The sequence below is a fragment of the Pseudomonas viridiflava genome (assembly GCF_900602065.1).
Taxonomy (GTDB): domain Bacteria; phylum Pseudomonadota; class Gammaproteobacteria; order Pseudomonadales; family Pseudomonadaceae; genus Aquipseudomonas.
Genome location: NZ_UWFN01000043.1, coordinates 1 through 115,343, shown reverse-complemented (window position 1 = coordinate 115,343; position 115,343 = coordinate 1). Strand labels below are relative to the sequence as shown.

The following is a 115,343-nucleotide window of genomic DNA, read 5'->3' as shown; positions in this document are numbered from 1 at the left end:
GGGTGTGCAACTGCCACCCAGCCGCTTGCTGGCGACACAACTGGGCTTGTCACGCAAAACCATATCCGACACTTATTCACGCCTGACCTACGAAAACTTTTTGGTCGGCAAGATCGGCAGCGGCACCTTCGTCAACCACCTGCCGACGCCCCAGTCACGCAAGCAGGAAGCCTGTGATCTGGCCAGCGCCGAAGTGCTGGCCAGGTGGCAAAACCTTGATCTGGGCCTGCGCCACCCTACCCGCGAAGAAACCCGACGCGGCGACTTTATTGGTGGCGCGATCAGTCGCAGTCACTTCCCTAACGAAGAATGGCGACGCTGTATTCAACACGGCCTGCGACAGATGGCCAAGGCCCCCGGTTTGTACAGTCAGCCGCAAGGGCTGGAGATTTTGCGCAAGGCTATTGCCGGGCATATCGCCTTTGCCCGCGGCGTGCGCTGCGTAGCGGATGACGTTGTGGTGTGCAACGGCGCGCAGCAGGCGCTGGACCTGATTTCACGCGTGCTGACCGAGCCTGGTTGCTGTGTTGCGATGGAAGATCCGGGTTATAGACCGGCCCGTCTATTATTCTCGGCCCAAGGGGCTACGGTGGTTGGCGTGCCCGTGGACGAACACGGCATGCAAGTGGATGCGATCCCCGAAGATGCACGGCTTATCTATGTCACGCCGTCGCATCAGATGCCTTTGGGCATGCCCATGAGCCTCGTGCGCCGCAAGGCATTGCTGGAAAAAGCGCGGCGCATTGGCGCGATCATCATCGAGGACGATTACGACAGCGAATTCCGCTACGAGGGGCAGCCCACCGATTCGCTGCAGAGCATGGACCCTCACGGAATAGTCGCCTACGTCGGGACGTTTTCGAAAACTCTGCTGCCGGAACTGCGTCTGGGCTATGCCGTGTTGCCCGCGGCAATTTACGCCGCGGTCATCAAGGCCCGCCAATTGACCGACTGGCATACCAGTACCCTGAACCAGTGGGCGCTGGCCAAGTTCATTGACGACGGTTTACTGCCAAAGCACATCCGTCGCTGTTACGGGATTTATGCGGGACGACGAGAGCGTATCCTGGCGCGCTTCGCAAGTGATTTGTCACCCTGGTTCGAAGCCATTCCGGCGACAGCGGGTTTCCACATGGCGCTCTGGTGCAAGATCCCGATGGATGTTGAGCAACTTATCCAGCAGGCCCGGCAGCACGGTGTCGGCATTTACTCTCTGGCCCCGTATTACCAGTCAACGCCTGGCCGCCCTGGCATCTATCTGGGCTTTGGCGCCATAGAAACCCTTGATATAGACCCGGCACTGGACCGCTTGCGGGAGTTGCTGCTGACGGTGTGACGATGGGCAAGGATGCGCTAGTCTCCGGAAACGCTATCCTGAGAAGCGGACCGACATCCCGGGGAACATCAGAACGGTAGGAGCTGCCGAAGGCTGTGATCGCGGTGCAGCAGAGAAATAGAATCGCAGCCTTCGGCAGCGCCTACAGGAAATTCATTTCAACTCAAAGGATCGACACAGCATGAGCCAACAACCACAGGCCCCCTACTTCTGGCGGGACGATCAGTTGCCTTTTATCGAGGCGCGTTCGGTGGGTGATGGGCGCAAGTTGTGTTACGCCAAGCATTCACATGAAGTGTTTTCCATCGGTGCGATCACGGCCGGGCAAAGTACTTATCTGCATGAGAAGAGCAGCCAGCAGGTGCGCGCGGGCACGGTGGTGCTGATGAACCCTGGCGACGTTCATGCCTGCAACCCGATTGCCGACCAGCATTGGTCGTACCTGATGCTGTATGTCGATACCCAGTGGCTGACCCGCCTGCAACACGAACTGGGCCTTGATCCCAACCATGACTTTCAGCCTGTTGCGCAAACCCACAGCACAGTGCCCGCGCTGTTCACGAGCCTGAACAATCTCTATGCAATCCTGATCGACAGCCAGGCCGATGTGCTGCACAAGCAATGCACAACCGTCGCGTTCTTCAGCCAGATGCAACACACCCTCGGCACCGCGCCGGTACGCCCGGAACTGGCGACGCAACGGGTCGAACGAGCCGCGCAGTACATCAACGACAACTTCAGAAAGCCCATCACGCTGGACGATATGTGCAATGCGGCGAGCCTTTCCGGCTCCTACCTGATCCGCGCCTTTGAACAGCGCTATCACATGACGCCTCACGCCTACCTGATCAACCGGCGCATCCAGCACGCCCGCACCCAGCTCAAAGGCGGCAGGCTGATCGCCGACGTCGCGCAAGAACTGGGGTTCGCCGATCAGGCGCATTTTCAGCGGGCCTTCAAGAAACATCTGGCCGCAACGCCGGGGCAATACCGATTGCAGTAATGGCTAGTACGCCAACAGATAGACGGCGCACCCCACAAGAAGCAGCGCCATGCTGCGGTTGAAGACGCGAATCCCCAGTGCGCTTTTCAGGTAATGGCGCAAGAAGGTTCCCGCGAACGCCCAGCACGCCAGTGACAAATAGCAGATCACGAAATAGATCGCCGCGAACTGCCAGATCAGGCGAGTCTCGCCACTGGCGACAAAGGCTCCCATTCCAGCGATGCACGCCAGCCAGGCCTTGGGGTTGAGCCACTGCATGACCGCCCCCACCAGCATCGAAGGCTTGTCACCTTCGCGCTCAACGTCCAGCCTGCCGTCGTCCAAAGCAAGCTTCCAGGCCATGTACAACAGAAAGGCGACCCCGGCCCACTTGATTGCCAGAGTCAGAAACGGCAGATGCATCAGGGTTTCATGCAGGCCGAAGCCGATCAGGAGCAACAGCAGCGTGAAGCCCAGCGTCGCCCCGGTGACGTGCAGCAGCGCCGAACCAAGACCGTAGCGAGCACCGGAACTCAACGCGACGACGTTGACCGGGCCCGGGGTAATTGAAGAGGCCAGCGCAAAGGCTGCCATGGATAACAACACACTCATCTGGATACCTTTAACCTGATCTGAAATGACGTGATCAAAGTAGGGATCAGACCTGACGGCGTATTGAATAAAATCACCCACTGCGCAGCGCCCACTGACTCTGGCGACAGGAATCAGGCAGAATGGCTCGCATTGGACAGGCGGCTCATACAAGCCAGCCGTCAGATGCCTTCATTTGCAGAGCGCAACCCATGAACAGTTTTGAAGAATCGATCATCGCCGCGGCTCAGGACGCGACGCCGAATAATACAGAGGCAGAGCGGGAAGCAGCCAAAGCGGCGGCCATTGAAGCCGTTGCTGAGATCATGCAAACCACCACCGGTTTGCAACGCACCCTGGCGCTGGCTGCCCTGCTGGACTCCTATTCCGAGTCAGATCCGGAAGACGAATAAAAAATACGCGACAAACGCAGATTTTTTACGCAAAATATCAAATAGCCATCACCGAATACCGATGGTTCACCTTGACCTGGACGTCAATGCCACTGGCCCCTGACTTCCGGAGTTGCAAGTTTGAACATCGAACATCTGAAGAATATCCAGGGTGATCTGCAGCGCACTGCCGATGACCTTGAGACTGTCTCGCTGAACCTCTCAGGGCACCTGATCTATCTGCAGCACTCCGTGCGCCCACTGGATGTCGCGGACGTCATTGCGCAGATCGACAAGTTGCAAGCCTCCGTCGACGACTTGCGCACGGTGGCGCAAAGCATCGACTGCTGATCAATCCCGAGCCTGGGACAGCGGCCTGGCGACCTCCTCCAGCGATTTGCGTTCCGATGCAACGCCCCAGACGGCCTGCACCACTGCGGCTATCAGCATCAAGGCCGCGCCAATCAAGTAACCGATCAACACATTGCTGCGGTCTTGAGTCTGAATCAGCTCACCGAACAGCGTCGGACCGATAATGCCCCCAAGGCCGGTACCAAACGCGTAAAAAACGGCAATCGCCAGCGCGCGAATCTCCAGCGGGAAGGTTTCCGCCACGGTCAGATACGCCGAGCTGGCAGCCGCCGAGGCGAAGAAGAAAATCACCATCCAGGCCACGGCTTGTTGTGTCACATCGAGCATGCCTTGCTGAAACAGGTACCCGCTGATGGCGAGCAATACGCCTGACACTGCGTAAGTCAGGCTGATCATCACTCTGCGGCCAACGACATCAAACAGTCGCCCGAGCAACAACGGGCCGCAGAAATTACCCAGTGCCAGCGGCAGAACGTACCAGCCGACCTGATCAGCGGGCACGTTATAAAAATCAGTCAGCACTAATGCGTAGGTGAAAAAGATCGCGTTGTAGAAAAACGCCTGGGCGGTGAGCAGCGTCATACCCACCAGTGCCCGCTGGCGAAAGCTGATAAACAGGGTGTGAAAAATTTCCCTGATTGGCGTGTGATCCCGTGCGTGCAGCCGCAACGGTTTACCGGTCAGTGGCGGAAGTTCATGGCCTTGATCGCGAAGCCGGTTTTCGATCTGCTCGACAATCCGTGTGGCCTCCGCCGCCTGGCCGTGAATCAGCAACCAGCGCGGGCTTTCCGGCAGCCATAGACGCATGAACAGAATCAACAGCCCCAACGCCGCGCCAATCGCGAAACACAGCCGCCAACCCAGATCGCCACCTATCCAGGCGGGATCAAGCAACACGATCGAACCACCAGCGCCCAGGGCGGCTCCCAGCCAGAACGTGCCGTTGATGGTCAGATCGACCCAGCCCCGATAGCGCGCCGGTGTGAATTCCTGAATCGTCGAATTGATCGCAGTGTATTCGCCGCCGATGCCCATTCCCGTCAGAAAACGGAACAGCAGGAAACTACCCAGGCTGAAGGAAAACGCTGTCGCTGCGGTAGCGCCGACGTACAGCAGCAAGGTGATGAAGAACAGCTTGCGACGCCCAAGGCGGTCCGTCAGCCAGCCAAACAGCAAAGCCCCCAGAACTGCACCGGCGATATAGACCGCGCCTGCCAGACCGATATCGCTGTTGGACATTTGCAGCGCCGGGCTGCTTTTCAAGGCACCCGATACCGAACCTGCCAAGGTGACTTCCAGGCCATCGAGCAACCAGGTGATTCCGAGGGCGAACACCAGCAGCGTGTGAAAACGCCCCCAAGGCAGGCGATCAAGACGCGCGGGGAGATCGGTTTCGAAAATCTGGCCGGAATCAGGTGGAGTCTTCAAGGTTATGCAGTCCTGTTTGGACCGGCCTTAGCCGGGAAAGCTGCCTGTCAGACGACACACATGTAGTGACTACACCGGCCTCTTCCCGGCTAAAGCCGATCCCACGTCCATACGTCTAAGCCAACAGACACTTTTCTGAGCCAGGCAGTTCGACCCAATAGCTTTCAACTCACCCAGAACCACATCAACGTCAGGTTGGCCACCGAGATCAACCCGAACAGCCCCCACGCGGCTATTTTCACCAGACGAGTGTTGACGAACGGCCCCATCAATTGCCGGTCGCTGGTGAAACGGATCAAGGGCCATAAGGCAAACGGTAACTGCAGGCTGAGCACCACCTGGCTGAGGACCAGCATCTTGCCCACCGCACCGTCGCCCAACCAGATCACGCCGATCAACGCTGGAATCAAGGCCAGTGCCCGAGTGATCAAGCGTCGCTGCCAGCAGGGAATTTTCGCCTGCAAAAAGCCTTCAAGCACGACTTGCCCGGCGATGGTCCCGGTGAACGTCGAACTCTGCCCAGCCGCCAGCAATGCGATGCCGAACAAGACGCTGGCGACCGCTCCGCCCACCAACGGATCAAGCAGGTGGTAGGCGTCCTGAATTTCCACCACATCGGTATGCCCGCTCTTGTGGAATGCGGCTGCGGCGAGGATCAGGATCGCGGCGTTGATCAACAGTGCCAGGCTCAACGAGGCGATGGTGTCCAGACGAGCAAACTTGATCGCACTGGCTTTACTGGCGAGATCACTGCCATTGACCCGGGTCTGCACCACCGACGAGTGCAGATACAGGTTATGCGGCATCACCGTCGCACCGAGAATGCCAATGGCGAGGTACAGCGGCTCCTGACTGCTCAGTACGTCCCAACTGGGCTTCAGGCCCGCCGCAACGTCCGGCCAGAACGGTTTTATCAATATCAGTTCCACCGTGAAGCAGGCGCCAATCGTGGCGATCAACCCCAGCACGATTGCTTCGAGACGGCGAAAGTTGGCGCCTTGCAAGGCCAGCACGATCAACGTGTCGAATGCTGTCAGCACCACGCCGGTCGTAATGGAAACGCCCAACAGCAGATGAAATGCCAGGGCCGCGCCCAGCACCTCAGCCAGATCGGTGGCGAGAATCGACAATTCCGCCAGCAGCCACTGTCCTTTGGCGACACCGGGGCTGTAACGCGATGCAGACAATTGCGCCAGGTCGCGCCCGGTGGCGATTCCCAGACGTGAACACAGGTTTTGCAGGACCATACCGGACAAACTGGCGAGCACCACGACGAACAGCAGCGCATAGCCAAAGCGCGAGCCAGCTTCGATGGCGGTGGCCCAGTTACCGGGATCCATATACCCAATGGAAACCAGCAAGCCCGGGCCGACGAACAACAACATCTTGCGCGCCAGCGAGGCATTGGCCGGAATGGCAACGCTGTCGGTAACAGCCGAGGGGCAAAACGGAGCAGTGGCAGTGGTGGGTAATTTGAACTTCACAGGAACCAGATGAGCAGCTGAGCGGAAGGCCAATCTTAAAGACTCAATACACATCTTGATACAGTCGAATAGCAACCCTCCAATCGGTCCCACGTCTTCCACATTTCCTGTAGGAGCTGCCGAAGGCTGCGGTCGCGGTGCAGCAGAGGAACCGAATCGCAGCCTTCGGCAGGTCCTACAGGGATATGCGAAAGACTCGGTTTATTCAGCAGGTAACGCTAACAAAGACAATTTTCAAGCAATAAAAAACCAAAAAAGGCTAACAACATTTAAGCTTAACAATTATTACCAATTGTAAAAGCGCTACCATATGCCATCAAAAAATAATGGAAGCCTGCGTATGTCCACCCCTTCTACCGCCAGCAGTCCGGCGGACGAGATCGCCGTCGACGGATCCGATCCGGTCCGCGCTGCTCATATTTCTGCGCGAATTGATCGCCTGCCCGCCGTTGCCACAGTCTGGAAACTGGTAGCCCTGCTCTCTATCGGTGGTTTTTTCGAGCTTTATGATCTGTTCCAAACCGCGTACATCAGCCCCGGCCTGCTGCGCGATGGCATCTTTGCGACAGGTGCCCAGGGCGTGTTCGGTTTTTCCGATCAGGCTGCCTTTGCCTCGGCGACCTTTCTCGGCCTTTTTCTGGGTGCCAGCCTGCTCAGCCCGATTGCCGACCGGTTCGGCCGAAGAGCGATTTTCACCTTCGCGTTGATCTGGTACACGATCGCCACAGTATTGATGGGCATTCAGACTGATGCGCTGGGCATTATCTGCATGCGTTTTCTGGTGGGGATCGGTCTGGGCATAGAACTGGTGACCATTGATGCTTATCTGGCGGAGTTGGTGCCCAAGCGCATGCGCAGCTCGGCTTTCGCTTTTGCCTTCTTTATTCAGTTCCTGTCGGTGCCCGCCGTTGCGCTGATGTCATGGTGGCTGGTGCCACAAGCACCCTTCGGTATTTCCGGCTGGCGCTGGGTGGTATTGGCCAGCGCAGTGTTCGCGCTGTTCATCTGGTGGCTGCGTTCACGCCTGCCCGAATCGCCGCGCTGGCTCGCTCAACATGGGCGTTACGAGGAAGCCGAACGCATCATGGATGACATCGAAGCACGCTGTCAGCGCGATCATGGCAAACCACTGGACGCCCCCGAACCGGAAGTTGTCGCGGTATCGGGCAAAGGGCGTTTCGCTGATATCTGGCAACCGCCTTACCGCCGCCGGGCATTGATGCTGATCGTGTTCCATGTGTTCCAGGCGATCGGCTTTTTCGGCTTTGGCAACTGGCTTCCAGCATTGCTGTCCGGCCAGGGTGTCAGCGTCACCCATAGCCTGGGTTACGCGTTTATCATCACCCTCGCCTACCCACTGGGCCCTTTATTGTTCGTGAAGTTTGCCAACCGCTTCGAGAACAAATGGCAGATCGTCGGATCAGCGCTGGGCTCGATGATCTTCGGCACCCTCTTCGCTTTCCAGTCTTCGGCAACAGGTCTGGTGTTCTGCGGCGTAATGATCACCTTCTGCAATGCATGGCTCAGCTTCAGCTACCACTCCTATCAGGGCGAGTTGTTCCCAACCAATATCCGCGCCCGCGCAGTGGGGTTCTGCTATTCATTCAGTCGCTTGTCGACGGTGTTCAGCAGCCTGTTGATCGGCTTCTTCCTTGATCACTTCGGTACTCCGGGCGTCCTGGCATTTATTGTCAGCAGCATGTTGATCGTGATCATTACGATCGGTAGGTTCGGGCCACGAACCCGTAATCTGGCGCTGGAGAATATTGCGCACCGCTGATATATAACTGCGCCGTTGCAAGTCCGATCATCGCCTCACCCGAACACATCGTGCCAGGCTGCTTCAATAGAAATATGCCTGGCCAACTAACAAAGAGGAGGCATGCCATGGCCGGTTCCCGCCCGGAAAACCCCGAAGTCGCGATTACGGAAGTGCAGCGTCCCGAAATATTACCTGACCCAGCGATCGACGAAGACGATCCAGATGCGGGCTTTGAACCCGGAACCGAGTTGCTGCCAGAAAAAGGTGATTTTCAGCGAGTAAAAACCCGCGACTGATCGCGGCACGTTGCCCCCGTTGCAGGCGCAACAGGCCGGCGGACCCAGGGGCACCGCCGGCCAATGTCTTCAACTTTGCAGCCACTCTACGTTGGTTATACCGAAGTGTTCCGCGTAAGGCTTGGAAACGCGGGGGACTTTTTCCGTTCGATATTTTGGAATACGGGCGATACCTGCATCCACACTGGCATGATGCCATGCTTCGGAATTATCCATGTGCTCTGCACTGATGTAGAAAGACTTGAACGCGCCGTTTAACAAATAATCGATTCTGTAGTGTTTGTACTGTGACATCCAGGCAGCGCCTCCTTTTGGTTTGCTTAGTGCAGTAGATGACCTCCCGGCTTTGCAAAAAATTCACTCTTTTTTCACAAATCGCGACCAAGCAATCTTTCGCCCTGTGGCACGCTGCCTTATATCCTCATACGCTTGATTTAACGAAAAAAAGATGCTTATCGAATACCCAGGCGCTTGGCAAGCCGACTCAAGTTTGCGCGATCAACGCCCAGCTCCCTCGCCACTTCTGCCCACTTACCATGATGGCGAAGTAATGCCTGCTCAATTAACTGCTGTTGATAGGCATCCACGGCTGTCTTCAATAAAACCCCGGGTTGCGTATTTGAATCCGCAGGCAAGTGCAGTCTTTCTTGTAGTTTTGTGCTCACACTAACAGTCTCTTCTTCCAGGCCTAGTGCTTGCGCTTCGACAGTCAGAATACGCGGGCGCTCGGCGCTCAACGACAGAGACTTGAGCACAGCGCGACTGATCAGATGTTCCAGCTCGCGAACATTCCCTGGCCACGTGTGCCCCAGCAATAATTTCTGCGCCTCACTGTTGAGGCGCAAGCTACGCAGGCCCATGCGCGCACGGTTTTCTTCCAGGAAATAGCCCGCCAGCAGTAATACGTCACGGCCGCGTTCGCGCAGCGGCGGAACCAGCAGCGGATAAACGCTCAGCCGGTGGTACAGGTCAGCACGGAAGCGACCGGACCGAACCTCTTCGGCAAGGTCGCGATTGGTGGCGGCAATGATCCGTACGTCCACCTGGTGCTCCTGATCAGAACCGACACGTTGCAATTGACCGCTTTGCAAGACACGCAGCAGCTTGGACTGCACCGGCAAAGGCAGCTCACCCACCTCATCAAGGAAAATGGTTCCGCCGTCGGCCAGTTCAAATTTTCCGGAGCGCCCATTGACTGCCCCTGAGAAAGCCCCTTTGACGTGGCCAAACAGCTCACTTTCCACCAGCATTTCCGGGAGTGCCGCACAGTTGAGGCTGATCAGTGGCTTGTGGGCGCGGGGTGAACTCAGGTGAATGGCTTCGGCCACCAGTTCTTTACCGACCCCGGTTTCTCCCGTGATGAGTACCGATAGCGCGCTGTTACCGACTAACTGAATCTCCTGAATCATTCGTTTGTGAGCCGGGCTCTGCCCAATCAACTCTCGCGGCCCGCGACCGCCAGCAGCACGCTTGTAGACTTCGGCCAACTGGCGTTGATCTTCGAAACCCCGTGCCAGCTGGTTGATGCGTTCACTGGCCATCACAGTTGCGGCGGCCAGTCCGGCAAACGCCTCAAGATTATCCAGATCAACCTGATTGAAGCTCGACGGGTCCAGCGAATCCAGGGTAATCAAGCCCCAGGGCTTGTCCTGAAAATAAAGCGGACACCCCAGACAATCATGAACCTCCAGATGCCCCTGATGGCCGTCGACCAGACCGTCATAAGGATCTGGCAAATCGCAGTCCATCGAGAAACGCGTGGGTGCAGGGTTTTCCAGAAGTATTTTCAGCCGGGGATGTTCATCGATCCGAAAGCGACGTCCAAGGGTGTCCACGCTCAGCCCCTCTACGGCCAGCGGTACCAGCACCTCCCCTTCAAGTTTGAGCAGGGCCACCGCATCGCAAGGCAGCAACTGCCGCAATGCGTGGAGCAATCGCCGATAACGCTCCTCATCAGGCAGCTCGCGGCTCAGGTCGGCCACTAGCGGAACGAGGGCGCTCAATAGCGGATTGCTCATCATGATTGCGTTCCATCGGCTGAAAAAACGCGGTCATTATGACTCGCAGCCTTATCGAATAGACAGTGGCTCCGCCGTCCCCGTCGAACAATGCAAGCGCTCAAGCTGAAATGCATCTTCTGTCGGAGCTGCCGAAGGCTGCGAAGCGCACGACCTGATACACCGCGATCGCAGCCTTCGGCAGCTCCTACAGATCCATTGTTTTCCGCGAGCAACGCGGTGTCATGGAAATAGAGACCTGGGCCAGGCCCTGTAAAAACGGTAAACAGGCATCAGGATTGAGCCATCCGTTCCAATTGGAAATATCGGCTCAGTTGTAAGTTTAATGAAACACCCACCTTGTTTATCAAGGCTTGCAGGCCCGGGAAAGTTTCTGACGCCAGCGCCATGACGATATAACCGGAGCTGTTTAATTTTATTGAGGTGGCGAAATGAATATTCCGTTTCATAGTGCGCTCAACCCCGGCAGGAGTGCACAGACATGGCCAGAATTCAGGGAAGAGTTCAACACACTACTCCCCAAACTTTCACCCCGTTAGTTGTCGATCTCGACGGCACGTTACTGCGATCCGACTTATTGATGGAAACAGCGATGACATTCATTCGAAGTCATCCGCTGCAGATATTCAAACTGTTCGGATGGTTATTGAAAGGCAAAGCCGCCCTTAAAGAAGGGCTGGCGCTCAATACCCAGATTGACGTGACGGTGCTGCCGTATGACCCGCAAGTGATCGAGCTGATTGAGGCCGAGCGGGCCAACGGACGGATGATCGTACTGGCCACCGCCAGTCACGACAGCCTGGCCAAGCGCATCGCCGAACACTTGCAGCTCTTCGATCTGGTGGTAGCGTCCAATGCAGACCGTAACCTGTCTGCCCACAAGAAGCGTGACCTGCTGGTGGGGCATTACGGACAGAACGGCTTCGATTACCTTGGCAACTCGATGGATGACCTGCCCATCTGGGATGCGGCCCGCGAGGCGATAGTCGTCAACCCGCTGTCCGGGGTGGAGAAAAAAGCCAAGGCCCAGGGCAACGTAAAAAACGTCATTCACTCCAATACCTCCAGCCTGCGTGACTGGCGCAAAGCGTTACGCATGCACCAGTGGATGAAGAACGCACTGATCTTCGTCCCGTTGCTCGCCGCACATCAATTTGGCAGAGCAGACCTGCTGCTCAACGGCGTATTGGCCTTTCTGTTCTTTGGCTTGTGCGCTTCCAGCGTCTACGTACTGAACGACCTGCTGGACCTTGCTGACGACCGCCATCATCAGACCAAACGCAAGCGCCCCTTCGCCAGCGGCAAGCTATCGATCAAGGCCGGGCTAATGGTCGTGCCGCTGTTATTGATCGCAGCATTCGGGGGGGCCGCGTTGCTGCTGCCCTGGCAATTCTCTGCCGTGCTGGCGGCCTATTACGGGTTGACCCTCGCGTACTCCTTGAGCCTGAAACGCCAGATGGTGCTGGACGTGATCGTCCTGGCGATGCTCTACACCGCCCGGATTCTGGCAGGTGCGGCCGCATTCAGTTTGCCCCTGACCTTCTGGATTCTGGCTTTCTCGATGTTCATGTTCCTCAGTCTGGCGCTGGTCAAACGCTACGCCGAACTGCGTGAGGCCCGGGCCAAGGACCTCATGGACAAGGCTCGTGGTCGCGGTTACTACCCCGGCGACCTGGACATGATCGCAGCGCTCGGCGCCTCATCCGGACACCTGGCGGTGATGGTTCTGGCGTTGTACATCCACGAAGGCTCGACCGTGGCGATGTACGGCCATCCTCATGTGATCTGGCTGGCCTGCCCGCTCCTGCTGTTCTGGATCACCCGTGTGTGGATGCTCACCCATCGCGGCCTGATGAACGATGACCCGGTGGTGTTCGCGATACGCGACCGCATGAGCCAGGTGATCGGTGCCCTCTTCGTTCTGGTTTTCTGGATTGCAGCATGACTGAACCCTTGTATTCCTGGGGCAGATACCCCCGCACCGCGCAACACGGACATACCTGTCCATGGATAGACGGCCTGACTGATCACCTGCACAACGTCATCGACCAGCATCAGACCAGCCTGCCCTACGGTAACGGCCGCAGCTATGGCGACAGTTGTCTGGCCACCAGTGATCAGGTGCTGCACATGCGAGCGCTGGACCGCTTTATCCGGGCTGACTGGAGCACCGGAACCATCCGTGTGGAAGCCGGCGTGACCCTCGCGGAAATTCTGGCGGCGGCGATCCCCCGCGGCTGGTTTTTACCGGTGACGCCAGGTACCCAGTTCGCCACCGTTGGCGGTGCCATTGCCAATGACGTGCATGGCAAAAACCATCACCTGCGAGGCACGTTCGGTAATCACGTTTTGCGTTTTGGCCTGCTGCGTCACGGCGAAACGGCGCGAATCTGTTCGCCGATGGAAAACACCAGACTGTTCAGCGCCAGTATTGGCGGCCTGGGCCTGACCGGCGTTATCAATTGGGCCGACCTGCAACTGATGCCGGTACGCTCCAGCCAGATCGACAGTACCGTGGTGCGCTTCGCCAATCTTGCCGAGTTTTTCAGCCTGTCCGCCGAACTCGACCATCAACACGAGTACAGCGTCGCCTGGGTCGATTGCCTGGCCAAAGGTGCCGACACCGGGCGCGGTGTGTTCATCGTCGGTGACCATGCCCGTTATGGTTCCCTTGAGGTCGAGCGCAGCAGCCGCCTGAAAATGCCGGTCACTCCACCCGTGTCGCTGATCAACAACCTGTCGTTGCGCGCGTTCAATTCGCTGTACTGGCGCGCCCATCCGGGCAGGCGCACAGCCCGGCGCAGCGCCTACGCGCCCTTCTTCTATCCGCTGGATCGCATCCTGCACTGGAACCGCATCTACGGCCGCCAAGGGTTTCAGCAATACCAGTGCGTGATTTCCGATGCGAACGCCGAAGAGGCGATGGCTGAGCTGCTTGGGGTCATCGCTGCGTCCGGGCAGGGTTCATTCCTGGCCGTGCTCAAGCGTTGCGGCGATATCGCCTCGCCCGGCCTGCTGTCGTTTCCCCTACCCGGCACCTCGCTGGCGCTGGACTTCCCCAACAGCAGCGATTTAAGACACGTCTTGTTCCCACGTCTGGATGCGATTGTCCGGGCCGCGGGCGGTCGTCTGTACCCGGCCAAAGACGCGCACATGAGCGGCAGCGACTTCCGTCAGGCGTATCCCGCCTGGGAACGCCTCGAAGCACTGCGCGATCCCTCCCTGATGTCCCGCTTCTGGCAACGAGTGATTTTATGAAACGAGGCACCTTATGAAACGAGTGTTAATCATCGGCGCGACCTCGGCCATTGCCACTGCCTGTGCTCGATTGTGGGCCAGTGAAGGCAGCGACTTTTTCCTGGTCGCGCGAAATGCCGACAAGCTTGAACAGACAGCGGCCGATCTCAAGGGCCGTGGCGCCAAAGCCGTTACCCTGCACGAAATGGACGCCACGGACATTGCCTCCCACCCGGCCATGTTGGAGAGCTGCCTGCTGGCACTCGGGCAGATCGATGTTGCACTGATTGCCCATGGCACCCTGCCCGATCAGAAGGTCTGCGAGCAGAACGTGAGCGTCGCCCTGCAGGAATTTGCCAACAACGGCACTTCGGTCATCGCCTTGTTGACCCTGTTGGCCAATCAGTTCGAAACCCAGCGATGTGGCAGCCTGGCCGTTATTTCTTCAGTCGCGGGCGATCGCGGCAGGCCGTCCAATTATCTGTATGGCTCAGCCAAGGCTGCCGTTTCGACGTTCAGCGAAGGCTTGCAGGCACGGCTTTTCAAAGTCGGCGTGCATGTCCTGACGATCAAGCCCGGTTTCGTTGATACGCCGATGACTCAGGGTCTGGCACTCCCGGCAGCGTTGTTGGCACAGCCTCAGCAAGTGGCTGAACGGATCGTCGCCGGCATCGCTCGCAAGGCGCCAACTCTCTATACCCCCGGCTTCTGGGCGTTGATCATGCTGATCATCCGCTCCATTCCACAGCCAGTGTTCAAGAGGCTGAACCTATGAACGAAACGCTGTTGCTGTCGGGCTGGCGGTATCGTGCCGTGGTGCTTTCGGTCGTGTGTTCTGCGCTGGGTTATCTGGGCTTTTCCCTGTGGGGCGGCTGGGAAGCCGTCAGCAAGGCGGTGGGTGAAGTCGGATTGCTCGGCATCGCTATCGCACTGGCGATGTCGGCGGCCAATTACGGGCTGCGTTTCTTGCGCTGGCAGACGTACCTGAACGTACTCGGTCATCCTGTGCCATGGCAGCCCAGTCTGAAAATCTATCTGGCGGGTTTTGCCCTCACCACCACACCAGGCAAGGCCGGTGAAGCCTTGAGGGGCGTGTTGCTCAAGCGCTGGGGCGTGCCGTATCCGCAGAGCTTCGCGGCGTTTTTCAGCGAGCGTCTGTCAGACCTGTTTGCCGTGGTCCTGCTGACCCTGTTCGGCCTGTCGCTGTACCCGGCGTCACGCCCGATGATCGTGGTCGGTGTGGCGCTGGTGTGCATCGGCTTGCTGGTGCTTTCGCAACGGCGTCTGCTGGAACGCATCGCAGCGGCAATCCCGGCCGGGGGCGGAAAACTGTTGAGCCTGGGTCGTCATCTGCTTGAGGTTTTGCTGGCAGCCCAGCGCTGTCATCGCCTGAGTCTGTTACTGGGCGTGACCTCGCTCAGCGTTGTCGCCTGGAGCGCTGAAGCCTTGGCGTTCCACTGGATCCTGAACTGGATGGGGGCCGACATCGAGCTGACCTTTGCCGTGTTTGTCTATGCGTTGGCGATGCTGGCCGGGGCAATCAGCTTCATGCCGGGTGGGCTGGGAGGTGCCGAAGCGGTGATGGTCGGCCTGCTGGTATGGAAAGGCATGTCCAGCGCCGATGCGATTGCCGCCACGGTGCTGATCCGCCTCGCGACCCTGTGGTTTGCCGTGGCGATTGGCGCGGTGATGCTAATGCAACTCAAGGGCGGCGACGCGCAGGATCGAACCGTGATTGAACAATCAGCAACGGATTAATTCACCGTACAGGAGTCACGCGATGGTCCAGGGAAGTCACCGTCATTCGTCAAATGCAGTTGCCTTGCTTTTGCTCTGTGCCGCAATCGTTACCAGCTTCATTGCTTCCAGTGGCCCGATTCAATGGATGGACAACGGCGTATTTCTCGCCGAGGCGTCCCAAGGGCATTACTTCAGCCGATCCCTCGGCCCGCTGGATCACCCGTTGTATCAATTCATCAACACCCTGGTCTTTGACCTGTTCGGCCCTCAGGTGCTGAGTTTGCTCAACTCCATCTTGCTGTTGCCGCTGGCGTGGATCATCTATTCGCTGGCGATGAATGTCGGTACGAGTCAGCGCCAGGCATTGCTTGCAGCGGCTGCAACGATCCTCGCTCACGGGGTGTTCTGGGTGTCGACCAAGGCCGAGGTCTACATCCTGAATTCACTGTTCGTGCTGCTGGCGTATCAGATCCATCTGGATCAGAAGCCACGCTTCGGTGAGGTCGGCAAACTACTGGTCATCGGCCTGCTAACAGGGCTGGGCGCTGCGATTCACCAGTTGACATTCGTTGTCCTGCTGCCGCTTTACCTGCAACTGTTGTATCAGCACAAACTGCGCACAGTGCTGACCATTCCGGGCTTCGCTCTGGGGTTTTCGGTGGCCTTCCCGGCGATTGCCCATGACCTGCAATCCGGCATGAGCCTCATCGACATCGCCCACCGCTACCTGACCGGCTCATCGCTACAGGCCGAGACGCCCAACTGGGAAGGCAGCCTGCTGCGCTTCGATGACATGTGGCATGAAAAGAATTCGGTTTTCATTTTGCTACTCTCACTGATCGGTCCGCAGGTGCTCGGGCTGGTTCTGTTTCCTAGGGACAATCGCTTGCGCCTGCTGTGGTGTGCCGCGGCGCTGAATTTTGTGTTTGCCGTGTCTTACAACGTCACCGACCGCTTCACGTTTTTTCTGCCTGGAGTGGCACTGCTGTGCATCCTGGGCGTCATCAGCCTAGGTCGATTGCTGCCACCCAGTCGTAGCGGCCAGTCGGTGCTCAACCTGTCGGTGCTCAGCTCGCCGGTTGCAATTCTGCTGGTTTACTCGCTGTACGCGGCGGGTGTTATTCGTTTGCCGGTACACAGTGAGTCGTTGCCGTTTCGCGACGACATTCACTACTTTATGGCTCCGTATCTGCCTGATCGCTCGGCCGAACAGTTTGTGCGTGTCTATGAAAAGACCGCACCGCCAGGCTCGCTGATCATCGCCGACTGGACCCCGATGGGCGCTCTGCGCTCGGCTCAGGCCAGCGGTGCATTACCGGGCCGGACGCTGGAAATGTGCGAGGAAGTGAATGACATCAAGGTGTTCCTCACCGGTCCCGGCGCGTTTCTGACACGCACCAGCTACTGCACAATGATTAGCGAACGCTTCGTGCTGGAGAATGCCGTGGTGGGGTATGCGTTGCAGAGTCGGTGAGCACATAACTACTGAATTGGAATGCGCCTTACCTATGGAGGCTGGGCTTGCCCCGATGACAGTCACCCTGGTGTCCGCGGCAAACACGGGACCTGTAGGAGCTGCCGAAGGCTGCGATCACGGTGTGTCAGGAAAAATGCTTCGCAGCCTTCGGCAGCTCCTACAGAACATGCATTTCAATCCAGTAGTTTGCATGTTGTTTGATAGGAGGAGCGCTTGCTCGCGATGAACAATAATGCGGTATTTCATAGAGTCCCAGACCAAGCTCGGCTTCTACAAAAACCGCATCTACATCACCCCGTCAAGGCTGCCATAACGTTTTCTCGCCATCGAGCTTACGGTCCAGAAAGCTCGCCGCGCTGATCAATGCCAGATGACTCAGCGCCTGAGGCGTGTTGCCCAGATGGTGTCCGTAGCTGTCGAACTCTTCAGCGTAAAGCCCCAGAGGATTGGCATAGCGCAACAGTTGCTCGAACTCCAGATGGGCTTGCTCGACCCGTCCCGCACGCGCAAGGCATTCGACGTACCAGAACGAACAGGCGGTAAACGCCCCCTCTTCACCGGCCAGACCGTCGTGATGATCATCATCGTTACGATAGCGATAGACCATGCCATCACGAACCAGTGTGGCCTCGATGGCGTCCAGCGTCGCCAGCCAGCGCGGATCACTGGCACCGACAAAACGCACCAGAGGCATCAGCAGCATTGAGGCATCGAGGTTGCGACTGCCTTTGTGCTGCACAAAATGCCCCAGATCTTCATTCCAGAAGTTCTTCCAGATGTCGTCGTGGATGGCCTGGCGCTCCTTGTCCCAGCGGTCGAATGGCGCAGGCAACGAACGCTTGAAAGCAAGACGCAATGCACGGTCCAGCGCTACCCAGCACATCAGCCGGGAATGCAGAAAGTGCTTGTCATCACCACGCATTTCCCAGATGCCGACATCCTTGTCGCGCCAATGCTCGCAGACGTAATCCACTTGCCGGGTTGCGTGCTGCCAGCCCTCATAGGAAATCGCCTCGCCGTATTTGTTGGCAAGGTACACGGCGTCCATCAACTCGCCGTAAATATCCAGCTGGACCTGTTTGTACGCCTCGTTGCCGATACGCACCGGCAACGCGCCGCCATAACCCGTAAAGTGATCGAGGTGCTCTTCGGGCAGTTCTTCACGGCCATCGAGGCTGTAGAGGATCCCGAGTTGACTGGAGTCTTCGCAACAGTCGCCGAGACGTCCACGCACCCAGCGCATGAAGCTGTTGGCCTCTTCGGTATACCCCAGGCGCATGAACGCATAAATCGTGAACGAGGCATCGCGGATCCAGCTGTAACGGTAATCCCAGTTGCGCTCCCCGCCGGGCGTTTCCGGCAGGCCGAAGGTCGCCGCCGCGACAATCCCACCGTGCTTGCGTGAGGTCAGCAACTTGAGGGCAAGCGCCGAACGGTTGACCATCTCCTGCCAGCGACCGCGGTATTCCGACTGTTTGCTCCAGCGCTTCCAGAACGCCAGGGTGTCGACAAAATATTGCTGGCATTGCCCGGCGTTGACCTGCGGATCATCGATACCGCCAAGAATGAACTCCACGAACTCACCTTTTTTCAGGACGAATTCGGCAGTCGCGGCCTGCTCATTCACCTGCAACGGCACATTCGCCGAGAGGCGCATGCCCGGTTGACCATTCGCCTCAAAGCACACATCGTCGCCGCCCAGCCTGACGGTGGTGTCTGCCCGGCTGTAATCCAGTCGCACCCGGCACTGCATGCGTATCGTCGCACTGCCATAACGCACCTGCACGCGGCGCACTATCCGCGGCAAATCATCCTCGCTGTCGCCAACCGGCATCAGATCAGTGATTTCGACCACTGCGTCTTCATCGATCCAGCGGGTTTGCAGGACGTTGGTATCGGGCAGATAAAGCTGCTGACGCCGGGCGTTGGGCAAGTCCGGCGCGAGCTTGAAGATGCCAGCCTTGTTGGTGTCCAGCAGCGCACTGAAGATTGACGGGCTGTCGAAGTCGGGCCAGCAGCAGAAATCAATGCTCCCGGTATCCGCCACCAGTGCTGCGCTGCGCATGTCACCGATGATGCCGTGGTTCTCGATAGAGTTTTGCGGTTCTTCCGGGAAATCAGCCATTGTCTCGAAACTCCGGATAGAGGCTCATGCCGCCGTCAATAAACAGCGTGGTGCCGTGTACATAATCGGACAAGTCCGAGGCCAGCCATACCACTGCATTGGCCACATCCTCGGCATCGCCGACCCGACCGTAAGGGATCAGTTTCAAGAGTTCAGCCTCTTTGTCGCCCGCCATGGCCTCTTCGTTGATTGCCGTACGAATCGCGCCCGGCGCAATGCTGTTGACGCGGATGCGCTGCTCGCCCATTTCCTGAGCAATGCTGCGCATCAGCAGGTCGATACCCCCTTTGGACGCGGCGTAATTGGCATGTCCCGCCCAAGGGATCAATTGGTGCACGGAGCTCATGTGAATGATCTTGCCCATGGCCCGTGAGATGTCAGGACGCATACCTTGGCGAATGAACTGACGCAGCGCGGAACGTGCACAAAGGAATTGTCCGGTCAGGTTGACGTCGATGACCTTGTTCCAGTCGGCGAGGCTCATGTCGACGATAGAGGCATCTTTTTGCAGCCCTGAATTGGCCACAAGAATGTCCAGATGACCAAAGTGTTCGAGTGTCTTGACGAACAGGTGCTCGACTTCTTCTTCCTTGGACACGTCGGCCCCGATCGCGACCGCCCTGCCGCCTGAGGCGATGATTTGCTCGGCCAGTTTTTCGGCAGGTTCGGCCTGGGAGTTGTAGTTGATGACGACTGCAGCCCCCGCCGCTGCCAATGCTTTTGCAGCCCCTGCGCCGAGGCCGGAGCTGGCCCCTGTAACCAATGCGACTTGGTGTTCCAGTGAGATATGCATGGATTCGAGCCCTCTAGGTCAGCATGTAAAGCTGACCGACAGGGTTCTGTCGAAGTTCAGTGCGGTAATGGGTGTGCAGTTGTAAAGAGCTGTTTCTGTGAGGGCTGCGCGGGTGAACCTGTCCGTTGCTTCGGTAATGGACACGTACGCCAATTCATCAGACTAAAGCCCTACCCCGCATAGATGCTCTGCAGCAAAGCATCATGCTCCCCAGCCTCGTGCATCACCATACTCGGCAACAGCGCCTGAGCCGACCTGGCGAGTTCATCCACCAGCGCCACCGACACATCAGAAAGCGGACTGGCAAAAGCAGATATCAAACCAAAGAAAAACGGAATATTGCACTCGATCGGCCGCACCACTACACCGCTGACAGGCACACCCAACGCCGTGAACGGATCCACCAGTGCAACCCCCAACCCGACGCGGGCCATCTGCATCGCAACCAGGGAAGTATTCGTGTCGAGCATATGTGGCGTCTTGCCGCCCGCGTCCTGAAACGCCTTGTCGATGCGACGCCGGAAACGAAACGGATTAGACATGGTGATCAATGGATGCGCAGCCAGAACATCCATAGGCAGCACATCGTAATGAGCCAACTCCGAATCAGCTGGCAGAACAGCCACACACGGCGACTCTCCGATCCAGTGGATGTCCAGACCACGATGCTCAAGCGGCAAGCTCACCGCCCCCAGATCCATGGTCTTGGAAAGTACCGCCTGGACTACATTTTCCGGAGACATGCTGTGCAACTGGATATGCTGCGGCTGCAGCGCCTGTGGCAACCGGGACAAGGCCAGCGGAAGCAAGCCCGCAGCCAGCGCCGGAATTGCCACCAGCTTGATCTGACGGTTCTCGTCCTGAGCAATATGCTGGGCACGCTGGCGGATATTGCGTATGCCCAACAGGGCACTTTCTACCTCGGCGTACATCATGAAAGCCTTCTGGGTAGGCGTGACCTTGGGTCCGCTGCGCTCGAAAAGCGCAAAACCGAGCTCCTGCTCAAGCTCCTGAATGACCCGGGTCACCGAGGGTTGTGAACGACCGAGCATTTTGCCTGCTGCTGTAACACTGCCAGCCGACATGACCGCCGCGAACGCTTCCAGTTGCCGCAAATCCATACACACGCCTTGTTATGAACGATGAAGATCAGATACCGCCCGACGCTAACCCACACCGGGAAGCGGCCAAGCCTAACCTATCGAACACAACCCGCCTACTTGGCGGTAATAGAGGCTAGCGGTTGCACGGACGCATTCTGGCGGAAAACTTACTGTTCCAGTGCCGCATTCATCCAAAACAAAATGCCCTCTGAGCATGCTCGGAGGGCACATTAAAACAACTTACCGGTTCGCACTTCTTATGAGTGCTCTTAAAATAGAATAACCACTAGTGGATACACCTGCCCTTCAGTGGGAGCTAACTCATTCGCGAAACGGACCGTATAGTCACTGCATATCTATCGTTGTCCCGGCCGTCTTCGCGAATGAATTCGCTCCCACTGAAAATGGCCGCGAGTTCACATCAATACGAGCCTTCTGCAACCCGAACGCCTGGCTGACGATCAGCCTGCCCCCACGCATCGCGCAGCGTTTGCAGGACATCGCTCATGAACTGCTTGTCGGCCGCAGCCTTCTTGCCCACCCAGCCGTGACCACGACGGTACATCGACAACCGGGCGCGCATGTTCGGGTGGCGATTAACAAACTCTTCTTCAGGCACGCCTGACGCAAGAGGGTCAATGCGCACCTCGCCTTCTTCACACACCCACAATATATGGTTATCGAGGCTGTCTTTACGCGCAGCAAACAGCTCGGAAAGTTCATCAATCGTTGGTTGGTTATTCAAGTTCATGTGTAACTCCTTGACCGCTCGTCATCTGATTAATTAGTCAGCTCAAACACATCATCAAATCGGCCAATGGGTTCATGTCGCTGCAGATAAACGAAACACGACGTCCGTTCATACACCTGCAGATCGGCCCTTGACTAGATGTATGTAGCCTTGATGAAAAGCTGCTACAAGGCAGCGTCACAACGAGAAGAGAGTTAGCGAATATCCGAGACCAACAGCGACTCTGACAGCAGTCAACCACAAGCCTCATGAGGACGTATCGCCAGCACCTTCACGTCAAATAACGCTCATGCCAGGTCAGCTTCATCAATCTGCCTTGTGGGCAGCACACATCCGGGAACATCACGACGGCTCGTCGTGCATGTCAAGAACACCCTTTCCAGTACTCCCGATCAGGGAGACAACTGCATAATGCAAGTCGAAACGGCATGCGTCAATGGTTATGTAGTGATTATTTTGGAGCACTACATATTTCTGATTCTGACCGACCGGTCACCGAAACGTGGCGGTCTGTCAGGCTTCGCGGGGATTTGTCTCAAGCATCAAGTCGACTTTCTCGAGCAATGCACCTAGCTTGAAGGGTTTGATGATCATGTCCATGCCCTGCCCCAGAAAGCTCTGCCGGTTCACGGCATTCTCTGCGTACCCGGTCATGAACAACACCGGCAGGCAAGGTCGCCAGGCTCTGGCCCGATCTGCCAACTCGCGGCCGTTCATATGTGGCAAACCGACATCTGTGAGCAGCAGGTCTATCGATGGATCGTTTTCCAGTATCGAGAGCGCCGTAGCAACGTCCGATGCCTGGGTGCAGCGGTAACCTGTATCGATCAATAACTCGTTGACGAACATTCGCACCGAAGCAGTGTCTTCCACGATGAGGATGTGTTGCCCCGCGCCCTCTCGTGGCGCGGCAGCGGGTGGCAGCTCGACCGGCACAGAGTCGATTCCGGCAGGCAGCATCAGGGTGACTTCCGTTCCATGACCTGCAACGCTACGGATCACTACATCGCCCCGCGACTGCCGGGCAAACCCGTAAATCGTCGAGAGCCCCAGCCCCGTGCCTTCACCAATAGGTTTGGTGGTGAAGAATGGGTCGAATACTTTATCGATGACGCTGTGTTCGATACCAACCCCGTCGTCTTTAACGGATAGCGCGAGGTACGGACCGTCCGCCAGCCTGGCGTCACCCTTGGAATGTGCAGCGAAAGTGGTCACACGGATCGTGCCGCCCTTAGGCAATGCGTCGCGGGCATTGATGACCAGGTTCAGCAAAGCACTTTCCAGCTGGCTGGAATCCACCAGCGCGATGGCCGACTGAGAAGTAAGGTCCAGCGTCAGCGCGATGCGTTTGCCGATGGTGCGCCGCAGCAAGTCTTCCAGTGATCGAATGTGTTGGTTGATATCGATCGGCCGGGCGTCCAGCGGTTGCTGACGGGCAAACGCCAGCAGGCGGTGGGTCAACGCAGCAGCGCTTGAGGCCGAAGCCAGCGCTGCTTCGGCGTAGCGCATGATTTTCTCGGGACGGTTTTCCTGAGTACGCTTCTTGATCAACTCGATCCCGGTAATGATTCCGGTCAGCAAATTGTTGAAGTCGTGGGCGATGCCGCCGGTCAGCTTGCCAATCGCATCCATTTTTTGCGCCTGAAGCAACTGCGCCTCAGTGCGCGCCCGTTCGGCCACCTCGTGGGCAAGCCGGGTGTTGACGTTGTCGAGTTGCTTGAGGTGTGACTGCTCACGCTGCCGGTGCTCTGTCACGTCCTCGATGAACACCAGGCTCAACTGCGGCGTGCGATAAGGCGATATCTGCCACTCGGTCTCACGCAGTTCGCCTCTGACCAGCATGCGCAGTGTGCCTTGCCAGCGTTCGCCCGCCAGCAAGCCGGCGCGCAGTTCCTGAATAATCTCATCCTGGCCGTCAGCCAGGGAGCCGAGCATTGTTTGCTGAGCGACGCTTTGCTGAATCAGCAGTGCGAAGGCGTGGTTGCACTCATGAACCTTGAGCTGCGCGTCCATAACGGCAATGGGCGCAGAGATGTTGACGAAGATTTCCCGGAAACGCGCCTCACTTTCGCGCAAGGCGTATTCGGTGTCTCTTACCCGCAGCAAGGTGCGCAATGTAGCCAACAGCACATCCGGGTCTACCGGGTGCACCAGATAGGCATCAGCGCCCGCCTCTAGCCCGGTAACAATGTCCGCGGTCTGAATGGACGCAGCAGACACATGCACTACCGGCAGCAACGCGGTACGCGGCTCCGCACGCAACAAACGAACGATGTCGAAGCCACTCATATCCGGCAGGTTTACATCAAGAATCAGCGCATCGGGCACCTGCGCAGCGATCTGCTCCAGCCCTTCGGTACCCGTGCCGGCCTCCGAGACGATAAAGTCGTGGCGCTCCATGCGCCGACGCAACGCGTAACGTGTGGCCGCGTTGTCATCGACGATCAGTAACCGCAGCTCACGCTTCATCGGGGTGCCCTGCAGCAATGGCCAGCGGAATGATGACGAAGAATGTCGACCCCAGGCCCGGCTCGCTCTCAAGCCCTACCCGCCCGCCAAGCAACTCTGCGAAACGTTTGCACAGCGACAAGCCCAGGCCCGTACCACGAAGCCGTTTCTGCAAAGGCGAATCGATCTGGGAGAAGTCTTCGAAAAGCGCGCCATGCATTTCCTGAGGGATGCCTACACCGGTATCACTTACCGCGAAGCGTATTTCGTTCTCGCTTTCCAGGCGGGCGGACACCCGCACCTCGCCACGCTGAGTAAACTTGAGGGAGTTGGAAATGAAGTTGCGCAGGATCTGCGCAAGCTTTTTGTCGTCGGTGTACAGGCGCGGCAAGCCCACCGGTTCTTCGAAAATGAGGTCAACGGAAGAGGCATTTACAATAGGTCGGAACATCCCGCGCAACGCCGAGAACAAGTCGAACATGTCAAACCAGGCTGGGGAGATAGAGATGCGCCCGGCTTCAATCTTGGCCAGGTCCAGCAAGTCATCGACCATATCGCTCAGCTCGCGCGCCGCACCACTGACGAATCCGACTTGTTTGTGCTGCTCTTCACTCAGCGGCCCGTCGATTTCGTCCTTGAGCAAACTGGTAATACTCAGGATCGAGCCCAAGGGGGTACGGAACTCATGACTCATGTACGAAAGGAAGCGGCTCTTCAAATCAGAGGCCTGACGCAGTTCATCAGCCTGATTGTCCAACTCGGCGTACAGTGCCAGCACACCCTGATTGGTTTCTTCAAGCTCGGCACGCAAGGCCTCCGCCTCCGCGCGCAGTTGCTGCAGCTCAAGGGACTGATCGGTAACAGTCGAATCAGGCATTGAACGCCTCCAGGGTAATGGCCAAAACGGTGACGTCATCGCGACCGCGGCAATAATCGCGGTGCAGCACAGCAGCGATAATCGCAGGATGACGATAGATCAGACCCGGATAATCACGCAGGTTCCAACGAGATTGCAGGCCGTCGCTGAACATCACCAGCAACTGTCCTGTCGCCTGCAAATGCTCGAACGCCTGCGCCTTTCTGAACTGCAGCCCGACGATCCCCGGATGCGATACCAGCCCACGGGTTTTATCATCGTCAATCAGGGTTGCGCCGATATTGCCGATCCCCACAGAACGCAGCCCACCGCTGCCAGCGTCGAATTGAACGACTGCTGCCGCACCGCCACGCGTGCCCTTCATGGCGTGGTGCATATCGTCAAAAATCTGCTCGGCCGAATCGAAAGGCCGCCGCTGAAACTCCACCTCGCCCGCACGGGCGGCGATTTCCGCGTCCTCGCCATGACCCAGACCATCAATGACCAACACGCTGATCCGCGGCCCGTCTATCGCCAGCGACCAGACATCACCGCAGGCCGGATCATCATGCAGCGAATGCTGGCTGATACCGACGCGCAGATCCCGGACCTTGTCTTTGCGGGGATAAAACCGGGTCAGAACCACTGCGCCACGGGCATCGGCATGAACATCAAAGACGTCAGCCTGGCGCTCCATTGCGCCCAGGCCGATACCTTGCGTGCCACCGGTCGAGAAACCGTCGCGCAGACAGTCATGCAGGTCAAAACCCGGGCCGCGGTCCACGGCAATAATTTCGAGACCCGACAGCGCAGGCGAATCGAACACCCGCAGGTGTAACTCACCACGACCTGCATGTTTGAGGATGTTACTGGCCAGTTCCGTGGCCACCAACGCGACGCGTCCGGCATCCACCTCATCGAACGCAAGTGCTTGCGCCAATTGCTGAGCGGTTCGTCTGGCGTGCCCTACCTGGCTGCTGTCTTCGATCAACAAAACCTGCGTCAGGGTGCTGCGCAGATTCAAGTCCATCGGGTAATCGTTATTCGGGTACCGGCACCGGGCGCGGTGTCCAGTTCAAACTCTTCCACCAGACGTTTTGCGCCCGTCAAACCAAGCCCCATGCCGTTGCCGGAAGTCCAGCCATCAGTCATTGCCAGTTTCAGATCAGGGATGCCCGGGCCTTCGTCGCGGAAGGTAATCCGCAAACCGGTGCGCAGGCCATCTTCGATAATCTGCCAGTCCATGTCGCCGCCGCCACCGTAGACCATGGTGTTACGGGCCAACTCACTGACGGCGGTGACCATCTTGGTCAGATCGATCAAGCGCATGCCGCATTCCTGAGCCAGCTTGCGCGCGGTCTGGCGCGCAAGTACGACATCCTGTTCGATCAGCACAGGTTGCGTGCCGCTGCTACGCACGGTCATTGCGCGTGTACTCGCTCTTGTAGCAGTTTCATCCCGCGCTCCACGTTCAACGCGGTGCTCACACCCGGTAAGGTCATGCCCAGTTCGACCAGCGTGATCGCCACAGCAGGTTGCATACCCACCAGTACGGTCTCGGCATCCATGATCCGCGACAAGCCGGAAATGGTGCCGATCATGCGCCCGACGAAAGAATCGACGATGTCCAGCGCGGAGATATCGATCAAGACACCCCGTGCAGAGGTTTTGCTGATGCGCTCGGACAGGTCGTCCTGCAGGGTCAGCGCAAGCTGATCGTGCATGTCGACCTGAATAGTGACGAGCAGATAAGCACCCATCTGCAGAATAGGAATACGTTCCATGGACTTATACCGCCTTGGTGACGGTCAGCCCCAGGCGCTTCAGCGACAGAGCCAGCGCATCGGCGAGGTTAGCCTTGGTCACGACGCCCTGCAGGTCCAGCCCCAGATGCACAATGGTCTGTGCGATTTGCGGACGAACGCCACTGATGATGCAGTCGGCGCCCATCAAACGGATAGCGGTTACGGTTTTCAGCAGATGCTGGGCGACCAGCGTGTCAACGGTTGGCACCCCGGTGATGTCGATGATCGCGATTTCCGAACCGGTATCGACGATGCGCTGCAACAAAGACTCCATGACCACCTGAGTACGCTGCGAATCCAGGGTGCCGATCATTGGCAAAGCCAGTACGCCGTCCCAGAGTTTGACGACCGGAGTCGACAGCTCCAGCAACTCTTCTTGCTGACGCTTGATCACGCTCTCACGCGACTTCTGGAATGTGCGGATAGTGTGCATGGCCAGCGCGTCAAGCAACTCGGACAGCTCCAGCAACTGTTCGGCATAAGTCGCCGGATCAGCCTGATATTCGCGCTGCAGCAAAGCAAACAAAGGCCCTTTGAAGGAAAAAATAAAGCTGGCGGTCTGCTGTGAGTCCTGACCAAGCAGGGCGCGGCTTTGAGAAAGCTTTTCGAGGAACTGGCGAATTTCATCCCAGTCACTGCCTGACAGTGATTGATGACGCCCCTTCTCTGCCACAGAAACAACCAGGTGGAAGAAATCTGCCATCTGTTGTTTCAGGTCATCGTCCTTGATATTGCGAGTGGCACCGATTGCTTCCAGCGCTGCAACCCATGCGGCTGTCAGCTCTGACTGGGACTTCTTGATCGCTTCAACGGTCTGCTGTTGCACTGCTGCCATGTTGTTTGAACTCCTGGCTGATGCCGGCAAACCTGATCACTCAGGCATGCGATATAAATATGAAAAAAGGGGGCGAGGCTCGCTATGCGGCGATTCTCTACCATTCACCTTGAAATGCAAGCGACTGCTACTGGCACATTGCTTATTGTTTTTCGTCAAGCTGTATAGACGCCGATTTGCTCGAAGAAACCAATCGAAATGGGGGTTTTATGGCGTCAAAAACATCCATTCGGGGGCGATGGCTATGCCTGAGCCTCATCCCACCTCGCCAAATACGTCGACAATCTGATCAATCACCGCCCTGACCCGCGCGGTGTGTCTTAGATCCTCATGAGTCACCAGCCAGACATCATAAGTCTCTTGCCGTTGCCGGTCAGGCCACAACCGGGTCAGCCCGTCGCGCTCACCCAGGCACACCGGAATTTCGCCGATGCCGATCCCGGCAGCGATTGAACGTCTCATCATCAAGCCGGTATTCACCGTTGCAACCAGACGCCCATGGGTAACCGGCTCAGAAACGATAGTCGGTTCACGGCCACTTTCCAGATAGGGCTGAAACATGATCAGGTCGTGCCCGGCAAAGGCAGCACCTTGTTCGGGCGAACCCCGACGCTGCGCATATTGCTCCGAAGCGAACAGCCCTACTGGCCAGCGGGCAATACAGCGGGCAATCAGGTCAGGGTTTTCCGGCTTGACGTTTCTGATCGCAATGTCGGCTTCGCGTCTGGACAGGCTGAGCATTTGAATCGAAGCATCAAGCCGGACTTTCACGTCAGGGTGCTGCAGATGCAGGTTGGCGATAGCGGGAATCAGAAAGTCGATGGCCAGCGAGTCGGTAGAAGTGATGCGTACCTCTCCTTTCAGTCGATCATCAAGCCCCTGAACCTGACGCTGAAGCTCCAGTGCCGAACGCTCCATTTTTTCCGCCGAGCGAAACACCGCCTCCCCCGCGACGGTGAGCACATAGCCTTCCGAGGTCCGTAAAAACACTGTGGTGCCCAGGGCTTTCTCCAGCGCCGCAATTCTGCGCCCGACAGTGGCCTGATCCACATTCAGCACGCGCGCCGCGCCGCGCAACGTGGACTTCCTGCACACAGCCAGAAAAATTCGCGTGTCGTCCCAGTTCAAGAACCACCTCAATGATGCATTTATGCATCTTACACAAGAGAATTAACTGCAAGATTGCATCAATCATCGCCGTTACTATGGATTCAGCCAAGCACTTCGCAGTGCTCACTTTGATTTCCAGAATTCATGGGAAAGGACATTCCACCATGCACACCACCACTGACACCCTTGCACCCCGGGGCAATAGCGTCTGGCTGCATATCCTCGCGGGCCTTAGCGCCAGCCTGGTCAGCATTGGCCTGGCGCGATTCGCCTATACGCCGTTGATTCCTTCGTTAATTCACGCCCAGTGGTTCTCTGCGTCGGATGTGATTTATCTGAGCGCAGCCAACCTGATCGGTTATCTGATCGGCGCGCTGACGGGCCGCCCTATTGCTGCTCGACTGTCCAACGGGCATTCGCTGCGACTGATGATGCTGATTGCCACCGCGTCGTTCTTTGCGTGCGCTTACCCGCTGTCCCTCGCCTGGTTTTTCAGCTGGCGCTTGTTGTCCGGTATCGCCGGCGGCGCAATCATGGTGGTGGTGGTGGCCGCAACGGTGATTCCTCACGTGCCCGTCGCTCGCCGAGGGTTGGCCAGCGGCGCAATCTTTATCGGTGTCGGCCTGGGCATCGCCGGTTCCGGCACGCTGGTACCGTTCCTCTTGTCCTTGGGCTTGCGCGATGCCTGGATTGGCCTGGGCCTGGTTTCCCTCGCACTGACCGCAATCAGTTGGTTCGGCTGGCCATCGGCAAGTGCTACCGCAGCAGCGTCGGCCTCAAGCCCGGAGCCCCATCAATCGCAGCACAGCCGCATGGATCCAGGGATCTACCTGTTGTTCGGCCAATACGCGCTGATGGCCATCGGTCTGGTGCCAGCCATGGTATTTCTGGTGGATTACGTGACGCGGGGGCTTGGTCTTACTGCACATGCCGGTGCAGTGATCTGGGTCATGTACGGCGTCGGGGCTATTCTGGGGCCCGTGGTCTATGGCTTTCTGGCGGACCGTCTGGGCGCGCGCACTTCAATTCGTGTGGTCTTGGCAGTACAGGCAGTGGCTGTCGCGCTGTTGTGCAGCACCAGCAGTTTTGCCCTGCTCGCGCTGTTGGCTGTGATCATTGGCTCGTTCCCGCCCGGCATCGTGCCACTGGCGCTGGGCCGGATCCACGAGCTGGTACCTCGCCACGACCAGCAGCAAGTGGCCTGGAGCCGTGCGACAGTGTCCTTTGCGACGTTTCAGGCGCTGGGCGGTTATGGGTATTCAGTGATTTTCAACGCCAACGACGGCCACCACGTCATGCTCTTTGTGATCGCCGCATCGGCTATTGCGGTGGCTTTGGTGGCTGATTTTGTTGCGGCGTTGATTGCCAAGAGGTAATCGGCTTTTTATCAGCTTCACATTTATCAGATTGGAATGCGTTTTTGGGAGCGGTGCTTGCCCGCGATAGGGTTTGCAGATCATCGCGGGCAAGCACCGCGCTCACAGGTTTTGCGCAATCCGTAAAACCGGCGGCCGGCGCGCCTGCGTCTACAGGTAATCGCATTTCAGCCCACGTCAAAACGCCTTGATCACCTGCCGCTGCTGCCCAAGCCCTTCAACACCCAGTGTCACCACATCCCCGGGTTTGAGAAACAGCGGCTCAGGTTTATGGCCCAACCCAACTCCGGCGGGGGTACCGGTGCAGATCAGGTCGCCGGGTTCCAGTTCGATGAACTGCGACACATAACTCACGACAGTCGCCACATCGAAAATCTGGTTAGCCGTGTTGCCATCCTGATGGCGTGTGCCGTTAACGTCCAGCCACAACGCCAGCTTGCCGGAATCAGCCACTTCATCCGCGGTCACCAGCCAAGGGCCAACAGGCGCAAAGCCGGGGAAGCTCTTGCCTTTGGTCCACTGCCCGCCCCGTTCCATCTGGTAACTGCGCTCTGAAAAGTCATTCACCACGCAATAACCGGCGATGTGCTTCAAGGCGTCAGCTTTGTCGATGTACAGGCCCTGAGTACCGATGACGATCCCCAGTTCGACTTCCCAGTCGGCCTTCACCGAGCCGATCGGCAAGCGAATATCGTCGTTGGCACCGGAGGGATGGCACGCCTTGAGGAACATCACCGGCTCTGCAGGGATCGGCAAATTGGTTTCAGCGGCGTGGTCGGTGTAATTGAGCCCGATGCAGATCACCCGCCCGCCTTTACTGACGGGTGGGCCAACCCGCACATCGGCAGCAACCAACGGCAAGGACGCGCTATCGACAGCGCTCAACCGCGACAGGCTTTCGCTGGAAAGTGCAGCGCCGTCGATATCATCGAGGTGAGCAGAGAGGTCACGAATATCACCGTTGGAGTCGATCAGACCCGGCTTTTCAGCACCCGGCAAACCATAACGAACCAGCTTCATAGGGGTATTCCTTGTCAGTAGATAGGCGCAGCACACTGTAATCTCAAGGCGTCAATGGCTGGGCACTGCTGGCGATGGCGGGCCTGCGCACCAGGACCACCAGCAAAATCGCAAACAGGCTCAACAATGCGAGTGCTGCACAGCCTACATCAATCGCCAGATCCAGGCCCCAGCGCGTCGCAGCCCTGCCCAGCGACATCGCCACCACGCCCTGCATCAGATACGCCACCAGAAACAACGCAGACAACGTGCCTGCCCGATGATGAGCCGGTGCATGGGCGTTGATCAGATTCAGACCGCCCATGAACAGCAGGCTGTAGCCAACACCACTGCTGGCGCTCGATAACAGGAAGACCGCCAGTGCATGGTCAGAAGTTGCGAGGATCAGCAACAGCATGCCCATGCAGGCGAATGCACCGCCAATGATGATCGCGACATGGGCAGACAAGCGCCGCGCGACAATGCCGGTCGCACCAGTGACAATCGCAAACACCGAAATGGCTGCGCCGTTGACCAATGCATTGCTGGACCCGATCAGGTCGTGGGCAATCTGCGACCCCAGAGAGAGCATGGTCGCCCCCAGCGAATAACCACTGAGCACCGCGGTGACTGCCACCAGAAACACCCTGCGCAGCGGTTTATGGATGCTCGGCAAGCGCGGTTTCCAGGCCTGCCTGCTTTCTGCGCGTGTATGCCGGGGCAGGAACCAGGTACCGAACAGCGTCGCAATCAACACCAGCACTAACAGCAGGAAACTCGAGCGGGTCGGCAGCGGCGCGTACTGAATCAACGCGCCACTGAGGATCAACGCAGCGGCCAGCCCCAATGCCTGCGCTGCGGTGGTAATCGAACCGGCCTGTTTAGCCTGCCCCGGCGCACTGAACTCCACCACTGCGGCGGCTGAAGGCCCGGCAGACAGCCCGATGCCGATCCCCATGAACGCCCGCCCGATCAGTAGCCAGGTCACGTCGGGAGCCACAGCGAATAGCAACACGCCCAGCAATGATGACCCTAACCCCAGCAGCATCGCGGCCCGCCGTCCGATGTAATCAGACAGATCACCGAGCACAATCAGTGTCGCCACCACAGCGATAGGGAACACTGCGAAGATCAGCGTCGTGACGGTCGGTGTCAGCGACCATTCCCGGGCATACAGCGGGTAAGTCATGGCAGGCGCGGCACTGGTCCACAACGTGTGCATGACCACCGCTGCAGCCACCCAGAAAGAACCCCGGCGACCCAGCGTGTAATGTCGAAAATTCATGGGGCAGCCTCAATGATCAATGCGTTCATCAGACGCCAGGGAGCATTGAGAGGGATTGTTCCGCTGTGCTTATAAGTCAGCGCAAATCCGGTAGGAGCGATTTCATTCGCGAAGAGGCCAGTACAGCCGACAAACCTGCATCGTCACAAACACCGCCCTCCCGGCTGAGGCCGGTCCTACGTCCATCGGCTCAAATCCCTGTGGGAGCCGAGCTTGCTCGCGATAAGGCACATGCGATCTAACAAGAATCGCGTCCAGCCTTATCGCGAGCAAGCTCTGCTCCCACAACTGGCTTTAGCCGAAGAGGTCCGAACAGTCCCTACATCTTTATCGTCAGTAATGCCTCCTTCCCGGCTGAAGCCGGTCTCACGCTGTGAACTGTGGAGACCGCATTTACTGCACAAAAAAAAGGCGCCCCACCGAGGTGGGGCGCCTTTTTGACCCGCCGAACTTACTTGGCAGTCAGTGCCGTGTAGCTGTTCATCAGGTTGCGGTAGTTAGGAATGCGTGGCGACAGCAGGTTCGCCAGGCCTTCCATATCGTTACGCCAGTCAACCTGCAGCTCGCACGCTACGGAGAACCAGTTCACCAGTTGTGCACCGGCAGCCGTCATGCGCGCCCAGGCAGCCTGTTGCACGGTTTCGTTGAAAGTGCCCGACGCGTCAGTCACGACAAACACTTCAAAACCTTCAGCCAGCGCCGACAGCGTAGGGAATGCCACGCATACGTCGGTCACAACACCGGCGATGATCAGTTGCTTGCGGCCGGTGGCTTTTACCGCCTTGACGAAGTCTTCGTTATCCCAGGCGTTGATCTGGCCTGGGCGCGGAATGTACGGCGCGTCCGGGAACAGCTCTTTCAACTCTGGAACCATAGGACCGTTCGGACCGTTTTCAAAGCTGGTGGTCAGAATGGTCGGCAGCTTGAAGAACTTGGCCAGATCAGCCAGGGCCAGCACGTTGTTCTTGAACTCGTTAGGCTGGAAATCCTGCACCAGCGAGATCAGGCCAGTCTGGTGATCGACCAGCAAAACAACCGCGTCGTCTTTGTTCAAGCGTTTCCAAGGGGTAGCAGTACTCATGGGGGTAACTCCTTCAGGTTTTCAGAGTAACGTCATCGCCGTAGTGGCAGATGATCAGAATGCGAAACATGAACAGCCAAACGCGCCCCAGAAACCCTGGAAGTCGCTGACCGGTACGCTGGACATGCGAGCGCGCTCGTGGCTGTGGGAATGCACGACACAAGGGCCGCTGCATTGGTGAACTTGCGCCACCAGCGGCGAATTGGGACGCCAGTGACCTGGCACCTTGACCACCGGCGACCAGTCCGGCAGGACCGGGACCTGAGGCGGCGCGAGTTTTTCGAAGTCGCCGCTGCCGTACACCACCTTGCCGTCCACCACGGTCAGCACTGACTCGATCCACTTGATCGACTCTTCTTCAACGCTGAAGTAATCCGCCGAGAGCGCGACCAGGTCAGCCAGTTGGCCTACTTTGATCATGCCCTTCTTGCCTTGCTCGGAAGAGAACCAGGCGCTGCCGTGAGTGAACAATTCCAGCGCGGTGTCACGCGACAGGCCTTCTGGATACAGCTCAAGCCCGCCAACCGTGCGACCGCTGACCATCCAGTACAGGGAAGTCCACGGGTTGTAGCTGGAGACTCGTGTGGCGTCGGTACCGGCACCGACCGGAACGCCCTCAGCCAGCATGCGTTTGATCGGCGGCGTGTGTTCGGCCGCCTTTGAGCCGTAACGCTCGACGAAGTATTCGCCCTGGAAAGCCATCCGGTCCTGAATCGCGATACCGCCATTCAATGCACGAACCCGCTCGATATTTTTCGGCGTGATGGTTTCGCAGTGGTCGAAGAACCACGGCAGATTGTTGAACGGGATCTCGCGGTTGACCTTCTCGAACACATCCAGCATGCGCGAGATGGATTCGTCATAGGTGGCGTGCAGGCGGAAGGGCCAGCGGTTTTCGACCAGATGGCGCACCACAGGCTCCAGATCTTGCTCCATGCCGGGTGGCAAATCTGGGCGCGGCTCGAGGAAGTCTTCGAAGTCCGCCGCCGAGAAGGCCAGCATTTCCCCGGCGCCGTTATGGCGCAGGAAATCGTCGCCCTGATGCAACTTGACCGAGCTGGTCCAGTTCTTGAAGTCCGCCAGTTCTTCTTTCGGCTTCTGAGTAAACAGGTTGTAAGCGATGCGCACGGTAAGGTGCTTCTCGCGAGCCAACTGTTCAATTACTGCGTAGTCATCCGGGTAATTCTGGAAACCACCGCCGGCATCGATGGCGCTGGTTACACCCAGTCGGTTCAGCTCACGCATGAACTGACGCGTCGAGTTGACCTGATACTCCAGTGGCAACTTCGGCCCTTTGGCCAGCGTCGAGTAAAGGATCATCGCGTTAGGCTTGGCCACCAGCATGCCGGTCGGATCGCCATTAGAGTCACGAACAATTTCGCCACCCGGCGGGTTCGGCGTATTGCGGGTGTACCCTGCGACGCGTAGCGCGGCACGGTTGAGCAAGGCGCGGTCGTACAAGTGCAGAACGAATACCGGGGTATCCGGTGCGGCCTGGTTGAGCTCTTCCAGCGTCGGCATGCGTTTTTCAGCAAACTGGAATTCGTTCCAGCCACCCACCACGCGCACCCACTGCGGGGTCGGCGTGCGGTCGGCCTGATCCTTGAGCATGCGCAGCGCGTCGGCCAACGAAGGCACACCCTCCCAACGCAGCTCAAGGTTGTAGTTCAGACCGCCACGAATCAAGTGCAGGTGGGAGTCATTAAGGCCCGGGATCACCGTGCGTTTTTGCAGGTCGATGACCTGGGTTGCACTGCCACGCAGCGCCATGACTTCAGCGTCAGTGCCAACAGCCACGAAACGACCACCGCTGATGGCGACAGCGCTAGCCTTGGGTTTTTCACGATCGACAGTATGCAGTTGACCGTTGTAGAGAATCAGTTCGACGTTCATTGCAGTTCCTTCGACAGATTTTTGAGAGGCACCGGCATAGCCAGCGAAGGGAAAAGACGGAAGGATTGCCGCAGCGGCACTGAGCAACGTGCCTTTGGCCAGAAAGCGGCGGCGTTCCTGATCGGGGTCATTATCGTTGCTCATGGCATCACTCCACAGGAGGTTGTTTTTGCCCGGCGTTCAGCCACGGTGCGAACAAACGGGTTGCGGCGGGCATCATCAGATAGCAGACCAACAGAACGATGGTCACGGTGACCAGTGCGGTGCTTACAACGTAGTTGGCAAGCAACGGACTCAGGGCGAAAACCGGACCCCAGATCAGCGGAATCAGCAGGGTCAGCGGACAGATCACCAGGAACGTCACACATGCCTGCTTCCAGCGTGGAGGCTGGGGCGCAGACGCCTCGGACGCCGGCGTAAACCAGAATTCGTTGTGCGGATTGACTTCGGTCTGGTCGCCATCGGCGAGCATTGGATGGGCTTCCTTGACCAACTGGCTGCGTTCTTCAGAATCCAGCCAGCGCTGCATCGCATCGGTCGAATGGAAGCGTAGTACACAGGTAAACAAGTGCAGGCCACCTGACTTGCTGCGAATGACGTCGACGCCCAAATGGCCTGGGTATCCGGATGCGATCCCGACAATGCGGCGCAACCACGCTTCGTAGTCAGCTTCCATCCCCGCGCGAATGCGGTGCTTGATCACCAGCGTCACAACCTCATTGAATGCTGGCTGGCCGACCACGACCGCTTCCTCGGCCAGAGAGTTTGAATCAGGCATAACGAACCACTCCTTTGAAACGTGCGTTAACCGCGAGCCGTCCAGGCCCGGCGATAAACACAGAAGTAAAAATGATCAGTAGCAACCAGCCGAACTGCCCCTGCTCCAGCGTCCACTCCGGGTGGACCACGATCAGCGCAACCAGCAACAAAAACAGAATGGGCAGGCAGGCAAGACGCACGAAGATCCCCGCCGCGATGAGCAGCGGGCACAGAACCTCGGCAAAAATCGCGAGAATCAGGGTCAACTGCGCTCCCATGTGGAACGGGTCTTCGATAAGCGTCAGCTGGTTGTTGAAATCGAGCAGCTTGGGCAGACCATGCACGGTCAGGAGAAAGGCAGCAGCGCTGATCCTGAGAAACAGCAAACCGAGGTCGGTGGCCCGGTTTTCAAGGGAAAAGTTTTCTAATGTCGAATCAATCATCACGCACCCACGAATTTGGAAAGTGGCCAAGACAGCGGGGCTGCATGTACTGGCCAACTCTGGATTCGATAGTGCCGCGTCAAAGCCAAATGATAATTGAATGCTTGTGCTTTATTGGATCAGCCGTGCGCAAAACACGGCCAAGGGTGTTCGAGATAGCGCCCCCCCCATGTGGGAGCAGAGCTTGCTCGCGACGAGGCTGGACGCGATTCACGTTAGATCGCGTCCAGCCTCGTCGCGAGCAAGCTCTGCTCTCACATAGACCGCTCCTCAACTCACGTCAGGGGTCTTGGACATGTGCTGGCTGATGCGTGAGCGCAACCAGCGTTCGGCGGGATCATTGTCGTGCACCCCGCTCCAGACCATCGACAACTCGGCCGGGACGATCGGGAATGGCGGATCGTCTGCACGCAACGCGCAGCCTTCCACCAGTGCACAGGCAGCGTAATCCGGCACAGTAGCGATCAGTTCGGTCCCAGCCAGCAAGGCACGCAAGCCGTTAAACTGCGGCACGCCCAGCACCACTTTGCGGGTGCGCCCGACTTTGGCCAGATCCAGATCGATGTTGCCGGACAGGTCTCCGGAGAACGACACCATTGCGTGAGGCCGTTCGCAATACTCGTCGAGCGTCAGCGCACCAGGCCGGGAGTCGCCGCGCAGCACCTTGCAGTCGATGTCGCGCAACTTCTTGCGCTTGGCATTGGCAGGCAAATCCGTGGTGTAGCTGACGCCCACCGATATCTCTCCCGAGGCGAGCAATGCGGGCATCAACAGGTAGTTGGCACGACGAACCACCAGGATGATGCCAGGTGCTTCTTCCCGCAACTGATGCAGCAAGGGTGGCAGCAGACCGAACTCGGCGTCGTCGGACAAGCCGATACGGAATACGTCACAACTGGTTGAAGGATCGAAATCCTTGGCGCGGCTGACCGCACCGGAAATCGTATCCAGCGCAGGCTGGATTTCCTTGAGGATGTCCAGCGCTCGCGCCGTCGGCTCCATACCGCGCCCGCTACGCAACAGCAGCGGGTCGTCAAACAGATCGCGCAGACGAGACAACGCAGCACTGACGGCGGGCTGCCCCATGAACAACTTTTCCGCGACCCGAGTCAGATTGCGCTCAAACATCAATGCTTCAAAAATCACCAACAGATTGAGATCGACTCGGCGCAGGTCATTGCGATTCATGGGAAAGGTCCGGATCTGAGGGATGAAAATAGCCAAGGCTTACCTGATGGCAGGTAAGCACGGTTGCCGACATCCTGCCTTGTAGTTTTGTGCTTTATGTTGTCTGCAGTCGCAATTCCCGCAGAACATCACACCGCATCCCTGACACCGCGCTGTCGCGCAGCAAACATTGGTGTCTGTAGGAGCTGCCGAAGGCTGCGATCGCGGTGTGTCAGGAGAAATGCATCGCAGCCTTCGGCAGCCCCTACAGAAAATACATTTCAATCCAGTAGTTTGCATGTTGTTCATCCCATGAAAACATTTGCGCACACCCAATCAATTCCTCCCTACCCTAACCTGCCAGCCTGTGCACCTCATCGATAAAGGGCAGGCTCATGCACGTTCGTTTCACACTGGTTGCCGCGCTGGCAATCCTCGGCTCCACCAGAGCGCTGACGGTCAGCGCTGAAGAACATGGGTTCGTAGAAGATACGACCCTGAACCTGCTCTCGCGCAATTTCTTTCTGCACAACGACTACCGCACCGGCCATAACGGGCAAAGCTATCGCCAGGAATGGGCGCAGGGTTTTATCGCCAATCTGAAATCAGGTTTTACTCAGGGAGACGTCGGCGTCGGTATCGATGCTCACGCTTTTTATGGACTGAAACTGGACGGTGGACGCGGACATGCAGGTGCCGGTCTGCTGCCGCTGGACAGCGATGGTCGTGCTGAACACGACTACTCCAGCGGCGGCGCAGCCCTCAAGCTGCGCTATTCGAAAACGACGCTGAAGTTTGGCGAGATGGAGGTTGAAACACCGGTATTCGACACCGCAGACAAGCGCTTGCAACCGGAATACGCCACCGGCTTTTTCCTCGACAGCGAAGAAGTTGAAGGGCTGCGAATGGTCGCTGGACACTTCACGGCTTTCAAGAATCAGAACGCCTCAAGTACCCAAGACGACTTCGACGGTTACGGCGCAACCACGCGCCATAACAGCATCAGTCTGGCCGGGATCGAGTTTTCAGGTGACGGCCCATTGGGCGGCTCGATCTACGCGTCGCAATTGTCTGATACCTGGCAGCAGTACTACGGCAACCTGCACCTGAATCAAGCGCTTTCAGCCGACAGCTCATTACTGCTGGACAGCAACGTTTACCGGACCCTGGACACTGGCAACGCAGATGCCGGATCGATCAATAACACCGCTCTCAGCCTGTCGGCGAAATACCGCTTTGGCAGCCAGGCACTGACGTTTGCGTGGCAGAAAATCGACGGCGACAGCCCTTTCGATTTCGTGGGAGGCGACTCCATTTATCTGGCGAACTCAATCAAGTACGCAGACTTCAATGGCGCCCATGAACAATCGTGGCAAGCACGATACGACCTGGATTTCGCGACGCTGGGGGTACCGGGGCTCAAGTTCATGACCCGCTACGTCACCGGTGACAAAATCGATGGTACTAAGGCCGCTCAAGGCGGGGCCTACAATCCGTTCGACGAAGATCGCGGGCGCTACCAGCCCATTCAGGGCAAGGGCGGGCGACACTGGGAACGCGACATTGACCTCAAGTACACCGTGCAGTCGGGACCGGCCAAAGACCTGTCGCTGAATATTTCCCATGTCTCTCATCGAGCCAATACGGCGCAGGCCGGGGACGATATCGACCGGCTCTATCTGGTTATCGAATACCCGTTGGACCTCCTCAACTGATCAACCCGCCTGACGGCCTTGCGTAGACAGGGAGCGTCTCCAGTTGAAAGGCGTCAGGCCTGTGACCCGGGTAAACACACGAGTGAAATGAGACTGATCGGCGAAACCACAGTCAAGGCTGATACGAGAAATGGAAATACTGGTCTCGGTCAGCAATGCCTTTGCCTTGTCGAGGCGGACTTGCAGGAACCAGTCCCGTGGAGAAAAACCGGTATTTTTCTTGAATGCCCGGGAAAAGTGGCTGCGTGACAACGAACACTCGGTAGCGATCTGAGCAATGGACAGGCCGCGATCCATATGGCTGGACATCATTTCCTTGGCGCGGCGCTCCTGCCAGGGCGACAGGGCGACCTTCTCGCAAGGTTGCGGCGCGGCCTTGGGTGTTTCGAAGCGCGTAGACAAATGCGAACAAAGCACCAGCATCGCACGCTCGACAGAGTCGTCATGATCAGCCTGACGGTCACGCAGGGCTGGCAGCAGCGAGCAAATCAATCGGTAGGCCAACGGATCAATGCCCGGCGTTGTAACAGTGCTTTCCAGCAGTTTCAGACTCGCTTCGCGGGAGGCGTCAACCGATGCAGACTTCATCAGTTCTTCTACAGCGGACGACAAGGTGTCGAAAGATGGAACCTGGCTGACGGCCGCTTGATCGATATGACGGATGGATAACGGGCTGAACGCGTTCATTACAGACTCTCCTGCTCAGAGGTGTATGGCAGGGATCGAGTCTGGTGATGGCGGGCCTTAAAGTCCTTTGCAAAACATTAAACGTTCTGAAGCGAAGGTTAATCAGCGCCACCGCCCCCTCAGGCTCACAGGCAGGTTAAGAACGCTTCAGACGATGCCAAAGACTTGAACGCCATCGAGGCCTAACGTGAGGGCTCAGCTTTAAACCCTTGTCTATTCCCCCCGGAGAAGATCATGCCTACGATTACCACAACTGACGGCACCCAGATTTACTACAAGGATTGGGGCAGCGGCCAGCCCATCGTTCTGTGTCACGGTTGGCCGTTGACTGCCGACATGTGGGAATACCAGATGAACTTCCTGGCCGAAAACGGCTTTCGGGTCATCGCCCATGACCGTCGTGGATTCGGCCGTTCCAGCCAGCCATGGACAGGTTATGACTACGACACCTTCGCTGACGATCTGCAGGCGCTGATCACTTCGCTGAATCTCACCGACGTGACGCTGGTGGGCTTTTCAATGGGCGGTGGCGAGGTTGCGCGTTACATCGGCCGTCATGGCAGCGAGCGCGTCTCCAAAGCAGTACTGGTGAGCGCGGTCACGCCATTGATGATTCGTCGCGAAGATCACCCGGAAGGCATGGACCCGTCTATTTTCGACGGTATCCGCTCGGGCGTACTGAATGACCGTGCAGCGTTCCTGGATGCTTTTGGGCCGATCTTCACGGGCAGTGATCAACCGGGTTCTTCGGTAGGCAAGCCCATGCTGGACTGGACGCAGGGCATGGCGCTGCAAGCCGGCATCAAAGGCACTCTGGACTGCGTCGGGGCATTCTCGGAAACTGACTTCCGTCCGGATCTGGCGAAGTTTGATGTGCCGACGCTGGTCATCCATGGCGACGGTGATGCAGTGGTCAATTTCGACGTCACCGGCAAAGCGGCTGCCGCGTTGATCCCGGGCGCGCAACTCAAGGTTTATCCCGGCGCACCGCATGCGGTGTACTTCACGCACAAGGATGAGTTGAACAAGGATTTGCTGGAGTTTGCTCGGGGTTGAATCAGCCAGGAATCTGATGATCGCACCGCCGTTATCGTCGGATGCCGCCCAGACCAGGCTCGAATCCTGCGGGGAAGATGAATCCCCCCTGCAGGAGTGCGATCTCACATGGAAGATTCCATTCTTGCCCGCAAGCTGAAGTGCGACGTAGAACCGGCTTTAACCGGGAAGGCGGTATTTCTGACGGTCCTTGTTCAGTGACTGTACCGGCCTCCTCCCGGCTAAAGCCGGTCTCACGTGATTACTGTGTACGGTGCCAGGCCTGGGCGGCATTCCGATGATGCAGGCGCCCAGGTCTCATTGCCCTTGCCTCACCACCGGCAAGGTAAACACAAACACCGCCCCGCTCGACCGCCCGGAAAACGCTCGCAGCATCCCGCCATGGGCGTCGATGATTGACCTGCAGATCGCCAGCCCCATGCCCATGCCTTTTTCCTTGGTGGTGAAAAACGCATCGAACACCCGCTCAAGGTGCTCCGGATCAATCCCGAAGCCATTGTCCTCGACACTCACCACAACGTATTCACCGGCCACGGTATCGCAGCTGATCGCCAGTCGACGCGGCCTGTCATGGAGATCGCTCATAGCATCCACAGCATTCATGATCAGATTCAGGATCACTTGCTGCAACTGCACGGCATCCCCTTCCACCTGCAGCTGAGGTTCACTGACCGCCTTGTAAAGCAAAACCTGACGCTGCTCGATCTCACTGGCAGTCAGCAATACGACTTGTCGAATTACTTCGTTGATGTACAACGGCTTACGATTGAGCGGTGCTTGCCTGGCCAGCGACTGCAACGCACGGACGATATCGGCGGCCCGTTTGCCATCACTGACGATGTCACCCAGCCCGGCCAGCGCCTCTTCTACTACCGGCACGTCCCGACTCAACCAGCGCACGCTGGCGCTGGCATTTGAAACAATAGACGCCAGCGGCTGATTGATTTCATGAGCAATCGACGCCGCCAATTCACCCATGGTCGTCGCCTGAGACACCCTGCCCAATTCCGCCCGGGCAGTACGCAGCGCGGTCTCAATATGCTTGCGATCGGTAACGTCGCTGACCACGCCGACAAAAAACTGATCTCCGTCGGGCTCTCCGAGCAATTCAATGTGACGAACCGCGCCATCCGGCCTGACAATACGGAACGTGTGCTCAAACGCACTGGAACTGCGCAATGCCCGAGACAACATCAATGAGAAGGCTTGCAGGTCCTCGGCGTGAATCATCGGTTTCAGTTCGGGCAGTGAAGGCGCAATGGCAGTCACCGGCAACCCCCAGACCGCAAACAATTCGTCGGACCATTGCGCCTCATCGATGATTGGATCCCAGCGAAAGCTGCCCGACTGACTGATACGCTGACCCAATGCCAGAGTCGCCTTGCTGGTTCGCAGTGCAGCTTCAATCTCTTTGCGCCGACTGTTTTCTTCCAGCAGTTCAGCATACAAACGAGCATTTTCCAGCGAGATAGCGGCCTGTCCGGCGAGCAACTCAAGCACAGCGGTACGGCTGGCAGTGAAGACACCCGGCGCCAGGTTGTTTTCCAAGTACAGCACACCCACCACCTCGCCCTGCTTGACCAGTGGCAGGCACAGCACGGAACGTATGAGGCGATCCCGGAAGTACTCGTCTTCACTGAAGGCATGCGGCTGCATGGCGTTATCCATCACAGTCAATTGTCCGGTACGCATGACCGTATAAAGCATCGACAGCGGTAGATCCCGGCCAGAAGGCCGCATCACCGACAAATCAATATCGATGCCCGAATCGTTTAACTTGCCGGTAGCCCTGACCTGCGGTGCATCATCTTCGACAAGTAGCAGCCGTGCCTGCTGCGCCCCTGCATGAACAACCGTGTGGGTCAGCAGGATACCGATCAGCCGGTCCAGAACGATCTCGCCGGACAACGCCTGAGACGCCTTCATGACCGAGACCAGATCCAGTGACTCCTGCCCCACGGAAATACTGATCGAGGGCCGCGACAAAGATGCCTGCGCACGAAGAATGCCACCGCGCGCTTCGAGACCCGCCACTTTGCCCGACGCCCCCCAGCGGTGATAGCAGTCGCGCGCATTGCGGTAATGACTGCGTGCAGAGGTGTACAGCCCGCGAACATGATGAAATTCGCCTGCCAACTCATGGGCCAGCGCCTGCACATGGACGAAGCCGCCGTTGGCGGCGGCGGTGATCGCCTCTTCATAGAGCGTCATTGCCGCAAGATCATCGCCCTGCACACGGGCCTTTTCTGCTCGAACCAACAAGGCCTTGTCCTTGAAGTTCTGCGGGTTGAGGGCCGCCCACTGCTCCAGTTTTTCCAGGTGCGGTGCCATGCGGTCGAGCACTCCCTCGGCGCCCGCCCCGTTACGGCACCCGGCAGCCATATTCAACACGCTGAAAAAATGCAGATCGAACAGGTGAATATGTGCAGGCGTCGACCACGCAAGGCCACAGGCCTTTTCCAGACACTGCGCCGAGCCGACGAAATCGCGATAGATATATTTGCAGATACCTGCAAACAACCATCCCCAGAATGCTACGGGTGTCATCGCGCTGTCGCGCGCCCCGATCACCCCGTCAGCGCCCAAGGGGTGGCCCTGACGCAACGACCGGATGAAACCGGCGAAGGTCATCAACGCATCTTCCACATCGCGAAAACGCACGCGCCGTGCGAAGTCCAGCCCGCTCTCGATTTCCTCCTCGATTCTTTCGAGGTACTCGCCCATTACCAGCAGGTTTGACACGACATGCACCGAGGCATAGCAACTCATGGTCAGGTTGCCCGCGTTGTAACTGCTGGCAAACGCTGATCGGGAGTAGCCCAGCGCATGCTCCAGCGGCTGGGTCCAGACGCAGACCTGATCCAGGGCAACCAGCGTTGCGCTTTCGGAGCTGGCATAGCCGTGACGCAACACCAGTGTCCGCGCCAACTGCGCATAGGCCGCGGCGTCTTCATAAGCTCCATACTGGTGAGCCAGTGCCACGCCAAACCACCCAAGACCATGGGTCGCAGCCGGACAGACGCCATACTCGAGGGACAACAGGACCATCTCGCACGTCAGAACAAACAACAGGTCATCGTCGATAAACGAAGCCGGGGCGATCATGCTCGCCATCAGGCCCATGGCGGCCTCATAGGACACGTTGCGCATCTCAGGCAAATCAGCCAGCGCGCTGATCTGCCGGTTGCCCAGCACGTCCAGCAAAAAGCGATAGCGCTGCTCGACTTCCCGATCATCGATCTGCACGGGGATATGGATGCCAAACATGCGCAGGCCTTCACCCGCGGTCTTCGCCGCGTCCTGATAACTGCACGTCAGCATCTGCAATTCGACTTTGAGTCCGTACACCTCTGCGCGAGGCACATGAGACTGAACCTGAGAGAGCAACTCGTCTATAACCTGGCTCGCCCGCTCGAACTGCCCATCCAGAATCAGACACTGGGCGTGCACCATGCCCAGCTCGCGACTCAGCTCGGCATCGTCCTGCCAGCGACAATCGATGATCAATGATCTGGCGGTCACCAGATAACCCAACGCAGAGTGAATCGCCGCAGACTCCATGGCCTGTTGCGCGGCCTGTACCAACAACGCACAGAACAGACGCCGCTCGGTGTCGTCGACTGGCTCAAGCTGTATGCGCTGCAAGTGGCCGGTAATGCGGAATATCTGATCTGCACGCCCTCGCCCCTCAAGGTCGGCGATCAACAGACGGGCAATCCGTGCATGCTCAGACGATCTGGCAGCCAAAGGCGTCAGCTCATACGCCGACTCCTGCACGCGGTCATGGTAGAACGCGAATCCCTGATGGTCCTCGACCACCAGCCCGGCCTCTATGGCGGGGGTCAGATGGGCGCGCAGAAATGGTTCATCCGCATGGCTTATGCGGGCCAGGGTCCGTAAGTCGACGCTTGCCCCCACGCACGCCATCTGGCCAAGCACACGCCGGGTTTGCGAGGGAAGACGGGCAATCCGGATCACCATCAGATCGATGACGTTCTCGGCATGTCGATGACCACGAATACGCTCCTCATCCCATCGCCACTGGCTGGCCCGAGGGTCAAAACGGATCAGTCGTTCCTCCAGCAAGGTGCGTAACAACTGACCGACAAAAAATGGATTACCGCCGGTTTTTTCGTGAACAAGCACCGCCAACGGCTTTATCAGCACAGCCTCGGCCCCCAGGGTCAAACCAACCCACTGCGCAACTGCATCCAGATCCAGTGCTCCCACCTGGATCTCGGTGAGCCTCGCAGGAGCCCGGCGCAACAGCCTGATGAAGTCGCCTAACATCGCGCAGTCATCGGCCTGGCCGTCACGGCAGGCAAGTATCAAAAGAATGTTTCGGTATTGCCCGGTACTGAACGACGAGATGAAGGACAGGGTTGCGTCGTCAAGCCATTGCAGGTCATCAAAGAACAGCACCAACGGCCGCTCGGGGCTGGCGAAACTGTTCAGAAAACGCTGCAGCACGTAATGGAACAAATGCCTGGTTTCATTGGCGGGCAAATCCGGCCCCGGCGCCTGCGGGCCGAGAATGAACTCTATCTCGGGTACCAGATTTGCAATCAGGCGACCATGACCGGCAACCGCCAGCGCAAGCTTGTCACGCCACAGCTGCAACTCTTCCGGGGTTTCACCCAACACGCGCATGATCAACGAGCGCAACGCCTGAGCCAGCGAAGCGTATGGGCTATTGTGGGCTGTCTGGTCAAATTTCCCGGACGCAAACAGCACTCGGCTCAAGGCAAGGTCCTGATGCAACTGACGAACCAGCGTGGATTTACCCGCGCCGGTTTGGCCTGACAGCAGTACCAGTTCACACAGCCCCGACTCGGCCACCCGGCTAAACGCCGCGTGCAGCGCCTGGTGCTCAACAGGCCGCGTCAGCAAGACCTGTGATTCACTGCCCTGTCGGCAATCCTTGCCGGCAGGTTCAAACGCAGCGATGTGCTGGAACTCGCTCCACTGCGTCAGGCATTTGCGCAAGTCAGCTTCAAGGCTACACGCCGTTTGATAGCGATCCGCGGGACTCTTGGCAATCAATTGCACAATCACCTGACACAGCGGCACAGGAATCGAGTCGCGAAATTGCCGAGGGGACGGCGGCTGACGAGCCACGTGGCAATACACCCACTCAACAGCATCACTGGCCTCAAAGGGCAATCTGCCGGTCAGCAGTTCATAGAGCGTCATGCCCAATGCATAAAGATCGCCGCGCTGATCAGCCTGCTGCCCGACACGTCCTGCCTGCTCGGGAGACATGTACGCCAGCGTTCCGCAGATAGCATCGTCGACAGCAGCAGGAGTGCCGGACTGGACCTCGGTACTGACACCAAACCCCGTCAGCCGCACGATGCCATCGGCGCCCTGGATCAGATTGCTCGGTTTGATATCTCTGTGCAGCAGGCCGCTGCCATGAGCCTGCCCAACGGCCCGGGCTGCACCCAGTGCCAGGCGCAGAAAGCGATCAATGGAGATTCTACCGTCAGCGAGTTCATGAAATGCCTGACCGCCAGGGTCATCACATACCAGCAGCGGACCTTCGGCGGTATGCACAACAGCTTGCGGGACCAGCGCCCATTGCGGCGCAAGCCGGGCCCCCAGGGAATACTCGCGCTCGATGCGTCGCCGACTGCTCTCCACCTGGCGCGCCGAGGAGCGAAAAATCAGCCACTGGCGGTAGCAGCCCTGCACATGGACGCGATAACGATCAATCTCGCCGTCAACAAAGAGCAAGTCCCAGGACAAAAGCGCCAGCCACTGAGGCGTATAGCCTTCGGCCTGAGGGTCGGCGTGTGCCTGAATGCTAGAACCCAGCGCTGCCCGGATGCTACTCATAAAGAACCTTTACTGGAGTTCAAATGCCAGCTTTATCGAATCGAGCAACGCCTCCTCGGAAAAAGGCTTGCGCAAAAACCCCAAAGCACCGGCTTCGAGTGTCCGCCGGATGGTTCCTTCATCGTCCTGGGCTGACATGCAGAACACCGCGACAGGTTTGCCCGCGGCCTTCAGTTGCTGAAGTACCTCCAGCCCTTGCATGCCTTTCATCATCAAATCGAGTAATACGCAATCCGCCTCATCACTTGCCGAAGAAGCGAGAAACTCTTCTCCCGACGCAAAGCCCACGGAGGCATAACCCAAAGACTTGAGAAGATTACCAAGACCATTTCGCACGGACGCGTCGTCATCAACAACGCAGATGAGGATCATAAGCTGAACTTCATGACAGTAAAAGTAATAGAAACAGAGACTACGCCACGCCGCTCAAAAGCGTGATTGACTCTATGTATAATTGTGCTGTTATCAATCAGCTCACCAGACTTAATTGTTCGTGCATCTTGACCAGGTCAATCAAGGTGCGCGCTTTCATCTTCGTCATAATGTGCCGCTTATGAACTTTTACAGTGATTTCACTGGTGCCCAGATCACTGGCAATCTGTTTATTCATTTTGCCGGTGACCAGCAGCGTCATCACTTCCCGCTCACGTGGCGTCAGGGTATCGAACCGGCGCCTGACGCTTTCGACATGCAGGCGACTGACCAGTTCGCCTTCATCATGCTCAAGAGCCTGGCGCACGACCATCAGCAGATGGTCCGGCTCGAAAGGCTTGGTCAGGAACTCGTGCGCCCCCGCCTTGATGGCCTTTACCGACATCGGAATGGTGCCAAAACCGGTCATGAAAATAATCGGAAAACGATGGCCTCGACGCAGCAGTTCCTCTTGCACATCAAAACCGCTGGAAGCCGCCAGGTTGACATCCAGTAGCAGGCACGTCGGCTGATCTTCGAAACGTTGCTGGAGAAACTCCTGGGCGCTGGCAAAACACTCGGCATTGATGTCAGCAGAATTCAGCAGGCGAGCCAACGACGTGCGAATCGTGCACTCATCGTCAACGACATAAACCTTGGGTGTAGCGCTCATATACAGATTTTCCGAAACTTGATGCTATTGGCTTGTCGCCAGAATTCTTTGGTGATTGAGATGAAAGTAGTCAGAATCGTGCTGGCTGCCTGGTGCCCGCCAGGTTGCAACCGATGGTATCGATACGGGGCTCGGCAACCGTGCAGCGTCGTCCAGCCTTTCAGTACCATGCCAGATGCCCTGCTGTGAACCATTATCGCCCGACCGCTTGCCGACTGCTTCCTTGAGCCAGCTACGGGTGGCACGTAACAACCGGTAAAACCGGTAAGGCCCTTCAGCCACTACCAGCAGCAGAGACTTCTGCGCCAGGCTAACGATGCAGTCCATCACTCGCCCTTTTGGCAACGTTGAGGTCTGCGCCATTTCGCACGCCTGCGCAAGGGTAAAGCGCCCCTCCAGCTGCCCCAGACGCTCCAGCACCGCACACTCATCCGGATTGAGCAAACGATAGCTCCACTCCATGGATGCCACCAGTGACTGATGCCGATCCGGGGCACTGCGCAGACCACCGGACAATAAATGCGGGCTATGCTGCAGACTTTGCACCAACTCGAACAACCCCAGAGTGGCCGCCCTGGCAGCAGCCATTTCCAGTGCCAGGGGGATACCGTCCATTTGACGGCAAGCCTGCGCGATCAAGTCAACACTCTGCTCGTCCAGCGTTTGAAGGTGTTCTGCAGGGAAAAAGGAGTCCAGCGCGCGCAGGCGAGTCATGAACAATTGTGCCGAACTGCTTTGCAAGATGGCTTCCCGACCAGCGCCCTGCTCCGGGACGTCCAGGGGGCTCACGTTAAGCGTGCGCTCGCCGCCAATACGCAGCGGCTCACGACTGGTGACCAGAATACGCAACGATGGGCAACTGCTCAGCAAGTGCTCACTGACCGCTGCAACCGCTTCGATCAGATGCTCGCAATTATCCAGAATGACCAGCCGGTTCTGCTGATCCAGGCACTCGACAATCGATTCGATCAGCGCCTGGCCAGGTAACACCAACAGGTCCAGCGCAAAGGCCAGCGACTCGACGATACGCTCAGGGCTGACCACCTGCGCCAGCGGTACGAAACAGACGTGCAGGCTTTCAGTCAGGGACAAGTGGTGAGCCACCGCTACCGCCAGTGACGTCTTGCCGATCCCTCCCGAACCTACCAGGCTCACCAACGGATCAACCAGCAACGCCTCGCAGACTTCTTCCAGGGCCTGTTCGCGGCCGATCAACGCGACGTTATGGGGCAAATCAATTTTACGCAGCATCGCGCCGCCGAAGCCGTTGCCGCAGGGTGCATCCGTATGATCAGTTGCGGATGCAAGCGCAGAATCATCCTCCCCCCCTACCAGCATGTAACCACGGCCGGGAATGGTCCGGATCAGATCGCGGTCTTCACCCAAGGCTTTGCGCAACGCTGACACGTGCACCTGCAGGTTATTTTCTTCAACCACGGTGTCTGGCCAGACCCGCTGAAGAATCTCGTCCTTGCTGACCAGTCGGCCCGGACAGGAGATCAACAGTTCCAGAATATCGAACGCACGAGTGCCTACCCGCAGCGGTACGCCGTTTCTGAACACTTCTCTTAATTCAAGAGAGACGCTGGCTTGACCGAGACTGATCATTTTTATTCACGCTGTCCGTCGGGTGTCAGTAAGTATCCGGCGCAGGGATCAATCGCGATCAACGGGGATTTATCACTGGCGGCTCAGCGTATGTAAGCAGCTAAATCATTCTACCGATACTATCTATAAGGATAGGAACCAGACTAAATCAATAAACTTTAGTTGCGACTAAGCACAATCATACAAGTGTATGGGTTGAACTTGCAGATGAAGCACTATCATAGTAGCCATCCGCTATAAAATGTAACAATTGAGCAGACCTGAGAACTTGTACGTCTGTGCCCTTATCAAGACCGCGATAAAGTCCTTACTATTACCTGGCTGCCGATTTTCGCTGGAGCGTTGATGGACAAGTTGTCAGCACTGAAAATGTTCGTCGAAGCCGTAGACGCCAAGGGCTTTTCCGCTGCGGCGCGCAAGCTGGACCTCGCGACCTCTTCGGTCACCCGAATGGTCGATGCACTGGAGGCGGAGCTCGGCGCCGTGCTGCTCAATCGCTCGACGCGTCAGGTCACCCTGACCGAAGCTGGCGCCCGTTATTACCAGAAAGCCCGCAAAATCCTTGAGGATGTAGCCGATGCCGACGCACAGATCATGGATCGCGGCGACGAGCCGGTGGGTCAATTACGAGTCTGCGTGCCGGTCGAGTTCGGACGACGTCTTATAGCGCCGCATCTGGGGCGTTTTCTGGCCCGCCATCCGCACCTGGAACTGGACTTCAACCTCAGCGATGACCTGGACGACCTGCTGGGCGGGCGTTATGACGTGGCGATTCGTCTGGGCGCAGCGGCCCCCACCGATGAGCTGGTGTGCCGCAAGATCGGCGAGTTCAGCCGCTGGGTGGTCGCGAGCCCGGAATATCTGGCTGCACGCGGCCACCCCGTCAAACCTGACGACCTGCTTGAGCACGACTGCATGCGCTTCAGCTACGCCGCGCACCGGCAGGTCTGGACCTTCTTGCGTGGCGACGAAGCCCGGCAGGTCGAGGTCAAGGGTCGCCTGAAAAGCACTAATGCCGATGTACTGCGCAAGGCGGCTCTGGCAGGCGCAGGGGTGGCCTTACTCGCCGACTGGCTGGTGAGCGCAGACGTAGAGCAAGGCACACTGACCCGCGTACTCAGCGCCTATGAAATCACCCCGGACCGGGCGCACTCAGCCATCAACGCGTTGTATTTACCCAATCATCGTGGCTCCAGGCGGGTGAACACCTTCATCAACTTTCTCAGCGAAGTCCTTGGTACGACGCAATGAACACCGGCGGTGCCTTTTGCGCAACGCTGTGTTGCGCAAGCCACCGATTCTGCTCAGCCCGTGGCTCCCTTAAAGTTGCAGCCATACCAAGCCGTTAGCCAGTCGCTACGGACTGACCCCATCCAGACCGAACATGAGCCAACCCATATGAATCTCTCAGCAGCGTCACCCGCTCAAACGCCACAGCACACCCTGACTCGCGGCCTCGTGCTGCTTTTCGCTTTTTGCTGCGGCGCCATTGTTGCGAACATTTACTACGCCCAGCCCATCGTTGAGCTGATTGCCCCCGACGTGGGTCTGTCAGCACACAGCGCCAGCCTGATCGTATCGCTGACCCAGATCGGCTACGCCCTTGGCCTGCTGTTCCTGGTACCTCTGGCAGACCTGCTGGAAAACCGCAAGCTGATGATCGGCACCGCAGTCGTGGCAACTGCCAGCCTGTTGGCCGCCGCATTCAGCGAGCACGCCAACGGGTTTCTGATGATTTCCCTGTTGATCGGCTTCAGTTCGGTATCCGTGCAAATGCTAGTGCCGCTAGCGGCGCATCTGGCCCCCGAAGAAACCCGCGGGCAAGTGGTCGGCAATATCATGGGCGGTCTGCTACTGGGCATTCTGCTGGCGCGACCGCTGTCCAGCCTGATCGCCGACCATTTCGGCTGGCGCGCAGTGTTCATGACCGCGTCGGTGGTCATGCTGGCGATCATTATGGTGCTGGCCCTGACCATTCCCAAACGTACGCCGGATCACAAAGCCTCTTACGGGCAACTGCTGGTTTCGCTGCTGACGTTACTGCGCACCCACTCGGTGTTGCGTCACCGGGCGCTGTACCAAGGCCTGCTGTTTGCTGCGTTCAGTCTGTTCTGGACAGCCGTGCCGATTGAGCTGTCGCGTACGTTCGGCCTGTCGCAAACCCAGATCGCCCTGTTTGCACTCGTGGGTGCCATTGGTGCCATTGCAGCCCCTGTAGCCGGGCGTCTGGCCGATGCCGGTCACACCCGACGTGCATCCTTGATCGCCATGAGCCTCGCGCCTGTCGCTTTTTTGATTGGGCTGAGCCAGCCGGGCTACAGCGTGATTGGCCTGGCCATTACCGGAGTATTACTCGACTTCGCGGTGCAAATGAACATGGTGCTGGGGCAACGCGCGGTGTACGCCCTTGACCCGGCCAGCCGTGGTCGTTTGAACGCCTTGTACATGACCAGCATTTTCGTCGGCGGAGCTATCGGCTCGGCCCTGGCGAGCAGCTTGTACGAACAGAACGGCTGGCATGGTGTTGTACTACTGGGTGCAGGCTTGCCGCTGGTGGCGCTTGTTGTGTTTGTGGTGGCTGGCCGCCGGAAAGATTGATGTCCGGGGAATACCCTCTCCTGTTGGAGCGAGGCTTGCCCGCGAACCAGATGACGCAGCCTTCCAGACCTGCCGCGTCGCCTGGCTCGCGGGCAAGCCTCGCTCCAACAGTAAATGCGACCTCATGCATGGAGCATTACTTGCCTGCTCATCCCCCTTCAATCCAACACAATCACCGCACCACGTTGATGGCTGCGCCACACACTGGGCGTTACCCCCACCAGGCGGGTAAATACGCGGGTCAGGTGCGGCTGGTCCGAGAAGCCACACGCCTGAGCAATGTTGACCAGTGACAGCACAGGATTCGCCATCAGCAACTCTTTGGCCTTCTCCACACGCATCTGCAACAACCAGGTGTGCGGTGCCACGCCTGTGGCCTGTTTGAAGGCTCGGGAAAAGTGGCTGCGACTCAGCGAGCACTCCTGGGCAATTCGCTCGACAGACAGATCGCTCCCCAGGTTGCTGGCAATCATTTCTTTGGCCAGGCGTTCCTGAAGCGGCGTCAGCGTGGTAGTGAACTTGCCGGCAGTCGAGGCAATACGTCCATATCGAGTGATGGAATGCGCGCACATTGCCAACAGTATGTGATCGATAAACAACTGGTTGGCAGCGGCAGGATCGCGCAGCGCCGGCAACATCGCCTGAGCCAGGTGGTACAGCACCGGGTCCTGACCACCTTGTTCATAGCGAAACCCGCTGATTAACCGGCCACCATTTTCCCGCTGATAATCATCAAAGGTCTGCCGCGCAATATTGAAGCGCAGATTGTCATAAGACGCCCGGTGCTGGCAGCGCAGTTCATCCCCCATGAACGGCAAGGAAACGCTGCCCTGGCTGTACCCTCCGGCATAACTCAGACGCCGGCCTCGCCATAGCCGATGCTCGGCAAAATCCTCAAGCTGGACAATGATTGAAAAGGCATCAAGGCAGGGAATGTCGATGATCTTCTCAGGATCCGGGCGCGCGTCCACCACCCGCGTGGCGGAGAACTTTTCGCTATGCAAATGGGCAATCGCAGGGGCGCTCAAAATGACTCCTTCGGCTCATGGCGGATGGACTCGGTCACCCTACCCTATTGGCAAAGCAAAAAAAATCCGGAACCGACTCGAGGCTTGAACAGCTCGGTCAGATTCCGGACGCAGCAGGTAACGCGGGATGTTTATTTCAGCAACGGCACCTTGGCAGCGCGTTGATAAGGCCCGTATTCCACCGGTACCCATTCGAAATGTTTGTCCACTGCATTGATGTGACCGATACCCGGGAACGGCAGGTGTGCAGCCGCGGCCCAGATTTTCTGCTTGGCCACCATGCTGAACACCTGATCGCGACTGGCAATCGCCTCCTTGGCATTCACATCAAAGCTGATCGAAACTTCCGGGTGATCAAACTGCACGGCGAGGTCATGGACAAGGTCGCCCATGAACACGATGCTTTGGCCTTGCGAGCTAAACAGGTACGTCGTACTGCCCGGTGTGTGACCTGCTTCCAGCGCGGTTTTAACTTCAGGCACTGGCGAGTCACCCGGTGTGAAGGTCTTGAAACGACCCGACACGAGGTATGGCGCGATCGATTCCTGAGCAATTCTGAAAAACTCCCGCGCCTTCTCGGGTGCCCGGCTGATCGCCGTCGGGTCCAGCCAGTAATCAGCTTCAGGCTTGGCGGCGTACACCGTGGCATTGGCGAAGATCGGCTTCTTCTGAGCGTCCACCAGCCCGCAGACATGATCAAGGTGCAGGTGCGTCAGCAGGATGGTGTCCACATCGGCCGGGTTATAGCCGGATGCCTTGATATTTGCCGAAAGAAAACCGGCAGTCTCACCGATACAGGCACCCGCGCCAGTGTCGACGAGGATCAGGTGTTTGCCAGTATTGATCAGGAAAGCATTGAATGCAGTCTGCACACCCGGCGTCTCGATCGCCCGGCGCGCCAGCAACGCGCGGATCTGACCGGGACTCAGGCCCTTGAGCAAATCAGGGGACAAATCGTTGTAACCATCAAACAACGCGGTGACTTCGTAATCGCCGACCGCCAGACGCTGATAACCCGGTACCTGGGTTTTCTGCTGAGCCGGAACCTCAGCGCTGGCAATACCGGAAAACAGCATCAGACCCAGACTCAGGCCGCGCAACATCGGTGAAATGGACAGGGGCATGGGCGTTCCTCAAGACGAATATCCTTGTGTAGAAGCTGCGGTAAATGCGAGAAAGCACTCTCGGCTAAAGCCGGTCCTACGGCAGCCCCTACCTGTAGCCCGGATCATGGCGGGCTTGATGTGTCTTGAATTGCACCGTTGTGCTTGTTCAGTCAGGCGACACAAGCGATGGACACTGGGCCAGCGTTTCCTTGAGGAATTCAATCAGCGCCTGCACCGGCCGCGCGGCCTGGCGATGCTGCGGATACACCGCAGACAAGGCCAGAGGCGGTGTGCGGAACTCATTGAGCACGCGAACCAGATGCCCGGACTTCAACGCCGAACCGACAATGAACAGCGGCAGATAAGTGATACCCAGCCCGCCAATGGCAGCATCGCGCAGCAGTTCGCCGTTATTGGCCCGCATACGCCCGCAGAGGCTGACAATCAGCGGTTTACCGTTACGTTCGAAGCGCCACTGCACCTGGCGGCTGTGGCCATAAGGCAGGCAATCGTGGTCTTTGAGTTCTTCGGGTTCGGCAGGCGCACCGCGTCGTTCCAGGTAGTCAGGGCTGCAACAGAACACCCTTTCGATCGTGGCAATGTGGCGGGCAATCAGCGTTGAGTCCTCCAGTACCCCGATGCGCAGCGCCAGATCGTAGCCTTCCCCGAGCAAGTCCACGGAGCGATCACTCAGGTCAACTTCCACCGACACCTCAGGATAGCGCTGCAGGAATACCGGCAGTAATGGGCCCAGATGCTCAATGGCAAACGACAGCGGCGCAGTCAGGCGAATGGTGCCTCGCGGCTGAGTGTTCTGTCCGGCTATGCTCTGCTCCGCCTGCTCAAGATCAGCGACCAGACGCAACGCCGATTCGTAATACGCCTGCCCCAGCGGCGTGACGTCCAGCCGACGCGTCGAACGGTTGAGCAAGCGCACGCCAAGCCGCTCTTCGAGCTGCATCAGGCGGCGACTGATGAATTGTTTGGACAGCCCCAGTTGGTCCGCAGCCGCCGTAAAACTGCCGGACTCCATCACCTGGGTGAAAATGCGCATATCTTCGAACGGGTTCATTGTCGCTCACCGGTTGACAGTCAGACGCTTTCTACCAGCTTTATCAGCTCGATGCACCCGCTTAATCTGCGCTCACTGCATTTACCTCGCCGTCCTTTCTTTCCACAGGATCAGACCATGCCCGCATTTATTCAAAGCTACCCGTTGATCTGCAGCATGCTGCTGGTCCTGCTTGATCTGGCCAGCTGGAATCTGGTGCCCTATCAATACCGCCTGCAGCGGGTTGCAGTGCGGCTTGCGTTGTTTCTGGTGTACAGCGTGGTGATTATCAGCGCGGGGCTGAGCCCACTGGACAGTGCTCCGTGGGAGGACGACAGCGCTCGCCATCTGGCCGCCACCGCACTGGAAATCGTCTGGTGGATTCTGGCGGCGCGGACGCTGACCGAAATCATCGGCGTTCTGCTGATGCGCCGTATCGGTCATAGCGGCCGCTTGCTGCAGGAAGTGATTGGCGCGGTGATCTTCCTGATCGCCATTGTTGCTGCGGCAGGTTACGTGATGCAGTTGCCCGTCAAAGGTCTGCTGGCAACATCCGGGGCGATGGCAATCGTGGTCGGTCTGGCGCTGCAAAGCACCCTCAGCGACGTCTTCTCCGGGATCATCCTCAACACCACCAAGCCCTATCAGGTCGATGATTCGATCAGCATCGACGGGGTTGAAGGCAAGGTCGTTGATATCGACTGGCGTGCCACTCACCTGCTGACCGGCACAGGCAGCACGGCAGTGATCCCCAACTCGGTCGCCGCCAAAGCCAAAATCGTCAATCTCAGCCGCCCCAAAGATATGTTCGGGGTGTCGATCAACATCATGGTCTCGCCACACATTCGCCCTCGTCGCGTGCTGGATGCGCTGGACCGTGCGCTGCAAGGCAGTAGCGCGCTGCTGCCCTTCCCCAAGGCCCGCGCCGTGGTCAAGGAAGCCAGCCCGACGACCATCGAATACACCGTCACCGGGTTCATCAAGGACCTGGACAAGAAAAGCGAAGTGCGCAATCTGCTGTTCGACCTTGCCTATCGTCACCTCGAAGCGGCTGGCATTGCCTGGCAATCGGATGTGCTCGCCGAACCGGTCTCCCGCGCTCGCACGTTGCTGGACGAAGTGAAAGTGTTCCGCGCCCTGAACACTGAAGAGAAAAACCATCTGGCACAAAGCATGGTTGCCAGGGAATACGCTGCGGGTCAGGTGATCATTGAGGCAGACGAAGTGACAGACAGCCTGCTGGTGATTGCCACAGGCGTGGTCTCTGCCGAGGTGTCCGACGGTAATAATTTCATCGAAGCCGGACGCATGGGCCCGAGTGAAGTGATGGGTGAGCAAAGCATTCTGAATGACACCCCGTCCGAAGCCCGCTTTACCGCCCTGACCTCGTGCGTGGTGTACCGCATTGACAAGACCACAGCCCGGGAAACCATGGAACTGGAAGGCCAGATCAAAAACGCCCTGAAAAAACTCCAGGCCGTGCGCCAGCACAGCAGCCAGTCACTGCTGACCGAGAAACCGGCGGCCATCAAGAAAGGCAGTTTTCTGGGGTGGCTGCAGAAGCGGTAAGGTGTCCATTGCCCTGCGCACTCTGTAGGAGCTGCCGAAGGCTGCGAAGCAATTTCCCTGACACACCGCTTCGCAGCCTCCGGCAGCTCCTACAGAAACCGTATCAACCTGATCCTCAGGCCTTGCGCACAGCATCCTTCCAGACCTGCGGCCCGTCAAAAAACGCATGGGCGTTGCTGACCAGCGTCTCCAGGTGGTAACCGCCTTCCTGCACGATCACGCATGGCAGGCCCAGGCTGCGAATCCGCTCACCCAGTTTCGCGAAACCTTCACGCGTCACGGCCACCTGGCTTTGCGGGTCCAGCTCGTAGATATCGAACCCCAAAGACAGCACCAGCACCTGCGCATCAAAGGATTTGACGGCGGCCAGTGACTGTTCGAGTTTGTCCATGAACACCGATTCGGGTGAGCCATGAGGCATGGGGAAGTTCACGTTGTAACCGACTCCAGCGCCCGCGCCCTGCTCGTCTTCGAAACCGGCCACGCCCGGATAGAAGTTCTCTGGATCACCATGAATGGACACATACAGCACATCGTCGCGCTCGTAGAAAATCTCTTGAATGCCCTGACCGTGGTGCATGTCGGTGTCCAGCACCGCAACCCGCTCAAATCCGTCGCGCAGGACCTGCGCCGCAACCGCCGCACTGTTGACGTAGCAAAAACCACCCGCGGCTTCGGCCCGGGCGTGATGCCCTGGTGGGCGGCAAAGCGCATAGGCTGCCGGCTCGCCGTCAAGCACTGCCTTGGCAGCAGCGACAGCGCTCTGGGCTGACCAATACGCCGAACGCCAGGTACTTTCCCCCACCGGGCAACTGCCGTCCGCCAGATAACGTGCGGCCTTGGCGAGTATGCCGCGCAACGCATTAGGCTCACGGACGAAAATGTTCGACATCACCTCGTCGCCCCAATCTTCGGGCATCTGCTTCCAGTCTGCGTGAGCGTCTTTGAGGAAGGTCAGGTAAGCGGCACTGTGCACCGCCAGTAACGGATCGAGACCGAAATCATCAGGTTGCCGAATATCAAACGCCAGCCCTTCGACGGCCTGCAAAAGATTCTGAGCCCGCTGCGGGACCTCCTGAGGCGTACGCATTTGCCCGCGGGAGTAATAGCTTTTCGGGAAGTGCAGCAATTGTTCCGGATGAAAGAAGCTGAGCATGGGATGGTCCTCATTCAATAGGTCGAGCCGGTCAGGCTTCGCGCGCTGTTTCCAGTGTGAATGCCGTAGCGTGTCGCTTGGCCAGCGCCAACACACAGATCAGTGAAGTGCCCGCGATCAAGCTGTAGAACACCGCCATCGGCCACCATTGACCAGGATAGGAATGGGCCAGCCATGTGCCGATCAGCGGCGTCAAACCACCGGCCAATGCACCGCACACCTGATAGGCCAGAGAAATCGCGGTGTAGCGAACGCGGGTTTCGAACATGCCGCTGACGTACCCGGCGATCACCGCGTAGAACGACGCCATGCACACCACCGCCAGGGCAATGCCGAGAATGATCAACGGCGCCTGCCCACTGCTGACCAGGATGAACATGGGATACGGCGAGGCCATTGCCAAAATCGTCACGCCACACAGAAAACGCGTCGCACCGATTTTTTCCGCAACCCATGCCGCCACCGGCTGAATGCAGAACTGGATGATAGCGACAACGAACAGACACTCCAGAATCAGTGAACGCGGCAAGCCCAACTGCTGGGTGCTGTAAGCAATCATGAAGGTATTGGTGAAATAGACGCCGGCAATGCCCAGCGTGTTGGCGCCAATGCACAACAGCAAAGGACGCCATGAAGTTTTCAGCACCTCAAACACCGGTGCCTGTGCTTTGCGTCCAGACTTGGCGACCTCCAGCCGTGCCTGTTCTTTATCGTTGAGGAATTCAGGCGATTCATTAACGCCCAGACGAATTGCCAGACCAACAATCAGCAAGGCTGCGCTGGCCAGAAATGGCAGACGCCAGCCCCAGCTCATCAAGTCTTCTTCGGGCAAGCGAGTCACGGCGCTAAACGCCAGCAGCGAAAGAATCAGGCCTGCCGGGCTGCCCAGTTGTGCAAACGACGCGAAGAAGTTACGACGGCCTTTGGGCGCATGTTCGCCCGCCATCAATACCGCGCCACCCCACTCCCCGCCAACGGCAATGCCTTGCACCACGCGCAGCAGGATCAGCAACACCGGAGCCGCAGCACCGATTTGCGCATACGTTGGCAGCAAACCGATACAGACCGTCACGACGCCCATCATCACCAGCGTGATGACCAGCGACTTCTTGCGACCGATACGATCGCCAATGTGCCCAAAGACAATGCCGCCCAACGGTCGGGCGAAGAAGCCCACGGCGAATGTCCCGAAGGCCGCCATGGTGCTGAAGAGTTTGTCTTCGGACGGGAAAAAGAGCTGACCGAATACCAGAGCGGCAGCGGTGGCATAGATATAAAAGTCGTACCACTCGATCATCGTACCGATGAATGCGGCGGCGGCAGCCCGGCGTGGCTGCGCAGAAGCGGGAGGCTTCATGAATCAACTCCATTGGTTAGTATTTTTGGCAGGAGAAAGGGGTATTTCAGAGGCGCTCTGTCGGCGACTATGGACGGATTTTTTGCTCGGGAGGCATAATCAGTCAAATTTCTATTTGTTATTCGAACTATAAGCCGAAGTTATTATTGAGGCCGCTCGTGACAGACTCCTCCCGCGATATCCCTTCATTGCTCAACGACCGGCTTGACTGGAACCTGCTGCGTACCTTTCGGGTTATTGGCCAGGAACTGAGCATCAGCCGCGCCGCGGCCAGAATGCACCTGACCCAACCGGCGGTGAGCCAGGCCCTCAAGCGGCTGGAAGAACAACTCGGCTGCCAGCTCATTGCGCGCCGGGGCCCGCGTTTCGATCTGACCGAAGCCGGGGTGAAGATCTTCGCCCTGGCGGGTGAGATCTACGGCCAGGTTTCTCAGGTGAGCAATACCTTGCAAATGCCCGGTGATGAAGTAATCGGTAAGGTCCGTCTACTGATGATCAGCCGCATCGTTTCAAGCAACTTCGACAACTTCCTGACCGAGTTCCACCGAGAACATCCCCGCGTAGACCTCGAAGTTGACGTGATGCGCAGCTCTGACATTGTCAGTGCTTTGCTGGAGAGAACCGCGACAGTAGGCTTGAGCCTCAATCGACGCCCACAACCGCGGCTTGAGCAACGCCTGTTTCAGCGCCAACGCTATGTGTTTTTCTGCGGGCGAAATCATCCTCTGTATGGTCGCACCGACCTGAGCCAGAGCGATTTGCAGTCAGAAAACTTCGTCAGTTTCACCAGCGATCAAATCGGCGGAATGCTGTCGCCCCTGACCATTTTTCGCGATCAACAGGGGTTCAGCGGCAGAATTGTGGCGTCCTCTTCCAGCCTCGAAGAAATTCGCCGGTTGGTCATCGCGGGGATTGGCCTGGGATGCCTGCCCGAGCATGTCGTGGCAGATGATGTGGAGCAGGGATTACTGTGGCGAGTACCGCCACTGGAAGGTGTTGCGGATGTCGACATTCACCTGCTGTGGAACCGTGAACAGCGCATGAGTCGGGCTGAAACGGTGTTTATCGAAGGGTTGGCAGCGCGGCTGGGGAACACGTGAAGAAGGTTTATCTTCCTGCTGAGCAACGCCGCGCTTTTCTTCGAATGTGGTGCAAGCCCCCGCAATCAATTTTTATTTCTGCACTCATTCAATGCCTGGTACTTGACCGTGTTCAACTTCCCGCTGGAGTCCTTGTAAGTCATCAGTTGCGGGTTGACGCCGCACGTTTTGCCAGCTGAAGACGTGCGAATAACTTTTTCGACGTCCAGCTTCATACCGTATTGATAATGAACGACACTCGGTGCTGTTTGATTGTTCTGGGCCGCATAATTCGTGACGAACGCCTGGTGTTCCTTGATCACTTTGTTAGTTGCCGGATCATGTTCGGTAGCGGCATAAGAAGTCACGGGCATAAGCACTGCGAGGGCAAGCATCAACGTTTTAGTCATTCGCATTTTCTGTGTCTCCGTTTAGTAGGTGACTAAAAACTAACAGCCCGCCACTAACAAGGACGTTGCGCAAAAATGACGATTTGGAAATATTGAAGAAGCGCTGAAATCAGGCGAACGACTTTAATGACAGAATTGTCATTATTCACTCACCGCCCTGTTAATTTCGATAATTATACTGAGCGCTAACACTGAGGAGCGTGATGCAAACGGCGTCAAGACTTCACAGTGACTGCCCTCAAACAGCACGGTATTCACAATGAACATCATCAGATCAATCGCCCTCACACTAGTCGCCTTATCCTCTACCGCAGCACTGGCCCACGATGGAAGTGAACGTGCCAGCTCAGCCGCTGAAAAAATCAAGATTGCCCAGGCATTGCAATTTAACGATCAAATCAACAGCGAGTCGTCGCGACTTGTAAATGCCGAGAAACAGACCCCGGTTAATGAACCTGAAAAAGGTTAAACATCAACTTCGGCTCCACTCCATTCACCTTTAGCAGCTGACAAGCTCCTTTGGTCAAGGTGAATCTTTAGCGCCCTTCGGGGCGCTTTTTTTGCCAATTAATCCAGACAACTAAAAACCTTTAAAAACTCACTTGCATCGCAAGATCGTTTCCTCCTGTCAAACAACACAACCCTGCAAATTAAAATGCATTTTCTGTAGGAGCTGCCGAAGGCTGCGAAGCCTTCATTCTGATAGACCGCAATCACAGCCTTCGGCAGCTCCTAAAAGGTCCAATGGTTTCCGCTAGATAGCCAGTCGCTATAAAAAAGCCCGCAACAGTCACCTGTCGCGGGCTATTCATTTACAACACTGACGCTACGTCTGCTCTTCCTCTCGACGGTGCGCCCACTGGTACAGCGCCGGCAACACCAGCAAGGTCAGCGCGGTCGACGAGAGTATTCCGCCGATCACAACCGTTGCCAGCGGACGCTGCACTTCAGCCCCCGTGCCAGTCGCCAGCGCCATCGGAATGAAACCCAGAGACGCCACCAATGCGGTCATCAGCACCGGTCGCAAGCGTGTCAAAGCACCTTCGTTAATCGCATCCCCCAGTGACCGCCCCTCCTCGCGCAGATTGCGGATGAACGAGATCATCACCAGACCGTTCAGCACTGCTACACCCGACAACGCGATAAAGCCAACCCCCGCCGAGATGGACAACGGAATGTCCCTCAGCCAGAGCGCCATGACGCCGCCGGTCAAGGCGAAAGGAATACCAGTGAACACCAGCAAGCCGTCCTTCAGGTTGTTGAACATCATGAACAACAATGCCAGCACCATCAGCAACGCTACCGGCACGACGATCTGCAGGCGCTTGGCGGCGGATTGCAGTTGTTCGAACTGGCCGCCCCAATTGGTCCAGTAGCCTGCCGGGATCTGCACATTACGCTCGATGGTCTCGCCCGCCTCTTGCACAAACGAACCGAGGTCGCGGCCGCGGACGTTGGCACTGACGATGACCAGACGCTTACCGTTTTCCCGGCTGATCTGGTTCGGACCCAACACCAGGTCCAGGCTCGCTACCTGAGACAGCGAAATGAAACTGATCTGCTGATTCACGCTGCTTGCCGTCGCGGGCACCGGGATGAGCAAGCTGGACAACCCGGCCACGTCCGTTCGCAACGTTTCCGACAGCCGCACGACCATGTCAAAGCGACGATCACCCTCATAAAGAGTGCCCGCCTGCCGCCCGCCTACCGCGATGGCAATGGCATCCTGAACATCGCCCACATTGAGGCCATAACGTGCGGCCTTGTCACGATCAATATTGATCGTCAGTACGGGTAAACCAGTGGTTTGTTCGACTTTGACCTCGGACGAACCCGGCACTTTCTGCAAGGTCGCGGCTATTTTCGCAGCAGTCTGGTTCAGCACCGCCATGTCATCGCCAAACACCTTGACCGCGACGTCACTGCGCACACCCGAAACCAGTTCGTTGAAGCGCAACTGAATCGGCTGTGACAGCTCATAGTTACTGCCCGGCACTGTCGCAGCAGCCTGTTGCAACTCGGCAATCAACGCCTCACGAGACTTGCCCGGATCTGGCCACTCGCTTTGCGGCTTGAGCATGACGTAACTGTCGGAGATGTTTGGCGGCATCGGGTCGGCAGCGATCTCTGCCGTACCTGTTCGGGCAAACACACGCTCGACTTCCGGCATTTTCTCGACGATGGCTTTTTCAAGACGCTGTTGCATGTCCACCGATTGAGTCAGGCTGGTGCCAGGCACCCGAAGCGCCTGCAACGCAAAGTCGCCCTCACTCAAGCTCGGGATAAACTCGCTGCCCATGCGGCTCGCGGTAAAACCGGACAGGACAATCAACACAACAGCGAAGGAGAACGCTATCGAGCGGTGACTCAGTACCCACTTCAACACCGGGGCGTAACGCAGACGCGCGGTGCGCATTACCACGCCCTCTTCTTCCTTGACCTTGCCCGTAACGAACATGGCAATAGCCGCCGGTACAAAAGTCACCGACAGGATCATCGCGCCCAACAACGCAATCACTACCGTAAAGGCCATCGGGTGGAACATTTTGCCCTCGACACCGGTCAAGGCGAAGATCGGCAAATACACAACCATGATGATCAACTGGCCAAAAATCAGCGGTCGACGCGCTTCTTTGGCCGCTGCAAACACCTCATGAAAACGCTCTGAACGGGTCAACATCCGTCCGTATTTCTGCTGTGCGTGAGCGAGCCTGCGGATGGCGTTTTCTACGATAACGACCGCACCGTCGACAATGATGCCAAAGTCCAGCGCACCGAGACTCATCAGGTTGGCGCTGACTTTGTTGGTAAACATACCCGTAAACGTGAACAGCATGGCCAGCGGAATAACCATCGCGGTGATCAGCGCGGCACGGATATTACCGAGAAACAAAAACAGAATCACGATGACCAGAATGGCCCCTTCGATGAGGTTCTTCTTCACCGTGGCAATGGCTTTTTCAACCAGGTTGGTGCGGTCGTACACCGTGATTGCTTCAACGCCTTCAGGCAACGAACGGTTGATATCAGCCAGCTTGGCGGCCACCGCCTGCGAGACCGTGCGGCTGTTTTCGCCGATCAGCATGAACACGGTACCGAGTACCACTTCACGGCCATTTTCGGTCGCGGCGCCGGAGCGTAGTTCCTGACCGATACCTACATCGGCCACGCTGCTGACCCGGATCGGCGTGCCCTGAACGTTGGCGATGACGATGTTGGCGATGTCCTGCACCGTGCCCAACTGGCCCGGCGCGCGAATCAATAACTGCTCGCCGCCGCGTTCAATGTAACCTGCGCCGATATTGGCGTTGTTGCGCTCCAGCGCCGCAACCAGATCGTTCAGCGTGAGTTTGTAGGCGGCCAGCTTTTTCGGATCTGGCGCGATCTGATACTGCTTGGCAAAGCCGCCAATGGTGTTGATCTCCGCGACGCCTGGCACGTTGCGCAGCTGCGGCTTGATGATCCAGTCCTGAATCACCCGCAGATCCGTCGGCGTGTAAGGCGTGCCGTCTTCCTTCAGAGCGCCCTCTTTAGCCTCCACCGTCCACAGGAAAATCTCACCGAGCCCGGTGGAGATCGGCCCCATCACCGCATCAACACCCTCGGGCAACTGATCCTTGGCGATTTGCAGACGCTCGCCGACCAACTGACGGGCGAAGAACAGATCAGTGCCGTCTTCAAAAATCACCGTGACCTGAGACAGTCCGGAGCGCGACAGAGAGCGGGTCTGCTGCAGACCCGGCAGGCCTGCCATGCTCGTCTCGATCGAGAAGGTCACCCGTTGCTCTGTCTCCAGCGGCGAAAAACCGGGCGCCGAGGTATTGATCTGTACCTGTACGTTGGTGATGTCAGGCACAGCATCGATGGGCAGTTTCTGATAGCTGGCAATGCCGAGCCCTGCCATGAGCAACACGGCAAGCATCACCACGATGCGCTGCTCGATTGCGAATTGGATCAACCGTTCAAACATGACGTTGTACTCGTGCGAGGCCTATCAATGGGAGTGCTCAGCGGAGCCTTTACCCAGCTCGGACTTGAGAATGAAGCTGCCAGCCGCCGCGACCTGTGTGCCCGTCGTCAGGCCTTGAGTAATTTCCACGTACCCGCCGTCGCGCCTGCCGACTTTCACCGGGCGCAGTTCAAAGCCTTCAGCGTTGCGCACAAACACCGAGGTCTGGTCTTCAACGGACTGGATGGCTGATTCAGGCAGGCTCACGGCCGCGTTGGCTTTCTCGGCGGTCACATCAATCGAGACAAACAGGCCTGGACGCCAGGCACCTTCAGGGTTGGCTAAAACCACGCGCACCGCAGCCGCCCGGGTCTGTTCGCCCAGCAGGTTTCCCACATAACTGATGCGGCCTTCGACCTGAGCATCGAGGTCTGGCGCGCTGACCGTGACCGCTCGGCCCACCACGACTTTGTTCAGGTCTTTGGGCGCGACGCCAAACGTCGCCCAGACCCGCGATAAGTCGGAGAGCGTGAAAGCTGAAGTGGTGTCGTTAACCACCTCGCCTATCGCCAGATGCTTCTCGACGACCACCGAGTCAAACGGGGCAATCAGCTCGTATCGATTACCTGCGGACGACTTCAGACTGGCGCCAATTGCACTCAGCTTCTGCCGTCCGTTGGCGTAACTGATGTCTGCTTCCTGATACGCCTGGCGCGCCAACAGGTAATCCTGCTCGGCAGAAATCTTGTCTTCCCAGAGTTTTTTCTCTCTTTGCATGGTCAAGCGGGCAAGCTCTAGACGGCGCTGGGCTGCGCTCAACTCGCTGCGCTGATCAGAGATTTGCTGGCTGGCAATTACGGCCAGCACCTGGCCTTTTTTCACCGACTGACCGAGGTCAACCTTGACCTCTTCAACGACACCGCCCACCCGGGGGACAACATGGGTAGTGCGGTCTTCGTCAAAGCGAATTTCACCCGGAAAAGTGACAGAGGTACTCATTGACCGCGGTCCAGCAACAGCCAGTTCTATGCCCGCTGACTTGATCTGTTCAGCGCTGAGTTCAAGCTTGCCTTCCTCTTCATGAGAGTCGCCCGCTTCAGCACCGTGACCTTTTTCACCATGCTCTTCATCGCCATGGCTTTCATCACCATGCTCTTCGTCAGCATGGCCTTTCTCATCAGTCTTGCCGTCGCTGTGGCTGTCGTTCTCGGCGTGCCCCTTCTCGTCCGCATGCCCTTGTTCTTCCGAGTGTTCGTGCTTTGCGTCCTTGGCCGCTTCCGCAGCAACGGGAAGCCCCTGATTACCCAACGTCAGACTGCCAAGACCGATGATTGCGACCACCGCCAGGGCAATGTTCATACTTCGTTTGTTATCCATGGATGCTCCCGGCGATCACGTACGGATGTACACAGCGATGCCCGATAAATGCGAAAAGTGAGGGTTAAGGAGTGGCAGTGAACGCAGAGAGGTCGCCGTAGATGCGCTCGACCGTCACTCTCGCGTCCGTGGCAATGGCCAGCGATTCGAGGTATTGGCTGCGGGCAGCGATCAACGTGCGCTGCGCATCGAGGACTTCAAGAAAGCCGAACTTGCCCATCTCGAAACCACGGGTAGCCGCATCCACCGCGCTTTTCGCCGAGGGCAGAATCACCTGATTGAAGGACTCGACTTCTCTGCTCGCCGTCGACCATTGATCGAGTGCCGCCTGGGTCTGTGTCCGCAATCTGAGCTCTACCGCGTTGCGTAAATCACGGGCCTGATCTGCCCGACGCGAGGCGGCCAGAACATTGCCCTGATTACGGTTGAACAGCGGAAGCGGTGCCGATAAACCAACGACGTTGACCCGTTCACGGTCTTCGCGGCTGTACTGGCTGCCGATACTGACGGTGAGATCCGGTACACGCTGGGCTCGCTCCGAACCCAGCGCCGCATCACGCTGCTCGATCTGGGCATGGGCCAGACGCAGCTCGGCAGATTGATTGATCGCCGTGAGCATCCTGGCCGCTGACGGGGATTTGCCCGGTGACAGGTCGGCGTAATCCAGTCGATCAAACGACGAAACAGGCGAGCCGGTGGTGCGCGCCAGATCACGATAGCTATTGGTTTTCAGGGTTTCGGCGCGACGCACCAACAGGTCCGTTTCGGCCAGTTGTACCTGCGCACGCGTCACCTCGACGGGCGAAGATTTGCCCGCACGCACACGCCCGTCGGCCACTTCCAGACCACGCTGAGCAAGTGCCTGGGATTGTCGTGCCAGTTCCAGACCTGTTTGCGCGCGCACTGCAGTAAAGAACGCCTGAACGACTTCGGCACGCAACTCGTTGCCACGCCGTTCCAGTTCGATCTGCGCAGCATCCTGCGAGCGGCTGGCGGCTTCTACGCGAGCGCCGCGCTTGCCGCCCAGCTCCAGTGCCTGACTGAGCATGACCGTGGTGGTGCTGGTGTTGCGACGAGTGTCTTCTACTTCCCAGGACAACTCCGGGTTGGGCATCAGACCAGCCTGCTGCTTATCGCCCTCAGCTATGCCGATTTCCCATCGCGCGGCGGCAAGCTCAGGGTTTTCCGCGAAGGCGGCCTCAATGGCCTGAGACAGACTCAGGCTTTGCGCAAGCGCAACACCCGGCGCAACGAACGACAACAGGGCGAAGAGTCCCCCGACTGCCACTGCATGCGCCATGGAAAAAGGTCTATAACCGTGCGCCCCACGGGTTTTCCAGCTGCTCCTGTGCATTGTCCGAACCACCATCAAGTTAGATGCGGGGACTTTATGCAAAGGGAGTTAGCAACAGGATTGCTGAAAAATGACAATCCTGACATTTAACAAAAATGGCCGTGCATCTTGATTACACTGCGCTACGGCATGCTTGACCCTGAAGCTGCTACAGACTCCAGAATCCGCCGCATCCGGAATATTCCGACAAGGTTGCACTCAAGCATGCACCTGGGAACCCGGATATAGCCCACCCCATAAACACAGGAAAACCCTATGCGAATCCTTGTCGTAGAGGACGAGCCGAAAACTGCCGAATACATGCATCAGGGCCTGACCGAGAGTGGCTATGTCGTTGACCTGGCCGTCACGGGGCTTGACGGGCTTTATCTTGCCCAGCATCAAACCTACGACCTGATTATTCTGGATGTGAACCTGCCTGAAATGGACGGCTGGGAGGTGTTGACCCGGCTGCGCAGAAACAGCAATGCGCGGGTCATGATGGTCACCGCCCGAGGTCGTCTTGAAGAAAAGGTGCGAGGCCTGGAGATGGGCGCTGATGACTATCTGGTAAAGCCGTTCGAGTTTCCCGAGCTGCTGGCCAGAGTTCGCACCCTGATGCGCCGCAGCGAGCAACCTGGCTTGCCCGAAGTGCTGCGCGTCGGCGACCTTGAGCTGGACCAGGGACGACACCGTGCTTTCCGGGGCACGCAGCGTATCGACCTGACCACCAAGGAATTCGCCCTGCTCCACCTGCTGATGCGGCACAGCGGCGAAGTCATGTCTCGCACCCAGATCATCTCGCTGGTATGGGACATGAATTTCGACTGCGACACCAACGTCGTCGAAGTCTCGATACGTCGTCTGCGGGCAAAAATCGACGAGCCCTTTGAACAGAAACTGATCCATACCCTGCGCGGTGTGGGCTATGTCCTGGAAGTACGTGAATGAAACCCACGCGTCTTTCCACTCGGCTGGGCCTTGCCGTCACCGCAATGAGTGCTGTGCTGGTATTGGTCATGGCAGCGTTTGCCTACGCCTCCATTTCCCACCAGCTGGATTTGCGTGCGAGAAACGGCCTGAAGGAAAAACTGGAGCAGATCGAGCACAGCCTCTCCGAAGGCTTCAACGCCCCGGCGGACGTCGTGTTGGCCCCGCACCACCTGCGTGACCAGATAGTCGGTCATGACGACCTCACCCTGGCGATCTTCGACACGAGCGCTTCTGGAAAACGACTGCTTAGCCTGGGTGAGGACGAGCAAATGGTTCTCCCCCTCCCCGTCGCCGGGGAAAGTCAGGGCCAGTTCCAGCGAGTGGAATCGGCAGCAGGACACGAAATACTGATTGCCGACAAACATGTACGTCTGAAAGGCGGCCAGACGGTCCTGGTACTGCTCGCCCTCGACAGAGAAAGCGATGCGCTGCTGCTCGGCGCCTATGTGAAATCCACGCTCATTGCCTTGCCGCTTATCCTGCTGCTGGTGGGCGGTTGCGCGTGGTGGATCGTACATCGCGGGTTGAGACCGCTACGCGCCTTTCGCAAGGTTGCGCACAAGGTATCAGCCCGGGATTTATCACACCGCATGAAAGCCGCCGGGCTGCCTGACGAACTCCGCGACCTGGCCCACGCCGTCAATATCATGCTCAACCGGCTGGCTGAGGACATTCAGCAACTGGCGCAGTTTTCCGATGATCTGGCCCATGAACTGCGCTCGCCGATGAACAACCTGATGGGCAAGGCGCAAGTGACGTTGTCCAGAGAACGGCCACCCGAGGAATACAAACAAGCGCTGGAGTCGTGCACTGAAGAGCTTGAGCGTTTATCGCGGATGGTCTCGCAGATGCTGTTTCTGGCCAGCGTGAGCCAACCCTCAACGCTATTGGCCTTCACCACAGTCGATCTGGAGGAGGAAGCCAGCAAGGTCGCCGAGCTGTTTGCCCTGTCGGCAGAAGAAAAAGAGATGTCGCTGGTGGTTCAAGGCAGCGCCACAACGCTGGGAGAACGACTGATGATCCAGCGGGCGATCTCTAATCTAATCTCCAACGCCATCCGCCACGGCACACCCGGCAGCACAGTAAAGGTCATCCTCGACAGCCACGCCGACGAGGTAACCGTTGCTGTGAGCAACGCGGGCGAAGGCATCGAAGCCGAGCACTTGCCGCGCCTGTTTGACCGTTTCTACCGGGTACACGCCAGCCGTTCGCGGCAACAGGGCGGCACCGGTCTGGGGTTGGCGATTGTTCGCTCGATCATGAGCGTCCATCAGGGTCGGGTAACGGTAGAAAGCGAGCTGGAACGGACCACGACGTTCAGGCTGGTTTTTCCGCGAGCGAAGTAAGTCATCAGCAAGCCGTGCCTGCTAGCGCAGGCCGAAACCCAACTGCTGCAACGCCCTGACCAATTCTTCACGCCCATGCAGGCTGGAAATATTGCGCAAGCGATTCACGACTTGCTCCGACCAGCCCGCAGCCTTCATCCCCTCCTGCTGATAAAAAGCGCCGAGGCGCTGATCATATTGCTCTACCGAGGACTGTTCCGACTCCGCGCTGTAGCGCTCGTGGTGCAAGACCGCCGCCTGGGGCAAGCGCGGTTTTACCTGTGCCGGACGTTCAGCGTCGGGATAACCCACACACATGCCAAACACCGGGTACACCTGAGGTGGCAGCTCCAACTCCTTCGCGACACTTTTGATGTCATTGCGTATTGCACCGATATAAACGCTGCCCAGTCCCATCGACTCCAGTGCAACCACCGCGTTCTGGGCCGCCAACGACGCGTCGATAGTGCCCAACAACAGACTCTCGATATAAGGCAACGCCTGGAGCTCGACGCCAGCGCGTTCCGCCACTCGGGAAACTCTGGAGAGGTCGGCGAGCCAGACCAGGAACAGCGGCGCCTGGCGAATGTAGGCCTGATTACCGGCAAATTCCGCGAGAAGCGCCTTGCGCGACGGATCCTGGATGGCGATCACGCTCCAGACTTGTAGATTTGATGACGTAGCCGCTGACTGCGCTGCTGCGATCAACGCCTCAAGCGTTCCTTCAGGCAGTGGCTTGTCGTTGAAAGCGCGGACGCTGCGATGGTTTACCAGTTGGTCAAGAATTGGGTTCCAGTTTTCGGGGATCGCTGTGTTTGTATCTGCATCGCCGTAGCGCAGGGCGAGGCCTTGTTGGGTTGCTTGTGTCATGAAAATCTCCAATAGGACTCGACCGGGCAGAGCCTTTGATGGACGGGTGTTTTTAATCTGGAGATAAATTAGCACGCGATGAAAAGCGTGGTTAGACGATGTCAGGGGGTGGCAACAGCGAATGGTTGCTACAGCGTGAGACTGGTTGGGGAATTACGTTCCACTTGACCACCCATTTGAATTCGACCTTACCATGCGAATACATCGGACTTGACCAGCATGGTGCGTCTTCCTGACTAGCAGGAGTCGGCCAATAGCAGACGGTGGACCTTGAAAAAATCAGGCGTGACTTCAGGAAACCGGCAGCAAAAAAAAGCGCGACCAGCGAACACATGTGATAGTGGCGATCAGTTTTGCACGTTATCCAAATATGGGTCGTCGAAGGTACCGCTCGATCAGATCCTCAACTTTATAGATGGAGTTGTAGCCACCTTGAAAATTCTGGTTCAGCCCGCTGAGCTGTAACGTCCGACCATCTTCGACGGTTACGTGGCCGGTACCTTCGCGGCCCCGACCAAGCTTTGTTAGCGAGAAATGGCTCAAAGCGCTCTCGAAGAGCACGCAGAACTCATCTGGTACTAGGCATGCTAGCTGCCAATCTCCGAAGCTATAGCAGGCATTCTCGAGTGAAATCCCTTTCCCGGAGAGAAACAAAATTAACTCTTCAGATAGCGACCAGTCAGGGTCTGCGAAGAGGGTAAGATCCAGCCTGTTCAACTGAGACAGTTGATACATTGCATTGGCTGGTCCGTCTGAACAGTCCATGCAAGCGATAGAAAATGGCAGGCGACCAAGAGCTATACCGGCTTCTACCTGAGGGCGAGGAAAACAAAGAGCGTTATCCAGGTACTGCTGTGTCGGGGCAGAAAGACCCGAGGCGCCAAAGAAATTTGCCACAACGGATGACCAAAATGCCCCGCTCGGGCCAACTAAATATGCTGTGATAAGCGGGCTCTCAATCTTTCTGGTAACTGCTCTATCACCGGCGGCGCCAAGAATTGTTCCAGTAGCGGAAAATCTCTTAGCACTCTTCACGTTTCCACCAAGTAGCTTCGCACCTGCGTCTTTCAATGTAGCCATCAGCCCAGCTTGAAAACCACGAACGAAAGAAACAGCGGTATCGTCAGGCATTTCCATTGATACAAGCATGCCGATCGGCCGGCCCCCTGATGCTGCAATGTCAGAGAGGTTTATTGCTGCGGTATAGCAGCCCCAAACTTCTGGCGAGGCTTTGCCGAACCAGTCTGCAACAGGGGTTGGGCACGGATCCATTGACCACAGCAGTGTCCCTTGCGGAACCTGGAGAAGCGCACAGTCGTCATTTTGCGAGCTTTGATTCCCGGACACGTCAGGCAAAATCACCTCTTGGAGGAGGCGAATTTCACCGAGATCAGAAACGGTTGGCTCTAGCTGCTCCATATTTTGGCGCCCATCTTTTGCAGCCCAAGCAAGGTCCATATCGGTTCCATTTCCGACATACTGCTCAGCCCAAGTACGACTAAAAAAAGACTTACAAAATAGTGACGTTCTGCAGATTTATGCTCGTCCTCCATATACTCATTACAGTATTGGTTCAGCAACTCATTAGCTGAGTTTCGAACAACTCTCAAGCAAGTGTATACACGAACGAGCGCATCTTTTTGAAGCTCATGAAGCTCGCCTAGCTTAAGGAGGAAGCACTTGAAATCGTCCACCTCTGGAAGTTGCAATCCGTGGTCACATAGAAAATCTTCGAACCGCTCATAGGCGGCTACGGAAAGATGCAGCGAGATTTTATTTTTCTTTGTTAAGCCAGCCAAAAATTCATGGAGCAGCATAAATTTCAGCGTAGCTTCCATAAGGACAAAATCCTTGGCCGGATGCCCGTAGTTCACCCATCCAAAATCAATCAGCTCCGTCCGGGTAGGATCCTCAGAATTGACCATCAAATTACGAGCGTGTAAGTCTCCATGAACAAGATACGGCACGATCTTAAAATTGAACGCCGCTAGAATATCATCATGATATTTAACTATTTCTTGCGCAACCTTCTGAAGACCAATGTTAGTCACCTGCCCACCTCGCATCGCCTTTAGGCGTTCAAGCGGCATGGCAGATCGCTCCACGTACCTCTTATAGTCGCTATAAAATAGATACTCCTCCGGAGCTGTTGGATTGGGATTTTTCCCTATAAATTTGAACGCTGAAACAAGGGCACTTTCACAACTCTCCGTGCTGGTATCGCTTAGAAAGAAATTGCGGAATTCTATGTGATTGCCCACCCGCGCCAGATCGCAGATCAGCATACCAAGGTCTTTATCAAGTAACTCGTATTTCGTTACTGCAGTTGCCATTTGAGCCGTGCTTGCTTTAAATGCAGACGCATGCTCTCTTTTTGTATTTTTGATATTTTGAAATTTCGCAATGAAACGCCTGGGGTAATCCAAGTTCTTAATTCTTACATCAAGATAAAATACTTCGCTGCCGCTTTTACCAGCCCGTTCTACCGGAAAGAGTGTTACGCTCTCGAGTTCTGTTTCATCTGGTGCATCGCCTAAGTATCTTTTCGTAAACTCAACCATGAGGTGCTTACGGTCTGCTAAATCTTCGCGATGCTGCTTCAGATTCTCTTTAAATCGATACTCGAATTTTATCAAAGATTCGACATCTTGCATGTCGGAAGTCATGGATTAATTCCTTCCAGTGACTTCAGCAGGGATACTTCTCGACCAGCCTGTCGCCAATCCCACTCGCCAATCTCTAGCGCTGCTGCGACCTTCTTTCGAAGCGTTTGGCTGGGGAGGGGTTCGGTGAGGTTCCAGCTCGTAAAACCGTGTTCAGCACTCCCCACCAATGCATAGGGTTGCTTATGAGGAATGCCCTCATAGAGCAGCTCCAATGACGCGCTTTCGAAGCTGCTAGTGCTTTCAATAAAGCTGCGACCATTGATGTGCCCTGCATTCGGTAACACGTGCAGATGCGCGTGGTAAATCCCGCATCCGCCATCGCTAGCGCTCAGTGCACCATGTTCAAAAAGAAGGCTGTCACTAAGCCGCCGCCCTAACGCCTCATGGGCAGAGTTAAGCAAAGCTGTCAGCTCGATTCCTGCAGACACGATTCGGCCGCGGGCCTGAGCCAAAGTGCAATCATGATCTCGCGGGACGACTAAAAAGTGCCCCTCTACAAGCTGACCGATACAAGGGAATGCAACAAACGATTCAGTTTCTGCTATGACCCTACTACGGAGCTCCGGATAGAGCCGAGCAAAATTGGTGTCTCGGGCTCCTTGCAGTTCACGACAAAAAACGCAGTCATTTAGCATTACGCACTCCTTTCAGCCCACATGTTGATGAGAGGCACTTTCGGCCGGTAAGTCTAATTCGCTTCGAATGACCTCTACTATATCCTCTCCCACTTACTCTAACCGAAAGCCCCTTCCAGCTCATGCACAACGCCTACGCATTGTGCTATCGAAACAGCCAGCATGAGTTTTGGGCAGCGTTTCAGGGTGCTGCACCATCAAAAGGTGCTCCGGTGCATTTCCCGATTGGATCAACTGCAGCCCTGAAGGGCTGGATGACGTACTGAACTAGCGGCGCTCGTAGCGTTGCTGTCCTGATACAGGCCAACCACGGAGGGAGTTTACAGGCTGTTATCGCCCATGGGCAGTTTGCTGCCACCAGAGTCAGTCTAGGCTCCCCTATAGCATGAATATCGGGCCCGTTCCCGATTATTTACCTTTGACAGCCATGGAGAGGGGGGCACATTCGGGACTAATGCTTAAGCGTGTGGGGCGTGCGCACCTGCTCGTACGCCCCGCATACCAATTAGACTTCGCGCATTCGACTTTCCAGCTCGCCTTTCGATATGCGGTCACCGTCCGCTTCTGACCGATTTCTGCCGCTATAGAACACGTAGTCTGCTAGTCAAACCCAACGCAAATGATTGGCCAAGTCCACGCAATTACACACTTGGCCCCAAAACGAGCACATGCTCACGCTCCCCCCCTGCAAGCATGCTTGTTTGCTGGATTCCGCCTCGTTTCGTACACCGCGCTCATCTGGGGATCAACGAATGTCGGCACAGGTCCAGAGCCTGCCTCCCTCCCCTTCAAATGCAACAAAAAGCACGCGGGAAAACAGTGGCAAGGAAATCAAGAAGGGAGCTTGTGGACCCGGCAGACGCGGCGGATATGCCGGTCACCGTGATCGATGTCGCGAAAGCTGCAGGCGTATCGCCCATCACCGTCTCGCGCGCCATTAACCGGCCTGAATTGGTCAGCGACGCGACCCGTGCTCACGTGCTTGAGTTCGTCAGGACGATGGGCTACGTCCCGAATCTGCTGGCCGGCAGCCTGGCAACCAGCAAAAGCAAGCTGGTCGCGATACTTCTTCCGACCATCTCCCATTCGATTTTTGCCACGGCTGTGCAGGCGATGATGGACCGCCTGACCGATGCGGGTTATCAGTCGCTTCTGGGCCCGACAGGCTACTCGCCCGAGAAAGAAGAAGCCTTGCTGGAGGCTATTCTGGGCCGCAGACCCGATCCGGTTACACCGTGTCGCCGCACGCTTCCACTCCGCCGAATATCTGATACGGTGATTTGCGAAGTTTTGTCGGCTTGTTTACCGGAGCGCCCATGGCGATTGTCTTTCCCACTGCACATCTTGAAGCGAAGGAACGTTTCGATTATTGGCAAGATGTCGTCTGCTCGACTTATACGCCCACAAAAAACCGCCAGTTAACGAATGAACTGTTCGACGGCTCACTGGACGTTGCGACCAAAGGCAGTGTGTTGTTCAGCCGGATTAAATCCATGCCGGTGGAGTACAAGCGGCCTCGAGACGATCGTGGCAACGGCACGCTTTTCCTGACCCTTACCTTGTGCTCTGAGGCTTACATCAGCCAGTCAGGCAGGACTTCGCGTCAATGCCCTGGAGACATCGTTTTATACGACAGCGCTCAACCCTTCACCTGCAGCCTGCCCGCTGGCGACGATCAGATAGTGCTCGCGGTGCCTCGCTCGCTGTTGCTGACTCATATTCCTCAGTACGAACGCTTTTTAAGCCGGACACTGGGCAGCCACTCCCCGCTAGGCGGCCTTGCCCAATCGATGCTGCTGGAGATGTGGCAGGCCGAAACCCCAAACGCTGCGATCAGCGATCGGCTCAATGGCGCGCTGCTGGATGTGCTGTCCAGCGCCTTCGAGACAGCCTACGGCTCCGAAACGCCTAAGCAAGCATCACACCGGCACAAGCAGCTTGCTGGGGTGAAACAGCACATTTTGTCAAACCTCAGCCAGATCGGGTTGAGCGTAGAAAGCATCTGCAACGCGGTGCACATGTCGCCCAGAACATTGAACAGACTCTTCGCCACAGAAGGAACCACGGTTATTCGCTGGCTGTGGCAGCAGCGACTTTGCGCTTGTCATGATGCCCTGCTGAAAAAGTCGTTCACGCACGTCAGCGATGCCGCATTGAGCTTTGGTTTCAGCAACCTCTCGCACTTCAGCCGGGCCTTCAAACAAGCCTATGGCATCTCCCCCCGGCAGTTGCTGCATCAGGCCTGATCCCACTTGGCATTCTGAGCACAGCACCTGGCATTTACGGCAAAGCGACCCTCTTCTTTCACGCGCACCATCAATAGCGCCCACTGAAACTCGCGCCGACTGAAAGCAATCAATGATTCAACTTAGCCAACCCGATGGTGAAAACATGGCTAACGCCCCGGATAAAACCCTGCGCCTGTTATTTCCTCAATGGCAAGGCGGCAACAATGCTCCGTACTTCTTCGGCGCCCAACTGCTGTCATGGCTCGCCCCAGAGGCAAATGGCCCCGTAGAGGAAGTGCGTGTCGCGAAGCCAGATGGCAAACCGCTAAAAAATGAAAACGGTATCGTTGCTCGCCAGGTCTTGCTTGAGCAATTGAGTCATGCACAGCGACTGATCGAGAAACATCAACCTGACCGCATGATTGTTCTGGGGGGCGACTGCCTGGTCGACCTTGCCCCGTTCGCCTATCTCAACGAACGCTACGGCGGCGATCTGGCGGTGCTATGGGTTGATGCCCATCCGGACGTGCTGCCCCCCAAAGAATTCGAACACGCACATGCCATGGTGCTGGGCAATCTTCTGGGTGAGGGCGATCCGGACTTTGCCCGCGCAGTGACGCGTCCGCTGAAACCCGCGAATGTCATGTACGCCGGCCTGCAGCAAACCATGGATGTCGAAACGGCAACCATCGAGCGCCTCGGCCTGCGCAGCGCGAGCCCTGCAGACCTGGCGAACACCAGCGAGCCGGTGCTGAAATGGCTCAAGGAGACTGGAGCCAGGCATCTGGCCATTCACCTCGACCTCGATGTGCTGGACCCGAGCATCTTCCGCTCTCTGCTTTTCGCCAAACCCGACGTTCCGGTTGATACGTTCGAAGGTATCGCTCAAGGCAAGATGACCATGGATCAGGTCGTGCGTCTGTTGCGCGATGTGGCAAGCGTCGTGGATGTGGTCGGAATCGGTGTTGCAGAGCATCTGCCCTGGGATGCACTGGCGCTGAAAAATATGCTGGCGAGCCTGCCGTTGCTGGGCAACGTTTGCCCGCGAGTTGATACCTGACCTGTAGAGTCGCGGCGCCTGTATCGCGGGCATGCATCCACAGAAGTCCAGCGTCCTTCGGAAGCTTTGAGTTGGAATGCATTTCATGTGGGAGCAGAGCTTGCTCGCGATAAGACCGCTGCAGATATCAGGTCTATCGAATTCTGTCTTATCGCGAGCAAGCTCTGCTCCCACAAGTCCAGCGGTATACCGGCCTCCTTGTAACGAGTTCGCGGAAATGGTGCCTGCTGGCCAACATATGCACCACTCCCCCTAAACGGCTACCCTGTTGAATTGCCTCAGGAGGAACAGCCCATGATCAAGAAAGTCGGCCCCACTGAAATCAAACCCAAACACCGCGCAGCCTGTCATTGCGGCGCGGTGGTGCTGGAGCTGGATTTACCGAATGGCATTGTCGACCCCAGGCGTTGTGATTGTTCGATGTGCCGCCGTAAAGGTGCCATCGTTGCCACAGTTGCGCTGGACGGTATCAAGGTTATTCAAGGCCAGAGCCAGCTCAAGCTTTATCAGTTCAACACCCGGACGGCACAGCATTATTTCTGCGGCAACTGCGGTATCTACACCCATCACCAAAGACGCTCCTCATCGGACCAATACGGCTACAACGTTGGCTGCCTCGAAGGCGTGAATCCTTATGACCTGGGGCAGGTGAAGACCAGCGATGGCGTCAATCACCCTGCCGACCGTGAACCACCGACCAACGCACCGGGCTGAATGCGTTGGCTCATCGAGTAGAGAACCAGTCGCTGGCCTCTGTTGCACCTCACTACGCCAACCGTTCTGCTTGCGACACCCTTTCTGGACGGATCTTGAACCAGATGGAGTACATCGCAGGTAGAAAGACCAGTGTCATGACGGTGCCCCCCAGGGTGCCGCCAATCAGGGTGTAAGCCAGGGTGCCCCAGAACACCGAATGAGTCAGCGGGATAAAGGCAAGGATCGCTGCGAGTGCCGTTAGCAAGACCGGGCGCGCTCGCTGGACGGTTGCTTCAACCACCGCATGGAACGGATCAAGCCCTTCTTTTTCGTTTTGGTCGATCTGTCCGATCAGGATCAATGTATTGCGCATCAGGATGCCGGATAGCGCGATCAGCCCCACAAGTGCATTGATCCCGAACGGCTGGCCGAACAAGAGCAACGTCGGCACAACGCCAATCAGCCCAAGTGGCGCGGTCAGAAATACCATCACCATCGCCGACATCGAACGCACCTGCAGGATGATGATCAGTAACGTGATCGCAATCATGATCGGAAACAGAGGTGCCAGCGCCACAGTCGCCTTCGCTGACTCCTCGATAGAACCGGCTTGCTCAATACGGTATCCATCAGGAAGGCTGGCGATAATGGGCTGCAGATCTTTCATGATCGTGGCGGATACGTCCGGCGGCTGCAGATTCTCTGCGATATCCCCCCGTACGGTGATGGTCGGCACACGGTCACGGCGTCGCAAAATGGGGTCTTCCATCCGCACCCCCACTTCACCAATCTGGGACAGGGGAACGCGCTGACCTGCCGAACCCACAAGCGTGAAGCCCTCGATCTTCGCCGGGTCCAGACGGATATCGCCTGCTGCCCGCCCCATCACTTCCACCGAGCGGATGTCTTCGCGCACAGACGTAATGGGGACACCCGAGAGCAGAAACTGCAATTGCTGGGCAACTGCGCTGGACGTCAGCCCGACTGCCTGCAAGCGATTCTGATCCAGAGAGAAATGCAGGGTTGGCGTGCGCGGTCCCCAATCACTGTTGACGGTCCTCATCATCGGGCTCGCCATCAAGACGGTTTCTACCTGCCCGGCGATCGCACGCAGCGTGTCGGGGTTCGGTCCCATGACCCGGTAAGCAACAGGAAAAGGTGAATAAGGGCCGAATACCAGCTGCGTCACCCGCACCCGCGCCTCGGGCGCCAGGCCTTGGGCAACCGCTTCTCGAATAGTGTGCTTGAGAGACTCGCGGGCCTCCTGACTGTCGGTCAACACCACGATTTTGGCGAACGATGGATCAGGCAGCTCCGGTGCCATTGCCAGGTAAAAACGCGGCGAGCCCTGACCGATGTAAGACGTGACGATCTTCGCGGCTTCCTGCTTTTGTAGCCATGTTTCGATTTTCGCCGTCGTGGCGCTGGTTTGCTCGATAGAGGTGCCATAGGGCATCTGCACTTCGATCAACACCTCTGGACGATCCGAAGTCGGAAAGAATTGTTTTTTAACCAGCCCCATGCCGATGATCGCCACGGCAAATGCCGTGATAACCGCGCCTGCCACCCACCATTTCCGCGCAATGACGCGGGTCAGGACTCGTCTGAAACGGTTGTAGTGCGCAGTGTCATAGATAGCGGCATGCCCGCCTTCGACCGGTTTGATCTCAGGTAGCATTTTCACGCCCAGATAGGGCGTAAAGACCACCGCGACGACCCACGAAGCGATCAGCGCAATACCCACAATCCAGAACATATTGCTGGTGTATTCACCCGCCGTTGACTGAGCAAAACCGTTAGGCATGAAGCCAACGGCGGTCACCAGCGTACCGGCCAGCATCGGCGCCGCCGTGTGGCTCCAGGCATACGCTGACGCCTTGATGCGGTCATAGCCCTCTTCCATTTTCACCACCATCATTTCGATGGCAATAATGGCGTCGTCTACCAGCAGCCCCAGTGCGAGGATCAGTGAGCCAAGGGTTATACGGTCAAAGTTCTTGCCCGAGGCCTCCATCACCACGAAGACAATAGCCAGGGTGAGCGGCACAGCGGCGGCAACCACAACGCCCACTCGCCAGCCCATGCTGAGAAAGCAGACCAGCATCACCACCAGCAGCGCGACAAAGAACTTGACCATGAACTCGTCAACGGCCGAACTGATATTGACCGACTGGTCGGTGACCTTCGACAGCGTCATACCCAGCGGCATACCTGCATTGATTTTCAGCGTCTCGGCATCCAGCGCTTTACCGAGGTCCAGACCATTCCAGCCCTCGCGCATCACGATCCCCAGCAAGAGAGCCGGTTCGCCCTGATTGCGAACCATGAACGTCGCCGGGTCTTCGTACCCGCGCTCAACGCTCGCAACATCTGCAAGCTTCAGGGTTTTAGCCTGAACGACGATGGGCGTATTACGAATTTTCTCAAGCGTGTCGAAGGCTCCGTCCAGACGCAAAAACACCTGCGGCCCGCTGGTTTCAATCGAACCGGCAGGTGTCAAAACGTTCTGGCTGTTGAGTGCCGAAAAAATGTCCTGGGGCGAGATGCCCAGCGTCGCCAGCCGCTCATGGGAGAACGATACAAAGATGCGCTCCGCCTGCTCCCCAATGATGTTGATCTTCTTGACGCCAGGTACGTGCAACAGACGCTGACGCAATGATTCGGCGTCGCGGACGAGTAACCGCTGAGGCTCCCCTTTTGCCTTCAGGGCAAAGAGCGCGAACGTCACGTCCGAAAACTCATCATTGACCATCGGACCGATAACACCGGCAGGCAGGGTTCGCGCCGCATCACTCAGCTTTTTTCGGGCTTGATAAAACTCTTCCTGCACTTGGGAGGGCGGGGTTTTATCCAGGAGTGAAACCATGGTGAACGCCAGACCTGGACGGGTGTAGGTCTCACTGCGGTCATACCATTTAAGCTCCTGCATGCGCTTTTCGAGCGGCTCTGCGACCTGATCCTGCATCTCCTGCGCGGTAGCGCCTGGCCAGGCAGAAATAATCGTCATCTGCTTAACGGTAAACGGCGGATCTTCTGCACGTCCGAGCTTGAAAAACGAAAGAGTCCCCGCCACGCCTATCAGAAAAATCAGGAACAGCGTGATGGACCGTTCGCGAACGGCAAGTGCCGAGAGATTGAAACGCCCGCCACTCATTGCTTGGCCCCGGCAAAAGCATTGGAGCCTGCTTGCAGCACCAGCACCTCTTGACCGTCGTGAAGCAAATGCGCACCCAGCGCCACGACCTGTTCGCCGGGCTTGATACTGCCGCTGACTCGCGCCGACTCATCAGTTAAACCAAGCAACTGAATGGCGCGCCACGACACCTTGGCGGGTACGCCTGAGATGACCCAGACACCCGGCCCCTTGCCTGGGTCATGGATAGCCGCAACAGGAACCGCAAGCGTTGGCCCGGCCGCCGCTTCATCCGCGATGCTGAGGGTTACCGTAGCACCCAGAGGTGCATTGGCGTGTGCGCCTTCGAGCACGTACCGGGCTTCGAAAGTACGAGTGAGCGGATCAGCAGCGTCAGAAAGAAGGCGCAATTTTGCAGGGATAACGTTGGTGTCATTACCGTACAACTTTGCCTGGCCTTGACTCCCCAAAGCCGGGCGCAATGTTTCGGGGAGATAGACGACGGCCTCCCGCTGACCCGTTTTCGCCAGCCGGACGACCGCCTGGCCTGCACTGACGACCTGCCCCGGTTCGGCCAGTGTCTCTACGACAACGCCGTCGGCATCGGCCAGCAACGCCGCGTAGCCCGCTGCATTGCGAGCGACGTTGGCCTGGGCTTGTGCTGCACTCAGCTCTGCCTTGGCAGTGTCGGCCAAGGACTTGATCCGGTCGTAGGACGACGCAGAAATGGCCCCGGAAGCAATCAGGTTTCGATTTCGGGCTTCGTCAGCGGCTGTTTGCCGCGCGCGCGCCTCGGCGGCCGCAACAGCTTGCTGTTGAGCGCGAAACTGGAGATCAAGATCGACAGGGTCCAGGCGCATCAGCACCTGACCACGCTTGACGGTTTGACCCGTATCAACCAGGCGCTCCAACACTTTTCCGGACACCCGAAAGCCTAAATCGCTCTGAACGCGAGCCACCACCACCCCTGTGAATGAGCGAGATGGATCAACAGCACTGGTGACAGTCGCGGCCCTCACCAACGGAGGTTGATTGCGCGGGTCGCGTACGTTCGAGGACTCGCCGCATGCCGCCAACAGAAAAGGCAGCAAGCAGACGACAAGGATTGCGGGGCTGGACCGGAACATGGGATCCCTTACTTCGGTAAGTGAGCAGGAATCCAATTCTCTAGCTAGTGACCAATTTAGTCAATGGTCACAATTCAGGGTGCAAGACTTCGCAGTACCAGCGCGGACAGAAGCACAGGGGCCGTCGTCACGATGTCCAGGTTGTACTGCAATTGCACGGGACTGATATAGGGACGCATCACCAGATGAATGGCTTGAACCGCCTCGTCCAGCGGGGTCTTGCGCTCAAACTCTCCCGACTCCCGCCCCTCCAGCACAATCTGCTGGATAAGCACACGCAAGCGTTCGTTGTGCGCGGCAGCTGAAGGCCACTGATCACGTGCCGCAACAGCGGCAATGTCATAGAGTTTGCGGTCGTGAAAAAACAAGTCACTACCGGCCTCAACCAATGAGCGGAACAGGCGCCGCAGCTTCTCTGACGCCGTGGGCGCATCCTTGATCGCAGCATCCACAATGCCCATGATCATCCCGAGGCGACTGGAACAGATCACCTCACCGATGGCCTGCTTCGAATCGAAGAACTTGTAGATATAGGCCTTGGAAAAACCGATCGCTTTGGCAAGGTCGGAGACGGTGGTCTTCTCGTACCCGTAGTGTCCGAAATGTTGCATAGCCGCTTCCACGACCTGATCACGAACGCTGTGATCAGATGGCCCGCGGGGCGGCGGGGTCTTGATTGAATTAGTCATATTTCCAGCTTAGCTCTGTGAGCACTCATTGACAACATGTGACCGAATCGTAATATAGTCACGAACAGATCAGCTCAAGAAAATTAAATACGGCTGTATGGCTGCTACGTACGCTCAGAAGTACCGGGCTGTATCAGGGTTGCGCAGCAGGCCAAGATTAACATCGTCCAGACACCCAGGCATTGCAACGCTACGGGACTCGAATACCCACTCGGGAATTCCGCCTGGGAGGTTCAACAACCCGTTACTCACAGCAGGTTCTCGAGATCCACTATGGAAACCAGGCAAGCGTCATCAGTTACCGAAATGCAGGCGGCACACTCCAGCCAACCGCTGACCGGCAAAATTGTGGCATTGCTGGCCGGCCTGGCGGCTATCAGCATGCTCTCCACCAATATCATTCTCCCGGCGTTCCCGGCGATCGCCCGAGAGCTGGGCGTCACCGAACGCGATCTCGGCCTGACGCTGTCCAGCTTCTTCATCACATTCGCACTCGGCCAATTAATAGTGGGGCCACTGGCCGACCGTTACGGGCGAAAAAAACTCGTGCTGGGCGGACTCTTGATCTTTGTACTGGGTACCGTCATCGGTGGTCTCGCCAATACGCTCGATATGCTGATAGCAGGACGCGTTATCCAGGCCTTGGGCGTGTGCGCAGCCTCCGTGCTGTCACGCGCAATCGCAAGGGATCTGTTCCAGGGCGAGGCTCTTGCCCGCGCCTTGTCCCTGACGATGATCGCCACCGCCGCTGCTCCAGGTTTCTCGCCATTGGCGGGCAGCGTGCTGTCCGATACCCTCGGATGGCGTGCAATTTTTATTCTTGTTGGCCTCGCCGCCACTGCACTTGCTTTCTTTTATGTCAGGGGTTTGGGAGAAACGCATCCCGTCGAGCGCCGGGTAGCGCATTCAGCCAGAAGCGTAATACGTGACTATCGGAGATTAGCGCTGGATAAGCGGTTCATCTTGCCGGCACTGTCGATGAGCCTCTTGATGAGCGGATTGTTTGCCTCGTTTGCTGCAGCCCCCGCGATTTTAATGAAAGGGATCGGTCTGACCTCATTGCAGACCGGACTGTACTTCGCGTCTACCGTATTTGTCGTATTCGCAGCGGGCATGGCAGCACCCCGCCTCGCGCACCGCTATGGTCCTCGAAACGTAGCGTCGGCAGGAATCATCTGTGCCATGACTGGCGGCAGCCTTCTGCTCGCTGGCCCTGCCAATCCGAGCCTGGGCTGGTACGCACTTTCGATGGTTACGTTCCTGTGGGGAATGGGCCTGGCCAATCCGCTCGGAACAGCACTCGCCATGGGGCCCTTCGGCAAAGAGGCGGGACTGGCATCGGCGCTGTTTGGCTTCATTTCCATGGGGGCGGCTGCAATCACCACCTGGCTGGCCTCCGTGTTGCCGTACACGCCGGTGACAACGCTGGGTGGTATTCAGCTTACGGCATGCCTGATTGCACTGGTCCTGTTCCATAGAAGCAGGCCGTGAAGCCCGGTCGCTGCACCACCATCGCAGCGGCCCGGATTCAAGCAGGAGATTCAAGCAGGAGATTCAGCGCTGGAAAGGATCAATTTTTCCCGTCGAAGTGTCTCCCAGAACTCTTGAGGAACTTTGACGCTCATCGATTCAGCGTTCGCTTTGACCTGACCGGGGACCCGAGCACCAGGAATGATGGCCGAGACTATTTTTGGTGCCGCCGCAAATTGCAAAGCAGCGGTGCGTATATCGATGCCAAACCGGTCGCACACGGTTGTTAGCCTGGCTCGTTTTTCCAGGACCCCATCGGGCAGTTTTGTGCTGAAGTTATAACGATTGCGGCCGCCAAGAAAACCATCATTGAGCGGTGTACCCACCACGACTGATATTCCCTTGCGTGCCAAAGCAGGAAAGGTTTTTTCAACCGCAAATGCGTGATCAATAATTGAGTACTGACAGGCCAACAACACAATGTCTGGAGTTGGAACACTGGATTGAGCGGCGAGTACTGCTGCGTCAGGCGCATTGATACCAAACCCCCAGGCGCCAATAAGCCCCTCCTCTCTCATGGTGGTCAGTTCTGCCATGGCGCCTCGGGTCGCTATCTCATAGTTCTTTTGCCAGGTGCCTGGCAGTTCAGTGTTATCCGGCCCCAGGTCATGAATATAGACGATGTCTATTTTCGCTAACCCTAATCGTTGCAAACTGTCTTCTACTGAACGACGTGTACCCGCAGCGGTGTAATCATATTCGTAGCGAAACGGCAGGGGCTCCGTCCATAAGGAGTCGTCTACTTTAGTGCCGGGGCTCGGTTTGAACACTCGCCCGACCTTGGTCGACACGAGATATTCGTGACGAGGTTTACGCCTCAAGAACTGGCCCAGTCTATGCTCGCTGAGTCCATAACCATAAAAAGGCGAAGTGTCGAAGTACCTCACCCCTGCCTCCCATGCCTGATTCAGTATTGCCTGAGCCTGATCATCGCTGATGGGCGCGAATATATTGCCTATTTGTGTACCGCCCATGCCAAAGCGAAAAGGCGTGCGATAACGCATCCCCTCGGCCCCTGCATTTACCGGTAACGCGGAACTCTGACGTGGCCCTCGGGTTGGTAATACATAGCCGCGCTCCAAAGGAGAAGACTGGGCCACTGCGGATGCAGGCGTGGTTTGATCCCCCGACGCAATACCTGGAAGTGCAGCCAGCGCAACAGCGCTGCCCGCAAGCTGTATAAATTCCCGACGCTGCATAATGGACATCCCCGAAATAAATAGTGCGACTGCCTTGGTCCCTGGCCTGTAAATGAAACTTTATCAATGCCGAACGGCGGTTCGGCATCTGAATAGATACTACTCATCGCCCCGTCGTTTTGAAGTACTTACAAAAAGGTAAGCGCAATGATTGATACAAACATTTTTGGGTTTTTGTAAGTTTATATGTCGAGAACTTCGACACCTTATAACTTAGGCATCGAATACGACGTCGTTTTCTGACGTCATCAACTCCTGACAAAGTCCAGAAGGACGCGTAAAGAATCTTACCGCCCTGAACGTTAACGTCGCCCCCCCTAAAATCAGCGCTTTATTTCATATTTGTAATTTTTCAACCATCTCGCCGTTACCTTTAATTCGTCAAGATTACGCCCCACTGGCAGCGCTCGGATTTATATAAAAAGCCAGGTCGACACATAAAAATCTGCCGATTTGAACGGAGCGAATATGACTGACCTCAAGAAAATAACATTGGCCGTTTTATCGGCCACAGCCAGTGTTACACCGCTTGCTGCCTTCGCCGAGGAACAAAAAGAAGGGTTCATCGAAGGCAGTACGTTGACCGTGCTCAATCGAAGTTTCTACATGAACCGTGATCATCGCAAAGGCGAGTCAAGCCCCACCGGGAATGGCTACTCCGAAGCCTGGGCACACGGCGTTATCGGCAAATTCGAATCGGGTTTTACTCAGGGTGCGTTCGGCATCGGTATCGACGCTTTCGCAATGCTGGGCATCAAGCTCGATACCGGGGATGGCCGAAACGGTGGACGCAGTTCGTTCGATGTTCTTCCGGTCGATGGTGACGGCAAGGCCGAGGACGACTACAGCAAAGTCGGCGGAGCGCTGAAAGCCAGAGCGTTCGATACCGTGGTGAATGTCGGGGATGTCTTTCCATCAACCCCGGTGGTTTCGTTTGGCGACTCGCGACTCCTGCCTGAAAGCTTTCGCGGCGTAACGGCGACCAACACAAGTATCAGCGGTTTAACCCTTCAGGGTGGCCGCCTTCACTCAATGAGTCAGCCAGCCTCCAGCAGCATGCGCGATAACTTCGCCACGTTTTATGCAGGTTCGGTGAACGCGCCGTGGGTCGCCTACTTTGGTGGAGATTACGAAGCCACCGAGCGGCTGAGTCTCAGCCTGTATACCAGCCGACTGAAAGACGTCTGGGACCAGACGTACGCGTCCACCTCGTACACGCTGCCCCTCTCTGATGAGTTGGCGCTGACCGGCAGCCTGAACTATTACAACGCCACCGACGAAGGCAAAAAACTCCTCGGTGAATTCGACAATGACATCTGGAGCGCAAAAATCGGACTGCAATACGGCGCCCATACGCTGGCCCTCTCGCATCAGCGAAATGAAGGCGACGATGACTTCGACTACCTCAGACAATCTGACTCGATCTACCTGGCGAACTCTATCCAGTACAGCGATTTCAACTCGCCGAAAGAGCGCTCGTGGATGGTCACGTACAACCTCGACATGACCACGTTCGGGGTGCCAGGCCTGTCGTTCATGACGCGTTACGGCAAGGGTACCGATGCCGACTATTCCAACGCGAACAGCACTTATATGCGCCGGGACTCTGATGGCAACCCACTGACCGATCAGAAGCGCTGGGAGCGGGATATCGAAGCGAAATATATCGTGCAGACCGGCAACCTGAAGGACCTGTCACTGCGCGTGCGACAGGCCACCACCCGTGCGACGGCATTTGAGTCGGACCTCGATGAGGTCAGGGTGATTGTCGAGTACCCGTTGAGCGTTCTGTGAAAAAGAACGTGAGAGTTTAGCAACACCGCCTTGGAAGCTCCCGCTCTGCAATCAAGGTGTTTCAGGCGCTCTCACGAGCGCCTTTTTTTGTCAGCACCTTCTGCAGCACTGAAAACATTGGCCCTGTAGGAGTGACCGGGGTGGCGTTCCACCTTGCTCGCGATTCGGCTTCCTGGTCGACGAATTTTATCGTCTGAACCGACGCTATCGCGAGCTACTGGATTGAAATGCATTTTCTGTAGGAGCTGCCGAAGGCTGCGAAGCATTCATCCTGACACACCGCGATCGCAGCCTTCGGCAGCTCCTACAGGTCCTATGTTTGCCGCGAGACACATCCATTGATCCGGCGCAGCCTGTGAATCACGAAAAGCGTCTAGGCTGCAGGTTACCCCTCGTCTAACAAGGCCACTCTCATGCCTCCTGCGTCATCCGCAAGCCTGCCCGTACGCTCCGAATCGCTGCACATGGGATTCGTCATCGCCTGGCTGTTCTGCGCCCTCTTCTACTTTGTGCAATACGCACTGCGCTCAGCTCCGGGCGTGATGATGCCGGAACTGACCGAGGCGTTTGGGCGTGATGTAGTTGCGGTCAGTGCGCTGGTCGGCCTGTATTACTACACCTACTCGATCTTCTCGATTATTGCCGGTGCTGCTCTGGATCGGTTAGGCGCCAAATACGTGATTCCGGCCGGCATTTTGATGGTCGCAGTGGGCGCCGCCCTGTTCGGGCTGGGAGAATTGCAGGTCGCGCAAGTCGGTCGTCTGCTGCAAGGTGCCGGTTCGGCCTGCGCGTTCATCGGCGCGGTGTATCTGGCGACCCATGGCTTCCCACCTCGTTATCTGGCGACTGCTGTTGGCTTCACTCAGTGCTTCGGCATGATGGGCGGCTTTGCCGGACAATTTGCCGTGGGGCCGATCATTCACGGCACTATCGCGTGGCAGCAATTCTGGTTCATGGCTGCCGGCTGCCTGTTTGTCATCGCGGTATTGGTGTTGTTCATGACGCCCAAAGGTCACGATCCACGGCCTGTGGGGAGCAGCAATTCACTGGGCTCGGTGTTGACGCCCTACAAGCAGGTCTTGAGTAATCCGCAGTCGTGGCTGTGTGGTTTTACGGCAGGCCTGCTGTTTCTGCCGACGACGATCGGCGACATGATCTGGGGCGTACCGTTTCTGCGCGACGGCCTGGCGGTCAGCTACAGCGAAGCGGTGAACCGCAGCAGTATGATCCCTCTGGGCTGGGTGATTGGTTGCCCGCTACTCGGCTATATTTCCGACCGCATTGGCAGACGCAAACCGGTACTGATCGGCGGAGCGTTGCTGATGCTGATCGCCAGCGCGGCGATCCTGTATTTGCCTGCTGGCATTGCCCCGCCTTATCTGTTCGGTTTGCTGCTGGGTATCGGCTCCGGTGCCGCGATGATTCCTTACTCAATCATCAAGGAAGTCAACGCCGACAACGTCAAGGGCAGCGCAACCGGCGCCATCAATTTCCTGGTCTTCACGTTCAGCGCCCTGTTAACACCAGTGTTTGGTTATCTGCTGGCCCGCATGGCCATGGGCGGCGCGTTGACCTTGCCAATATTCCAGGCGGCCGGTGCCTGGTTGCTGGGCGGTATCGTGCTCGCTATCGTACTGGCCCTGTTGATTCTGGAAACCGGACCACGAGGGCGGCAAGTCGCTGGCTAGACGGATTACCTGAACCCTTCGACAGGCCTCGGTTCGAACATTCGGCTTGAATGACGGCCCCATGCGTATATGATCAGAGCGTGGTTGTACGATGACATATGACGCTAAGCATGCCTTCATGTTTTTCAAAAATAAAATGACGAGCGATCCACTATGACTCAAAGCAAAGCCGAAGTACTGGTCTGGGGCCAGATGCACGCCTCTCTCACACAGGCACTGGCCCGGGACTTCACCGTGCACAACCGCTGGGAGATCGCCGACCTGGAAACCTGGCTCTCCACCCACGGCGAAAAAGTTCGCGCCATCGTTACCAGCGCAGTCTATGGCACCGATAATCAGGTGCTTGATCGTCTGCCCAACCTTGAAGTCGTCACCAGCTTCGGCGTTGGTTACGACGCGATCGACACCGACTATCTGGCTGGCCGCGGCATCAAATTCAGCAACACCCCGGACGTCTTGAACAAAGCCGTCGCCGAGACAGCCCTGGCGCTGATGCTTGCGGTAAGCCGCAAGATCAGCGAGGCCGAACGTTTCGTACGGGCGGGTAAGTGGCCTGACGGCAAATTCCCGCTTGGTCGTGATCTGGCGGGCAAGACCTGCGGTATCGTCGGGCTGGGGAAAATTGGCAAAACCATCGCCACTCGCGCAGCGGCGTTCGACATGAACATCGCGTACTTCCGTCGCGGCCAGGCTTATCCGGATGTGTCCTACACCCACTACGCCGACCTCCACGAACTGGCCAAAGTCAGCGACTACCTAGTGGTGATCGTGCCGGGCGGTGCCGATACCGAGAAGCTTATCAGTGCCTCGGTGCTCAAGGCGCTGGGTACCAATTCGTTCCTGATCAACGTTGCGCGAGGTTCGGTGGTCGACGAGAAAGCCCTGATCGCCTCGCTGCAAGCGGGTGAAATAGCCGGTGCAGCACTGGATGTATTCGAGGACGAACCCAACGTGCCTGCCGAGTTGATCAGCCTGGATCAGGTTGTGTTGACCCCGCATATCGGCAGCGGCACTTATGAGACCCGCCAGGCCATGGCCGACCTGGTGTTCGCCAACCTGAGTCGTTATATCGATGAGGGCAAGCTGGTTACGCCGGTGCTGGGTTAAGCATCTTCCGATGACGCGGTGTACCTGATAAACAAAGCCGCCTGCTTCGCGAGCAAGCCTCGCTCCGACTGGATGAGTGATCACCTGTGGGAGCCGAGCCTGCTCGCGATGAACGATGACGCGGTATGCCTGATTTACCCAGTCGCCCTTCGGGGGCAAACGCCCACAGGTTGGCCCTCGTACCTATCGGATTTGCCTACTGTTTCACGCATTTAACGATCGTCAGCCGTGCAGGCTCGCCAAAATCGCCTATCGTTTTGTTTCAGGTCGAAAAAAGGTGAGTTCTCCATGGATATTGAAACGCTGTTCACCAAGTTACCCAGTCTCCCCAGCATTCCCAAAGTCGCGCAGGACTTGATCCAGCAGTTCGACAGCCCTTCTTCCAGCCTGGAAAGCATCGCTCGCAACATCGAAAAGGATCCGGTGATTTCGGCGAAAATCCTGCGCCTGGCCAACTCTTCCAGATTTCGCGGTTCACGTGAGTCATCAAGCATTGAAGACGCGGCGATGCGTCTGGGGTTTAACACGCTGCGTACGCTGGTGCTGGCTTCGGCAGTGACGGGAGCGTTCAAGGCCGGGCCAAGCTTTGACCTGAAAGGGTTCTGGCTGAAGAGTTTTCAGGTAGCGGGTATTTGCCGGATTCTGGCCAAACAGAGCGGTCAGGACGCGGAAATTGCGTTTACCTGCGGCGTGATGCATGACATCGGCGAACTGTTGATCCAGACCGGCGCACCCGAAGTCGCCGAACGGATCAATGCAGGGAGCAAAACCGGGACGCCCGGCCGTGCCGCCAATGAAACAATGCAGTTGGGTTTTGGCTATCCCGAAGTCGGTGCCGAACTGGCTCGGCGCTGGCAGCTACCGGTGGTCATTCAGCAAGCCATTGCCTATCAGGCGAAACCGCTTCAGGCGCCAGCCAACTCTCCCCTGCCCCGTATTGTGGCTCAAGCGATGCTGATTTCCGATGCGCTCGAAGCCCATGGCGGTGCGACACCTGAAGCGCAACAGGCAGTCACCGGGCCGCTGACTGAGGGTGTGGACCTGGACGCTCTGTTCGCCGCACTGCCCGCCGTGCTGGAGGCGGACAAGGCGTTTGCAGAGTTGTTGAATTGAGATGAGGCTCTATCCAGATGCCTACTCTGGACCAGGCATCAATGTCACTAAACTCCTTGAATGTATTGGCAAGCACAGCAGGGAATCAGCAGCATTTGCGGTGCTCTTGAGTTTGGTTCCGTCCTGACGGCCGGGTCACTTTTGTTTCGACAAAAGTAACCCAAACCATTTGCGCTGATGTCAGCCCCCGCCCTGCGGGGGTTCCTTCGACTCCGGTGCCGTGGTGTGGGCACGCGCCGACGGGCCATCCATGGCCCAACGGCGCTCGCTCGGCACCCATGCCGAGCGACCCACACCACAACACCTCCGCTCAGCCTTCCGACGCTAGTTTGGCGGTATCTCTAAAATCCTTACACGGCAAAAAATTCTAAAAGCAGATGCCAAAGGATTACTTCCCACTTAACCCCGAAATCAGCGCCTTGTTGAACCCCACCGGATCTTCCATCTGCGGGGCATGCCCCATCCCCGGGAACTCAACCAGTTTTGCGCCAGGAATCATCTTGGCGACCTCTTTACCCAGCACCTTGTAATTACCCAGTTTAGCCTTGAGCTCCGGCGAGACGATGTCACTGCCAATGGCGGTGGTGTCTGCATCGCCAACCATCAGCAACGTCGGGACGCTGACTTTCGGGAACTCGTAAAACACCGGCTGGGTGAAAATCATGTCGTAGATCAGCGCCGAGTTCCACGCAACCACTTCCTTGCCCGGACCGTTGCTCAAGCCCGCAAGCATGTCCACCCACTTGTCGTATTCAGGCTTCCAGCGGCCTGCGTAATAGGTGTTCTGCTCGTATTTGCGAATACCTTCGGCGGTGACTTTCAGCTCACGCGCATACCATTGATCCACGGTGCGATACGGCACGCCCAAGGCTTTCCAGTCTTCCAGGCCAATCGGGTTGACCATGACCAGTTGTTGAGTCTGCTGCGGATACATCAAGGCATAGCGAGTGGCGAGCATGCCGCCGGTGGAGTGGCCGATGATGGTAGCCTTGTCGACGCCCAGTTTGGCGAGTAGCGCGTGGGTGTTGGTCGCCAGTTGCTGGAAGGTGTATTGGTACTGTTCGGGTTTGCTGGAAGTACAGAAGCCAATCTGGTCTGGCGCGACCACGCGATAACCCGCGCTGCTCAATGCCTTGATGCTGTCTTCCCAGGTTGCGCCGCAGAAGTTTTTGCCATGCATCAGCACCACGGTTTTACCGTTGGCTTTGCCTTGGGCGGCGACATCCATGTAACCCATTTCGAGCTTTTTACCCTGGGACTCGAACTCGAATTTGCTCAACGGATAAGGGTATTTAAAACCCTCAAGTTGCTTGCCGTAGCTGGGTGTGTCAGCCATCGCCCCGACGGGCAACGTCAGCGCCAGCATGAAACCGGCAATATGTGCAGCGCGCATGTGCAATCTCTCCTGAGCTAAAAATATTCAGCCCAAGGTGATACACCGCGCCTCGTGTTGCGGGCAAGCAATGAAACATGAAGTAAGAGTTATGTACGGCTCCCTGCTCTTAAAAAACAGGGCGCCGTAACGTAACCAGCCTGGGCCTGGGATCAGAGAATATCCAGCGGATAAGTCACGATCACCCGATGCTCATCGCTGTCACGTTGAGTCGTGACCTGAGTGCGAAGCGAGGCATGACGCAACTGAATGCCAAGCTTTTTCAGCGGCCCCGATTGCACCACGTAACCCAGTGTCAGGTTGCGCTCCCACTCTTTGCGATCGCCGTCCGGCGTGCGGATGTTCGAGCCGCTTTCGTACATGCCCAGGAACGTCAGCCCCGGAACACCGACCTGCGCGAAGTCGTAGCCGTAACGAACCTGCCAGGTGCTTTCACCGGCACGCTGGAATTTGCCGATCATCGACTCGGTCATGAAGTAGGCACTGGAACCATCACCCTGATTGAGCCAGACCGCATCGCTGTCACCGCTGACCTGCTGGAAGCCGGCAGACAAGCTGTGACCCGCGATCATGTAGGTGAACAGCGCACTGGAAAGACGACTGTCAACTTTGCCTTTCGTTACGCCATCGCCGTAATAGCCGAAGGTGTAGAACGCCGGATCATTGCCATTGGCGCCATCAGAGCTGTTGTCGAAGTAACGCAGGTCCGAACGCAATACACCCGGCCCCACCGGCATGTCGTATTTCAAACCCAGAAAGTGCTGTTTGTAAAAGTCTTTCAGGTTGCCGTAGTAATACTGGACGGTCAGGTCTTTCGACGGTTTGTAATCCACACCGCCGTAATAGAACTTATTGACGAACTCGCCGCTGACCGCGTTGTTTGCACCAGGAATCGACATACCCATCTGGTCACTCGACCCACGGCCTTTTACATGTTCCAGCTGGCCAAGGGTAAAGGTGAAGTTGTCCAGATCTTTGGACTGAACCTGACCGCCATTAAACGTCTGTTGCAACATGCGATCAGTGGAAATCACCACCGGCAGCATCGGCACCAGTGTGCCGTAGCGGAACTCGGTTTTGGACACCAGCGCCTTGGCGGTCAGGCCAATGCTGCCAAACTCATCCACCGCCCGACCATCGCTGTCGGTGGGGAACACGTTACCGTTGAACGCCGTGCTGGTCGGGTTGTAGTGACGGCCTTTGCCGGAATCCAGACGAATACCGAGCATGCCCAGTGCGTCTACGCCAAAACCTACAGTGCCCGGCGTATAACCGGAACGGAAATCGAAAATGAAACCCTGGCCCCACTCCTGAGTGTAATTAGGATCCGCAGTACCACTGCGGTTATCCGCGTTACTGAAGAAGTTACGCGCCAGCACACTGGCCTTGCTGTCTTCGACAAAACCGGCACTGAATGCCTGTTGGGCCATGACCATTCCACAAATACCAGCCACCACGCGGGGTGAGCGATAAATAAGCTCCATCGAGATATCCTTAGCTGTAAGTAAGTGTTGTAAGCAGTCAGGAGTGGGCAGTGAATTTCTTATTATTTCGGAGCAGTAGATTGAGCAGTACTTAACAACTTGACGGGCGCCAGACGAACTAAAACCAGTAAGGCGATAACACCCAGCCCGGCGCACATCAGCAGCCCTGTCCCCACAGAGCGCGCCAACGCATCACGCGCCAGTTCCAGTAGGTGGTGATTGTCACCCACGGCAACCGAAGTCGAATTGAGTAGAACCTGAGGGTCGATATAACGCGCCAGCTCTCCCCCCTGGCCCGCAGCCAGAAACACTCGATTCAAATGGCTCACGTACAGCAGGTTGACGAGCACGCCCATGGCCGCTGTGCCCAGCAATCCACCGACCAGTCGCAATGACTGAGTCAAGGCGGTGGCGATGCCGAGAAACTGCCGCTCAGCCAGGGTCTGAGTGAAGACGGTCAGGTTTAGCAAGATGAACCCCAAGCCAACACCCGCCAGCAGAATCAACATCAGCAACGTATTGAAAGAGGCCTGTCGCCCCGCCAGCGACAGCCCGACACAGGCCAGCAGCAAGGCAACGAACCCCGCCAGCGGCAACACATTAGGGTTGCGCAGCCGCGTCACGATACGGCTGTTGACGATCGCGCCAAGGGTGATGCTCAACGCCAGTGGCGTGATCAACAAACCAGCGTCCTTGGGCGAATAACCGTAACTGCCCTGCAGCAGCAACGGCAGATAAAACAGCAAGGTGAACATGATCGCCCCGGCCAGCATCGACAGCAGAAACAGAATGCGCAGGCTAGGTACGGCGAACATCGCCGGAGGCAGCAACGCGGATTTGCAGCGGCGCTCCCAGAACCAAAGGACAGCGACAGAGAGCAGGCAAATCAAACCCAGCGTGGCGCTTAACGCCGTGCTGGAATGCCCCATCCACTCAGCCCCCAGTTGCAGGCTGCCCAAGGCCAAGGCAATCAACAGAGCGCCAAACCAGTCCAGACGAATGCCCGTCACCTGCACCGGCCGGTAATACGGTAGATAACGCCAGGCAAAAAACAGTGCCAGGCAACCCAGCGGCAAGTTGAGATAAAACACCGAACGCCAGCCATAGGCCTCGGTCAGAAAACCACCCAGCCCTGGACCAATAGCGTTGACCACGCTGAATAACGCGCTAAGCATCATCTGCCAGCGCAGTCGCTGCCGGGTGTCCGGGAACAACTCCGGTATACAGGCGAACGCGGTACCGATCAGCATACCGCCGCCGACACCCTGCAATGCACGACCGATGACCAGCACCAGCATGTCGTTGGCCAGAGCGCAGACCAGCGAAGCCAGGGTAAAGACGATGGTTGCGGCGATCACGAACGGCTTGCGGCCGTAGTAATCGCCAAGCCTGCCGAACACCGGGATGGTGACAATCGAGGTCAGCAGATAACCCGTGGCGACCCAGGCGTAGAGCTCAAACCCTTGCAGCTCGGCGACGATGCTCGGCAAGGCGTTGCCGATCACCGTCTGGTCGAGCGCCGAGAGCATCAGCACCAGTGAGATCCCGAGCATCGCCAACAAGGCTTGCCGGAAACTCAGCGCGCTCACTTGGGTCGTCATGCTCGCGCCTCAGCCCAATGCTGCAACGGCGGTGGCGATTCGCGAACAGCCCTCTTCCAGGGTTTCCAGCGCAGTGGCGATGGACATCCGGAAGAACGGCGCCAGGCCGTACGCCGTACCGGCCACGACTGCCACGCCCTGACTTTCGAGCAGGTACATCACCGCATCGGTGTCGGTTTCCAACGTCTTGCCATCGGGCTTGGTTTTACCGAGCAGCGCGCCGCAGTTCACATACAAGTAAAAAGCGCCGTTGGGTTTAAGGCAGCTCAGGCCGTCGATGGCGTTGATCAATTGCAGGCAGCGGTCACGACGTTGCTGGTAGACCACGACACTTTCTTTGACGAACGACTGATCACCGTTCAGCGCAGCCACGGCAGCTGCCTGGCTGACAGAACTGGCGTTGCTGGTCGACTGCGACTGCAAGGTCGCCATGGCATTGATCAGGTCAGCCGGACCGGCCGCGTAGCCGATACGCCAACCGGTCATGGCATACGTTTTGGAGACGCCATTGATCACCAGCACGCGATCACGCAGCGCCGGTTCAACGGTCAGGATGTGAGCGTTGGGGGCGTCGTCAAAGCGGATATGTTCGTAGATGTCGTCGGTCATCACCAACACGTCGGGGAAATCCAGCAACACGTCGGCCAAGGCCCGCAGTTCCTCAGCGCTGTAACTGGCACCGGTCGGGTTGCTGGGTGAGTTGATCAGCAGCCAGCGAGTACGCTCGGTAATTGCGGCACGTAATTGCTCTGCGGTGAGTTTGAAGCCGTTTTCTTCCGGGCAGGCCAGCGTCACCGGCTCGCCTTCGCAAGCCAATACCATGTCCGGGTAAGACACCCAGTACGGCGCTGGAATCAGCACTTCATCGCCTGCCCCGAGGGTCGCAGCGAACGCATTGAAGATCGCGCTTTTGGCACCACTGGTGACAACCACTTGCGACGCCGAGTAATCGAGGCTGTTTTCGCGGGCCAGTTTGGCGGCGATGGCTTGGCGTAGTTCAAGGGTGCCCGCGTTCAGGGTGTAGCGGGTTTCGCCATTTTCGATGGCGGCGCTGGCGGCTTCGCGAATGTGTTTTGGGGTATCGAAGTCGGGCTCGCCGACGACCAGGTTAATGATCGATTTGCCCTGGCGACGCAGTTCGTTGGCACGGTCGGCAGCAGCGCTGCTTGGCGAAGGTTTGATGCGTTGCACGCGGGCGGCGATGCGGGAGGCGTTCAAGGTGGTGATCCTCGGAGGTGACATTCGAGGCTCTACGTTACGAGGCTGCATCCTTGAGCAGATAAGACAGTTTCGTTCTGGGTTAATAGGAAGTGCTTATGACCGGGCATGGATCACCTATGCACCAAAATGGAACGACTGAGTCTTTACTGTGCTTTGCGCAGGCACAATTGCGCGTAACGCGCGTGGTCATAGCAAAGGCTTATAGGTTAGAGGTGGACCTTGGGGGATGCGGATCTACACAACGTCTTTATTTGTGTACATATCCGTTGTTTTGGTTACGGCTGATATTGGTTCCGCCCTTACGGCGGGTCACTTTTGGCAAACGCCCCAAAAGTAACCAAAAAGTCTGTGCCCCACCACTCGGCACCTCGCTGTCGCTCGGTGTACCCGCCCGCAGATCCTGAACCGTGGGCCGCCGCAACGGGCCATCCATGGCCCAATGCGGCTAACCCGGCATCCTTGCCGGGTTGCCCACGCTTCAGAATCTGCGTTCGGCCAGCGTGGTTTAACGGGGCGCCTGAGATCAAAATCAACAGCGCGGCGGCCTGAAAGCCGACCTGGTTGTGTGAACTTACCGACCCTTTGTAGGAGCTGCCGAAGGCTGCGATACGGCGTGTCAGGCACACCGTAATCGGCGCCGTCGTAACCTCCGACAACTCCTACAGGTTCGAGGCGTCACCACTGCTGCCTTTGATCTGCTTTTGATTTTGATCTTAGGCGCCCCGTTAAACCACGACGGCCGGAATTCGATATTGCTGCGTGGGGCAAACCGGCAGGGATGCCGGTTTAGCCGCCTCAGGCCATGGATGGCCGGTGGCGGCGGCCCCACGCAGCAATGTCGGATTACGGGCATGCCGAGCGACAGCGAGGTGCCAAGTGGTGGGGCAAGAGCGTTTTGCTTACTTTTGTCTGGGCCGGCTTCCGGATTCATCAAAAGTGAGGCGCTGTAAAAGCGCAACCAATACCAGCCGTTACCCCAACAACGGATATGTACACAAATAAAGAAGTTATGCAGATACCTATGCCGTCGAGGCCCGTCGCATTCGATGGCCTGTCTTTTGCTAACACCCAACAGATGTCAGCCCACCATGAGCCCTCCTCTTGAACCTCCGTCGCCTGAAGTACTTCGTAAAGATCGTCGACATCGGCAGCCTGACCCAAGCCGCTGACGTCCTGCATATCGCCCAGCCAGCCCTTAGCCAACAGCTGGCAACCCTTGAAGCCGAACTGCATCAGCAACTGCTGATTCGCACCAAACGCGGAGTGACGCCGACCGAGGCTGGCAAGGTCTTGTACGGCCATGCACAACACATCCTGCGCCAGTGCGAACAGGCGATCAGCGACGTCAACGACACCGGTCATGCGCTGTCCGGCCAAGTGTCAGTGGGCCTTGCGCCGGGCACCGCTGCGTCTACTTTATCGCTACCTCTGCTGCGACGGGTTCGCGAGCGCTATCCGGGGATTTTGCTGTACCTCAACGAAAACTTCGGCACCACCCTCAGCGAACTGATCATGAATGGCCGCATGGACATGGCCGTGCTGTATGGCGGTCGCGAAGTGCATGGGCTGAGCTTCGTGCCGCTGCTGCGCGAAAACCTGTACCTGGTCAGCGCTGAAGAACAGTTAGGCGAGCGTGATGAAATCGCTCTGGCTGAGCTGGCCTCCATGGAGATGCTGCTGCCCCGCCCTTACAACATCATGCGCAAGCTGGTAGACGAAGCTTTTGTCAGCATTGGAAAGAGCGCAAACGTCGTCGCCGAAGTGGAATCGTCGGCCACCCTGACTTCGGCGGTGGCTGAACGCTTTGGTTCGACCATCCTTCCCGAGTCGGCCGCCAAAGTGCTGGTCGCCGCCACCGGGGCGCGCATGTTGCGCATCGTCGAGCCGGATATTCAGGCGCCACTGGCTTTGTGTCTGTCGGGTCATTTGCCGCTGTCGGTACCCGCTCAAGCGGTCAAGGCGATCCTGCTGGAGCTGGTCGCAGAGATGCGTGCTCAAACCGTTTCAGCGTCATAAGCGTGCCTTATCACCCCACAGCCAAACCGTCTTGGCGGTCCTTCGCAGCCCTCGTTAGATTGAACTTCATTCAATACGGCAAGCTGCAAAGGTAAAGGCAAGGGTATGGATCAAGAACGCATCAAGGCACTGATCGAGTTGCTGGCCGAGTCCGACCTGATCGAACTGAGCCTCACGGAAGGCGACAGCACGCTGCGCCTGTTCAAGGATGCCGCGAGTGGCACCGTGCAAAGTACGCCTGCAAAAAATCTGGCTGCCAAGGCGCCGAAGGCAGCGCCGAAAACAGCAGCCAAAGCATCCGCTCCGGTCGCACGCAATAACGAGGTCAAAGCCAGCCTGTACGGCGTGCTGCACCTGACCCCTGCCGCCGGTGAAGCGCCTTTTGTGAAAGTCGGCGACACCGTTGAAACAGGACAAACCCTGGCAATCCTGGAAGCCATGAAAATGTTCCACCCGCTCAAAGCCCCTCACGCTGGCGTGGTGGAGGCGATTCTGGCAACCGGCGGCACCGAGGTTGAATCCGGCCAGCCCTTGTTCCGCTTAGGTTGATTCCGACTCGAACTTTTTCAGGTGTTCCCAATGTTCAATAAAGTGCTGATCGCCAACCGTGGCGAAATTGCCCTGCGTATCCAGCGCGCCTGCCGGGGTCTGGGTCTGAAAACCGTGGTGGTGTACTCAGAGGCTGACCGCCATGCGCAGTACGTGATTCAGGCTGACGAAGCCTTGTGCATCGGCCCGGCCGCGCCGACCCACAGTTACCTGAACCAGTCAGCCCTGCTGTTTGCCGCGCAGGTCAGCGGCGCTCAGGCGATCCATCCCGGCTACGGTTTCTTGTCAGAGAACGCCGACTTTGCAGAACGCATTGAAGCAGCAGGTCTGACGTTTATCGGTCCCAGCGCTGAATGCATCCGCACCATGGGTGACAAGGTCGCCGCCAAGCGGGCCATGCGCGAAGCCGGTGTGCCATGTGTTCCAGGGCCAGACTCAAGCATGTCCAGCGACCCGCAGGCGATTCTCGCCGTGGCCCGTGAAATCGGTTTTCCGGTGATCGTCAAAGCCGCTGGGGGCGGCGGCGGCCGTGGCATGCGCGTGGTCCAGCAAGAAGCGGAATTACTCGACGCTATTGCCCTGACCCGGGAAGAGGCCCGCTTGGCCTTCGGTAATCCCGAGCTGTATATCGAGAAATTTCTCGGCCACCCGCGCCATGTGGAAATCCAGGTGCTGTGCGATGCCTATGGCAATGCGGTATGGCTGGGCAGTCGCGATTGCTCACTGCAACGTCGCCACCAGAAGGTCCTCGAAGAAGCCCCGGCTCCGGGGATCGATCCACAACTAATCGCACATGTGGGCGAACGCTGTGTGAAGGCCTGTCAGCAGATCGGTTATCGCGGCGTGGGCACCTTTGAATTCCTTTATGAAGACGGCCAGTTCTTCTTCATTGAAATGAATACACGTTTACAGGTCGAGCACCCGGTGACCGAGATGACCACCGGCATCGATATCGTTCAGCAGCAAATACGCATGGCCCGTGGTGAACCTCTGGAATTACGTCAGGCGAATATCGTCGCCAGCGGTCACTCGCTGGAGTGCCGGATCAACGCCGAGGACCCGCTCAGCTTCATGCCGACGCCGGGGCAAATCACCCGCTGGGAAGTCCCTGGTGGTTTCGGCGTGCGCGTCGACTCCCACGTCACCACGGGCTATCGAGTGCCGCCCTACTACGACTCGATGGTCGCCAAGGTCATCAGCCATGGCGCGACCCGGGAAGAAGCGCTGGCACGCATGCGCCTGGCACTCAGCGAGCTGTACGTCGAAGGCATCTCCACCAACATCCCCTTGCACCGGGAAATCCTCGACGACCCGGCGTTCTGTGCCGGTGGCGTCGACATTCATCATCTTGAGCACTGGTTAAAGCAACGGAGCCCGCAATGAGCATCGCTCTCCCGGACACACGTCCGACCATCAGTTTGCTGGGGACCACTGCCCTGCTCTTCGAAGCGCCCGGCAGTCTTGATCTGGCCCCGCAACAACGCATCTGGGCCATGGCGCAGATGACTGAGCAATGGCCGGAAATCCGTGAATCGGTGCCGGGCATGAACAACCTGATGCTGACCTTCAACGTTCCGCCGCGCCACCTGAGCGCCTTGACCGAGCGTCTTCTGCAGGCTTGGGAAGCCAGCGAACCGCTGCCGCTTGAGGGCCGGATCATCGAGTTGCCGGTGGTGTATGGCGGAGAGTTCGGTCCGCACATGGACGATGTGATCGCCCACACCGGGCTCGATATTGAAACCATTGCGCACCTGCACAGCGAACCGCTGTACCCGGTGTATGCCCTGGGCAGCCATCCAGGCTACTGCTATCTGGGCGGCATGGATCCGCGCATTGCCACCCCACGGCGCAAAGTGCCGGTGCTGAGTATCGGCGCAGGCGCGGTGTCCATCGGTGGCGTGCAGACCGGTGTTTCTGCCTCCGCAGGCCCGAGCGGCTGGAACACTATTGGCCGCACCGAAATGGTGTTTTTCGACCCTGCTCAATCTCCTCCGGCGTTGTTGCAGCCGGGGGATCTGTTGCGCTTTCGCATCGAGAGGATCGTTCGATGATCGAGATTTTATCCGCCACGGCCCTGGCCACGGTTCAGGACCTGGGCCGCATTGGCAGTCTGGGCTATGGCGTGGGTACTTCCGGCGCCATGGACACGCTGGCGGTAGCGACCGGCAATATTCTGCTGGGTAACGCCGAAGACGCAGCTGCCATCGAGATTCCGGTATTCCCCTTCGAAGTGCGTCTGCTTGAAGACTGTGCCTTTGCCGTGACCGGTGCCGCCAGCGCGGCAAATCTGGACGGCGTCAGCTTCCCACCGAACTGGGTAATGCAAGGTTTGAAAGGCCAGACGCTGACAATCAATCAGCCGGTTACTGGCTGCCGCGCGTATCTGTGTCTGGCCGGTGGCGTAGACGTACCGGTGGTTCTGGGTTCGCGCAGCACTCAGTTGCGCGGCGAATTCGGCGGCTTCCAAGGCCGCGCCTTGCAGCAAGGTGATCAGTTGGCTGCCGCTGCGCCGGGACTGCTCGCCCGCGCTGTAGATTTTGGTGTACTGAGCCCGACTCATGCACTGCCGCTCAGCGTTGACGGTGTTGTCGCCATGCGCGTACTGCCCGCTGCGGAATATCAGGCATTCACGGCTGATTCCCGCGCCTCGTTCTGGAGCGATGACTGGAAGATCACCTCACAGAGCAACCGTTACGGCTTCCGTCTGGAGGGCACGCCGATCCTGCCCGAGCAGGCCATGGAAGTCCGCTCCCACGGCATCGTGCCTGGCGTGATTCAGGTACCTCACGGCGGCCAACCGATCATTCAGATGCGCGATGCTCAACCCAGCGGCGGTTATCCGAAGTTCGGCACTGTGATCGAGGCTGACCTGTGGCGTCTGGGTCAGGCAGCGATTGGAAGCCGGATTCGTTTCATCGAATGCAGTTACGACCAGGCGCTGGATGCTCTTGAGGAAAATCAGGCTTATCTGGCTGAAGTGCGACGCCTTGTGGCCCTGCAGAATCTGGCCCGGCGCTGAGGAACGAAACATGAACATTGAACAGATTCGCCAGTTGGTCGCTGACCTGACCACCGCCGGTTTGTCCGGTGCAGAAATCGATAAACCGGGGTTCAAGCTGAGCTTGAAGCGTGGTATTGCCGGGGAGTACTCCAGTTCGACTGAGGCCTCGGAAAACCAGCCTGAGCCGAACGCGCTGCAGATCAAGGCTAGCGGTGTAGGGAGGTTACTGCTGGCCCATCCGGACGACAGCATCGTGCTCGCGCCTGTCGGCAGTGACATTCAGCCCGGTCAACTGGTTGCGATTCTGACCGTTGGTACTTTGCTGCTGCCGGTGCGCAGTCAGCATGCCGGTCAGGTTTGCAGCGTGCTGGTAGCCAATGGCGCGACCGTCAGTTACGGCCAGCCGTTAATCAACCTCTTACCTTTCGACGCCGACGCGGTGCAACCATGAAGATTGATTTGAACGCCGACATGGGCGAAGGCTTTGGTGCCTGGCGCATGGGCGAAGACGAAGCGCTGATGGAGATCATTTCCTCGGCCAACGTCGCCTGTGGCTTCCATGCCGGTGATCCATTGATCATGAACAACACGGCGCTGCTGGCTAAAGCCAAAGGCATCGATCTGGGGGCTCACGTCGGCTTTCCTGACCTGATGGGTTTTGGCCGTCGGCAGATGAATATCGAGATCAAAGAGCTGTGCACCTATGTGACGTATCAACTCGGCTCGCTGGCCGCCATCGCCAGAGTCGCCGGGCACCACATGACTCACATGAGCTTTCATGGCGCGCTGGGCAACATGGTCGCTGCCGATGCCGACATGGCGGCGCAGTTGATTCGCACAGTGGCAGCGTTTGATCCCGAGATCATCGTCAGTTCATCCAGCAGCCGCGCCATTGAAACAGCTGCGAGCCAGAACAATTTGCGCGTCGCGACGACCTTTCTGGCGGATCGCGCCTATGACGACGACTGCCTGCTGGTGCCGCGCAAGATCGCCAACTCGGTAATCAAGGACCCTGCCGCCGTGCTGCAACGGGTTCGCCAATTGCTCGAATACGGCACGGTAACCAGCCTCAGTGGCAAGGTGATCAAGGTCAGTGCGTGCTCGATATTGCTGCATGGCGACACCCCCGGCGCAGTCGAACTGGCGCGAACCGTGCGCACTGAAATCGAATCAGCGGGTGGGCAGATCGTGCCGATCAGCAAACTGATGGCGTGAGTGTGGGGTAAACAGTGATTTCGCTGACTGGCGCAGAATCTGTGGGAGCGGTGCTTGCCCGCGATACATGAGACGCAGCTAGACGACATACCGCGTTATCGTTTATCGCGGGCAAGCACCGCTGCCACAGATTCTGCGCTATTCCGCAGGTGAACATAGAATCTCCCGCAAGGATTGCATTGCAACTCAAGCCGTTCCAGGCGCACCAGACGTCATAAGAGACGCTTATAGCCACACAGCCATTCCGTCTTGGTCGCCAGGGTTTGTGCTGGATAGAGTCGATACATCAGCAACACCAGACCGTATTTAACGTTCACCGGACAGACCGGTGAACCAATGGATTCAGAGGTAAACGCAATGCCATTTTCCGATTACAAAACCGCGCTGGTCACCGGCGCTTCTTCCGGTATCGGTGCCGCCGTGGTCGAGCGCCTGTGCCAGGAAGGTATTGAAGTTCATGCCATTGCCCGCAGCGCCGACAAGCTCGCCGAGCTGGCGGCACGCACCGGTTGTATCGCCCACGCCATCGACGTGACCGACCTGCCGGGCCTGACGGCGCTGTTCGAACAACACAGCTTCGACATTCTGGTCAACAACGCTGGTGTGGATCGTCCGGGTTCAATCCTTGCTGCGGACGCTGAAGGCATCGACTTCCTGATCGACGTCAACCTGCGCGCAGTACTGCATCTGGCCCGTCTGGCGCTGCCCGGCATGGTCGAGCGTGACAGCGGCCATATCATCAACATCAGCTCCATCGCCGCGGCCTACAACTTCGGCGGCAACTCCACATATCACGCGACCAAAGCCGCTGTGAGCATGCTCTCGCGCCAGCTGCGCATTGACGCATTCGGCAAGCGTGTGCGGGTCACCGAAATCTGTCCGGGCCGGGTTGCCACTGACATCTTTGCCCACGTGCATGGCGACTCAGAAGAAACTTACAAACGCTTCGTCGAAGGCTTCGAGTTGCCGGTGGCTGCTGACATTGCCAATGCCATCGCCTTCGCGATCGCAGCGCCGGTTGCAGTGAACATCGGCCATATGGAAATCACCCCGACGCTGCAAGTCCCCGGCGGCCTTTCCACCGCCCGCCCGCAGGACTATCAAGGCTGAGTTTCGCTCAAGCGACCAGAACGGACTGATCCGTCAATGCGCTCTTTTGGCCGGGCCAATGCCTGGCACTTTTTCTGCCCCTACCAATGCCGATAGGGATTGACTATGAATGACTTCGATCTCGCCCCGATCCTCACCGGCGAATACGCCGAGCTGATCGTCAAGGGCATCGAAATGACGTTGCAACTGGCGCTGTTCGCCTGGTGCCTGGCCATGCTGCTCGCGCTGGTTCTGGTGACAGTGCGCCTGACCGGCAACAAGTACGCCAATGGTCTGGTGGCGGCCTATGTTTCCTACCACCGCAACGTGCCGACACTGGTGCAATTGATGCTCTGGTATTTCGGTATTCCAACCTTGCTGTCGACCTCCACTCAGGTCTGGCTGGCGGGTTACAACACTGAGTATCTGTTTTCGGTCATCGCGCTGGGCCTCTGTCAGGCCGCCTACTTCAGCGAAGACATTCGTAGCGGCCTGCGCGCCATCCCATCCGGACAAACCGAAGCATCACGGGCGCTGGGCATGGGCTACGTGCGCTCGATGCGTTACGTGATCCTGCCGCAGGGCGTGCGCAACTGCCTGCCATCGCTGATCAACCACACCGTGCTGCTGTTCAAGAACACCAGCCTGGCCATGGCCATTGGCGTGATGGAGTTGACCTACGCCACTCGCGAAGTCGAGAACTACACGTTCCGCACCTTTGAATCCTTTCTGGTCGCCTCGGTGGTGTACCTGGCCTTTTCGCTGCTGCTGATGGGCTTGGGTGCCCTGCTGGCCAAGCGATTCAACAAAGCCCTGGCGAGGTAAGCGAGCATGTTCGATATCTTCACGATCCTTCAGCAGAACTGGACGCTGTTCCTCATCGGCCAATACCCGCACGGGCCACTGGGCGGCCTGGCGGCAACCTTGATTCTGGCGATTCTGGCGCTGATCTTCGCCTTCCCGCTCGGCCTGTTGCTGGCAATGGCACGGATTTCCCCATGGGCACCGCTGCGCTGGTTCTCCACCGTATGGGTTTACGTACTGCGCGGCATCCCGCTGCTGATGGTGATCTTCTGGACCTACTTCCTGGTGCCGCTGTTGATCGGCCACAACATCACCGGTTTCACCACCATGCTGTGCACACTGGTGATTTACCAGAGCGCCTACCTGAGCGAAATCATTCGCGGCAGCATTCAAGCCTTGCCGAGCGGCCAATACGAAGCGTCCCGCGCACTGGGCATGGGCTATATGCGCACTACAATCTGGGTGATTCTGCCTCAGGCGCTTTATAACGCCCTGCCCAGCCTGCTCAGCCAGTTCATTTCCATCATCAAAGAAACCTCGTTGGGTTACGTGATCAACGTGCAGGAAATCACCTTCGCCGCCAATCAGGTCAACAACCAGCTGCTGACCAAGCCGTTCCAGGTGTTTTTCATCCTTGCTGTCATCTACTACCTGCTGTGTTTCGCCCTGACTCATCTGGCCGACTGGCTGGAGCGGCGCATTGCCCGCAAGCGTCTGGGCACCGTCACCGCTGCCGCCGTCGACAGCCCTTTGCTGACCCCCATTAATTGAAGAGGGCTGACTCATGCGTCCAATGATCATGTTTTCCAACGTCAACAAGTGGTACGGCGAGTACCAGGCGCTGACCAACCTCACCGCGCAAGTGAATACCGGTGAAGTGGTCGTGCTGTGCGGGCCTTCGGGCTCGGGCAAATCAACCCTGATCCGTACCGTCAACCGCCTGGAAGACATCCAGAAAGGCCAGATCCTGTTCGACGGCCAGGACGTGAACGGCACCGATGCCAACGTCAATCGCCTGCGCAGCCGGGTAGGTTTTGTGTTCCAGAGCTTTAACTTGTTCCCGCACCTGTCGGTGCTGGATAACATCATTCTGTCGCCGACCAAGACCCTTGGCCTCAAGGGTTCTGCTGCAAAAGAACGCGCCATGCAGTTGCTCGACCGTGTGGGCCTGGCGCACAAGGCCGGGGCTTATCCGGCGCAACTGTCCGGCGGCCAGCAACAGCGCGTGGCGATTGCCCGCGCCTTGGCCATGGAGCCACCGGTGATGCTCTTCGACGAACCCACCAGCGCCCTCGACCCGGAAATGGTCGGCGAAGTGCTGAGCGTCATGAAAGGCCTGGCCAAAGACGGCATGACCATGATGTGCGTGACCCACGAGATGAATTTCGCCCGTGAAGTCGCTGACACCATCTGGTTCATGGACGCCGGGCAGATCCTGGAAAAAAGCGACCCAGAGAGCTTTTTCAGCCAACCCCAACATCCTCGCGCCCAGCGTTTCATCGCTGACTTGCGAGCGCACTGATTTTTAAAAACTGCCGCTGGACCTGCTCTTAACTCATCCTGAATTTCTGGAGTTTCCCATGCGTATCAAGCATCTGTTCGCCGCTGTAGCCTTGAGTCCTTTGGCAGTCACCGTCGCCCATGCCGACCAACTGAGCGACATCATGGCCAGGCAGTCGTTGAGCTGCGGCGTGTATGCCGATGTCCCGCCATTCTCCGCACCGGATCCGAAAACCCGTGAGCTGGTGGGCATGGACGTGGACCTGTGTACTGCCTTGGCGAAGAAGCTCGGCGTCAAGCTGGAGCTTAAGCCGATGTCGGTGGAAGCGCGTATTCCGGAAATAAAAATGGGCCGCGTCGACGTGCTGTTCGCCAATCTGGCGTACACCAAAACCCGCGCCGACCAGATTCAGTTCAGCGATCCGTACTACATCGCCAAGGAAACCCTGGTGGTTCACGCGGTCAATGCCGACAAGGACAAGGCGTTCTTCAAGGGCAAGCGCATCAGCTCGACCAAGGGCTCGACTTCCGAACAATCGATCCGTATCGCAGAAGCCATTCCTGTGACTTTCCAGGACACAGGCTCAGCCTACATGGCGTTGCAGCAGAACAAGGTTCTGGGCCTGGTCACCAACACCATGACCGCGATCAAACTGGTCAATCAGGCCAAAGCATCCGGAATAGAATTGGCCATCGCCAAAGAACCCATGGCCCTTGAGCCAATTGGTGCCGGTATGCGCAAGGACGAGCCGGCCTTCCTGGCCAAGGTCAACGAATCGTTGAAAGCCATGGACGACGCTGGCGAGATCGACGCCATCTGGGAACGCTGGATCGGCCCGAACACCGAATACAAAATGGTCCGCGAAGACAAAGTGCAGAGCCTGAACGCACTGAAGTTTGATCCGTTGCCTTGATGGGCTGATCGTTGCGAATGACCTGTAGGGGATGTGCCTGCTGACTCAATCCCACGAGAGATCCAGGTTGACCTGCAAATGCAATTCCTGTGGGAGCGAATTCATTCGCGAAGGGGTCGGTACATCCTCAACCGATCTATCGCCTGGAGTAACGCCTTCCCGAATAAATTCGGTCCCACAGAGTTTTGCGCAATTCTGCGAGATGCAATCAACCTGATGGGCCAATCACTTACCGATACCCACGCGCCTGCAAATCAAACAGCTCGGCATAGCGGCCACCCGCCGCCACCAGGCTGGCGTGATCACCCCGCTCCAGCACCCTGCCCTTATCCAGCACCACGATGTGGTCCGCGTTACGCACACTCGAAAAACGATGAGAAATCAAAAGCGTCATACGGCCTTTGGCGTATTCGCGGAAGTGATCGAACACCGCCGCCTCTGCCCCGGCATCCAGTGCAGCGGTCGGCTCGTCCAGAATCAGAATGTCTGCGTTACGGCGCATGTACGCCCGGGACAATGCGATCTTCTGCCACTGCCCGCCTGACAGTTCCTGCCCGCCTGCAAACCACCTGCCCAGTTGCGTGGCATAGCCTTTGTCCAGACGCTCGATGAACTCCGCTGCCATGCCCTGACTGGCTGCATCGCGCCAACGATTCTCTTCGCCAAACGCATCAATATCGCCAACACCCAGGTTTTCGCCGACGACGAACTGATAGCGAATGTAATCCTGGAAAATAACCCCGATGCGCCGTCGCAACGCATCTTCGTTCCAGTCATTGAGATCGCTGCCATCGAGCAGAATACGTCCTTGATTGGGCCGATACAGACGGGTCAGCAGCTTGATCAGCGTCGTTTTGCCGGAGCCGTTTTCGCCGACCAGCGCCACGCTGCGACCGGGCATCAAATGCAGGTCGATATTCTCAAGCGTTACGTGACTGGAGCCCGGATAACTGAAGCTGACACCTTCAAACCGCAAACCATCGCCAGGCGATATACCTGCGGTCACATGACCGGTTTCCACCGGCACGGGTTGCCCAAGGTATTCGTACAGATCAGCCAGATACAAACCGTCCTCGTACAGCCCGCTGATTGCGCTGAGGCTGCTGCTGACCGCGCTTTGTCCCTGTTTGAACAGCACCAGGTACATGGTCATCTGCCCCAGGGTGATCTTGCCGTGTACCGCGTCGATCACGATCCACGCGTAGGCCAGGTAGAACGCGCTAGTGCCCAAAAGTCCCAGCAGGAAGCCCCAGCCATCGCGACGCAGGGTGAGCTTGCGGTCTTCGGCGTACAACCGCTGGAAGGTGTCGCGATAACGCTGCATCAATAAGGGACCAAAGCCGAACAGCTTGACCTCCTTGATATAGGTTTCGTGAGAAAGCAGCGTCTCGATGTAGTTCTGCTGACGGCTTTCCGGAGCACGTCGGGTGAACAGGCGGAATGCATCACCGGAGAAGTGCGCCTCGGCGAAGAATACCGGCAGCGCACCAATCACCAGAATCAACAGCGCCCACGGCGAAAAGTGCACCAGCAGAATGCCAAAGCTGATCAGCGAAATCAGGTTCTGAATCAGCCCGAGGGATTTGGTCACCAGTGCAAGGGGTCGGGTCGAGGCCTCTCGACGAACCCGCACCAGTTTGTCGTAGAACTCGGAATCCTCGAACTGGATCAGTGACAGGGTCTGGGCCTTTTCCAGAATCAGCGTGTTGACCTTCTGACCCAGTTGCACGCGCAGCAGCGATTGCTGCACGGACAAGGCGCGCTGAGTCCCGGCCAGCAACGCCAACACCCCGGCTTCCATCAACACATAACGCAACACCGGCCACAAAGGCGCCTCACCAGCAGCCGCGTGCAGTTGCATGGCGGCGACGACCGCATCGACGATGCGCTGACCCAGCCAGGCAGCCAACGCAGGCAAAATACCGGCCATCAGCGTGGCGACGATCAGACCCAGAGACAGGCCACGGGAAGTGGTCCAGACCAAACCCATAGCACGGCGAGCCTGATCGAGAAAAGCGGTGAAGCGACTGACAACAGGCATGCGTGGGGGGACTCTGGATGGCTGAAATGAAAACTTGCTGGCGGTGACATTTGGATCTCACGAGCACCAAACCACATACAAACTACTGGATTGAAATGTATTTCCTGTAGGCGCTGCCGAAGGCTGCGAAGCATTTATCCTGACAGATCGCGATCGCAGCCTTCGGCAGCTCCTACAGGTCCTGTTTTTGCTGCGCAACAGCGTGATTTCAGGTACATCGCGGCAGGTACTGAACTTGTTAACGGCTAAGCTCACATCATAAGCTCTGAGGACCTGCGACATGGAAGACACCTATGATTTACAGCGTTTCGTCGACGCACAGGACCCGGTGTTTGCACAGGTGCTCAAAGAGTTGGGCGCTGGTCGCAAACACAGCCACTGGATGTGGTTCGTGTTCCCGCAGATCATCGGCCTGGGCCACAGTGACATGGCGCGCCGTTTTGCAATTACTTGCCTGGACGAAGCCCGGGCCTACCTTGCGCACCCGGTTCTGGGGCCGCGTCTCGAACACTGCGCGAAGCTCATCGAACCCCAGGTCCAATGGACCGCACGACAGATATTCGGCTCGCCGGACGACGTCAAACTGCAGTCCAGCATGACCCTGTTCGCGGCGGCAGCGCCTGAGCGCGAAGTGTTTCAAGGCGTCCTCGATACGTTCTTCGATGGCCGCCAGGACTCATTGACACTCGAAAGGTTAAGCAAAAAAAACATCTGAACTATCAGAAAGCCATTAATGTCATAGCGCTATCACTCTTGGAGCGCTATATGGCAATTAGCCGACATTTCGAGATTCGTTACTGGATCCACGGACAACTAAAACTGTTCGTACAAATTGACTCACAAATGACCGACAGCGATGCCTGGTACTACGCCTGTCTGCACGCAGGCATCGGTGTGTTGCACAATCTGTCTCCACCTCCCGAGGAAATCGTCCTGCTCAAGCATCACGCGCAACGTGCGGGGCTGACCGAGGTCAGTTGGCAGGAACTCTCCTAACGTGCCCGCTGTACGCAGCGTTCACGTCGATCATCGACACGCTCGGCAAACCAGGCGGTCGTCAGATCACGGGTGATCTTCGGGCTTTGCAGCGTGATGCCCGGCAGGATCGCCCGGGGCAACGGCTTGCCTGCTGTCTGCTCGGCAAGCTTGAATACCCGCTCGTACACTTCAGTCTCTTGAAACTCCAGTGTGCCGCCCTGTTTGAGCTGGCTGAAAATCGCCGAATTGCTCATGTCCAGACGCTTGCCCAACGTGCGTATAGCCAGCTCGGTGGCGCCCGGCGAGGTCGAATCGTAGCGAATCAGGTCACCGTCCAGCGCCAGCTTGATGCCCGTGGCGCGGCTGACAGCACTTTGAAACGCCGCATTGCGACTGGCGTACCAGCCAGCATTGAAGTCGGCGAAGCGATAAAGCGACTGCGGATAGTCTGCCGGGTAGCCGAGCAAATGGGCGATCCCGAAATACATACCGCCACGTCGCGTGAAGACCTCACGACGTATCGTCCCGTCGACAGGATAGGGATAGCCCCTGGCCTGTTTCTCGGCGAAAGCGATGCTGACCTGCATAGGCCCGCCGGTGTGCACCGGGTTCAGGCTGCCGAACAGGGTCTGGCCCATCGGGACCATGCCGATGAAGTCATCAAACAGAGCGCTGAGGTCCTTCTCGGTACGCGCCGCCTCCAGCCGTGCGGCGTAGGTTTTGCCGTTGGGCGAACGGATCTTCAAGGCACGGTTGATGAGCACTTGCGGGATGTGCAGTCGCGCGGCACGGCGATCGATTTCACCGCGAGCGATTCTTGCCATTCCCGGCACGGCCGGGTCGACCTGATAAGTCGACTCCTGCTCGGTTACTGCCAGCACCGAGCACAGGTTTTCCGTGCTGGGCTCCAGTTCCTGCGCCGTGAACGCTGTCTGGATATCAGCGGCCCAGCCTTCCCGGTCCGGGGTTTTGGCGGGCATCAGACGCACGATCTGAGCGCGTATCTGCCCCGGCGTCAGTTCAGGTGCCTGCTGGCTGCGCTGTGTGCCGCACGCGGCGAGCAACAGGCCGCCCAGCGCAATCAGGAGCGGCTTGAGTAGGTCTGGAATACGGATCGAGAACCCGAAAACCGGCAGCATTGATCGATTCAAAAGCATGCTTCCCCTGGGGCTACTGAAAGTGGAATCAGCCTGATGGCGACTGTTTCGAACTCAATAGACCCGCGCAGAGGCGTGAATGCTCGGAGATTTAGCGTATATCCATTAAGGATCGCTCAGAACACCGACCATTCAATACGCGAACTGAGCTTTTCCAGTGCTGCCATGCCCGCAAGCGAGTTGCCCGCGGCATTGAGCTCCGGAGACCAGACGCACACCGTGAAACGCCCCGGCACCACCGCAACGATGCCGCCACCTACCCCGCTCTTGCCGGGCAAACCGACTCGATAGGCAAAGTTGCCTGCCTCGTCGTACAGCCCGCTGGTGGCCATGATCGAATTGAGTTGCTTGGTCTGTCGCGCACTGAGGATTTGCTCACCGCTGTGCACGCAATAGCCTTGATTGGCGAGGAAGCCAAAGGCACGCGCAAGATCGACACAACTCATGCTCAAGGCGCAGTGATGGAAATAACTGCGCAGTACCGCCTCCACCTCGCCATGAAAGTTGTCGAAAGACTTCATCAGGTACGCTGCCGCAGCGTTTCGTGAACGGTGCTGGTATTCGGATTCGGCGACTTTCGAGTCGGAAATAATCTCCGGATTGCCGCACAGGCGACGCACAAAATCACGCATGGACAGCGCTGGGGCGGCAAACCGCGATTGGTTGATATCGCAGATGACCAAGGCACCGGCATTGATGAACGGGTTGCGCGGTTTGCCTCGTTCGAATTCCAGCTGCACCAGCGAGTTGAACGGCTGGCCGGAGGGCTCATGGCCCAATCGCTGCCAGATGTCCTCTCCGGAGTGGCCGATGGCTTGAACCAGACTGAAGACCTTGGAAATACTCTGGATAGAAAAACGCGTCTCTGCGTCTCCCGCGCAATACAGCTCACCGTCGTTGCCATAAACGGCAATACCCAATTGATTGGCAGGCACTTCGCCCAGCGCCGGAATGTAATTGGCGACTTTGCCCATACCAATCAAAGGACGTACTTCGTCGAGTATCTCGTTCAGCAGCTTCTGCATGGATGTGCTCATTGTTTGCGGGACCGCATGCTAGACGATCAGCGCGCGTGGCGCATCACACACGACGTGATTGAGCGGTGAGAACTGCCGGTGCTGGAGGCTGCCCGGCAAAATGAAAAGACTCAATATATCGGGCAAAAAAGCCGCACCGTTTATTCACGTCCCCACCAGCGGCGTTTATTACAGCTTCGATGGAAAACTAAAACCTCCTTTATTGGCCAATGGATAAATCATGCCCTGATCGACAATGGGCAGCCTGCTCGAATCGGGATGTGTGCGTTATATGCGCCCGTTCAATGTTCGAAAAAGCCGCTCCAGAAACTTCGCCACCTATTAAAGTGCGTACGCTGTTTCGCATTAATAACCTACTCACCACTTTATTATTCCAGGCGAATCTAAAAATCTGCACACGTAAAAAAAATGGCGTCAAATTAGCTCGATATGCCGATGTGAGCTGTTTAACAATATGAATAAATATTTAATTGCACCCCGTTCAATTCAAAATATTCAGCTACCATGCGTCGTTACCGGCAATTTGCCACTGTCTCGCATCTGTGGTGTGAGGCGCCTACCCACAAGCTCATTCCCTATCACTGGTGAACCCTATGGCCGTAATCACGTTGTCCAGCAGCTTTGATTTCACTGAGGATCAGGATTGGGAATGGGGGATAGAGGATGCGACGGCGACGTCTATAACAATCACCGACGGGGTTCACACCCAGACGTTCGCTGGAAGTTTTAGATATAACAGTGAAGGCGACGTCTCCGGCACGGCTACCGGTTCAACTTATTCGGTCAATGGCACGCTGATCTATACGATTACCGGCATGTCTAAAGATGCTGCGACACTGGCGGACTTCGCGACGACTCTCGGCGATACACAGCAAACTTATGCGTTTGTATTGAGTGGCAATGACACTGTTAACGGCAGCGCCGGGAACGATGTTCTGCAAAGCTACGCAGGTAACGACATTCTTGACGGGAAGGCAGGTGCCGACATCATGAATGGTGGCGCGGGCAATGATACTTACATCGTCGACGACGCCGAAGATGTGGTATCAGAGACTGGCATCAGTGCCAGTGCAGGCGGTATCGATAACGTCAGATCTTCAGTGAGCTTCGAGCTGACTGACAACATCGAAAACCTGACGCTGACCGGCAGCAGTAACCTCGATGGAACCGGCAACAGCCTGGCCAATATCATCACCGGCAACGACGGCAATAACATCCTTAACGGCCTGGACGGTGCTGATACATTGATCGGCGGCAAGGGCGATGACACCTATGTAGTGCAATTGACGGCCACCAATACCCTGCAAGACACCGTCACCGAACTGGCAGGCCAAGGCACCGATACCTTGCAGGTGACCGGCGGAACCGGCGGCCGCGCAGCGGTCACCCTCGCGTTGGCGGCAACGCTTGAAAATCTCGACGCCAGCCAGACCGAAGCCCTGCTCAACCTGACCGGCAACGCCTCCAATAACATCCTGACCGGCAACGCCGGGGCCAACGTTCTCAACGGTGGGCTGGGCGCTGACACCCTGATTGGCGGCCAGG

The 115,343-nt window shown here is 57.5% G+C and carries 96 protein-coding genes and 1 pseudogene (1 of these 97 running past the window's edge); 45 read left to right on the top strand and 52 right to left on the bottom strand.

Annotated features, from left to right (window positions below; genetic code table 11):
* Window positions 1–1,336 carry the 3' portion of a PLP-dependent aminotransferase family protein gene (locus EE949_RS00700; RefSeq protein WP_122662040.1) on the top strand. The gene continues 95 nt to the left of window position 1, outside the view, so only the last 1,336 of its 1,431 coding nucleotides appear in the window; the start codon falls outside the window, past its left edge; it ends in the stop codon at window positions 1,334–1,336.
* Window positions 1,337–1,517: 181 nt separating this feature from the next.
* A complete protein-coding gene (locus EE949_RS00695) occupies window positions 1,518–2,339 on the top strand; it encodes an AraC family transcriptional regulator (RefSeq protein ID WP_122662038.1) in 822 nt (273 codons plus the stop codon).
* A 3-nt stretch (window positions 2,340–2,342) separates the two neighbouring features.
* Here EE949_RS00695 and EE949_RS00690 read toward each other — a convergent pair whose 3' ends face one another.
* A complete protein-coding gene (locus EE949_RS00690; protein ID WP_162874610.1) occupies window positions 2,343–2,930 on the bottom strand; it encodes a LysE family translocator in 588 nt (195 codons plus the stop codon).
* Between the two features lie 191 nt (window positions 2,931–3,121).
* Here EE949_RS00690 and EE949_RS00685 point away from each other — a divergent pair, with 191 nt between their 5' ends.
* Both EE949_RS00685 and EE949_RS00680 read left to right on the top strand, forming a co-directional pair.
* Window positions 3,122–3,322: a hypothetical protein gene (locus tag EE949_RS00685; RefSeq protein ID WP_122662134.1), complete on the top strand. Its 201-nt coding sequence runs from the start codon at window positions 3,122–3,124 to the stop codon at window positions 3,320–3,322.
* Between the two features lie 120 nt (window positions 3,323–3,442).
* On the top strand, window positions 3,443–3,652 hold the full coding sequence (locus EE949_RS00680) for a hypothetical protein (protein ID WP_122662036.1): 210 nt from the start codon (window positions 3,443–3,445) through the stop codon (window positions 3,650–3,652).
* On the opposite strand, the gene EE949_RS00675 is transcribed toward EE949_RS00680, so the two are convergent.
* A complete protein-coding gene (locus EE949_RS00675) occupies window positions 3,653–5,101 on the bottom strand; it encodes an MFS transporter (RefSeq protein ID WP_122662034.1) in 1,449 nt (482 codons plus the stop codon).
* 164 nt (window positions 5,102–5,265) lie between these two features.
* Entirely contained in the window at window positions 5,266–6,585 is a 1,320-nt protein-coding gene (locus EE949_RS00670) for an Nramp family divalent metal transporter (RefSeq protein WP_122662132.1), read from the bottom strand.
* Between the two features lie 340 nt (window positions 6,586–6,925).
* Between EE949_RS00670 and EE949_RS00665 the strand changes: the two genes are divergently transcribed.
* A complete protein-coding gene (locus EE949_RS00665; RefSeq protein WP_122662032.1) occupies window positions 6,926–8,365 on the top strand; it encodes an MFS transporter in 1,440 nt (479 codons plus the stop codon).
* A gap of 107 nt (window positions 8,366–8,472) precedes the next feature.
* Window positions 8,473–8,643 carry a hypothetical protein gene (locus EE949_RS29340; protein WP_162874611.1) on the top strand — a complete coding sequence of 57 codons (171 nt, stop codon included), beginning with the start codon at window positions 8,473–8,475 and terminating at the stop codon, window positions 8,641–8,643.
* A gap of 69 nt (window positions 8,644–8,712) precedes the next feature.
* Here the strand turns inward: EE949_RS29340 and EE949_RS00660 are convergent, their stop codons facing one another.
* Window positions 8,713–8,937 (bottom strand): DUF6555 family protein, encoded by a 225-nt coding sequence (locus EE949_RS00660; protein ID WP_027900221.1) that lies wholly within the window; start codon window positions 8,935–8,937, stop codon window positions 8,713–8,715.
* Window positions 8,938–9,095: 158 nt separating this feature from the next.
* A complete protein-coding gene (gene norR / locus EE949_RS00655; protein ID WP_240350647.1) occupies window positions 9,096–10,664 on the bottom strand; it encodes a nitric oxide reductase transcriptional regulator NorR in 1,569 nt (522 codons plus the stop codon).
* 478 nt (window positions 10,665–11,142) lie between these two features.
* On the opposite strand from norR, the gene EE949_RS00650 reads away from it, so the two are divergent.
* From EE949_RS00650 to EE949_RS00630, 5 genes are read left to right on the top strand one after another with little or no spacing between them, the layout of a single operon-like run.
* On the top strand, window positions 11,143–12,606 hold the full coding sequence (locus EE949_RS00650) for a UbiA family prenyltransferase (RefSeq protein WP_122662029.1): 1,464 nt from the start codon (window positions 11,143–11,145) through the stop codon (window positions 12,604–12,606).
* Complete coding sequence (locus EE949_RS00645) at window positions 12,603–13,919, top strand: FAD-binding oxidoreductase (protein WP_122662027.1); 1,317 nt, start codon at window positions 12,603–12,605, stop codon at window positions 13,917–13,919. The genes EE949_RS00650 and EE949_RS00645 overlap by 4 nt, the downstream gene beginning before the upstream one ends.
* Window positions 13,920–13,932: 13 nt before the next feature.
* On the top strand, window positions 13,933–14,673 hold the full coding sequence (locus tag EE949_RS00640; protein ID WP_122662025.1) for an SDR family oxidoreductase: 741 nt from the start codon (window positions 13,933–13,935) through the stop codon (window positions 14,671–14,673).
* Entirely contained in the window at window positions 14,670–15,656 is a 987-nt protein-coding gene (locus EE949_RS00635; protein ID WP_122662023.1) for a lysylphosphatidylglycerol synthase transmembrane domain-containing protein, read from the top strand. Before EE949_RS00640 ends, EE949_RS00635 begins: the two co-directional genes overlap by 4 nt.
* 22 nt (window positions 15,657–15,678) lie before the next feature.
* A complete protein-coding gene (locus tag EE949_RS00630) occupies window positions 15,679–17,112 on the top strand; it encodes a glycosyltransferase family 39 protein (protein ID WP_122662021.1) in 1,434 nt (477 codons plus the stop codon).
* A 301-nt stretch (window positions 17,113–17,413) separates the two neighbouring features.
* Here the strand turns inward: EE949_RS00630 and EE949_RS00625 are convergent, their stop codons facing one another.
* The 11 genes from EE949_RS00625 to EE949_RS00575 all read right to left on the bottom strand — a co-directional run bounded on the left by EE949_RS00625 (window position 17,414) and on the right by EE949_RS00575 (window position 28,959).
* Window positions 17,414–19,240, bottom strand: coding sequence for a glycoside hydrolase family 15 protein (locus EE949_RS00625; protein ID WP_122662020.1), 1,827 nt, complete (start codon window positions 19,238–19,240; stop codon window positions 17,414–17,416).
* Window positions 19,233–20,033 (bottom strand): glucose 1-dehydrogenase, encoded by an 801-nt coding sequence (locus EE949_RS00620; RefSeq protein WP_122662018.1) that lies wholly within the window; start codon window positions 20,031–20,033, stop codon window positions 19,233–19,235. The genes EE949_RS00625 and EE949_RS00620 overlap by 8 nt, the downstream gene beginning before the upstream one ends.
* Window positions 20,034–20,203: 170 nt before the next feature.
* The gene (locus EE949_RS00615) at window positions 20,204–21,154 is read right to left on the bottom strand and encodes a LysR family transcriptional regulator (protein ID WP_122662016.1); all 951 of its coding nucleotides are present in this window, start codon (window positions 21,152–21,154) and stop codon (window positions 20,204–20,206) included.
* Between the two features lie 403 nt (window positions 21,155–21,557).
* On the bottom strand, window positions 21,558–21,887 hold the full coding sequence (locus EE949_RS00610) for a hypothetical protein (RefSeq protein WP_122662014.1): 330 nt from the start codon (window positions 21,885–21,887) through the stop codon (window positions 21,558–21,560).
* A gap of 513 nt (window positions 21,888–22,400) precedes the next feature.
* Window positions 22,401–24,356 (bottom strand): response regulator, encoded by a 1,956-nt coding sequence (locus tag EE949_RS00605; protein ID WP_122662012.1) that lies wholly within the window; start codon window positions 24,354–24,356, stop codon window positions 22,401–22,403.
* Window positions 24,346–25,212 carry a sensor histidine kinase gene (locus EE949_RS00600; protein WP_122662011.1) on the bottom strand — a complete coding sequence of 289 codons (867 nt, stop codon included), beginning with the start codon at window positions 25,210–25,212 and terminating at the stop codon, window positions 24,346–24,348. Before EE949_RS00600 ends, EE949_RS00605 begins: the two co-directional genes overlap by 11 nt.
* Entirely contained in the window at window positions 25,205–26,221 is a 1,017-nt protein-coding gene (locus EE949_RS00595) for an anti-sigma regulatory factor (RefSeq protein WP_205505108.1), read from the bottom strand. The genes EE949_RS00600 and EE949_RS00595 overlap by 8 nt, the downstream gene beginning before the upstream one ends.
* Window positions 26,212–26,616, bottom strand: coding sequence for an anti-sigma regulatory factor (locus EE949_RS00590; protein WP_122662009.1), 405 nt, complete (start codon window positions 26,614–26,616; stop codon window positions 26,212–26,214). The genes EE949_RS00595 and EE949_RS00590 overlap by 10 nt, the downstream gene beginning before the upstream one ends.
* A complete protein-coding gene (locus EE949_RS00585; RefSeq protein WP_122662007.1) occupies window positions 26,613–26,975 on the bottom strand; it encodes an STAS domain-containing protein in 363 nt (120 codons plus the stop codon). Before EE949_RS00585 ends, EE949_RS00590 begins: the two co-directional genes overlap by 4 nt.
* Window positions 26,976–26,979: 4 nt before the next feature.
* The gene (locus tag EE949_RS00580; RefSeq protein ID WP_122662005.1) at window positions 26,980–27,831 is read right to left on the bottom strand and encodes an STAS domain-containing protein; all 852 of its coding nucleotides are present in this window, start codon (window positions 27,829–27,831) and stop codon (window positions 26,980–26,982) included.
* A gap of 255 nt (window positions 27,832–28,086) precedes the next feature.
* Window positions 28,087–28,959 carry a LysR family transcriptional regulator gene (locus EE949_RS00575; RefSeq protein ID WP_122662003.1) on the bottom strand — a complete coding sequence of 291 codons (873 nt, stop codon included), beginning with the start codon at window positions 28,957–28,959 and terminating at the stop codon, window positions 28,087–28,089.
* 146 nt (window positions 28,960–29,105) lie between these two features.
* On the opposite strand from EE949_RS00575, the gene EE949_RS00570 reads away from it, so the two are divergent.
* Window positions 29,106–30,317 (top strand): YbfB/YjiJ family MFS transporter, encoded by a 1,212-nt coding sequence (locus EE949_RS00570; RefSeq protein ID WP_122662001.1) that lies wholly within the window; start codon window positions 29,106–29,108, stop codon window positions 30,315–30,317.
* A 177-nt stretch (window positions 30,318–30,494) separates the two neighbouring features.
* Here EE949_RS00570 and EE949_RS00565 read toward each other — a convergent pair whose 3' ends face one another.
* The 7 genes from EE949_RS00565 to EE949_RS00535 all read right to left on the bottom strand — a co-directional run bounded on the left by EE949_RS00565 (window position 30,495) and on the right by EE949_RS00535 (window position 37,965).
* Complete coding sequence (locus EE949_RS00565; RefSeq protein ID WP_122661999.1) at window positions 30,495–31,337, bottom strand: fumarylacetoacetate hydrolase family protein; 843 nt, start codon at window positions 31,335–31,337, stop codon at window positions 30,495–30,497.
* Window positions 31,338–31,380: 43 nt separating this feature from the next.
* On the bottom strand, window positions 31,381–32,601 hold the full coding sequence (locus EE949_RS00560; protein WP_122661997.1) for an MFS transporter: 1,221 nt from the start codon (window positions 32,599–32,601) through the stop codon (window positions 31,381–31,383).
* 451 nt (window positions 32,602–33,052) lie between these two features.
* The gene (ycaC, locus tag EE949_RS00555; RefSeq protein WP_122661995.1) at window positions 33,053–33,682 is read right to left on the bottom strand and encodes an isochorismate family cysteine hydrolase YcaC; all 630 of its coding nucleotides are present in this window, start codon (window positions 33,680–33,682) and stop codon (window positions 33,053–33,055) included.
* A gap of 54 nt (window positions 33,683–33,736) precedes the next feature.
* Window positions 33,737–35,575, bottom strand: coding sequence for an amidohydrolase (locus EE949_RS00550; RefSeq protein ID WP_122662126.1), 1,839 nt, complete (start codon window positions 35,573–35,575; stop codon window positions 33,737–33,739).
* A 148-nt stretch (window positions 35,576–35,723) separates the two neighbouring features.
* Window positions 35,724–36,353, bottom strand: a complete 630-nt coding sequence (locus EE949_RS00545; protein ID WP_122661993.1) for an antibiotic biosynthesis monooxygenase — start codon at window positions 36,351–36,353, stop codon at window positions 35,724–35,726.
* Window positions 36,346–36,777, bottom strand: a complete 432-nt coding sequence (locus EE949_RS00540) for a DoxX family protein (protein WP_122661991.1) — start codon at window positions 36,775–36,777, stop codon at window positions 36,346–36,348. Before EE949_RS00540 ends, EE949_RS00545 begins: the two co-directional genes overlap by 8 nt.
* Window positions 36,778–37,047: 270 nt before the next feature.
* Window positions 37,048–37,965, bottom strand: a complete 918-nt coding sequence (locus tag EE949_RS00535; protein WP_122661989.1) for a LysR substrate-binding domain-containing protein — start codon at window positions 37,963–37,965, stop codon at window positions 37,048–37,050.
* Window positions 37,966–38,339: 374 nt separating this feature from the next.
* Here EE949_RS00535 and EE949_RS00530 point away from each other — a divergent pair, with 374 nt between their 5' ends.
* Entirely contained in the window at window positions 38,340–39,659 is a 1,320-nt protein-coding gene (locus tag EE949_RS00530; RefSeq protein WP_122661987.1) for an OprD family porin, read from the top strand.
* Here the strand turns inward: EE949_RS00530 and EE949_RS29730 are convergent, their stop codons facing one another.
* A complete protein-coding gene (locus EE949_RS29730) occupies window positions 39,660–40,346 on the bottom strand; it encodes a helix-turn-helix domain-containing protein (protein WP_240350648.1) in 687 nt (228 codons plus the stop codon). It abuts the gene before it with no gap.
* A gap of 234 nt (window positions 40,347–40,580) precedes the next feature.
* On the opposite strand from EE949_RS29730, the gene EE949_RS00520 reads away from it, so the two are divergent.
* Window positions 40,581–41,402 carry an alpha/beta fold hydrolase gene (locus EE949_RS00520; protein ID WP_122661985.1) on the top strand — a complete coding sequence of 274 codons (822 nt, stop codon included), beginning with the start codon at window positions 40,581–40,583 and terminating at the stop codon, window positions 41,400–41,402.
* Window positions 41,403–41,699: 297 nt separating this feature from the next.
* Here EE949_RS00520 and EE949_RS00515 read toward each other — a convergent pair whose 3' ends face one another.
* The 4 genes from EE949_RS00515 to EE949_RS00500 form a co-directional block, all read right to left on the bottom strand.
* Complete coding sequence (locus tag EE949_RS00515) at window positions 41,700–47,240, bottom strand: AAA family ATPase (RefSeq protein ID WP_122661983.1); 5,541 nt, start codon at window positions 47,238–47,240, stop codon at window positions 41,700–41,702.
* A gap of 9 nt (window positions 47,241–47,249) precedes the next feature.
* Window positions 47,250–47,612 (bottom strand): response regulator transcription factor, encoded by a 363-nt coding sequence (locus EE949_RS00510; protein ID WP_122661981.1) that lies wholly within the window; start codon window positions 47,610–47,612, stop codon window positions 47,250–47,252.
* 97 nt (window positions 47,613–47,709) lie between these two features.
* Entirely contained in the window at window positions 47,710–48,324 is a 615-nt protein-coding gene (locus EE949_RS00505) for a response regulator transcription factor (protein ID WP_122661979.1), read from the bottom strand.
* Between the two features lie 24 nt (window positions 48,325–48,348).
* Window positions 48,349–49,932, bottom strand: a complete 1,584-nt coding sequence (locus EE949_RS00500) for an ATP-binding protein (protein WP_122661977.1) — start codon at window positions 49,930–49,932, stop codon at window positions 48,349–48,351.
* A gap of 345 nt (window positions 49,933–50,277) precedes the next feature.
* Here EE949_RS00500 and EE949_RS00495 point away from each other — a divergent pair, with 345 nt between their 5' ends.
* Window positions 50,278–51,183 carry a LysR family transcriptional regulator gene (locus EE949_RS00495; RefSeq protein ID WP_122661975.1) on the top strand — a complete coding sequence of 302 codons (906 nt, stop codon included), beginning with the start codon at window positions 50,278–50,280 and terminating at the stop codon, window positions 51,181–51,183.
* Between the two features lie 147 nt (window positions 51,184–51,330).
* Window positions 51,331–52,530 carry an MFS transporter gene (locus EE949_RS00490; RefSeq protein ID WP_122661973.1) on the top strand — a complete coding sequence of 400 codons (1,200 nt, stop codon included), beginning with the start codon at window positions 51,331–51,333 and terminating at the stop codon, window positions 52,528–52,530.
* A gap of 158 nt (window positions 52,531–52,688) precedes the next feature.
* Here EE949_RS00490 and EE949_RS29725 read toward each other — a convergent pair whose 3' ends face one another.
* The 3 genes from EE949_RS29725 to EE949_RS00475 all read right to left on the bottom strand — a co-directional run bounded on the left by EE949_RS29725 (window position 52,689) and on the right by EE949_RS00475 (window position 55,736).
* The gene (locus tag EE949_RS29725) at window positions 52,689–53,558 is read right to left on the bottom strand and encodes an AraC family transcriptional regulator (RefSeq protein WP_122661971.1); all 870 of its coding nucleotides are present in this window, start codon (window positions 53,556–53,558) and stop codon (window positions 52,689–52,691) included.
* A 131-nt stretch (window positions 53,559–53,689) separates the two neighbouring features.
* Window positions 53,690–54,682 (bottom strand): MBL fold metallo-hydrolase, encoded by a 993-nt coding sequence (locus EE949_RS00480; RefSeq protein WP_122661969.1) that lies wholly within the window; start codon window positions 54,680–54,682, stop codon window positions 53,690–53,692.
* Between the two features lie 148 nt (window positions 54,683–54,830).
* Window positions 54,831–55,736: a LysR family transcriptional regulator gene (locus EE949_RS00475; protein ID WP_122661967.1), complete on the bottom strand. Its 906-nt coding sequence runs from the start codon at window positions 55,734–55,736 to the stop codon at window positions 54,831–54,833.
* 117 nt (window positions 55,737–55,853) lie between these two features.
* On the opposite strand from EE949_RS00475, the gene EE949_RS00470 reads away from it, so the two are divergent.
* Window positions 55,854–57,284 (top strand): mechanosensitive ion channel family protein, encoded by a 1,431-nt coding sequence (locus EE949_RS00470; RefSeq protein ID WP_122661965.1) that lies wholly within the window; start codon window positions 55,854–55,856, stop codon window positions 57,282–57,284.
* Window positions 57,285–57,399: 115 nt separating this feature from the next.
* Here EE949_RS00470 and EE949_RS00465 read toward each other — a convergent pair whose 3' ends face one another.
* The gene (locus tag EE949_RS00465; protein ID WP_122661963.1) at window positions 57,400–58,440 is read right to left on the bottom strand and encodes a histone deacetylase family protein; all 1,041 of its coding nucleotides are present in this window, start codon (window positions 58,438–58,440) and stop codon (window positions 57,400–57,402) included.
* 31 nt (window positions 58,441–58,471) lie between these two features.
* Window positions 58,472–59,797, bottom strand: coding sequence for an MFS transporter (locus tag EE949_RS00460; RefSeq protein WP_122661961.1), 1,326 nt, complete (start codon window positions 59,795–59,797; stop codon window positions 58,472–58,474).
* 158 nt (window positions 59,798–59,955) lie between these two features.
* Here EE949_RS00460 and EE949_RS00455 point away from each other — a divergent pair, with 158 nt between their 5' ends.
* Window positions 59,956–60,897, top strand: a complete 942-nt coding sequence (locus EE949_RS00455) for a LysR family transcriptional regulator (RefSeq protein ID WP_122661959.1) — start codon at window positions 59,956–59,958, stop codon at window positions 60,895–60,897.
* A 65-nt stretch (window positions 60,898–60,962) separates the two neighbouring features.
* Here the strand turns inward: EE949_RS00455 and EE949_RS00450 are convergent, their stop codons facing one another.
* Entirely contained in the window at window positions 60,963–61,286 is a 324-nt protein-coding gene (locus EE949_RS00450) for a DUF2790 domain-containing protein (RefSeq protein WP_240350649.1), read from the bottom strand.
* Window positions 61,287–61,545: 259 nt separating this feature from the next.
* Here EE949_RS00450 and EE949_RS00445 point away from each other — a divergent pair, with 259 nt between their 5' ends.
* Window positions 61,546–61,755, top strand: coding sequence for a hypothetical protein (locus EE949_RS00445; RefSeq protein WP_122661955.1), 210 nt, complete (start codon window positions 61,546–61,548; stop codon window positions 61,753–61,755).
* Window positions 61,756–62,112: 357 nt separating this feature from the next.
* Here EE949_RS00445 and EE949_RS00440 read toward each other — a convergent pair whose 3' ends face one another.
* From EE949_RS00440 to EE949_RS00430, 3 genes are all read right to left on the bottom strand, one after another.
* The gene (locus EE949_RS00440) at window positions 62,113–65,256 is read right to left on the bottom strand and encodes a CusA/CzcA family heavy metal efflux RND transporter (RefSeq protein ID WP_122661953.1); all 3,144 of its coding nucleotides are present in this window, start codon (window positions 65,254–65,256) and stop codon (window positions 62,113–62,115) included.
* Window positions 65,257–65,280: 24 nt separating this feature from the next.
* On the bottom strand, window positions 65,281–66,612 hold the full coding sequence (locus EE949_RS00435) for an efflux RND transporter periplasmic adaptor subunit (protein WP_122661951.1): 1,332 nt from the start codon (window positions 66,610–66,612) through the stop codon (window positions 65,281–65,283).
* A 64-nt stretch (window positions 66,613–66,676) separates the two neighbouring features.
* Window positions 66,677–67,900, bottom strand: a complete 1,224-nt coding sequence (locus EE949_RS00430) for a TolC family protein (RefSeq protein ID WP_430735969.1) — start codon at window positions 67,898–67,900, stop codon at window positions 66,677–66,679.
* A 321-nt stretch (window positions 67,901–68,221) separates the two neighbouring features.
* Between EE949_RS00430 and EE949_RS00425 the strand changes: the two genes are divergently transcribed.
* Both EE949_RS00425 and EE949_RS00420 read left to right on the top strand, forming a co-directional pair.
* The gene (locus tag EE949_RS00425) at window positions 68,222–68,896 is read left to right on the top strand and encodes a heavy metal response regulator transcription factor (protein ID WP_122661947.1); all 675 of its coding nucleotides are present in this window, start codon (window positions 68,222–68,224) and stop codon (window positions 68,894–68,896) included.
* Window positions 68,893–70,284: a heavy metal sensor histidine kinase gene (locus EE949_RS00420; RefSeq protein ID WP_122661945.1), complete on the top strand. Its 1,392-nt coding sequence runs from the start codon at window positions 68,893–68,895 to the stop codon at window positions 70,282–70,284. Before EE949_RS00425 ends, EE949_RS00420 begins: the two co-directional genes overlap by 4 nt.
* A 21-nt stretch (window positions 70,285–70,305) precedes the next feature.
* Here EE949_RS00420 and EE949_RS00415 read toward each other — a convergent pair whose 3' ends face one another.
* The 4 genes from EE949_RS00415 to EE949_RS00400 all read right to left on the bottom strand — a co-directional run bounded on the left by EE949_RS00415 (window position 70,306) and on the right by EE949_RS00400 (window position 74,434).
* Complete coding sequence (locus tag EE949_RS00415; protein WP_122661943.1) at window positions 70,306–71,133, bottom strand: NADPH-dependent oxidoreductase; 828 nt, start codon at window positions 71,131–71,133, stop codon at window positions 70,306–70,308.
* A 360-nt stretch (window positions 71,134–71,493) separates the two neighbouring features.
* Window positions 71,494–72,591 carry a thiamine-phosphate kinase gene (locus EE949_RS00410; RefSeq protein WP_122661941.1) on the bottom strand — a complete coding sequence of 366 codons (1,098 nt, stop codon included), beginning with the start codon at window positions 72,589–72,591 and terminating at the stop codon, window positions 71,494–71,496.
* Window positions 72,540–73,799: a phosphotransferase gene (locus tag EE949_RS00405; protein WP_122661939.1), complete on the bottom strand. Its 1,260-nt coding sequence runs from the start codon at window positions 73,797–73,799 to the stop codon at window positions 72,540–72,542. The genes EE949_RS00410 and EE949_RS00405 overlap by 52 nt, the downstream gene beginning before the upstream one ends.
* Window positions 73,796–74,434, bottom strand: coding sequence for an HIT family protein (locus tag EE949_RS00400; protein ID WP_122661937.1), 639 nt, complete (start codon window positions 74,432–74,434; stop codon window positions 73,796–73,798). Before EE949_RS00400 ends, EE949_RS00405 begins: the two co-directional genes overlap by 4 nt.
* 819 nt (window positions 74,435–75,253) lie before the next feature.
* Here EE949_RS00400 and EE949_RS00395 point away from each other — a divergent pair.
* The 4 genes and pseudogenes from EE949_RS00395 to EE949_RS00380 all read left to right on the top strand — a co-directional run.
* Window positions 75,254–75,664 (top strand): annotated as a pseudogene (locus tag EE949_RS00395) (LacI family DNA-binding transcriptional regulator); the annotation flags it as partial.
* Window positions 75,665–75,750: 86 nt separating this feature from the next.
* Complete coding sequence (locus EE949_RS00390; protein WP_122661935.1) at window positions 75,751–76,680, top strand: helix-turn-helix domain-containing protein; 930 nt, start codon at window positions 75,751–75,753, stop codon at window positions 76,678–76,680.
* Window positions 76,681–76,825: 145 nt separating this feature from the next.
* A complete protein-coding gene (locus EE949_RS00385; protein WP_122662122.1) occupies window positions 76,826–77,722 on the top strand; it encodes an arginase family protein in 897 nt (298 codons plus the stop codon).
* Window positions 77,723–78,016: 294 nt separating this feature from the next.
* Window positions 78,017–78,436, top strand: a complete 420-nt coding sequence (locus tag EE949_RS00380) for a GFA family protein (protein WP_122661933.1) — start codon at window positions 78,017–78,019, stop codon at window positions 78,434–78,436.
* A gap of 52 nt (window positions 78,437–78,488) precedes the next feature.
* On the opposite strand, the gene EE949_RS00375 is transcribed toward EE949_RS00380, so the two are convergent.
* The 3 genes from EE949_RS00375 to EE949_RS00365 all read right to left on the bottom strand — a co-directional run bounded on the left by EE949_RS00375 (window position 78,489) and on the right by EE949_RS00365 (window position 83,367).
* Window positions 78,489–81,572: an efflux RND transporter permease subunit gene (locus EE949_RS00375; protein ID WP_122661931.1), complete on the bottom strand. Its 3,084-nt coding sequence runs from the start codon at window positions 81,570–81,572 to the stop codon at window positions 78,489–78,491.
* Window positions 81,569–82,678 (bottom strand): efflux RND transporter periplasmic adaptor subunit, encoded by a 1,110-nt coding sequence (locus EE949_RS00370; RefSeq protein ID WP_122661929.1) that lies wholly within the window; start codon window positions 82,676–82,678, stop codon window positions 81,569–81,571. Before EE949_RS00370 ends, EE949_RS00375 begins: the two co-directional genes overlap by 4 nt.
* Before the next feature lie 74 nt (window positions 82,679–82,752).
* On the bottom strand, window positions 82,753–83,367 hold the full coding sequence (locus tag EE949_RS00365) for a TetR/AcrR family transcriptional regulator (protein WP_122661927.1): 615 nt from the start codon (window positions 83,365–83,367) through the stop codon (window positions 82,753–82,755).
* 273 nt (window positions 83,368–83,640) lie between these two features.
* Here EE949_RS00365 and EE949_RS00360 point away from each other — a divergent pair, with 273 nt between their 5' ends.
* On the top strand, window positions 83,641–84,858 hold the full coding sequence (locus tag EE949_RS00360) for a multidrug effflux MFS transporter (protein ID WP_122661925.1): 1,218 nt from the start codon (window positions 83,641–83,643) through the stop codon (window positions 84,856–84,858).
* Window positions 84,859–84,908: 50 nt separating this feature from the next.
* Here the strand turns inward: EE949_RS00360 and EE949_RS00355 are convergent, their stop codons facing one another.
* A complete protein-coding gene (locus tag EE949_RS00355; RefSeq protein WP_240350655.1) occupies window positions 84,909–85,901 on the bottom strand; it encodes an aldo/keto reductase in 993 nt (330 codons plus the stop codon).
* 663 nt (window positions 85,902–86,564) lie between these two features.
* On the opposite strand from EE949_RS00355, the gene EE949_RS00350 reads away from it, so the two are divergent.
* The 4 genes from EE949_RS00350 to EE949_RS00335 all read left to right on the top strand — a co-directional run bounded on the left by EE949_RS00350 (window position 86,565) and on the right by EE949_RS00335 (window position 91,798).
* Complete coding sequence (locus tag EE949_RS00350) at window positions 86,565–87,890, top strand: OprD family porin (protein WP_122661923.1); 1,326 nt, start codon at window positions 86,565–86,567, stop codon at window positions 87,888–87,890.
* Between the two features lie 413 nt (window positions 87,891–88,303).
* Window positions 88,304–89,578 (top strand): MFS transporter, encoded by a 1,275-nt coding sequence (locus EE949_RS00345; protein ID WP_122661921.1) that lies wholly within the window; start codon window positions 88,304–88,306, stop codon window positions 89,576–89,578.
* A gap of 153 nt (window positions 89,579–89,731) precedes the next feature.
* The gene (locus EE949_RS00340) at window positions 89,732–90,685 is read left to right on the top strand and encodes a 2-hydroxyacid dehydrogenase (RefSeq protein ID WP_122661919.1); all 954 of its coding nucleotides are present in this window, start codon (window positions 89,732–89,734) and stop codon (window positions 90,683–90,685) included.
* A gap of 288 nt (window positions 90,686–90,973) precedes the next feature.
* Entirely contained in the window at window positions 90,974–91,798 is an 825-nt protein-coding gene (locus EE949_RS00335) for an HDOD domain-containing protein (protein WP_122661917.1), read from the top strand.
* 388 nt (window positions 91,799–92,186) lie between these two features.
* On the opposite strand, the gene EE949_RS00330 is transcribed toward EE949_RS00335, so the two are convergent.
* The 4 genes from EE949_RS00330 to EE949_RS00315 all read right to left on the bottom strand — a co-directional run bounded on the left by EE949_RS00330 (window position 92,187) and on the right by EE949_RS00315 (window position 97,494).
* A complete protein-coding gene (locus tag EE949_RS00330; protein WP_122661915.1) occupies window positions 92,187–93,191 on the bottom strand; it encodes an alpha/beta fold hydrolase in 1,005 nt (334 codons plus the stop codon).
* A 152-nt stretch (window positions 93,192–93,343) separates the two neighbouring features.
* Window positions 93,344–94,675: an OprD family porin gene (locus tag EE949_RS00325; RefSeq protein ID WP_122661913.1), complete on the bottom strand. Its 1,332-nt coding sequence runs from the start codon at window positions 94,673–94,675 to the stop codon at window positions 93,344–93,346.
* Between the two features lie 62 nt (window positions 94,676–94,737).
* On the bottom strand, window positions 94,738–96,276 hold the full coding sequence (locus EE949_RS00320) for an MFS transporter (RefSeq protein ID WP_122661911.1): 1,539 nt from the start codon (window positions 96,274–96,276) through the stop codon (window positions 94,738–94,740).
* A gap of 9 nt (window positions 96,277–96,285) precedes the next feature.
* A complete protein-coding gene (locus tag EE949_RS00315) occupies window positions 96,286–97,494 on the bottom strand; it encodes an aspartate transaminase (RefSeq protein ID WP_122662118.1) in 1,209 nt (402 codons plus the stop codon).
* A gap of 1,104 nt (window positions 97,495–98,598) precedes the next feature.
* Here EE949_RS00315 and nac point away from each other — a divergent pair.
* From nac to EE949_RS00250, 12 genes are all read left to right on the top strand, one after another.
* Window positions 98,599–99,513 (top strand): nitrogen assimilation transcriptional regulator NAC, encoded by a 915-nt coding sequence (gene nac, locus EE949_RS00305; protein WP_122661907.1) that lies wholly within the window; start codon window positions 98,599–98,601, stop codon window positions 99,511–99,513.
* Between the two features lie 105 nt (window positions 99,514–99,618).
* Window positions 99,619–100,062, top strand: coding sequence for an acetyl-CoA carboxylase biotin carboxyl carrier protein (locus EE949_RS00300; RefSeq protein ID WP_122661905.1), 444 nt, complete (start codon window positions 99,619–99,621; stop codon window positions 100,060–100,062).
* 30 nt (window positions 100,063–100,092) lie between these two features.
* Window positions 100,093–101,445 carry an acetyl-CoA carboxylase biotin carboxylase subunit gene (gene accC, locus EE949_RS00295; RefSeq protein WP_122661902.1) on the top strand — a complete coding sequence of 451 codons (1,353 nt, stop codon included), beginning with the start codon at window positions 100,093–100,095 and terminating at the stop codon, window positions 101,443–101,445.
* Window positions 101,442–102,113, top strand: coding sequence for a 5-oxoprolinase subunit PxpB (gene pxpB / locus EE949_RS00290; RefSeq protein WP_122661900.1), 672 nt, complete (start codon window positions 101,442–101,444; stop codon window positions 102,111–102,113). Before accC ends, pxpB begins: the two co-directional genes overlap by 4 nt.
* Window positions 102,110–103,081 carry a biotin-dependent carboxyltransferase family protein gene (locus EE949_RS00285; protein WP_122661898.1) on the top strand — a complete coding sequence of 324 codons (972 nt, stop codon included), beginning with the start codon at window positions 102,110–102,112 and terminating at the stop codon, window positions 103,079–103,081. The genes pxpB and EE949_RS00285 overlap by 4 nt, the downstream gene beginning before the upstream one ends.
* 10 nt (window positions 103,082–103,091) lie before the next feature.
* Window positions 103,092–103,514, top strand: a complete 423-nt coding sequence (locus EE949_RS00280) for an acetyl-CoA carboxylase biotin carboxyl carrier protein (RefSeq protein WP_122661897.1) — start codon at window positions 103,092–103,094, stop codon at window positions 103,512–103,514.
* Window positions 103,511–104,278: a LamB/YcsF family protein gene (locus EE949_RS00275; RefSeq protein WP_122661896.1), complete on the top strand. Its 768-nt coding sequence runs from the start codon at window positions 103,511–103,513 to the stop codon at window positions 104,276–104,278. Before EE949_RS00280 ends, EE949_RS00275 begins: the two co-directional genes overlap by 4 nt.
* Window positions 104,279–104,635: 357 nt before the next feature.
* Window positions 104,636–105,388 carry an SDR family oxidoreductase gene (locus EE949_RS00270; protein WP_122661895.1) on the top strand — a complete coding sequence of 251 codons (753 nt, stop codon included), beginning with the start codon at window positions 104,636–104,638 and terminating at the stop codon, window positions 105,386–105,388.
* 105 nt (window positions 105,389–105,493) lie between these two features.
* Complete coding sequence (locus EE949_RS00265; RefSeq protein ID WP_122661893.1) at window positions 105,494–106,192, top strand: amino acid ABC transporter permease; 699 nt, start codon at window positions 105,494–105,496, stop codon at window positions 106,190–106,192.
* A gap of 6 nt (window positions 106,193–106,198) precedes the next feature.
* Window positions 106,199–106,942: an amino acid ABC transporter permease gene (locus tag EE949_RS00260; protein WP_122661891.1), complete on the top strand. Its 744-nt coding sequence runs from the start codon at window positions 106,199–106,201 to the stop codon at window positions 106,940–106,942.
* 22 nt (window positions 106,943–106,964) lie between these two features.
* On the top strand, window positions 106,965–107,693 hold the full coding sequence (locus tag EE949_RS00255) for an amino acid ABC transporter ATP-binding protein (protein WP_176560589.1): 729 nt from the start codon (window positions 106,965–106,967) through the stop codon (window positions 107,691–107,693).
* A 58-nt stretch (window positions 107,694–107,751) separates the two neighbouring features.
* Entirely contained in the window at window positions 107,752–108,585 is an 834-nt protein-coding gene (locus EE949_RS00250; protein ID WP_122661888.1) for an ABC transporter substrate-binding protein, read from the top strand.
* Between the two features lie 229 nt (window positions 108,586–108,814).
* On the opposite strand, the gene EE949_RS00245 is transcribed toward EE949_RS00250, so the two are convergent.
* Window positions 108,815–110,626: an ABC transporter ATP-binding protein gene (locus EE949_RS00245; protein WP_122661886.1), complete on the bottom strand. Its 1,812-nt coding sequence runs from the start codon at window positions 110,624–110,626 to the stop codon at window positions 108,815–108,817.
* Window positions 110,627–110,906: 280 nt separating this feature from the next.
* Between EE949_RS00245 and EE949_RS00240 the strand changes: the two genes are divergently transcribed.
* Together EE949_RS00240 and EE949_RS00235 are read left to right on the top strand one after the other, a co-directional pair.
* Entirely contained in the window at window positions 110,907–111,341 is a 435-nt protein-coding gene (locus tag EE949_RS00240; protein WP_122661884.1) for a DUF1810 domain-containing protein, read from the top strand.
* A gap of 50 nt (window positions 111,342–111,391) precedes the next feature.
* Entirely contained in the window at window positions 111,392–111,622 is a 231-nt protein-coding gene (locus EE949_RS00235) for a DUF6555 family protein (RefSeq protein WP_122661882.1), read from the top strand.
* Here the strand turns inward: EE949_RS00235 and EE949_RS00230 are convergent.
* Complete coding sequence (locus EE949_RS00230; RefSeq protein WP_162874619.1) at window positions 111,619–112,743, bottom strand: DUF1615 domain-containing protein; 1,125 nt, start codon at window positions 112,741–112,743, stop codon at window positions 111,619–111,621. The two genes, EE949_RS00235 and EE949_RS00230, sit on opposite strands and share 4 nt — an antisense overlap.
* 134 nt (window positions 112,744–112,877) lie before the next feature.
* A complete protein-coding gene (gene glsB, locus EE949_RS00225) occupies window positions 112,878–113,786 on the bottom strand; it encodes a glutaminase B (protein ID WP_122661880.1) in 909 nt (302 codons plus the stop codon).
* Window positions 113,787–114,391: 605 nt separating this feature from the next.
* On the opposite strand from glsB, the gene EE949_RS00220 reads away from it, so the two are divergent.
* The coding region (locus EE949_RS00220) for a calcium-binding protein (protein WP_164666653.1) at window positions 114,392–115,343 on the top strand (952 nt) is incomplete at its 3' end.

Bases quoted from the DNA above. Each gene is read 5' to 3' on its own strand.
- EE949_RS00695 (WP_122662038.1), top strand. From the start codon at position 1,518: ATGAGCCAACAACCACAGGCCCCCTACTTCTGGCGGGACGATCAGTTG.
- EE949_RS00690 (WP_162874610.1), bottom strand. From the start codon at position 2,930: ATGAGTGTGTTGTTATCCATGGCAGCCTTTGCGCTGGCCTCTTCAATT.
- EE949_RS00685 (WP_122662134.1), top strand. From the start codon at position 3,122: ATGAACAGTTTTGAAGAATCGATCATCGCCGCGGCTCAGGACGCGACG.
- EE949_RS00665 (WP_122662032.1), top strand. From the start codon at position 6,926: ATGTCCACCCCTTCTACCGCCAGCAGTCCGGCGGACGAGATCGCCGTC.
- EE949_RS29340 (WP_162874611.1), top strand. From the start codon at position 8,473: ATGGCCGGTTCCCGCCCGGAAAACCCCGAAGTCGCGATTACGGAAGTG.
- EE949_RS00660 (WP_027900221.1), bottom strand. From the start codon at position 8,937: ATGTCACAGTACAAACACTACAGAATCGATTATTTGTTAAACGGCGCG.
- norR (WP_240350647.1), bottom strand. From the start codon at position 10,664: ATGATGAGCAATCCGCTATTGAGCGCCCTCGTTCCGCTAGTGGCCGAC.
- EE949_RS00650 (WP_122662029.1), top strand. From the start codon at position 11,143: ATGGCCAGAATTCAGGGAAGAGTTCAACACACTACTCCCCAAACTTTC.
- EE949_RS00645 (WP_122662027.1), top strand. From the start codon at position 12,603: ATGACTGAACCCTTGTATTCCTGGGGCAGATACCCCCGCACCGCGCAA.
- EE949_RS00640 (WP_122662025.1), top strand. From the start codon at position 13,933: ATGAAACGAGTGTTAATCATCGGCGCGACCTCGGCCATTGCCACTGCC.
- EE949_RS00635 (WP_122662023.1), top strand. From the start codon at position 14,670: ATGAACGAAACGCTGTTGCTGTCGGGCTGGCGGTATCGTGCCGTGGTG.
- EE949_RS00630 (WP_122662021.1), top strand. From the start codon at position 15,679: ATGGTCCAGGGAAGTCACCGTCATTCGTCAAATGCAGTTGCCTTGCTT.
- EE949_RS00625 (WP_122662020.1), bottom strand. From the start codon at position 19,240: ATGGCTGATTTCCCGGAAGAACCGCAAAACTCTATCGAGAACCACGGC.
- EE949_RS00620 (WP_122662018.1), bottom strand. From the start codon at position 20,033: ATGCATATCTCACTGGAACACCAAGTCGCATTGGTTACAGGGGCCAGC.
- EE949_RS00615 (WP_122662016.1), bottom strand. From the start codon at position 21,154: ATGGATTTGCGGCAACTGGAAGCGTTCGCGGCGGTCATGTCGGCTGGC.
- EE949_RS00610 (WP_122662014.1), bottom strand. From the start codon at position 21,887: ATGAACTTGAATAACCAACCAACGATTGATGAACTTTCCGAGCTGTTT.
- EE949_RS00605 (WP_122662012.1), bottom strand. From the start codon at position 24,356: ATGAAGCGTGAGCTGCGGTTACTGATCGTCGATGACAACGCGGCCACA.
- EE949_RS00600 (WP_122662011.1), bottom strand. From the start codon at position 25,212: ATGCCTGATTCGACTGTTACCGATCAGTCCCTTGAGCTGCAGCAACTG.
- EE949_RS00595 (WP_205505108.1), bottom strand. From the start codon at position 26,221: ATGGACTTGAATCTGCGCAGCACCCTGACGCAGGTTTTGTTGATCGAA.
- EE949_RS00590 (WP_122662009.1), bottom strand. From the start codon at position 26,616: ATGACCGTGCGTAGCAGCGGCACGCAACCTGTGCTGATCGAACAGGAT.
- EE949_RS00585 (WP_122662007.1), bottom strand. From the start codon at position 26,975: ATGGAACGTATTCCTATTCTGCAGATGGGTGCTTATCTGCTCGTCACT.
- EE949_RS00580 (WP_122662005.1), bottom strand. From the start codon at position 27,831: ATGGCAGCAGTGCAACAGCAGACCGTTGAAGCGATCAAGAAGTCCCAG.
- EE949_RS00570 (WP_122662001.1), top strand. From the start codon at position 29,106: ATGCACACCACCACTGACACCCTTGCACCCCGGGGCAATAGCGTCTGG.
- EE949_RS00565 (WP_122661999.1), bottom strand. From the start codon at position 31,337: ATGAAGCTGGTTCGTTATGGTTTGCCGGGTGCTGAAAAGCCGGGTCTG.
- EE949_RS00560 (WP_122661997.1), bottom strand. From the start codon at position 32,601: ATGAATTTTCGACATTACACGCTGGGTCGCCGGGGTTCTTTCTGGGTG.
- ycaC (WP_122661995.1), bottom strand. From the start codon at position 33,682: ATGAGTACTGCTACCCCTTGGAAACGCTTGAACAAAGACGACGCGGTT.
- EE949_RS00550 (WP_122662126.1), bottom strand. From the start codon at position 35,575: ATGAACGTCGAACTGATTCTCTACAACGGTCAACTGCATACTGTCGAT.
- EE949_RS00545 (WP_122661993.1), bottom strand. From the start codon at position 36,353: ATGCCTGATTCAAACTCTCTGGCCGAGGAAGCGGTCGTGGTCGGCCAG.
- EE949_RS00540 (WP_122661991.1), bottom strand. From the start codon at position 36,777: ATGATTGATTCGACATTAGAAAACTTTTCCCTTGAAAACCGGGCCACC.
- EE949_RS00535 (WP_122661989.1), bottom strand. From the start codon at position 37,965: ATGAATCGCAATGACCTGCGCCGAGTCGATCTCAATCTGTTGGTGATT.
- EE949_RS00530 (WP_122661987.1), top strand. From the start codon at position 38,340: ATGCACGTTCGTTTCACACTGGTTGCCGCGCTGGCAATCCTCGGCTCC.
- EE949_RS29730 (WP_240350648.1), bottom strand. From the start codon at position 40,346: ATGAACGCGTTCAGCCCGTTATCCATCCGTCATATCGATCAAGCGGCC.
- EE949_RS00520 (WP_122661985.1), top strand. From the start codon at position 40,581: ATGCCTACGATTACCACAACTGACGGCACCCAGATTTACTACAAGGAT.
- EE949_RS00515 (WP_122661983.1), bottom strand. From the start codon at position 47,240: ATGAGTAGCATCCGGGCAGCGCTGGGTTCTAGCATTCAGGCACACGCC.
- EE949_RS00510 (WP_122661981.1), bottom strand. From the start codon at position 47,612: ATGATCCTCATCTGCGTTGTTGATGACGACGCGTCCGTGCGAAATGGT.
- EE949_RS00505 (WP_122661979.1), bottom strand. From the start codon at position 48,324: ATGAGCGCTACACCCAAGGTTTATGTCGTTGACGATGAGTGCACGATT.
- EE949_RS00500 (WP_122661977.1), bottom strand. From the start codon at position 49,932: ATGATCAGTCTCGGTCAAGCCAGCGTCTCTCTTGAATTAAGAGAAGTG.
- EE949_RS00495 (WP_122661975.1), top strand. From the start codon at position 50,278: ATGGACAAGTTGTCAGCACTGAAAATGTTCGTCGAAGCCGTAGACGCC.
- EE949_RS00490 (WP_122661973.1), top strand. From the start codon at position 51,331: ATGAATCTCTCAGCAGCGTCACCCGCTCAAACGCCACAGCACACCCTG.
- EE949_RS00480 (WP_122661969.1), bottom strand. From the start codon at position 54,682: ATGCCCCTGTCCATTTCACCGATGTTGCGCGGCCTGAGTCTGGGTCTG.
- EE949_RS00475 (WP_122661967.1), bottom strand. From the start codon at position 55,736: ATGAACCCGTTCGAAGATATGCGCATTTTCACCCAGGTGATGGAGTCC.
- EE949_RS00470 (WP_122661965.1), top strand. From the start codon at position 55,854: ATGCCCGCATTTATTCAAAGCTACCCGTTGATCTGCAGCATGCTGCTG.
- EE949_RS00465 (WP_122661963.1), bottom strand. From the start codon at position 58,440: ATGCTCAGCTTCTTTCATCCGGAACAATTGCTGCACTTCCCGAAAAGC.
- EE949_RS00460 (WP_122661961.1), bottom strand. From the start codon at position 59,797: ATGAAGCCTCCCGCTTCTGCGCAGCCACGCCGGGCTGCCGCCGCCGCA.
- EE949_RS00450 (WP_240350649.1), bottom strand. From the start codon at position 61,286: ATGACTAAAACGTTGATGCTTGCCCTCGCAGTGCTTATGCCCGTGACT.
- EE949_RS00445 (WP_122661955.1), top strand. From the start codon at position 61,546: ATGAACATCATCAGATCAATCGCCCTCACACTAGTCGCCTTATCCTCT.
- EE949_RS00440 (WP_122661953.1), bottom strand. From the start codon at position 65,256: ATGTTTGAACGGTTGATCCAATTCGCAATCGAGCAGCGCATCGTGGTG.
- EE949_RS00435 (WP_122661951.1), bottom strand. From the start codon at position 66,612: ATGGATAACAAACGAAGTATGAACATTGCCCTGGCGGTGGTCGCAATC.
- EE949_RS00425 (WP_122661947.1), top strand. From the start codon at position 68,222: ATGCGAATCCTTGTCGTAGAGGACGAGCCGAAAACTGCCGAATACATG.
- EE949_RS00420 (WP_122661945.1), top strand. From the start codon at position 68,893: ATGAAACCCACGCGTCTTTCCACTCGGCTGGGCCTTGCCGTCACCGCA.
- EE949_RS00415 (WP_122661943.1), bottom strand. From the start codon at position 71,133: ATGACACAAGCAACCCAACAAGGCCTCGCCCTGCGCTACGGCGATGCA.
- EE949_RS00410 (WP_122661941.1), bottom strand. From the start codon at position 72,591: ATGGACCTTGCTTGGGCTGCAAAAGATGGGCGCCAAAATATGGAGCAG.
- EE949_RS00405 (WP_122661939.1), bottom strand. From the start codon at position 73,799: ATGACTTCCGACATGCAAGATGTCGAATCTTTGATAAAATTCGAGTAT.
- EE949_RS00400 (WP_122661937.1), bottom strand. From the start codon at position 74,434: ATGCTAAATGACTGCGTTTTTTGTCGTGAACTGCAAGGAGCCCGAGAC.
- EE949_RS00390 (WP_122661935.1), top strand. From the start codon at position 75,751: ATGGCGATTGTCTTTCCCACTGCACATCTTGAAGCGAAGGAACGTTTC.
- EE949_RS00385 (WP_122662122.1), top strand. From the start codon at position 76,826: ATGGCTAACGCCCCGGATAAAACCCTGCGCCTGTTATTTCCTCAATGG.
- EE949_RS00380 (WP_122661933.1), top strand. From the start codon at position 78,017: ATGATCAAGAAAGTCGGCCCCACTGAAATCAAACCCAAACACCGCGCA.
- EE949_RS00375 (WP_122661931.1), bottom strand. From the start codon at position 81,572: ATGAGTGGCGGGCGTTTCAATCTCTCGGCACTTGCCGTTCGCGAACGG.
- EE949_RS00370 (WP_122661929.1), bottom strand. From the start codon at position 82,678: ATGTTCCGGTCCAGCCCCGCAATCCTTGTCGTCTGCTTGCTGCCTTTT.
- EE949_RS00365 (WP_122661927.1), bottom strand. From the start codon at position 83,367: ATGACTAATTCAATCAAGACCCCGCCGCCCCGCGGGCCATCTGATCAC.
- EE949_RS00360 (WP_122661925.1), top strand. From the start codon at position 83,641: ATGGAAACCAGGCAAGCGTCATCAGTTACCGAAATGCAGGCGGCACAC.
- EE949_RS00355 (WP_240350655.1), bottom strand. From the start codon at position 85,901: ATGCGTTATCGCACGCCTTTTCGCTTTGGCATGGGCGGTACACAAATA.
- EE949_RS00350 (WP_122661923.1), top strand. From the start codon at position 86,565: ATGACTGACCTCAAGAAAATAACATTGGCCGTTTTATCGGCCACAGCC.
- EE949_RS00345 (WP_122661921.1), top strand. From the start codon at position 88,304: ATGCCTCCTGCGTCATCCGCAAGCCTGCCCGTACGCTCCGAATCGCTG.
- EE949_RS00340 (WP_122661919.1), top strand. From the start codon at position 89,732: ATGACTCAAAGCAAAGCCGAAGTACTGGTCTGGGGCCAGATGCACGCC.
- EE949_RS00335 (WP_122661917.1), top strand. From the start codon at position 90,974: ATGGATATTGAAACGCTGTTCACCAAGTTACCCAGTCTCCCCAGCATT.
- EE949_RS00330 (WP_122661915.1), bottom strand. From the start codon at position 93,191: ATGCGCGCTGCACATATTGCCGGTTTCATGCTGGCGCTGACGTTGCCC.
- EE949_RS00325 (WP_122661913.1), bottom strand. From the start codon at position 94,675: ATGGAGCTTATTTATCGCTCACCCCGCGTGGTGGCTGGTATTTGTGGA.
- EE949_RS00320 (WP_122661911.1), bottom strand. From the start codon at position 96,276: ATGACGACCCAAGTGAGCGCGCTGAGTTTCCGGCAAGCCTTGTTGGCG.
- EE949_RS00300 (WP_122661905.1), top strand. From the start codon at position 99,619: ATGGATCAAGAACGCATCAAGGCACTGATCGAGTTGCTGGCCGAGTCC.
- accC (WP_122661902.1), top strand. From the start codon at position 100,093: ATGTTCAATAAAGTGCTGATCGCCAACCGTGGCGAAATTGCCCTGCGT.
- pxpB (WP_122661900.1), top strand. From the start codon at position 101,442: ATGAGCATCGCTCTCCCGGACACACGTCCGACCATCAGTTTGCTGGGG.
- EE949_RS00285 (WP_122661898.1), top strand. From the start codon at position 102,110: ATGATCGAGATTTTATCCGCCACGGCCCTGGCCACGGTTCAGGACCTG.
- EE949_RS00280 (WP_122661897.1), top strand. From the start codon at position 103,092: ATGAACATTGAACAGATTCGCCAGTTGGTCGCTGACCTGACCACCGCC.
- EE949_RS00275 (WP_122661896.1), top strand. From the start codon at position 103,511: ATGAAGATTGATTTGAACGCCGACATGGGCGAAGGCTTTGGTGCCTGG.
- EE949_RS00270 (WP_122661895.1), top strand. From the start codon at position 104,636: ATGCCATTTTCCGATTACAAAACCGCGCTGGTCACCGGCGCTTCTTCC.
- EE949_RS00265 (WP_122661893.1), top strand. From the start codon at position 105,494: ATGAATGACTTCGATCTCGCCCCGATCCTCACCGGCGAATACGCCGAG.
- EE949_RS00260 (WP_122661891.1), top strand. From the start codon at position 106,199: ATGTTCGATATCTTCACGATCCTTCAGCAGAACTGGACGCTGTTCCTC.
- EE949_RS00255 (WP_176560589.1), top strand. From the start codon at position 106,965: ATGATCATGTTTTCCAACGTCAACAAGTGGTACGGCGAGTACCAGGCG.
- EE949_RS00250 (WP_122661888.1), top strand. From the start codon at position 107,752: ATGCGTATCAAGCATCTGTTCGCCGCTGTAGCCTTGAGTCCTTTGGCA.
- EE949_RS00245 (WP_122661886.1), bottom strand. From the start codon at position 110,626: ATGCCTGTTGTCAGTCGCTTCACCGCTTTTCTCGATCAGGCTCGCCGT.
- EE949_RS00240 (WP_122661884.1), top strand. From the start codon at position 110,907: ATGGAAGACACCTATGATTTACAGCGTTTCGTCGACGCACAGGACCCG.
- EE949_RS00235 (WP_122661882.1), top strand. From the start codon at position 111,392: ATGGCAATTAGCCGACATTTCGAGATTCGTTACTGGATCCACGGACAA.
- EE949_RS00230 (WP_162874619.1), bottom strand. From the start codon at position 112,743: ATGCTGCCGGTTTTCGGGTTCTCGATCCGTATTCCAGACCTACTCAAG.
- glsB (WP_122661880.1), bottom strand. From the start codon at position 113,786: ATGCAGAAGCTGCTGAACGAGATACTCGACGAAGTACGTCCTTTGATT.